This is a genomic window from Sphingopyxis sp. JAI128 (assembly GCF_014207235.1).
Classification (GTDB): domain Bacteria; phylum Pseudomonadota; class Alphaproteobacteria; order Sphingomonadales; family Sphingomonadaceae; genus Sphingopyxis.
In genome coordinates this window covers 1-113443 of the sequence record NZ_JACHDA010000004.1, presented here as the reverse complement: position 1 = coordinate 113443, position 113443 = coordinate 1, and the positions used below count along the sequence as shown (strand labels likewise).

General features: G+C 65.7%; 103 protein-coding genes (1 of these 103 cut by a window edge). 52 read left to right on the top strand and 51 right to left on the bottom strand.

The window, feature by feature from the left end:
* Together HDC35_RS11290 and HDC35_RS11285 are read right to left on the bottom strand one after the other, a co-directional pair.
* A protein-coding gene (locus HDC35_RS11290) for a pitrilysin family protein (RefSeq protein ID WP_184646769.1) crosses the window boundary here: on the bottom strand, positions 1–2730 show its 5' portion. Its footprint begins 150 nt before the window's first position; the window shows 2730 of its 2880 coding nt (coding positions 1–2730); it begins with the start codon at positions 2728–2730; its stop codon lies beyond the left edge, outside the window.
* A gap of 94 nt (positions 2731–2824) precedes the next feature.
* Positions 2825–4981, bottom strand: coding sequence for an acylase (locus tag HDC35_RS11285; RefSeq protein WP_184646767.1), 2157 nt, complete (start codon positions 4979–4981; stop codon positions 2825–2827).
* Between the two features lie 153 nt (positions 4982–5134).
* Between HDC35_RS11285 and HDC35_RS11280 the strand changes: the two genes are divergently transcribed.
* A complete protein-coding gene (locus tag HDC35_RS11280) occupies positions 5135–6703 on the top strand; it encodes a leucyl aminopeptidase (protein WP_260397683.1) in 1569 nt (522 codons plus the stop codon).
* Between the two features lie 164 nt (positions 6704–6867).
* A complete protein-coding gene (gene clpB / locus HDC35_RS11275) occupies positions 6868–9447 on the top strand; it encodes an ATP-dependent chaperone ClpB (RefSeq protein WP_184646763.1) in 2580 nt (859 codons plus the stop codon).
* A 21-nt stretch (positions 9448–9468) separates the two neighbouring features.
* Here the strand turns inward: clpB and HDC35_RS11270 are convergent, their stop codons facing one another.
* From HDC35_RS11270 to xseA, 5 genes are all read right to left on the bottom strand, one after another.
* Positions 9469–11472, bottom strand: a complete 2004-nt coding sequence (locus tag HDC35_RS11270; protein WP_184646761.1) for a tetratricopeptide repeat-containing sulfotransferase family protein — start codon at positions 11470–11472, stop codon at positions 9469–9471.
* Positions 11473–11598: 126 nt separating this feature from the next.
* Entirely contained in the window at positions 11599–14709 is a 3111-nt protein-coding gene (locus tag HDC35_RS11265; RefSeq protein WP_311770759.1) for a TonB-dependent receptor domain-containing protein, read from the bottom strand.
* Positions 14710–14971: 262 nt separating this feature from the next.
* Entirely contained in the window at positions 14972–15910 is a 939-nt protein-coding gene (locus HDC35_RS11260; protein WP_184646759.1) for a M23 family metallopeptidase, read from the bottom strand.
* A complete protein-coding gene (locus HDC35_RS11255) occupies positions 15907–16119 on the bottom strand; it encodes a DUF2093 domain-containing protein (RefSeq protein ID WP_184646757.1) in 213 nt (70 codons plus the stop codon). The genes HDC35_RS11260 and HDC35_RS11255 overlap by 4 nt, the downstream gene beginning before the upstream one ends.
* Before the next feature lie 76 nt (positions 16120–16195).
* The gene (xseA, locus tag HDC35_RS11250; protein ID WP_184646755.1) at positions 16196–17623 is read right to left on the bottom strand and encodes an exodeoxyribonuclease VII large subunit; all 1428 of its coding nucleotides are present in this window, start codon (positions 17621–17623) and stop codon (positions 16196–16198) included.
* Here xseA and purD point away from each other — a divergent pair.
* Together purD and HDC35_RS19655 are read left to right on the top strand one after the other, a co-directional pair.
* On the top strand, positions 17622–18899 hold the full coding sequence (purD, locus tag HDC35_RS11245) for a phosphoribosylamine--glycine ligase (protein WP_184646753.1): 1278 nt from the start codon (positions 17622–17624) through the stop codon (positions 18897–18899). The two genes, xseA and purD, sit on opposite strands and share 2 nt — an antisense overlap.
* Positions 18900–19026: 127 nt before the next feature.
* Positions 19027–19839 (top strand): hypothetical protein, encoded by an 813-nt coding sequence (locus HDC35_RS19655; protein WP_260397682.1) that lies wholly within the window; start codon positions 19027–19029, stop codon positions 19837–19839.
* Positions 19840–20200: 361 nt separating this feature from the next.
* Here HDC35_RS19655 and HDC35_RS11235 read toward each other — a convergent pair whose 3' ends face one another.
* The gene (locus HDC35_RS11235) at positions 20201–21523 is read right to left on the bottom strand and encodes a hemolysin family protein (RefSeq protein WP_184646751.1); all 1323 of its coding nucleotides are present in this window, start codon (positions 21521–21523) and stop codon (positions 20201–20203) included.
* Positions 21524–21744: 221 nt separating this feature from the next.
* Between HDC35_RS11235 and HDC35_RS11230 the strand changes: the two genes are divergently transcribed.
* On the top strand, positions 21745–22434 hold the full coding sequence (locus HDC35_RS11230; protein ID WP_184646749.1) for an OmpA family protein: 690 nt from the start codon (positions 21745–21747) through the stop codon (positions 22432–22434).
* Between the two features lie 132 nt (positions 22435–22566).
* Here HDC35_RS11230 and HDC35_RS11225 read toward each other — a convergent pair whose 3' ends face one another.
* From HDC35_RS11225 to HDC35_RS11200, 6 genes are read right to left on the bottom strand one after another with little or no spacing between them, the layout of a single operon-like run.
* Entirely contained in the window at positions 22567–23196 is a 630-nt protein-coding gene (locus HDC35_RS11225; protein WP_184646747.1) for a MarC family protein, read from the bottom strand.
* Positions 23193–23864, bottom strand: a complete 672-nt coding sequence (locus HDC35_RS11220) for a hypothetical protein (RefSeq protein ID WP_184646745.1) — start codon at positions 23862–23864, stop codon at positions 23193–23195. Before HDC35_RS11220 ends, HDC35_RS11225 begins: the two co-directional genes overlap by 4 nt.
* The gene (gene folD, locus HDC35_RS11215) at positions 23864–24763 is read right to left on the bottom strand and encodes a bifunctional methylenetetrahydrofolate dehydrogenase/methenyltetrahydrofolate cyclohydrolase FolD (protein ID WP_184646743.1); all 900 of its coding nucleotides are present in this window, start codon (positions 24761–24763) and stop codon (positions 23864–23866) included. Before folD ends, HDC35_RS11220 begins: the two co-directional genes overlap by 1 nt.
* A 1-nt stretch (position 24764) precedes the next feature.
* Positions 24765–25073, bottom strand: a complete 309-nt coding sequence (locus tag HDC35_RS11210) for a YggT family protein (protein ID WP_058803412.1) — start codon at positions 25071–25073, stop codon at positions 24765–24767.
* 35 nt (positions 25074–25108) lie between these two features.
* Positions 25109–26017, bottom strand: a complete 909-nt coding sequence (gene argB / locus HDC35_RS11205; RefSeq protein WP_184646741.1) for an acetylglutamate kinase — start codon at positions 26015–26017, stop codon at positions 25109–25111.
* Positions 26014–26691, bottom strand: coding sequence for a queuosine precursor transporter (locus tag HDC35_RS11200; RefSeq protein ID WP_184646739.1), 678 nt, complete (start codon positions 26689–26691; stop codon positions 26014–26016). Before HDC35_RS11200 ends, argB begins: the two co-directional genes overlap by 4 nt.
* A 125-nt stretch (positions 26692–26816) precedes the next feature.
* On the opposite strand from HDC35_RS11200, the gene HDC35_RS11195 reads away from it, so the two are divergent.
* The 3 genes from HDC35_RS11195 (at position 26817) to HDC35_RS11185 (ending at position 29203) form a co-directional block, all read left to right on the top strand.
* Positions 26817–28151, top strand: coding sequence for a NupC/NupG family nucleoside CNT transporter (locus HDC35_RS11195; protein WP_184646737.1), 1335 nt, complete (start codon positions 26817–26819; stop codon positions 28149–28151).
* A 114-nt stretch (positions 28152–28265) separates the two neighbouring features.
* On the top strand, positions 28266–28871 hold the full coding sequence (locus HDC35_RS11190) for a beta/gamma crystallin-related protein (RefSeq protein ID WP_184646735.1): 606 nt from the start codon (positions 28266–28268) through the stop codon (positions 28869–28871).
* Between the two features lie 14 nt (positions 28872–28885).
* Positions 28886–29203 carry an MliC family protein gene (locus tag HDC35_RS11185; protein WP_184646733.1) on the top strand — a complete coding sequence of 106 codons (318 nt, stop codon included), beginning with the start codon at positions 28886–28888 and terminating at the stop codon, positions 29201–29203.
* 9 nt (positions 29204–29212) lie between these two features.
* On the opposite strand, the gene HDC35_RS11180 is transcribed toward HDC35_RS11185, so the two are convergent.
* From HDC35_RS11180 to gluQRS, 8 genes are all read right to left on the bottom strand, one after another.
* Positions 29213–29701: a hypothetical protein gene (locus HDC35_RS11180; protein WP_260397681.1), complete on the bottom strand. Its 489-nt coding sequence runs from the start codon at positions 29699–29701 to the stop codon at positions 29213–29215.
* Between the two features lie 65 nt (positions 29702–29766).
* Positions 29767–30369, bottom strand: coding sequence for a bifunctional 2-polyprenyl-6-hydroxyphenol methylase/3-demethylubiquinol 3-O-methyltransferase UbiG (locus HDC35_RS11175; RefSeq protein WP_184646731.1), 603 nt, complete (start codon positions 30367–30369; stop codon positions 29767–29769).
* Positions 30366–31232: a 3-hydroxyacyl-CoA dehydrogenase NAD-binding domain-containing protein gene (locus HDC35_RS11170; protein ID WP_184646729.1), complete on the bottom strand. Its 867-nt coding sequence runs from the start codon at positions 31230–31232 to the stop codon at positions 30366–30368. Before HDC35_RS11170 ends, HDC35_RS11175 begins: the two co-directional genes overlap by 4 nt.
* A gap of 72 nt (positions 31233–31304) precedes the next feature.
* Positions 31305–32291: an L-histidine N(alpha)-methyltransferase gene (gene egtD, locus HDC35_RS11165; RefSeq protein ID WP_184646727.1), complete on the bottom strand. Its 987-nt coding sequence runs from the start codon at positions 32289–32291 to the stop codon at positions 31305–31307.
* A 2-nt stretch (positions 32292–32293) separates the two neighbouring features.
* Positions 32294–33559, bottom strand: coding sequence for an ergothioneine biosynthesis protein EgtB (gene egtB, locus HDC35_RS11160; protein WP_184646725.1), 1266 nt, complete (start codon positions 33557–33559; stop codon positions 32294–32296).
* A gap of 140 nt (positions 33560–33699) precedes the next feature.
* Complete coding sequence (locus HDC35_RS11155) at positions 33700–34281, bottom strand: cob(I)yrinic acid a,c-diamide adenosyltransferase (RefSeq protein ID WP_184646723.1); 582 nt, start codon at positions 34279–34281, stop codon at positions 33700–33702.
* Between the two features lie 105 nt (positions 34282–34386).
* Positions 34387–34611: an HIG1 domain-containing protein gene (locus tag HDC35_RS11150; protein WP_184646720.1), complete on the bottom strand. Its 225-nt coding sequence runs from the start codon at positions 34609–34611 to the stop codon at positions 34387–34389.
* Between the two features lie 9 nt (positions 34612–34620).
* Positions 34621–35472, bottom strand: coding sequence for a tRNA glutamyl-Q(34) synthetase GluQRS (gene gluQRS, locus HDC35_RS11145; RefSeq protein ID WP_184646718.1), 852 nt, complete (start codon positions 35470–35472; stop codon positions 34621–34623).
* Positions 35473–35641: 169 nt separating this feature from the next.
* On the opposite strand from gluQRS, the gene HDC35_RS11140 reads away from it, so the two are divergent.
* From HDC35_RS11140 to ppc, 3 genes are all read left to right on the top strand, one after another.
* Positions 35642–36208: an HNH endonuclease gene (locus HDC35_RS11140; RefSeq protein ID WP_037553138.1), complete on the top strand. Its 567-nt coding sequence runs from the start codon at positions 35642–35644 to the stop codon at positions 36206–36208.
* An 82-nt stretch (positions 36209–36290) separates the two neighbouring features.
* Positions 36291–36713, top strand: coding sequence for a YbaY family lipoprotein (locus HDC35_RS11135; RefSeq protein ID WP_184646716.1), 423 nt, complete (start codon positions 36291–36293; stop codon positions 36711–36713).
* 73 nt (positions 36714–36786) lie between these two features.
* Positions 36787–39465 (top strand): phosphoenolpyruvate carboxylase, encoded by a 2679-nt coding sequence (gene ppc, locus HDC35_RS11130; protein ID WP_184646714.1) that lies wholly within the window; start codon positions 36787–36789, stop codon positions 39463–39465.
* 46 nt (positions 39466–39511) lie between these two features.
* Here the strand turns inward: ppc and HDC35_RS11125 are convergent, their stop codons facing one another.
* The 4 genes from HDC35_RS11125 to HDC35_RS11110 form a co-directional block, all read right to left on the bottom strand.
* The gene (locus tag HDC35_RS11125) at positions 39512–40030 is read right to left on the bottom strand and encodes a hypothetical protein (protein WP_184646712.1); all 519 of its coding nucleotides are present in this window, start codon (positions 40028–40030) and stop codon (positions 39512–39514) included.
* A 104-nt stretch (positions 40031–40134) separates the two neighbouring features.
* A complete protein-coding gene (locus HDC35_RS11120) occupies positions 40135–40938 on the bottom strand; it encodes an SDR family oxidoreductase (RefSeq protein ID WP_184646710.1) in 804 nt (267 codons plus the stop codon).
* Positions 40939–41081: 143 nt separating this feature from the next.
* Positions 41082–42200, bottom strand: coding sequence for an acyl-CoA dehydrogenase family protein (locus HDC35_RS11115; RefSeq protein WP_184646708.1), 1119 nt, complete (start codon positions 42198–42200; stop codon positions 41082–41084).
* A 3-nt stretch (positions 42201–42203) separates the two neighbouring features.
* Positions 42204–43385 carry an acyl-CoA dehydrogenase family protein gene (locus tag HDC35_RS11110; protein WP_184646706.1) on the bottom strand — a complete coding sequence of 394 codons (1182 nt, stop codon included), beginning with the start codon at positions 43383–43385 and terminating at the stop codon, positions 42204–42206.
* 169 nt (positions 43386–43554) lie between these two features.
* Between HDC35_RS11110 and HDC35_RS11105 the strand changes: the two genes are divergently transcribed.
* The 10 genes from HDC35_RS11105 to HDC35_RS11060 all read left to right on the top strand — a co-directional run bounded on the left by HDC35_RS11105 (position 43555) and on the right by HDC35_RS11060 (position 54916).
* Positions 43555–44412, top strand: a complete 858-nt coding sequence (locus tag HDC35_RS11105; RefSeq protein ID WP_184646704.1) for an SDR family NAD(P)-dependent oxidoreductase — start codon at positions 43555–43557, stop codon at positions 44410–44412.
* Positions 44409–45869 (top strand): MFS transporter, encoded by a 1461-nt coding sequence (locus HDC35_RS11100; protein ID WP_184646702.1) that lies wholly within the window; start codon positions 44409–44411, stop codon positions 45867–45869. The genes HDC35_RS11105 and HDC35_RS11100 overlap by 4 nt, the downstream gene beginning before the upstream one ends.
* 110 nt (positions 45870–45979) lie before the next feature.
* Complete coding sequence (locus tag HDC35_RS11095; protein WP_184646700.1) at positions 45980–47269, top strand: acyl-CoA dehydrogenase family protein; 1290 nt, start codon at positions 45980–45982, stop codon at positions 47267–47269.
* Positions 47270–47381: 112 nt separating this feature from the next.
* Positions 47382–48473 (top strand): Zn-dependent alcohol dehydrogenase, encoded by a 1092-nt coding sequence (locus HDC35_RS11090; protein ID WP_184646697.1) that lies wholly within the window; start codon positions 47382–47384, stop codon positions 48471–48473.
* Between the two features lie 46 nt (positions 48474–48519).
* Positions 48520–49587, top strand: coding sequence for a phosphotransferase family protein (locus HDC35_RS11085; protein WP_184646695.1), 1068 nt, complete (start codon positions 48520–48522; stop codon positions 49585–49587).
* Positions 49584–50360, top strand: a complete 777-nt coding sequence (locus HDC35_RS11080; protein WP_184646693.1) for an SDR family NAD(P)-dependent oxidoreductase — start codon at positions 49584–49586, stop codon at positions 50358–50360. Before HDC35_RS11085 ends, HDC35_RS11080 begins: the two co-directional genes overlap by 4 nt.
* Positions 50360–51163 (top strand): SDR family NAD(P)-dependent oxidoreductase, encoded by an 804-nt coding sequence (locus HDC35_RS11075; protein ID WP_184647365.1) that lies wholly within the window; start codon positions 50360–50362, stop codon positions 51161–51163. Before HDC35_RS11080 ends, HDC35_RS11075 begins: the two co-directional genes overlap by 1 nt.
* 13 nt (positions 51164–51176) lie before the next feature.
* The gene (locus HDC35_RS11070; protein WP_184646691.1) at positions 51177–52379 is read left to right on the top strand and encodes a serine hydrolase; all 1203 of its coding nucleotides are present in this window, start codon (positions 51177–51179) and stop codon (positions 52377–52379) included.
* A 122-nt stretch (positions 52380–52501) separates the two neighbouring features.
* A complete protein-coding gene (locus HDC35_RS11065) occupies positions 52502–54535 on the top strand; it encodes a 3-hydroxyacyl-CoA dehydrogenase NAD-binding domain-containing protein (protein WP_184646689.1) in 2034 nt (677 codons plus the stop codon).
* 144 nt (positions 54536–54679) lie between these two features.
* Entirely contained in the window at positions 54680–54916 is a 237-nt protein-coding gene (locus tag HDC35_RS11060; protein ID WP_184646687.1) for a hypothetical protein, read from the top strand.
* A gap of 336 nt (positions 54917–55252) precedes the next feature.
* Here HDC35_RS11060 and mmsB read toward each other — a convergent pair whose 3' ends face one another.
* The 9 genes from mmsB to HDC35_RS11015 form a co-directional block, all read right to left on the bottom strand.
* The gene (mmsB, locus tag HDC35_RS11055; RefSeq protein WP_184646685.1) at positions 55253–56128 is read right to left on the bottom strand and encodes a 3-hydroxyisobutyrate dehydrogenase; all 876 of its coding nucleotides are present in this window, start codon (positions 56126–56128) and stop codon (positions 55253–55255) included.
* A gap of 11 nt (positions 56129–56139) precedes the next feature.
* The gene (locus HDC35_RS11050; protein WP_039577606.1) at positions 56140–56340 is read right to left on the bottom strand and encodes a hypothetical protein; all 201 of its coding nucleotides are present in this window, start codon (positions 56338–56340) and stop codon (positions 56140–56142) included.
* Positions 56341–56381: 41 nt separating this feature from the next.
* Positions 56382–57164 (bottom strand): enoyl-CoA hydratase-related protein, encoded by a 783-nt coding sequence (locus HDC35_RS11045; RefSeq protein ID WP_184646683.1) that lies wholly within the window; start codon positions 57162–57164, stop codon positions 56382–56384.
* A gap of 37 nt (positions 57165–57201) precedes the next feature.
* Positions 57202–58248: an enoyl-CoA hydratase/isomerase family protein gene (locus HDC35_RS11040; protein ID WP_184646681.1), complete on the bottom strand. Its 1047-nt coding sequence runs from the start codon at positions 58246–58248 to the stop codon at positions 57202–57204.
* Positions 58245–59390, bottom strand: a complete 1146-nt coding sequence (locus HDC35_RS11035) for an acyl-CoA dehydrogenase family protein (RefSeq protein ID WP_184646679.1) — start codon at positions 59388–59390, stop codon at positions 58245–58247. The genes HDC35_RS11040 and HDC35_RS11035 overlap by 4 nt, the downstream gene beginning before the upstream one ends.
* Complete coding sequence (locus tag HDC35_RS11030) at positions 59387–59788, bottom strand: RidA family protein (protein ID WP_184646677.1); 402 nt, start codon at positions 59786–59788, stop codon at positions 59387–59389. The genes HDC35_RS11035 and HDC35_RS11030 overlap by 4 nt, the downstream gene beginning before the upstream one ends.
* Positions 59781–60089, bottom strand: a complete 309-nt coding sequence (locus HDC35_RS11025; protein WP_184646675.1) for an I78 family peptidase inhibitor — start codon at positions 60087–60089, stop codon at positions 59781–59783. The genes HDC35_RS11030 and HDC35_RS11025 overlap by 8 nt, the downstream gene beginning before the upstream one ends.
* Positions 60090–60114: 25 nt before the next feature.
* Positions 60115–60624, bottom strand: coding sequence for a hypothetical protein (locus HDC35_RS11020; RefSeq protein ID WP_184646673.1), 510 nt, complete (start codon positions 60622–60624; stop codon positions 60115–60117).
* 65 nt (positions 60625–60689) lie between these two features.
* Positions 60690–62183 (bottom strand): CoA-acylating methylmalonate-semialdehyde dehydrogenase, encoded by a 1494-nt coding sequence (locus HDC35_RS11015; RefSeq protein WP_184646671.1) that lies wholly within the window; start codon positions 62181–62183, stop codon positions 60690–60692.
* A gap of 97 nt (positions 62184–62280) precedes the next feature.
* Here HDC35_RS11015 and HDC35_RS11010 point away from each other — a divergent pair, with 97 nt between their 5' ends.
* Entirely contained in the window at positions 62281–63168 is an 888-nt protein-coding gene (locus HDC35_RS11010; RefSeq protein ID WP_184647362.1) for a LysR family transcriptional regulator, read from the top strand.
* On the opposite strand, the gene HDC35_RS11005 is transcribed toward HDC35_RS11010, so the two are convergent.
* The 4 genes from HDC35_RS11005 to HDC35_RS10990 are packed head-to-tail and all read right to left on the bottom strand — an operon-like array spanning position 63165 to position 68007.
* On the bottom strand, positions 63165–64484 hold the full coding sequence (locus HDC35_RS11005) for a mannitol dehydrogenase family protein (RefSeq protein WP_311770757.1): 1320 nt from the start codon (positions 64482–64484) through the stop codon (positions 63165–63167). The two genes, HDC35_RS11010 and HDC35_RS11005, sit on opposite strands and share 4 nt — an antisense overlap.
* The gene (gene uxaC, locus HDC35_RS11000; protein ID WP_184646667.1) at positions 64481–65893 is read right to left on the bottom strand and encodes a glucuronate isomerase; all 1413 of its coding nucleotides are present in this window, start codon (positions 65891–65893) and stop codon (positions 64481–64483) included. Before uxaC ends, HDC35_RS11005 begins: the two co-directional genes overlap by 4 nt.
* A gap of 3 nt (positions 65894–65896) precedes the next feature.
* Positions 65897–67204, bottom strand: coding sequence for an MFS transporter (locus HDC35_RS10995; protein ID WP_184646665.1), 1308 nt, complete (start codon positions 67202–67204; stop codon positions 65897–65899).
* A 20-nt stretch (positions 67205–67224) separates the two neighbouring features.
* On the bottom strand, positions 67225–68007 hold the full coding sequence (locus HDC35_RS10990) for a 2-keto-4-pentenoate hydratase (RefSeq protein WP_184646663.1): 783 nt from the start codon (positions 68005–68007) through the stop codon (positions 67225–67227).
* A 109-nt stretch (positions 68008–68116) separates the two neighbouring features.
* On the opposite strand from HDC35_RS10990, the gene HDC35_RS10985 reads away from it, so the two are divergent.
* Positions 68117–69613, top strand: a complete 1497-nt coding sequence (locus HDC35_RS10985) for a UxaA family hydrolase (protein WP_184646661.1) — start codon at positions 68117–68119, stop codon at positions 69611–69613.
* Positions 69614–69886: 273 nt separating this feature from the next.
* Here the strand turns inward: HDC35_RS10985 and HDC35_RS10980 are convergent, their stop codons facing one another.
* From HDC35_RS10980 to kduI, 3 genes are all read right to left on the bottom strand, one after another.
* Positions 69887–70900 carry a sugar kinase gene (locus HDC35_RS10980; RefSeq protein ID WP_184646659.1) on the bottom strand — a complete coding sequence of 338 codons (1014 nt, stop codon included), beginning with the start codon at positions 70898–70900 and terminating at the stop codon, positions 69887–69889.
* Positions 70901–70944: 44 nt separating this feature from the next.
* Positions 70945–71697 (bottom strand): 2-dehydro-3-deoxy-D-gluconate 5-dehydrogenase KduD, encoded by a 753-nt coding sequence (gene kduD / locus HDC35_RS10975; RefSeq protein ID WP_184646657.1) that lies wholly within the window; start codon positions 71695–71697, stop codon positions 70945–70947.
* Between the two features lie 94 nt (positions 71698–71791).
* Positions 71792–72634 carry a 5-dehydro-4-deoxy-D-glucuronate isomerase gene (gene kduI / locus HDC35_RS10970; protein WP_184646655.1) on the bottom strand — a complete coding sequence of 281 codons (843 nt, stop codon included), beginning with the start codon at positions 72632–72634 and terminating at the stop codon, positions 71792–71794.
* Between the two features lie 167 nt (positions 72635–72801).
* Between kduI and HDC35_RS10965 the strand changes: the two genes are divergently transcribed.
* Positions 72802–73881, top strand: coding sequence for a LacI family DNA-binding transcriptional regulator (locus HDC35_RS10965; protein WP_184646653.1), 1080 nt, complete (start codon positions 72802–72804; stop codon positions 73879–73881).
* A 3-nt stretch (positions 73882–73884) separates the two neighbouring features.
* Here the strand turns inward: HDC35_RS10965 and HDC35_RS10960 are convergent, their stop codons facing one another.
* Both HDC35_RS10960 and HDC35_RS10955 read right to left on the bottom strand, forming a co-directional pair.
* Positions 73885–75567: a hypothetical protein gene (locus HDC35_RS10960; RefSeq protein ID WP_184646651.1), complete on the bottom strand. Its 1683-nt coding sequence runs from the start codon at positions 75565–75567 to the stop codon at positions 73885–73887.
* A 76-nt stretch (positions 75568–75643) separates the two neighbouring features.
* Positions 75644–78256: a TonB-dependent receptor gene (locus HDC35_RS10955; protein WP_184646649.1), complete on the bottom strand. Its 2613-nt coding sequence runs from the start codon at positions 78254–78256 to the stop codon at positions 75644–75646.
* Positions 78257–78615: 359 nt separating this feature from the next.
* Between HDC35_RS10955 and HDC35_RS10950 the strand changes: the two genes are divergently transcribed.
* The 6 genes from HDC35_RS10950 to HDC35_RS10925 all read left to right on the top strand — a co-directional run bounded on the left by HDC35_RS10950 (position 78616) and on the right by HDC35_RS10925 (position 90039).
* The gene (locus HDC35_RS10950) at positions 78616–79797 is read left to right on the top strand and encodes an efflux RND transporter periplasmic adaptor subunit (protein ID WP_184646647.1); all 1182 of its coding nucleotides are present in this window, start codon (positions 78616–78618) and stop codon (positions 79795–79797) included.
* A gap of 6 nt (positions 79798–79803) precedes the next feature.
* Positions 79804–83004, top strand: coding sequence for an efflux RND transporter permease subunit (locus HDC35_RS10945; RefSeq protein WP_184646645.1), 3201 nt, complete (start codon positions 79804–79806; stop codon positions 83002–83004).
* Positions 83001–84401, top strand: coding sequence for an efflux transporter outer membrane subunit (locus HDC35_RS10940; protein WP_184646643.1), 1401 nt, complete (start codon positions 83001–83003; stop codon positions 84399–84401). Before HDC35_RS10945 ends, HDC35_RS10940 begins: the two co-directional genes overlap by 4 nt.
* A gap of 139 nt (positions 84402–84540) precedes the next feature.
* Positions 84541–85329, top strand: a complete 789-nt coding sequence (locus HDC35_RS10935) for an ImuA family protein (protein ID WP_184646641.1) — start codon at positions 84541–84543, stop codon at positions 85327–85329.
* A complete protein-coding gene (locus tag HDC35_RS10930; RefSeq protein ID WP_184647360.1) occupies positions 85235–86770 on the top strand; it encodes a DNA polymerase Y family protein in 1536 nt (511 codons plus the stop codon). The genes HDC35_RS10935 and HDC35_RS10930 overlap by 95 nt, the downstream gene beginning before the upstream one ends.
* Positions 86767–90039, top strand: a complete 3273-nt coding sequence (locus HDC35_RS10925; protein ID WP_184646639.1) for an error-prone DNA polymerase — start codon at positions 86767–86769, stop codon at positions 90037–90039. Before HDC35_RS10930 ends, HDC35_RS10925 begins: the two co-directional genes overlap by 4 nt.
* A 148-nt stretch (positions 90040–90187) precedes the next feature.
* Here the strand turns inward: HDC35_RS10925 and HDC35_RS10920 are convergent, their stop codons facing one another.
* A complete protein-coding gene (locus HDC35_RS10920; protein ID WP_184646637.1) occupies positions 90188–91009 on the bottom strand; it encodes a flagellin in 822 nt (273 codons plus the stop codon).
* Positions 91010–91259: 250 nt separating this feature from the next.
* Here HDC35_RS10920 and fliE point away from each other — a divergent pair, with 250 nt between their 5' ends.
* The 18 genes from fliE to HDC35_RS10830 all read left to right on the top strand — a co-directional run bounded on the left by fliE (position 91260) and on the right by HDC35_RS10830 (position 105410).
* Positions 91260–91613, top strand: coding sequence for a flagellar hook-basal body complex protein FliE (gene fliE, locus HDC35_RS10915; RefSeq protein WP_184646635.1), 354 nt, complete (start codon positions 91260–91262; stop codon positions 91611–91613).
* Between the two features lie 3 nt (positions 91614–91616).
* Positions 91617–93284, top strand: coding sequence for a flagellar basal-body MS-ring/collar protein FliF (fliF, locus tag HDC35_RS10910; protein ID WP_184646633.1), 1668 nt, complete (start codon positions 91617–91619; stop codon positions 93282–93284).
* On the top strand, positions 93277–94308 hold the full coding sequence (gene fliG / locus HDC35_RS10905) for a flagellar motor switch protein FliG (RefSeq protein ID WP_184646631.1): 1032 nt from the start codon (positions 93277–93279) through the stop codon (positions 94306–94308). Before fliF ends, fliG begins: the two co-directional genes overlap by 8 nt.
* Positions 94301–94900 carry a FliH/SctL family protein gene (locus HDC35_RS10900; protein ID WP_184646629.1) on the top strand — a complete coding sequence of 200 codons (600 nt, stop codon included), beginning with the start codon at positions 94301–94303 and terminating at the stop codon, positions 94898–94900. The genes fliG and HDC35_RS10900 overlap by 8 nt, the downstream gene beginning before the upstream one ends.
* Positions 94897–96228: a FliI/YscN family ATPase gene (locus HDC35_RS10895; protein WP_184646626.1), complete on the top strand. Its 1332-nt coding sequence runs from the start codon at positions 94897–94899 to the stop codon at positions 96226–96228. Before HDC35_RS10900 ends, HDC35_RS10895 begins: the two co-directional genes overlap by 4 nt.
* The gene (locus HDC35_RS10890) at positions 96225–96671 is read left to right on the top strand and encodes a hypothetical protein (protein WP_184646625.1); all 447 of its coding nucleotides are present in this window, start codon (positions 96225–96227) and stop codon (positions 96669–96671) included. Before HDC35_RS10895 ends, HDC35_RS10890 begins: the two co-directional genes overlap by 4 nt.
* Entirely contained in the window at positions 96668–97831 is a 1164-nt protein-coding gene (locus HDC35_RS10885; protein WP_184646622.1) for a flagellar hook-length control protein FliK, read from the top strand. The genes HDC35_RS10890 and HDC35_RS10885 overlap by 4 nt, the downstream gene beginning before the upstream one ends.
* Before the next feature lie 17 nt (positions 97832–97848).
* A complete protein-coding gene (fliL, locus tag HDC35_RS10880; RefSeq protein ID WP_184646620.1) occupies positions 97849–98454 on the top strand; it encodes a flagellar basal body-associated protein FliL in 606 nt (201 codons plus the stop codon).
* 50 nt (positions 98455–98504) lie between these two features.
* Complete coding sequence (locus HDC35_RS10875) at positions 98505–99377, top strand: FliM/FliN family flagellar motor switch protein (RefSeq protein WP_311770756.1); 873 nt, start codon at positions 98505–98507, stop codon at positions 99375–99377.
* Positions 99370–99708, top strand: a complete 339-nt coding sequence (gene fliN, locus HDC35_RS10870) for a flagellar motor switch protein FliN (protein ID WP_184646617.1) — start codon at positions 99370–99372, stop codon at positions 99706–99708. The genes HDC35_RS10875 and fliN overlap by 8 nt, the downstream gene beginning before the upstream one ends.
* The gene (locus tag HDC35_RS10865; RefSeq protein WP_184646615.1) at positions 99708–99986 is read left to right on the top strand and encodes a flagellar biosynthetic protein FliO; all 279 of its coding nucleotides are present in this window, start codon (positions 99708–99710) and stop codon (positions 99984–99986) included. The genes fliN and HDC35_RS10865 overlap by 1 nt, the downstream gene beginning before the upstream one ends.
* Complete coding sequence (gene fliP / locus HDC35_RS10860; protein WP_260397680.1) at positions 99976–100746, top strand: flagellar type III secretion system pore protein FliP; 771 nt, start codon at positions 99976–99978, stop codon at positions 100744–100746. Before HDC35_RS10865 ends, fliP begins: the two co-directional genes overlap by 11 nt.
* Positions 100747–100750: 4 nt before the next feature.
* Positions 100751–101020, top strand: a complete 270-nt coding sequence (locus HDC35_RS10855; RefSeq protein ID WP_184646613.1) for a flagellar biosynthetic protein FliQ — start codon at positions 100751–100753, stop codon at positions 101018–101020.
* 7 nt (positions 101021–101027) lie between these two features.
* Positions 101028–101807, top strand: coding sequence for a flagellar biosynthetic protein FliR (gene fliR, locus HDC35_RS10850; RefSeq protein ID WP_184646611.1), 780 nt, complete (start codon positions 101028–101030; stop codon positions 101805–101807).
* Positions 101808–101810: 3 nt separating this feature from the next.
* Positions 101811–102950: a flagellar type III secretion system protein FlhB gene (gene flhB / locus HDC35_RS10845; protein ID WP_184646609.1), complete on the top strand. Its 1140-nt coding sequence runs from the start codon at positions 101811–101813 to the stop codon at positions 102948–102950.
* A gap of 44 nt (positions 102951–102994) precedes the next feature.
* On the top strand, positions 102995–104365 hold the full coding sequence (gene fliD, locus HDC35_RS10840; protein ID WP_184646608.1) for a flagellar filament capping protein FliD: 1371 nt from the start codon (positions 102995–102997) through the stop codon (positions 104363–104365).
* A 23-nt stretch (positions 104366–104388) separates the two neighbouring features.
* Positions 104389–104778 carry a flagellar export chaperone FliS gene (gene fliS, locus HDC35_RS10835; RefSeq protein WP_184646605.1) on the top strand — a complete coding sequence of 130 codons (390 nt, stop codon included), beginning with the start codon at positions 104389–104391 and terminating at the stop codon, positions 104776–104778.
* A 68-nt stretch (positions 104779–104846) separates the two neighbouring features.
* Positions 104847–105410 carry a septal ring lytic transglycosylase RlpA family protein gene (locus HDC35_RS10830; RefSeq protein WP_260397679.1) on the top strand — a complete coding sequence of 188 codons (564 nt, stop codon included), beginning with the start codon at positions 104847–104849 and terminating at the stop codon, positions 105408–105410.
* Between the two features lie 16 nt (positions 105411–105426).
* On the opposite strand, the gene HDC35_RS10825 is transcribed toward HDC35_RS10830, so the two are convergent.
* Positions 105427–105570 (bottom strand): hypothetical protein, encoded by a 144-nt coding sequence (locus HDC35_RS10825; RefSeq protein ID WP_184646601.1) that lies wholly within the window; start codon positions 105568–105570, stop codon positions 105427–105429.
* Between the two features lie 132 nt (positions 105571–105702).
* On the opposite strand from HDC35_RS10825, the gene HDC35_RS10820 reads away from it, so the two are divergent.
* A complete protein-coding gene (locus HDC35_RS10820; protein WP_260397678.1) occupies positions 105703–106176 on the top strand; it encodes an Lrp/AsnC family transcriptional regulator in 474 nt (157 codons plus the stop codon).
* A 119-nt stretch (positions 106177–106295) separates the two neighbouring features.
* On the opposite strand, the gene rpmG is transcribed toward HDC35_RS10820, so the two are convergent.
* The 5 genes from rpmG to HDC35_RS10795 form a co-directional block, all read right to left on the bottom strand.
* Positions 106296–106463: a 50S ribosomal protein L33 gene (gene rpmG, locus HDC35_RS10815; protein ID WP_003042331.1), complete on the bottom strand. Its 168-nt coding sequence runs from the start codon at positions 106461–106463 to the stop codon at positions 106296–106298.
* 216 nt (positions 106464–106679) lie between these two features.
* Entirely contained in the window at positions 106680–107417 is a 738-nt protein-coding gene (locus HDC35_RS10810) for an energy transducer TonB (RefSeq protein WP_184646599.1), read from the bottom strand.
* A 138-nt stretch (positions 107418–107555) separates the two neighbouring features.
* On the bottom strand, positions 107556–108866 hold the full coding sequence (gltX, locus tag HDC35_RS10805) for a glutamate--tRNA ligase (protein ID WP_184646597.1): 1311 nt from the start codon (positions 108864–108866) through the stop codon (positions 107556–107558).
* A gap of 9 nt (positions 108867–108875) precedes the next feature.
* Positions 108876–109322: a DoxX family protein gene (locus tag HDC35_RS10800; RefSeq protein ID WP_184646595.1), complete on the bottom strand. Its 447-nt coding sequence runs from the start codon at positions 109320–109322 to the stop codon at positions 108876–108878.
* A 14-nt stretch (positions 109323–109336) separates the two neighbouring features.
* Positions 109337–110995 (bottom strand): NAD+ synthase, encoded by a 1659-nt coding sequence (locus HDC35_RS10795; RefSeq protein WP_184646593.1) that lies wholly within the window; start codon positions 110993–110995, stop codon positions 109337–109339.
* A gap of 189 nt (positions 110996–111184) precedes the next feature.
* On the opposite strand from HDC35_RS10795, the gene HDC35_RS10790 reads away from it, so the two are divergent.
* From HDC35_RS10790 to HDC35_RS10780, 3 genes are all read left to right on the top strand, one after another.
* Positions 111185–112120, top strand: coding sequence for a ribose-phosphate pyrophosphokinase (locus HDC35_RS10790; RefSeq protein ID WP_184646591.1), 936 nt, complete (start codon positions 111185–111187; stop codon positions 112118–112120).
* A 144-nt stretch (positions 112121–112264) separates the two neighbouring features.
* On the top strand, positions 112265–113047 hold the full coding sequence (gene hisN, locus HDC35_RS10785; RefSeq protein WP_184646589.1) for a histidinol-phosphatase: 783 nt from the start codon (positions 112265–112267) through the stop codon (positions 113045–113047).
* A gap of 16 nt (positions 113048–113063) precedes the next feature.
* Positions 113064–113443 (top strand): DUF2809 domain-containing protein (locus tag HDC35_RS10780; protein ID WP_184646587.1); only part of this gene is annotated, 380 nt, incomplete at its 3' end.

The window sequence follows — 113443 nt, the reverse complement described above, 5'->3', positions numbered from 1 at the left end:
TTCGTAGGTCGCCGGCAGCGACTCATAATAATTGTCGGGCCGGCCGAATTTCACGATGTTCCGCACCCCGCTCAGGACGTCCCCCGACGTTTCGAAGCTGCCGGGCAATTCACGAATGCTGCCATTGGTGCTCCATTCGCGTTCCTGGGCGGTGACTCCCTTGGTGCCGAGAAAGGCCGTCAGTTCGCTCTGCAGTTCCTTGATCGAATCGCCGGTGCGATCGGCCTGGACCGGCGCGGCGGCGACCCATGCGATGCGGTCCTTGTCGCTCGAAATGCGCGTGCGCACGCCATAGGACCAGCCCTTGGTCTCGCGCAGGTTCATGTTGAAACGCGACAGGAAATTGCCACCGAAAATATCGTTGGCGGTGCGCAGCGCCTCGAGACTGTCGCCGCCCTTCGCGTCGAGGACGCGGCCGGCGAGGATCACCGACTGCGGCGATTTCGGCCGGTCGACGAGCAGGATGCGCGGGCTCGGCGCCGGGATCGCGATTTCGAAATGCTTGACCGGCTTCGCGGTGGCGGGCGCCTTCCACTGGCCGAGCGTGGCGTCGAGCTGCTTCTTCACTTCGGCCAGCGTGGTGTCGCCGACGACGAAGATCCGCGCATTGTCGGGGCGGATCCACGTCGCATGGAATGCCGCGAGATCGTCGCGCGTTGCCGCTTTCACCGCCGCTTCATTGCCAAGACCCGACGGCGGGATGCCATAGGGGTGCTCGGCGCCGTAGAGCACGGGCAACAGGACGCGCGATGCCAGCGCATTGGGATTGCTGCGTTCGGCTTTCAGCCGGTTGAGTTGCTGCGCGCGGACGCGCTCCAGTTCCTTGCCGTCGAAGGCGGGGTTGCGGATATAGTCGGCGAGCAGGCCGAGCGAAGCGCCAAGATTGGGCTTCAGCGCGAACAGGCTGAACACCGTTTCGTCGGCATTGGCGCTCGCGTCGATCTGCGCGCCGAGCCGCTCCTTCGCTTCGGCAAAGGCGATCGAATCGAGGCTTGTCGTCCCCTCGTCCATCAGGCTGAGCATCAGCGATTGCGTGCCCAAAGCGCTGTGCGGATCGGCGGCATAACCCGCATCGAAGCTGACCGCGACATTCACCGTGGGCACCGCCGAGCGGCGCGCGAAGACGACCTCGACACCATTCCTCAGCTTCGTTCGTTCGATCGCGGGGAAATCGAGCGCGGTGAGGTCGGCGACGGCCGGCAGCGTCGAGCGGTCGGCAAAGGAAGTCGCGCCGCTGATGGCCGGGCCGGTGTCGCCAAGGTCGGGATTCCAGTAACGATCGGGCTGGATCGCCGCGGCGACCTTGCCGTCCTTCACCGCGCCGCCGCGATTCTCGCCCCCCTCGGTGCGCTCGCCGGGCGTGTAGGTCAGCGAGAAAGCGGGACGCGACAGCCACTTCTGCGCGACCGCCTTCACCTGTTCGGGGGTGGCCTTTGCCATCCGGTCGAGCTCGACCTTGTAATAAGCGGGATCGTTCGAATAGAGCGCGCCCTCGGCCAGCGTCACCGCCTTGCCGCCGAACCCGCCGACCGATTCGAGCCCCGAAATCGTGCCGGCCAGATAGCTCGCGGCGGTCCGCTGCAATTCGTCGGCGGTCGGGCCGCTCGCGAGGAAGCTCGCGATTTCCTCATCGAGGCGCTTGCCGACATGCGCGGGGTCGACCCCGTCCTTGACGTCGGCCTGGACCAGCAGGATGCCCGCATCCTCGAACGGTTGGGCAAAGGCCGAAACGCTGACGGCGACCGGGTCGCGGCGAACCAGCGCATTGTCGAGGCGCGACGACGACAGACCGCCTAGCACGCCCATGGCCATCTGGAGCGGCACCGCCTCGGGATCGTTCAGCCCCGGGATCGCCCACATGCGATAGATGCGCGTCGTCGGAATCTGGTCCTTGACCTCTTTGGCCAGCGGCGCGGGCAGCGTCGGCACTGGCGTTGCGGGCATCGCGACCGCGGGGCCGCGGGGAATATCGCCGAACCATTCCTGCACCTTCGCCTTGGCCGTGGCGACATCGACGTCGCCAGCCAGCACGAGCACCGCATTGTTCGGGCCATAATTGTCGGTGAACCATTTCTTCACATCGTCGAGGCTCGCGGCGTCGAGGTCGGCCATCGATCCGATCGTGCTGTGGTGATAGGGATGGCCGGTCGGAAAGAGATTTTCGAAAATCTCGTACCGCAACAGGCCATAGGGGTTATTGTCGCCCTGCCGCTTCTCATTCTGGACGACGCCGCGCTGGTTATCGAGCTTTTCCTGCGTCACCGCCCCCAGCAAATGCCCCATGCGGTCGCTTTCGAGGAACAGCGCGCGGTCGAGCGCACCGGTCGGCACCGTTTCGAAATAGTTGGTGCGATCGACGTTGGTCGTCCCGTTGCTGTCGGTCGCGCCGACCTGCTGCAACGGCTCGAAGAAATCGCCCGGCGCGTTTTCGGACCCGTTGAACATCAGATGTTCGAACAGATGCGCAAAGCCCGTCTTGCCCTTGGGCTCATGCTTCGATCCGACGCGGTACCACACCGATACCGCGACGACCGGCGCCTTGCGGTCCTCGTGCACGATCACGCGCAAGCCATTGTCGAGCGTGAAGCTCTGATAGGGGATGTCGACCGCCTTCACGAGTTCGGAGATCGGCGCGGGGTCAGCGGCTTTCGCCTTGGCCAGCGCGGGGCCCGCGGCAACGAGCGAGGTGGTGACCGCGAGGGCCAGGGCGAAACGATGAAAACGGGGCATGAAAATCCTCTTTGCAGGAGCGCAAGACGGGCCTGCTGTCGGCCGGGTGCCGCACGGCACTGTATCAATTGTCTAGGACAGCAATTCGCGGCTTTCAAGGCCGATAGAATCGCGCGCCGCTCGCCTTCAGCGCCGCCGGGTCGAACAGCACGGGCTTCAGCTTGTGCGCCACGAACAGCGGCGCCTGATCGTTGTAATGCGGGCTGTCCGGGCGCGTCGTCGCGGCGCCGAACGGCTGGATCGATTCGGAACGCACGCGCCCCGCCCGGTCCCACGTCACGAACATGATGAAGCTGTCGCCGTGCCGGACCTTCAGCCGCCCATCGGGTTCCGCGTCCCACAAGGTCGATGCGCGCACGGTGTCGTTGCCGCCGTCGAGCGGCAGGTCGACGCGATTTGCACCCTCCCCGTGCCGCAACCGAAGCACGGTCCCGAGTTTGGGATCCAGCCCGCCGAAATAGTCTTGCAGATGCGCGACCGTTTCCTTCAGCACGACGCGCGGATCGGGCGCGGCGCGGCGCTGGTAATGACGGCCGTTCGCCGGGCGCAGCACCATCAGCGCCAGCGCGTCGCCCTTACCCCGGCCGTCGAGGTCCCAATCCCACTGGCGCAGCAACGCCTGCGCCCGCGCCAGCGCCGGATCGTCGCTGGTATCGAGCGCGAGCAGCCGGTCCATCCAATGCTTCGCATAGCCGGTCTTCGCATAGGCGGTGTCATATTTGATCGCCTTCAGCCGTGCCTCGTCGATCTGCCCCGACGCCTCGAACAAGGTGATCAGCCGCGTCGCGCGGTTGGTCATGTCGTCCTCGATCCCGAGCAGCGGCGAGAAGGCGGCGGCGTCGAGTTCGTCGCCCGGCCCCGCCGCGACCCACGGCGTGTTGTTCGCGTTCATGACATAGCCCGAGCGCGGGTTGACCAGCGCTGGCACGCGGTCGAACGGCAGCGTCTTTGTCCACAGGTCCGCCGACGTGTCGCCGGGTAGCACGCCGCGCCAATTATATCCCGCCGGCCGGTCGGGGAACATCGCATTGTAGAAGAGCCCGATATTGCCCTTGGCATCGGCATAGATGAAATTGGTCGCGGGCACGCCCTGCCCCGCCATCGCCGCGCGCCATTCGGCGAAATCCCTGGCCTTGTTGAGGCGGTAATATTGGGTGACCATGTTCGCCTGGTCGATCCCCGCGTAACGGATCGCGAAGGCGCCCTTGTCATTCTTCACCACCGGCCCGTGGACCGAGCGGTAAATGGTGCGCGGGATCGGCAGCACGAACGGGCCGACCCTGACCTTCAGCCAGATGCGCCTTTTCTCGAGCGGACGCCACGCGCCGTCGAAGCGGTAATTCTCGCCGCTGTCGTCGAGGGTCAACCGATAGACATCGATCAGGTCGGGCCGGTTCACCGTGTTGGTCCAGCCGAGATATTTATTATGGCCGAGGAAGGGATAGGGCGAGCCGGGGAAATTCGCGCCCGCGAAATCCCAGCCTTCCTCCGAATGGACGACGAGTTCGTACCAGGCGACGCCGCCGGTCCACGGCTGATGCGAATTGGAAACGAGCCGCGTCGCGCCGTCGGTCGATCGCGCCGGCGCGACCGCCATCGCATTGGAGCCATTGTCAGCCGGGTCGCGGCCGACCGGCGTCAACTCGCGCGGCACGAGCTTGCCTGTCGCGTCGAGCGCGGGACCGCCCTCGCGCCCGATCGGCTTGTCCTCGACCAGCGAGCCCAGAACCGAATCGAGCCCGAAGAAAAAGGGCGACCGCAATACGAAGCCCGCAACGACATCCTCGCCCGTGACGGGAAACAGCCCCGACAGCCGCACTTCGTCGGGATGCTTGTCGGCATAATGGTTGAGCCCCGCGGCATAGGCCGTGAACAGCTGCTTCACATCGTCGGGCAGCCGCGGCCAATCGCGCTTTGTCGTCGCCCGGGCATCGAGCAGCGCCGCGGCATAATCGATCTTCGCCCCGTCCTGTCCCAGCATGGCCCCCGCGCGCCCGCGCGTCATCGCCAGCACTTCCTGCAGCGTCGAAAAATCATCCTCGGCGTGGGCGTAGGCGACGCCATAAGCGACATCGGCGTCGGTCTTGCCAAAGATGTGCGGCACGCCGAACTTGTCGCGCGCGATACGAACATCCGCCGGCTTGAAATTCGGCGCGGCCGGCGCCTCGGCGGTCATCGGTTCCCAGAGTGCGAGCGAGGCTGCGGTCATGACCAGCAGCACCAGGAAACCCAGCAAAATCCGTCGCAGCATCTCTGGTCCTCTAATGCTCTTTCGCGCGACTTGTGACGGCCATGTCGTCCGATGGCAAGCGACTGTCGTTCGTCGAGCCGGATTTGCGGTCGGGATGGGCCCGGTTATGCAAGACGCAGGTTGTTGAACAACGGGGAAGATCGAACCATGCGCATGAAAAGCCTGCTCCTTTCCGCCTGCCTGTCGCTCGCGCTCGCCCCCGCGGCGATGGCGCAGGCGGTAACGGGATCGGGCGTCGTCCCGGCAAGCGCCGCAAACAGCGCCGAGCGGGCGATCGCTTTTGCCGCCAACGCCCCCGCCGGCGCGGCGCTGGTGATCGTCATGGCCGATGCGACGCTGCCCCCGCTCGACGGCGTCGCGCTGAGCGCCGCCGAACGTCAGGCGGTAACCGCGGCGATTGCGAGTGCGGACTTCGACGGCAAGACGGGGTCGACGCTGTCGCTGCGCGGTATCGGCGCGCATCCACGCATCCTGCTTGTCGGTGCGGGGCCGACGCCCTCGTCGCTCGCGCTGGCCGAAGCCGGCGGCAAGGCGGCGCAGGAACTCAAAAGCGAGCCGCAGCCGGTGACGATCGCGGGCGCCTTTGGCGACCGCGCGGCCGCCGACGTCGCTTATGGCTTCGCGCTCGGCCAATATCGCTTCGACCGCTACAAGACCGTCGACAAAAAGGCGCCGCCCACCGGCGCGGTGACGCTCGTCGGCGCCGATCCGTCGGTCGCCGAGGCCGCCTTCGCAAACCGCTGGAAACCGCTTGCCGACGGGGTGCGCCTGTCACGCGACCTCGCGAACGAACCCGCGAATGTCATCTATCCCGAAAGCTTCGTCGCGCGCGTCCGCGAAGCCTTTGCCGGCACGCCCGGGGTCAGCATCGAGGTTCTCGACGAAGCTGCGATGCGGAGGCTCGGCATGGGCACGCTCGTCGGGGTCGGACAGGGCAGCCCGCGCGGCTCACGCCTGCTCGCGGTGCGCTATCGCGGCGCGGGCGCGCCCGATGCGCCGGTCGCCTTCGTCGGCAAGGGCATCACCTTCGACTCGGGCGGCATCTCGCTGAAACCCGGCGCGGGCATGTGGGACATGAAGGGCGACATGTCGGGCGCAGCATCGGTCGTCGGCGCCGCGCTGTCGCTCGCCAGATCGCGCGCGCCCGTCCATGTCGTCGCGGTCGCGGCGCTCGCCGAGAATATGCCCGACGGCAATGCCCAGCGCCCCGGCGACATCACACGCACGATGTCGGGCAAGACGATCGAAATGCTCAATTCGGACGCCGAAGGCCGCCTCGTCCTCGCCGACGCGAATGAATATGTCGCACAGGCCTACAAGCCGCGCGCGATCGTCAACATCGCGACGCTCACCGGGTCGATCGTCGGGGCGCTCGACGATCAATATGCGGGCCTGTTTGCCCGCGACGAAAAGCTCGCCGGCGCGCTGCTCGTGGCGGGGACGGCCAGCGGCGAAGAATTGTGGCGCATGCCGCTCCACGAAAATTACGCCGCAAAGCTGAAATCGGACATCGCCGATATCCGCAACATCGCCCCCGGCCAGGGTCCGGGCGCCAGCCTGGGCGCGCATTTCATCGGCTTCTTCGTCGACGAGGCGACCCCCTGGGCGCATCTCGACATCGCGGGCGTCAACCAGGCCGACAAGGCAAGCCCGCTGGTACCGAAGGGAATGAGCGGCTTTGGCGTGCGGCTGCTCGACCAGTTCGCGCGGAGCGGGGACTAGGCACTGTACTCCCGCTCGTGTCGAGCGAAGTCGAGACCCCCCGAAGGCATGCACGGCCTATGGGCCATCTCGACTTCGCTCGATGCGAACGGGAATGGGAGGGAAACCCTTGTGTTGCACAATGGCAACACTATCTTGCCGGGTGAGAAAGGGGCTTATCCAGCATGAACCTCGAAAAATTTACCGACCGCGCCAAGGGCTTTTTGCAGGCGGCGCAGACGATCGCGATCCGCCTGAACCATCAGCGAATCGGTCCCGAGCATATCGCCAAGGCGTTGCTCGAAGATAATGAAGGCATGGCCGCCGGGCTGATCGCGAAGAGCGGCGGCGACGCAGCGCGCGCGGTGCAAGGCATCGACGCCCTGCTCGCCAAGGTTCCCGCCGTTTCGGGATCGGGCGCGCAGGCGACGCCGGGGCTCGACAATGATGCGGTGCGCCTGCTCGATCAGGCCGAACAGGTCGCGACCAAGGCGGGCGATGGCTATGTCACCGTCGAACGGCTGCTGCTCGCGATGGTGCTTTCGACCGGCACGCCCGTCGGCAAGGTCCTTGCCGATGCCGGCGTGAAGGCCGATGCGCTGAACGCCGCGATCAACGCGCTGCGCGGCGGCCGCACCGCCGACACCGCCTCGGCCGAGGATCGCTACGAAGCGCTCAAGAAATTCGCCCGCGACCTCACCGACGTCGCGCGCGAGGGCAAGCTCGACCCCGTGATCGGCCGCGACGAGGAAATCCGCCGCACCGTTCAGATCCTCGCGCGCCGGACCAAGAACAACCCGGTGCTGATCGGCGAGCCCGGCGTCGGCAAGACCGCGATCGCCGAGGGCCTGGCACTGCGCATCGTCAACGGCGATGTGCCCGACAGTTTGAAGGACCGCCGCCTGCTCGCGCTCGACATGGGCGCGCTGATCGCGGGGGCCAAATATCGCGGCGAGTTCGAGGAGCGGCTCAAGGGCGTGCTCGACGATGTGAAGGCCGCCGAAGGCGAAATCATCCTGTTCATCGACGAGATGCACACGCTGGTCGGCGCGGGCAAATCCGAAGGCGCGATGGACGCCTCGAACCTTCTCAAACCCGCATTGGCGCGCGGCGAACTCCATTGCATCGGCGCGACGACGCTCGACGAATATCGCAAGCATGTCGAAAAGGACCCCGCGCTCCAGCGGCGTTTCCAGCCCGTCTTCGTCGGCGAACCGACGGTCGAGGATTCGATCTCGATCCTGCGCGGCATCAAGGAGAAATATGAGCTGCACCATGGGGTGCGGATCACCGACGGCGCGATCGTCGCCGCGGCGACCCTGTCGAACCGTTATATCTCCGACCGTTTCCTGCCCGACAAGGCGATCGACCTGATGGACGAGGCGGCGAGCCGCATCCGCATGGAGGTCGAATCGAAGCCCGAGGAGATCGAGAGCCTCGACCGCCGCATCATCCAGATGAAGATCGAGGAATCGGCGCTCGGCAAGGAAAGCGACGCCGCGTCGAACGACCGGCTTCAGGCCTTGCAGGCCGAACTCGCAAATCTCGAGCAGCAATCGGCCGGCCTCACCCAGAAGTGGCAAGCCGAGAAGGACAAGATCCACGCCGAGGCAAAGATCAAGGAAGAACTCGACGCGGCGCGTTCGGCGCTCGACCAGGCGCAGCGCGCCGGCGATCTCGCGAAAGCGGGCGAACTATCCTACGGAACGATTCCCGGCCTCGAAAAGCAGCTCGCCGACGCCGAGGCCGCTGCGGGCAACGCGATGCTGCGCGAAGAAGTCACCGCCGACGACATCGCGGCGGTGGTGAGCAAATGGACCGGCATCCCTGTCGATCGCATGCTGGCGGGCGAGCGCGAAAAACTACTTTCGATGGAAAGCACGCTCGAAAAGCGCGTCATCGGGCAGGACGAAGCGGTCCGCGCCGTGTCGACCGCGGTGCGCCGCGCCCGCGCCGGGTTGCAGGACCCGAACCGGCCCTTGGGCTCGTTCCTCTTCCTCGGCCCCACGGGCGTCGGCAAGACCGAGCTCACCAAGGCGCTCGCCCGTTTCCTGTTCGACGACGACAATGCGATGGTGCGCATCGACATGTCCGAATTCATGGAAAAGCACAGCGTCGCGCGGCTCGTCGGCGCGCCTCCGGGCTATGTCGGTTATGAAGAGGGCGGCACGCTCACCGAAGCGGTGCGCCGACGGCCCTATCAGGTCGTGCTGTTCGACGAGGTCGAGAAAGCCCACGCCGACGTGTTCAACATCCTGCTCCAGGTGCTCGACGACGGGCGCCTGACCGACGGACAGGGTCGCACGGTCGATTTCACCAACACGCTGATCATCCTGACGTCGAACCTCGGTAGCCAGGCGATCGCCGCGCTGCCCGACGACGCGCCGGTCGAACAGGCCGAACCTGCGGTGATGGAAGTGGTGCGCGCGCATTTCCGGCCCGAGTTCCTGAACCGGCTCGACGAGATCGTGCTCTTCAACCGCCTTGCGCAGCAGCATATGGCCGGGATCGTGGACATCCAGGTCGCGCGCGTCCAGAAACTGCTCGCCGACCGCAAGGTGACGCTCGACCTGACCGACGCCGCGCGGGCGTGGCTCGGCCGCGTCGGTTACGATCCCGTCTATGGCGCCAGGCCGCTGAAGCGTGCGGTGCAGAAATATCTGCAGGACCCGCTCGCCGACCTGATCCTGAAAGGCGATGTGAGGGACGGATCGACGATCCGGGTCGACGAAGGCGACGGCGCGCTGAAACTTGTGCCAGTGTAACGTGCCCGGAACGCCAGGTTGCTAGAGCGAGTAGCCGAAATGCTCCACCCAAGGCGCCAGAGTCGGCAGGATCGGTTCCAATTTGTCTCGATAGTGCATCCAGCGTCCGCTAGCGCGCGTGTAAATGGGTTCGGCGACCTGCGAATAGCTGGCTGTCGTAATGAGACCCCGCGCCTTGGCCGTACGCTGGTGATCGAGAACCTTGGCATCCCAACCGAGTTCGAGAAAATCGAAAAGCGGACGGATCTCTTGCTCCACGTCCGCGATCAGCCGCTCATAGACGATGGTGTGGACCGGGACAGGAAAAAGCGCCTTCGAACGCTCCCAATGCTGAAACGTGAGATCATAATAGGCTGCGGCATCCTCTAGCCGCAGAAAATTTGCCATCGCCGAATTGAGGCGGAAGTTGCTCATAAAGCAACTCAGCAGCACGTCGCATGGATGGCGCAAGGCCAATATGAAACGCGCCTCGGGAAACAGACGCTTGATCAACGGGACTTTCTGCAGAAACAGCGGCGATTTATCGATCAGCAAAGGCGCTGTGCCCGGCCGTTCGCCTTCATCGACCGCGGCGAAATATTGCGCGCGCGCGCGCGCAATTCCATCCGCGTCCAAACGGGGCAGCGCAGAAATGCCGCCCAGTGCCCTGTCGATCACATTCAGATAAGGCTTTTCCTCCATCACCGTGGTGTCGGGATGCCCCATCAAGATCGTATCGAGCAGGGTGGTGCCCGATCGCGGAAATCCAACCAGAAATACCGGGTCCGGCCGGTCCGGTTCCAAGGTAACCGGCCGCCAGCCATCGATCCATTGCGGGACCAGCAATGCGACCTCCCGCGTCAATTCTTCGCGCGACTCCTCCGCCCTTGCAAGCGGATCGCGTGGATCCGCCTGATGCAGTCTGGCAGTGTCCTCGAACGCGCCGAAAGCCTCGTCAAAACGGCCAAGGCGGTCAAACAGGGTAGCGCGAATATGCGTCGTCCGTTCGGGTTCCATCGTTTCCGGGACGGCGGACAAACAATCGAGTGCTTCGGAAAAACGTCCAGCGCGCCGATGCTCGAGCGCCCGCATGAACGCAAGCGTCGCGGGCGACAGTCCATGCTTCTCGCCCCGCTCGATCAACGGCGCCAAATCGCCTTCGCGATTGCTATGCTCGAACTGGATGGCGAGACCCAGGTAAGCCTCGGACATTTGGGGGGCACTGTCGACCGCGTTCAAATAGGCACGCTCGGCATCGTCCATACGCATCGCCGCGCCATATTCGACCGCGAGCTTGAACTGCACCTCGGCGTTTCCGGGATCAAGCCGCGCCGCATCCTCCAGAAGCGATAGCGCTTCGCCATCGCGCCGACGGCGTTTGAGAATCCCATATAATTCGTAAAGCACACGCGCGTCGTCGGGAAAATCGCTCGCCGCCGTCCTGAGAATCCGTTCGGCCTCCTCGTCGCGTCCGCCCGCCGTCAATGCGGATGCCAGATTGATCCTGGCTGGAGGCGCCGTCGGGTCGAGCGCGACGGCCCGTTCCAGCGCGGCGATGCCGCCATCGACATCGCCTAGGAGCTGGCGGGCGTTGCCCAGATTGTTCCAGCTTTCAAAATCGTCGGGGAATTTTCCGATCACATAGTCATAGGCTTCGGCCGCCGCCTCAAACTGGCCCAACGTCTGCGCCAGATATCCGCGGTATCGAGCGACCCGCGCCGTGGAATCGGAAAAGGCACGCTCGCGCGTTGCAACCGCCAGGGCACCTTGCAGGTCGCCTGCCTCGATCTGGGTGGAAATCAGGTTGCACGCGATAATCAGGTCCTGCGGCCGCTCCTTATGTGCGACCAACAAATGACGCACAGCACCCGCAGGGTCGCCATTTCGTCCCAGAAGCATGCCGATGAATGCATTGAGCGCGACGGGATCGCCACCCTTCAGAAGCGCATCCGCAGCCAGCGCGCGCGCTGGTTCTGCCTGCCCCGATTGCAACATGACCATTGCTTGTCGGAGAGTGTCGGCGGTGAGGGAATCGAGCATCGGCATTCGAGACGTTCCAGAACAAGGCGCCCATGCCAGAGCACCGTCCTTCTGGTGCTAGCAGTGGTTGCTTAAAAAGAAAGGGCGGCGGGTCCGAAGAACCGCCGCCCCACTTAAACCATCAAGCCGCGCTTAGAATTCCAGCGTGGCGCCGGCATAGAAATAACGGCCCAGCGAATCCCAGGTCGCGGGATAGGTGTTGCCGTTACACGGACCGGTCGGGCAGAGGTTCGAGCCCGGACGCGAGCCGCTGCCCGAGGTGATCAGCGGCGGCTCCTTGTCGAAGATATTGTTGGCGCCCAGCCGGAAAATGAAGCTGTCACCGACATCGAACGTCGCGGCCAGATCGAAATAATTCTGTGCCTTGACGCGCAGGCCCGGTTCAAAATTGAAATCACCGGCAAGCGACGGATTGTCCGACAGCGTTTCCGCCTTCACCTTCCCGACCTGACGCCATTGCACCGACAGACCGATACCGCTGTTCGTTTTCAGCGTCGTACGCAGCTTGTGGCGCCATTTCGGCAACGGCGCGCCGCTTTGCGTCGTCCCGCCCGCGCTGCACGTCGGGCCATAGAGGCCTGCGCAGTCATAGGGTTCGGTCAGGCCATTATTGACCAGATATTTATCGAGATACGTGCCGATAAAGCTGAGCGACAAGGTGCCGAAGTCGCCAAGCTCATGCGAATAGGCGCTGTTGATCTCGATACCCTTGGTCCGCAGCGAACCGACATTGTTCGGCAGATCGACCACATAACCGCCCGGGGTCAACCAAAGCGAACCCGCTGCGTCGCGATTGACCAGGTCGCAGGAATCCGGCGTGAAGGTTGCCGTTGCGTTGGCAACGCAATCGGCCAGCGTCGAATCCTGTCCAAAGGCGCGAATGGCGTCGGCCACCTTGATGTCGAAATAGTCGACCGTCAGGTTAAAGCGCGGCAGGAAGCTGGGGCGCAATACGACACCCAGCGTCTTGGTCGTCGCGGTTTCGGGCTGCAGGTCCTGATTGCCGCCAATGAAACCGTTATACTGACCCGCCGGGTTTGCAGCCGTCCGCTGACCAACGACCAGGCCCTGCGCCAGACAACCATAATCGGTTGCCGTGATCGTGATGCCTGCGCACGGATCGCCCGACCCGTTCAGGGCCACGGTCGGCGTTGCAAACAGTTCCTGGATATTCGGTGCGCGGACCGCCCGGTTGTATGCACCGCGGAAACGAATATCGCTCACCGGAGCGAATTCGAGCGCCAGCTTGTAGGTATCGGTCTTGTAGGAGTTGCCCGAGCTCGTTTTGTACGACGAATGACGATATCCGCCGCTGAACGACAGATCGTCAATGAAGCTGTTCTGAACGATCGGGACACTGGCCTCGGCAAAGAAGTCATAGACCCGGAAATTGCCCGACAGCGGCAGCGTCGCGCCGCCCTGACCCGTCAAATCGCCGGTCTGGAACGCATTGTCGGTGAGCAGTTCGAGCGATTCACGGCGCCATTCGACGCCGACGTTGATCGCAATGCCGTCTTCCGCCCAGGGCGACTTGAACCCATATTCGCCCAATTGGCCGGTCAACGATGCCGAAGCGACCTGCTCAGACGTCTGACCCTTTTGGAAACCCGTGGCGCTCAAATAAGCCACGGCCTCGGGGCTGGCCCCGCCAAGCCCGGCGAAGACATTATAGGGAACACAGGTCGGATCCGAGCCGTCGAGGACGGAACGACAGACCGGCGCGCCGCCGTTGGGATCGGCCACGACGTCGAGCGCCCGGGTCAGGCGTGCCGCGGAAAACTCGTTCGAATAGACCTGGCTGTAATTGACGCGGCCATATTGATAATAGGCGTCATACGACCATACCGGGCTCAGATCGCCCTTGACGCCGAGAACACCGCGGAAGCTGGTGTGCTGCAGGTCCGAACGGCGCGATCCGCCTTCGGTATTGCGGCGCAGCAGCTGGAAATAGGCCTTGTTATAGGTGTTGCCCGTCGTCGGATCGACGAAATCGATCGGTGCAGCGCCCGGGTTCGGGTTATAGGGTGCGCCGCCGGCAAGCGGGAAGGTTCCCAAAAAGCCGTTGATCAGATTTTCCTGCGCAAAAATGATATCGCGCTGCGCATCCGAGATGAGCGGGTTGTCGCTGTTGATGGTCAGCGTGTTGCCGAAATTGCCCGACGGAGCGATCTGGGCGACCGTGCGGTCGTCCATGAACATGAACTCCATATAGGGTTTGATCGAGTCATTGATCTCGTAGTTCGCGAACAGGCCGGCGGTATAGCGTTCGTCGCTGCGCTGGAAATAGTTGGTCGGCGCAAAGTTGAACAGCGTGTTTCCGTTGCGGAAGCCACCATTGGGTTCAAACGTATAGAAGGTCGACGTGCCGTTTTCGAAAACGAGCACATTGCCTTCGGGCGACGTGGCCGAGCCACCGCACTGGTTCGCACCGGCACGCGTATTCTGCAGCGTACACGCGCTATAGTCGCGATTCGACTGAACGATCGGGTTCGCCTTGCGATAGCCGAAATAAACCATCGCATGACCGCGACCGTCGTCAAAGCCGCTGCCCATCATCACGGTGGCATCGACCGTGCCGCCATCGGCAACGCTGCCGCGCGGATAGCCATAACCGGCGCTTGTTGCAGCGCGCGCATCGAGCAGCGGCGGCATCAGCTTGTTGTTATTGTTGTGCTGGAAAAAGCTGTACTGGCCATCGACCCGAATGCCGGTGAATTCCGTATCAACGATAAAGTTGACCACGCCGGCCACAGCGTCGGCGCCATAGGTCGACGAGGCACCGCCCGTCAGCACATCGACGCGCTTCAGGATCGCCGAAGGAATGATGTTGATGTCAGCCGCCGAACCGCTGCTCGGCCCCGGATCGCCGGGAATCAGGCGCCGGCCGTTGACCAGGCTGAGCGTGCGTGCGGTTCCAAGGCCGCGAAGATCGACCGAGGCCGTGCCATCGGCGCCGTTCGACAGGGTCGATGCCTGGCTGGCAAAAACCGAAGGCAGCGAATTCAGCATATCCTCGATCTTGGTCGTACCTTGCAGCTTGATATCTTCGCCGCTGACAACAGTGACCGGGCTGACCGATTCCAGATTGGGCTGCGGGATGCGCGTACCGGTGACGACAATGGGAGCGTCGCCTTCCTCGGCCGCCGGCGCGTCCTGCGCGAAGGCAGGAGCCGAAACCAGGGCGACGCTCATGACGAGTGGCGCAACGCCGAGCTTCAGCTTGGAATGTTGAGTTTTCTTCACAGTGCAGTCCCTTGCTACTGATGGATGAACTACCCGGACCCCCGACGCGCGAAAAATGCGCGCGCAAATGCCCCGATAGCGTGCGGGATGGCTCTTCGTTCATCTGGAGTAAAGGAAATTCCCGCCGCTTTCCGTCGTTTCAAAAGTCATTGTGACGTATTTGCAACAAGTGCGGAACACGGCGAAACACAAGGGGCGGCAAGCACCGCCAGCGCGACATTTTGTTTCAACGGTTACGAATTCACGCGGAGATCCGTGAGCGTCAGCGGACCATCGGCCCCGCCAGTTTCGCGGGGTCGAGCCGCGCGCCCTGCCACTTCAAACCCCAGTGCAGATGCGGCCCGGTCGCGCGGCCTGTACGCCCGACGGTGCCCAATTGCTGCCCTCGGGCAACGCGGTCACCGACCTTCACGTCGAGCCGCTGGCAATGGAGGAACGCGCTCGACAGACCCATGCCATGATCGACGATCAACAGATTGCCTTCGAGCGTGAAAGGCGTACTCGCCGCCAGCGTCACCACGCCGTCGGCCGGCGCGACGAAGGGCGTGGCCGCGGGCACCGCGATGTCGGTGCCGCTGTGATAGCTGCCGGGCTTGCCCTGATAGACGCGCTGCGAGCCGAAAAAGCCCGACAACCGCCCCGCGACCGGCCAGCGAAACGCCTGCCGCCACCCGTCTGAGGCAACCGGCGTAGCTCGCGCCGCGGCGATCTGAGCAAGTTCGGCGGGGCGGCGGCGCTGGAATTCCGCGTCGCTCGACGCGCTGCCGCGATAGGGCGCGTCGATATGTTCGATCCGCCAGCGACCGGGCGCAACCGCGATCGTCCGGACGACCTCGCGCCCGTCAGCGAGCGTCGCGACGAGCCGCGCGGCAGCGGGCGCATCGCGGTCGAATGCAATCAGAAAGCCGCCATCGGCGGCGACCGGGATCGGCAAGCCATCGAGCGCCAGCGCGCGCGTGTCGCTCGGCACCTGCCCGACCACGACCGCGCCCTGTTCGGCGACTCCCGAAAGCGTGAAATCGGGGCGCAGCGGCGCGCGCGGCGGCATTGGCGCGGGCGCCGGGCCTTTCGCGGGGACAGGTTCGACCGACGGCCCCGGCGCGGGCGTCGCTCCGGTTCCTGCCGCCGGAACGCAACCGGCGGCGGCGATCAGCACCGCGAGCGCCGCTCCGTGCCGCGGCCAATCCTTCACAAAGCTCATGCCTGGCGCGCGGCGTCCAGCTCGGCCTTCACCGATATCTCGGCGGTTGCATAAGGCTCCTGCCGCGCGACCGACCAGTAACGCAGCTCGTCGAGCCCGATCGGCACGCCGCTCACCGCGCACAGAACATGGTCGCCGGGTGCAAGGACACGAAACCCGTTCGGCCCGTATTGCAGGCGGGCAAGGCGGTTGCGGCTGGCAATCAACATGATTTTCTGTCCATTCGGGGGTCCATCGTTCCGACGACTATAGCAGCATCCCGCCGCTCGGCCACCCCCGCCGGGTTCAGAAGAGCTCGCCCTGCCCCCGTCCGGGCGCTGCCGGCGGCACCTTGGGGGGTCGCCTGGACGTCGCGGGAGGCGGCGAACGCTCGCCGCTCACCACAACGGGCACCTCGCCATCGGCAAACTGCAATTGCAGATGCCCGGCGTCGCGCGCCGTCACGGCGGTCGTCACGATCGCGCCGCCGCCGTCGCGCACCATCGCATAGCCGCGCGACAGCAGCGCGCGCGGATCGAGCGAGGTCAGCAGCCGCCCCAGCCCCTCGAGTTGCGCCCGGTCGCGGTCCCAGCGCCGCGCGAGCAGCGCGGGCCGCAGCGCCGCGCCGCGCGTCGCAAGCCGCTCCGAAACGACCGTCAGCCGGTGGCGCTGGCTGCGGTCGAGCCGCTCGCCCGCATCGTCGAGCCGCTGGCGCTGCGGCGCGTAAAGCGCCTCGCGCTTCGGCAGGTGGCGCGCGAGCGCGGTCAGCCGCTCGCCCGCCAACGCCTGGTGCCGGTTCGCCGCACCGATGATCCGTCCGTTCCATGTCGCGAGCTGCGCATGCAATTCGGCGCGCACCGGCACCGCCATCTCCGCCGCGGCGGTCGGCGTCGGCGCGCGCACGTCGGCGGCATAGTCGGCGAGCGTCACGTCGGTCTCGTGCCCCACCGCGCTGATCGTCGGGATGCGGCAGTCGGCGATTGCGCGCACGACGACCTCTTCGTTGAACGCCCACAGATCCTCGATCGACCCGCCGCCGCGCGCGACGATGACGAGGTCGGGACGCGGAACCGGCCCGCCGGGCGCCAGCCCGTCGAACCCGCGGACCGCATTCGCGACCTGCGCTGCTGCGCCGTCGCCCTGCACCAGTACGGGCCAGACGATGACATGCGTCGGGCAGCGGTCGGCCAGCCGGTGGAGGATGTCGCGGATCACCGCGCCCGTCGGCGAGGTCACCACCCCGATCGTGCGCGGCAGATAGGGTAGCCGGTCGTACTTGCGTTCGCGGTCGAACAGCCCCTCGGCACCGAGCCGCGCCTTCAATTTTTCGAAGAGCAGCATCAGGGCGCCCTCGCCCGCGACCTCGAGCGTGTCGACGACGAGCTGATATTTGGAGCGCCCCGGATAGGTGGTGAGCCGCCCGCAAGCGATCACCTCGATCCCGTCCTCGGGCCGGAAGGCGAGGCGCGCTGCCTGCCCTTTCCACATCACCATGTCGATCAGCGCATTATCGTCCTTCAGCGCCGCATAGAAATGTCCCGACGCCGCGCGCTTCGCCCCCGACAGCTCGCCACGCACGCGCACGCGCGCGAAGCCGTCCTCGACCGTGCGCTTGATCGCCGCCGACAATTGGCTGACCGACAGCGCCGGGGCGTTGTCGCCGGGCGTCGCCTCGGCTAACAGCCGCGCTTCGGTGCCATCGTCGGACGCCGTATCGGGAAAAGGGACAGACATGAATATCCTGCTGGTCGGATCGGGAGGCCGCGAACATGCGCTCAGCTGGCAGTTGGCACAATCGCCAAGCTGCGCCAAGCTCTATGCCGCCCCGGGCAACCCGGGGATCGAACTCTACGCCGAATGCGTGCCGATTTCGGTCGACGACATCGACGGCCTGATCGCCTTCGTCAAGGCGCATGCGATCGACTTCGTCGTCGTCGGCCCCGAAGCCCCGCTCGTCGCGGGCCTCGCCGACCGCCTGCGCACGATCGGCGTTCCTGCCTTTGGCCCAAGCGCCGCCGCCGCGCGGCTCGAAGGCTCGAAGGGCTTTACCAAGGATCTCTGCGCGCGCGCGTCGATCCCGACCGCCGCCTATGTCCGCTGCACCGGCGCCGAGGAAGCGCGCACCGTGCTCGAAGGCTTTGCGATCCCCGTCGTGATCAAGGCCGACGGCCTCGCTGCGGGCAAGGGCGTGATCATTGCCGAGACGCGCGAGGATGCCGAAGCCGCGATCGACGACATGTTCGACGGCGCCTTCGGTAGCGCGGGCGCCGAAGTGGTCATCGAGGAATTTATGATCGGCGAGGAAGCGAGCTTCTTCGCGCTCTCCGACGGCAAGGACGTCATCGCCTTCGGCAGCGCGCAGGACCACAAGCGTGTCGGCGACGGCGATGTGGGCCCGAACACCGGCGGCATGGGCGCCTACAGCCCCGCGCCGGTGCTCACTGCCGAACTCGAAACCCAGGTGATGGACCGCATCATCCGCCCGACCGTGGCAACGCTCGCCGCCGAGGGCACGCCCTATGTCGGCGTGCTGTTCGCCGGGCTGATGCTCACCGCCGAAGGCCCGAAGCTGATCGAGTATAATTGCCGCTTCGGCGACCCCGAATGCCAGGTGCTGATGATGCGCTTCAAGGGCGATTTCGCCGCGCTGCTCCACGCCGCCGCTACCGGGACGCTCGCCACAGCCGAACCCCCGGCCTTTTCGCGCGACTATGCCCTCACCGTCGTGATGGCGGCGAACGGCTATCCGGGCACTCCCGAAAAGGGCGGCGCGATCCGCGGCATCGCCGATGCCGAAGCGGGCGGCGTGCGCGTTTTCCACGCCGGAACGGCGCGCGACGACCGCACCCTCGTCGCCGCCGGCGGCCGCGTGCTCAACGTCACCGCAACGGGGAAAAGCGTGACCGTAGCGAAGGCGCGCGCCTATACCGGGGTCGACAAGCTCGATTTCCCCAGCGGCTTCTGCCGCCGCGATATCGGCTGGCGCGAAGTCGCCCGCGAAGCGGAATAAACGCCGCTTCGCCCTCCGCCGTCGACCCTCGCAAAGCGGAAATGGCGACGAAAATCATGATGATCCGTTCGTGGGGCTGGACCCCGCCGGTGCGGCGGCATAGGCTGCTCCAAAATCAGGAGTGGAGATGAACATGGCCTGGCTTCAGGAAAATTACATCATCGCGGTCGTCGGCCTCGTCGTTGCGGTCGTTTTGCTCTGGTGGTTGTTCGGCCGGTCGAAACCCGAAGAGATTGCGCCGCCGACGGTCGAACCCGCCAAGCCTGCCAAGCCGCTCGCGCCGGCGAAGCCCGAAATCATCGCAGCCGAACCGGCGCGCTTCAAACCGCTCGAATCCAAGACGCCGCCGGCCGCACCTTCGACCGCTCCGCCGCCCGCGCCGGAACCGGCCTCCAAGGCACCGCCTCCGGCGCCGGAACCCGCCCCGATCGTCAATCCGGAGCCCGCCGCCAAAGCCCCGGCAACGGCACCGGAACCGATGGCGGAACCCAAGCCAGCCGCGAAGAAGCCCGCGGCCAAGGAACCGGCCCGGAAAGCCGCTGCCAAACCGGCGGCAAAGGCGGCAACCAAGGCCGCACCCAAAAAGGCCGCCGCGAAACCGAAGCCGGCTGAGACAGCCGCGATCCCCGAGGAGCCGACCGTCCCGCCGCCGCCTGCGGCAAAGCCTGCACCCGCCCCCGCGAAAACCGGCCCCGACAATCTGCAATTGCTCAAAGGCGTCGGCCCCAAGCTCGCGGGGCTGCTAAGCGGCCTCGGCGTCACCAGTTTCCGGCAGATCGCCGACTGGACCGACGCCGACATCGCCCGGATCGACCCTGAACTCGGCGCGTTCCAAGGCCGCATCGCGCGCGACAATATCGTCGATCAGGCGGGCTATCTCGCCCGCGGCGACAAGGCCGGCTTCGAAGCGAAATATGGCGCGCTCGGCGGCGAGCTTTGACGGCGGCTGACGGCCGATAGTTGCCATAAGATCCTCCCTGTGGCGCAGCCATGGGGAGGATATTCCACCCCTCGTCATCCCGGACTGGATCCGGGATCCATCGCGGCGTCGAAGTCGTGGACCCCGGATCAAGTCCGGGGTGACGAGGGAGGCTGACTGTGACGGCTAACCACCCCAAATCCGACGTCTGATAACGCTTTCCTACATTATCCGATCGTGCTTCAAGCTGGTCGATGGAACAGAACATCCCGCCTGCGCGCCGCCACGGTCCCATTCTTCCAGCCCCTCTCGCGCCGCTTAAAGCCTCAAAGGACACATTTTGAAGGCGTCCATGCGGGGCTTTTGTGGCTTTAAGCCCCGCCTATTCGTCCTCGCCATCCTTCGGCTTCGACAATTCGGTGACGAGCAGCTTGTCGATCTTGCGCCCGTCCATATCGACGATCTCGAAATGCCAGCCCCGGTCGGTGAATTTTTCCCCCTCGGTCGGCAGGTGCTTCAGGATCGCGAGGACATGGCCCGCGGCAGTCGCATAATCGCGGTCCTCGCCCAGTTCGATCCCCAGCCGCTCGGCCATCTGGTCGGCGGGCATCGATCCCGCGATGAGCAGGCTGCCGTCGTCGCGCTCGACGACGAAGGGCTCGCTGCCGATATCCTGGTCCGACGCGAATTCACCTGCGATCGCCGAAAGCAGGTCGGCGGGGGTCACCAGCCCGTCGAAATGGCCATATTCGTCGTGGACGAGCAGCATCGGCACTTCGGCGGCGCGCAACCCTTCGAGCGCGTCCATTGCGTCGATCTGGTCGTGGATGACCTTGGCCGGGCGCATCAATTGTTCCAGGTCGATCGCCTCGCCGCGGAACAATGCCGCCGCGATATCGCGCGCCTGCACCACACCGACGATAGCGTCGACCGAACCGCGCGCCACCGGCAGGCGGCTGTGCGGCGTTTCGACCAGCTTGTCGCGGACGGCGCGCGCGTCGAGCGAAACGTCGATCCAGTCGACGTCCTTGCGCGGCGTCATCACCTCGCGAACCGGACGGTCGGCAAGGCGCACAACGCCCGAAATAATCGCGCGTTCGCTTTCCTCGATCACGCCCGACTTCGACGCTTCGGCGACGATCAGGTGCAGTTCCTCGGCCGTCACCCGGTCTTCCGATTCGCGTTTGAGCCCGAGCAGGCGAAAGACGAGGCCCGAACTATTGTCGAGCAACCAGACGAGCGGCGCGGCAATGCGCGCCAGCCAGTACATCGGCACCGCCATGACGATCGCGATCCGTTCGGGCGAACGCAGCGCAAACTGCTTGGGCACCAGCTCGCCGGCGATCAGCGAAAAATAGGTGGTAAGCGCGATCACCGTGGCGAACCCCGCCGCCTCCGCCGTCTCCGCCTCGAGGCTGAGCCAGGCGGCCAGCCGGTCGGCGACGGGCTGGCCCAGGCTCGCACCCGAATAGGCGCCGGTCAGCACGCCGATCAGCGTGATGCCGACCTGCACCGTCGACAGGAAGCGGCCGGGGTCGGACGCCAGCTGCCGCGCGATCGTCGCTCCGCGGCTGCCGCGCTTTTCGGCCGCCTGCAACCGGGGGCCGCGCGCCGAAACGATCGCGAGTTCGGACATGGCGAAAACGCCATTGAAGAGGATGAGGATCAGGATGATCACAACATCCGACCAGGGAAAAGGGGTCATCGGGCGGTCGTACGGCGCGTCGGCGCCCGGCCCCTGTCAGCTTCGGTCATACTCTCCCTATAAGCTAAAGCCGCGGCATTGCACAATGGCGCACGGCTGAATGGGAGGCTCAGCGATCATTCAGCCGAATTCGGGAACCAGATCGCCGGCCATATGTTATCGGCACACAGGCGTGGGATGCCGCAAGCCAAAGGCATCCGCGCGATAAAGGGAGCGACATAATGAACAGCAGGACAATCAAGCTCACCATTTTGACCAGCATCGGCGCGATCGCGCTGACCGGCTGCGTCACCGACCCCGTGACCGGCGAACGGAAGATCTCGAAGGCCGCGATCGGCGGCGTCGGCGGCGCGCTCGGCGGCTATCTGCTCGGCGACCTGATCGGCGGCCGCAACAGCCGGACCGAAGAAATCGTCGGGGCAGGCATCGGCGCGGTCGCCGGTGCGGGCGTTGGTTACTATATGGACCAGCAGGAAAAGAAGCTGCGCGAACGCACCGCGGGCACCGGCATCGACGTTGAACGCCAGGGCGACCAGCTCGTGCTCAACATGCCCGGCGACGTAACCTTCGATCTCAACAGCGCGATGGTCAAATCGCAGTTCCGCAGCGCGCTCGACAATGTCGCCTCGACGCTCGCCGAATATCCCAGCACCTATATCGACGTGTATGGCCACACCGATTCGACCGGCAGCGACAGCTATAACCAAGGCCTGTCCGAACGCCGCGCCGCATCGGTCGCCGACTATCTCGCCGGCCGCGGCATCCAGCGCGCGCGCATGGCGACGCTCGGTTACGGCGAATCGCAGCTCAAATGCTCGCCCGAACGCAGCGAGGCCGATTATCAGTGCAACCGCCGCGTCGAAATCCGCATCGCGCCGGTCACGCAGGCCGACGTCAACGCGGCGCGCTAATATTTTTCCCGACTGACGTCGGGAAGGGGCACCGGCCCTCTCCCCCTCGCCGCCTCCCGATATCGTATCCTGTGGGAGGTTAGAAGGAGGAGAGGGCCGGTGCCGCCGCTTTCCGCAAAGCGGAAAGCATCGTTAGGCCAGACTCGGGAAGCTGGCTTTGAGCCCGTCGATGACGAACTGCGCCGCGAGCGCCGCGAGCAGCACGCCGAGCAGGCGGGTAATCACCGCCTCGCCCTTGTTGCCGATCAGCCGCATCAGCGGTCCGGCGGCGAGCAGCGCGGCGAGGGTGAGTAGTAGCACGAGCAGCAGCGCGCCAAAGATGATGAAGGCGCGCTCAAGGCCATTGTTCTGCGACACGAGCAGCATCACCGACGCGATCGACCCCGGCCCGGCGAGCATCGGCATCGCCATCGGGAACACCGACACATCTTCGATCTCGGGCGTTGCCATCACCTTTTCGGCGCGCTGCTCGCGCCGTTCGGTGCGCTTTTCGAACACCATGTCGATCGCGATGATGAACAGCATGATCCCGCCCGCGATGCGGAAACTGTCGAGATCGATGTGAAGGAAGCTCAAAAGCGCTTCGCCGAACATCGCGAAGAAAACGAGGATGAATCCCGCGATGATCGTCGCGCGGATCGCCATCGACCGGCGCTGCTGCGCGCTCGCGCCACCCGTCAGGCTGGCATAGATCGGCGCGCAACCCGGCGGGTCGATCACGACGAACAGCGTGACAAAGGCCGAGATGAAAAGGTCGATCATGACTGTTTGGGCGCCGCGACCTGGTCATCGACGACGGTCGCCATCGTCTTGCCGTCCCACAAACGGATGGTGATGCGGCGCGACTTGTCGGCGCGAACGGTCGAGGTCCAGCTCAGTGTCTGGTCCCCCGACAGGCCGACCGCCATATCCTCGCCCTCGCCGCCTGCCTCGATCGGCACCGCAGGCCGCGACCCGCAGGCCGCGAGCTTCGACGCGATAAAATCGGGCGCTTCGCGCGGCGTCGCCAACGCGTCGCCATGGTCGAGAGCCCAGCGGATCCGGCCTTTCTCGTCCCGGAGCCAAACCGTCGTGAAATAGCCGTGCGCCGGACCCTTTTGCCAGGCGCCCGTCGTAACGCCGGCATTGCCGTCGCAGCTGACATAGACGGCGTGCGGTTGCCACTTCACCGCCTCGGCCGGGTCCTTCTGCGATTTCAGCCAGCCTTCCGCCTTGACGCGCTCGGGCACGAACATGACGGCATCGGGATGCGCGGTTTCGCGGAACGCAGTCCACTGCCCCTTCTCTTGCGCGAGCCGGGCAAAGCCGATTTCGGCAGCCACGAAAGCGCTGGGGTTCGCGGCGAGCGGCCGATTGCGGAACTCGTCATGCGGTGCCGCACAGCCCGCAAGCATCGATGCAGCGACAAGGGCGACCGGCCAAACACGCATCAAAAACCCTCCGGATCGGCAAGCCCCGCGCGGCGATGCGCAGCGACGAGCGTGTTGCGCAGCAGGCAAGCGATGGTCATCGGGCCGACGCCGCCGGGCACCGGCGTGATCGCATCGGCAACCGCCGCTGCCTCGGCATAGTCGACGTCGCCGACCAGCCGGCCCTTCGTTTCGCCCTGCACGGCCGGAAGGCGATTGATGCCGACGTCGATCACGATCGCGCCAGGCTTGATCCAGTCGCCCTTGACCATCTCGGCGCGGCCGACCGCTGCCACGACGATGTCGGCGCGGCGGACGAGCGCCGGCAGATCCTTCGTCCGGCTGTGCGCCATCGTCACCGTGCAATTGGCGCCGAGCAGCAATTGGCCCATCGGCTTGCCGACGAGGATCGAGCGTCCGACGACAATCGCGTCCTTGCCCGACAGGTCGCCGAGCCGGTCCTGAAGCAGCAACAGGCAGCCATAGGGGGTGCAGGGCACCATGCCCGCTATACCGAGCGCAAGCCGCCCCGCGCTGACCGGGGTCAACCCGTCGACGTCCTTGTCGGGATCGATCACCGCCACTGCCGCCTGTTCGTCGAGATGGCCGGGCAGCGGCAGTTGCAGCAGGATGCCATCGACTGCCGCATCGGTATTGAGCTGCCGCAGCAAGGCTTCGACCTCGGCCTGCGTCGCGGTCGCGGGCAGACGATGTTCGAAACTCGCCATGCCGGCCGCGACGGTCGCCTTGCCCTTCGATCCGACATAGACCGCGCTCGCCGGATCGTTGCCGACCAGCACGACCGCAAGGCCGGGCGCGCGGCCCGTCGCCGCCTCGAATGCCGGAACCGCATCGGCGATCCGTGCGCGCAGGCCCGCCGCGAACGCCTTGCCGTCGATTATCCGCGCGCCTTCGGCCACGTCAGATCGCCCCGCTGTTCATGCCGAGTGTATAGAGATAGGAAATCACCGGCCCCTGCAGGATGATGATCAGGATCAACACCACCATCGGCGTCAGGTCGAGCCCCCCGAAATCGGGCATGATGCGGCGGAAGGGGCGGTAGAGCGGTTCGGTGATCCTTTCAAGTACCTGCCAGAGCTGGTTCACGAAGTCATTATGCGTGTTGATGACGTTGAATGCGATCAGCCACGACATTACGGCTTGCACGATGATGATCCACCACAGGATATTGAGCAAGATCGACAGGATTTGAAGAAACATCAGATACATTGGGGGCTCCGGCCAGAAGGTCGAGAAAAGCGCTTTTAACGGTGAATGAGCGTCCCCGCACCCCTTGCGGTGAAAATTTCCAGCAGCATCGCGTGCGGGATACGCCCGTCGAGGATGACCGCCGCCTCGACGCCCGCATCCACCGCGACCACGCAGGTTTCCACCTTGGGGATCATGCCGCCGGTAATCGTCTCGTCGGCCTTGAGCGCTTCGATCGCCGCGCGGTCGAGGTCGGTCAGCAGCGCGCCGGATTTGTCGAGTACGCCGGCGACATCGGTCAGCAGGAAAAAGCGTTTCGCGCCAAGCGCCCCCGCGATGGCGCCCGCCATCGTGTCGGCGTTGATATTATAGGTCGCGCCGTCGGCGCCGAGCGCGACGGGCGCCACGATCGGAATGAAATTGTCGTTCGTCAAATTGGTGAGGATCGTCGGATCGACCGCGACGGGTTCGCCGACAAAGCCAAGGTCGACATGGCGCTCGATCCCCGAATTGGGATCGGGTTCGCTGCGGCGGACCTTTTCCGCCAGGACAAGATTGGCATCCTTGCCCGAAATGCCAACAGCGCGGCCGCCGAGTCCCGCGATCCAGCTCACGATTTCCTTGTTGATCTTGCCCGCAAGGACCATTTCGGCGACTTCCGCGGTCGCGGCATCGGTGACGCGCAGCCCCCCGACGAAGGTCGATTCGATCCCGAGTTGTTTCAGCATCCGGCCGATCTGCGGTCCGCCGCCGTGCACCACGACAGGGTTGATGCCGACCGCCTTGAGCAGCACCACGTCCTCCGCAAAGTCGCGCTGCGCCTCGGGATCGCCCATTGCATGGCCGCCATATTTGATCACGAAGGTCTCGCCGGCATAGCGCTGCAGATAGGGCAGCGCCTCGACGAGCGTTTCAGCCTTGGCAAGAAGGTCGGGCATTTTCGATGGATCGGTCACAGGCATCATCCGGCAGTCTTCGCATCGAGGCTGCGCCCAAGCGCGACCAGCCCGGTGATGATGAAGGGAATGACCAGCACCGACAGCGCGACCTTCGCGAGCATCTGGCCTCCCATCAGATTGGCAATCGGAAACACGCCGAAAAAGGCGATCGTGACGAACAGCAACGTATCGACAATCTGGCTCAGCGCGCTGGCGATCGCACCGCGGATCGCCAGCCAGGTCGCCCCCGTGCCCGGGCCCTCGCGGCCCCGCAGCTTGGAGAAGATCGTGACGTTCAGGAATTGCGAGGTGCCATAGGCAACGATCCCCGCCGCCATCAGGCGCGGGCTTTGCCCCAGGATCATATCGAACGCCGCCAGTCGCTCGGGCTGCATTTCACCCGACGCCGGAAGCGCGAGGACCAGCGCGGTCAGCATGATCGACAACACCAACGGCACAAAACCCCACAGCACGAGCCGGTTCGCGACCGATTGCCCGTGGAGTTCGGACACCGCGCTCGATAGCGCGACGAGCATCAGGAAGGCAAAAATGCCGGCCTCGACGGCAAGCCAGCTACCCAGCGCGACCTGCTTGTTCCCGAGCACGCCGGCAAGCACGACCATGCCGCCGTAAACGATCGAGAAAAGGAAGAGCGAAGGTGAAAGCGTGCGCGGCAGCGCCGCCGAGGTCGGTTCGGTCATGCCGCCCGATAGTCGCTTTTGCCCGGACTGGAAAGTCGAGAAACAAGCGTCTGCCGGGCGGCTCTTGCCCCACCGCCAAAGCCCGCTAGACAGGCCTATTCACTTGCGGGGGACGCATCAGCATCATGGAACGCCTTATCGGTTTGGTCGGCATCATCGCATTGCTCGCGATTGCCGTGCTTTTTTCATCGAACCGGCGCTGGATTCGCCCGCGCATCGTCGTCCCCGCCTTCCTGCTTCAGGCCGGCTTTGCCATACTCGTCATCGGTACACCGTGGGGGCGCGCGGTGATCCAGACGATGTCGAACGGCGTGTCGAACCTCTTGAGCTATGCCGACGAAGGCACGCGTTTCCTGTTCGGAGACGTGCTGACTCAGGCGCCTTATGGCAAGGCGGTGTTCGCGATCGGCGCGCTGCCCGTCATCATCTTCTTCGCCTCACTCATCTCGGTGCTCTATTATCTTGGCATCATGCAGTTGATCATCAAATGGGTCGGCGGTGCAATCCAGAAAGTCACCGGCATCACCAAGGTCGAAAGCCTGGGGGCCGCAGCGAACATCTTTGTCGGCCAGTCCGAATCGCCGCTCGTCATCCGGCCCTATCTCGCGGGCCTCACGCCCTCGCAGCTGTTCACCGTCATGACGGTCGGCATGGCCGGCGTCGCGGGGACAATCCTCGGCGCTTATGCGGGGATGATCGGTCCGCACCTCCTGCCCTATCTGCTCGCCGCGAGCTTCATGTCGGCGCCCGGCGGCATTTTGATGGCAAAGATCATGATGCCCGACGATCCGAAGGATATCGGCATCGAGCCCGTCGTAATGCCCGAAGCTAGCCATGACGAAGAGAAGCCGGCGAACATCATCATGGCGGCGGCGCAGGGCGCGCAGACCGGCGTCAAACTCGCCGTGGCGGTTGGCGCGATGGTGATGGCCTTCGTCGCGCTCGTCGCGCTCGCCAACGGTATTCTTGCCGGCATCGGGGGCTGGTTCGGCTATGAAGCCCTGTCGTTTCAAGCGATTATCGGCGCGATCTTCCGCCCCGTCATGTGGCTGATGGGCGTGCCTTGGGAGGAGAGCGCCACCGTGGGCGGACTGTTCGGCAGCAAGGTCGTGCTCAACGAATTCGTAGCCTTCATCGATCTTGGCCGGGCGCAGGGCGGGATGTCGATGGCGGCGGTCGCGATTGCGACCTTTGCGCTCTGCGGCTTCGCGAATTTCAGCTCGATCGCGATCCAGATGGCCGTGACCGGCGGGCTTGCGCCAAACCAGCGTCCGATGATCGCCAAGCTCGGCCTCAAAGCGCTGCTCGCGGGCAGCCTGTCGAACCTGATGTCGGCGGCGCTTGCCGGACTGATGCTCGGCGTCGCGCCGCCGCTTGCCAAACCCGCACCCGCGGCTCCCGCCGTACCAGCCACCGCGCCGGACTTCGCGCCCGCGTTGCCATCCGAAACGGCGCCATGATGCACCGCCGCCCATCGCGCTGACGAAATTGGGAGAATTTGCAAGCCCTCTGCAAATGCCGTAAACTCGGAACATAAGAAATCCCGGGTCGCATCCGAAAAATGGGAGGCTGTGATGAAAACCTCTTATCCTTTGTCGATTCTGGCCGTGGTAGCGGCGTCGGTCGGAGCGGGATTCCTCTCCAGCTCATATGCCCAGTCGGTCGGGACCGAGCAGTACCGCCCATCCGAAGCCACCATCTACCGTGACGCAGGCTATCGCGGCCCCGCGGTTTTTATCAGCGAGGAGAAACCCAATCTCGGTCTCAGCTGGCCGGTCAATTCGATCCGCGTGCCCCACGGACACTGGGAATTGTGCGAAAAGACGCGCTATCGCGGCAGGTGTCGCACCGTCGAACGCGATACGCCGATGCTCAACAATGTCCTGCGCGGGGTGACCGTCCAGTCGATGCGGCCGACCGGCGGCGGTGCGAACCCGGGTCTGCCCGCCAACGATCAGGTTGCGCGCGGAAATTTTGCCGAATTCCACACCCAGCCGTCGGACCGCAATAATCGGGTGCTCGCCTGTCCCCGCGGGTCGGCAACCGCGAATTGCGCCGCGCAGACGGCCGACAACTGGTGCCGGTCGATTGGCTGGAACGGGTCGGCGCGCGAGCATATGGAGACGGTCAGCGGGCGGGTCTACCTCGCCGACGTGCTTTGCGTTCGCTCCGGCTATTGAGGGGGAGACCGAAAATGAAGACGATCACGGTTTATACGACGGCCATCACGCTTCTCGCTCTTACAGCCTGCTCGTCGATGCCGCGCAATACCGGCACCAGCTATGACTGCAATCGAGGTACGAAGCTGAAGGTCGATTATATTGGCAACGGGGCGATCGTGCGCGTCAACGGCAGGAACTCGATGGTCCTGAAGCAGACGCCATCGACGGGCGGCGCAGTCTATGAAAACAAGAAGGGCGCGCGGCTCCAGCGGAACGGCAACGAGGTGACGTGGAACACCGCGCTGCGCTCGGCGCCCGAAAGCTGCCGCACCGTCAACACGCCGCTCTGAAAGCCGGGATCAGGGCCGGGCGGGTGTCTTGCAGCCGCGCTCGAGCCCAACGCCTTTCAGGAAACCGCGACGCACGGTCCCCGCATAAACAGCGAGTGCGTAGCGTCGCCTTTCGGCGTTGGCGCCGGTCACCTCGCCGATCAAGCCTCGAAAGGGAATGATCGACCCCGCAACCGTCCCGGCGACGCGACCGGCGGTTTCCTCGCGCTTCTTCGCCCGGCTCTTATCGACCTGTTCGTTGACGTCAGCGCCCAGAACATCGTTCAGTTCGGCAACTTCGCGAATGATCGCAGCGCATTTGCCCATTCCGTGGAGCGAATAGGGATCCTCCTGGATCGCCAGCAGCTTAGGCGGGACTTCCTTGCCGTCGAAAGGCTCGGTCACCTCGTTGGCGGTGTCCTTGATCGTCGATTCTTCCGGTGCGCCCTGCTGGGCATTGGCGGAGGAGGTCCCGGCCAGCAAGATTGCCGCCAGAAAGAACAAGAACTTGTCACGCATGAGCATATCATCCCCTATAATCTCGCATATCCAACGCGCCCGATGCCTTTCGGCTCCCTTGGGAGCTATATCGGGCGGCGAGCGGTGATCTGAACCCACGGCCCCTGCACGCCGTCATAGCCGCCACCAAGGCTTTCGGTAAGTTCGAGGCCATCCCAGCGCGCAGCTTCACGATATACGGCCTCGAGTTCCCTGGAAGAAAAATAGTTGAAATAGCGCCCGAAACGGTCGCGCCCCTCGCATCCTCCGCCCTTGTAGCTCGCGAAGTGCAGTCCACCGGGCTTCAGCGCGCGATGGATGCGCGCGAGCACGCCCGGAAGATCGCAGCGCGGCACATGGAGCAGGCTGGCCGAGGCCCATATCGCGTCGTAGCGGTCGGCAGCGGAAAGCTCATCGAAGCGCATCACGCGGACCGGCCTTCCTAGCCGCGCCTCGGCCTGTGCCGCAATCTCGGCCGTGCCGTCGGTCGGCTCGACCGTGAAACCGCGCGCGATCATATGCGCGGCGTCACGCCCGCCGCCGCACCCGAGCTCGAGGACCGCGGCTCCTTGCGGCAATCGGTCGAGGAAGAAATCGAGGTGGCGCGAGGCACCCGATGGGCCCGACGCGGCATAAACCGGTGCCTCGGCCGCATAGAAGGCAAGGGTCGGGGCGTCGAAACCGCTCACCGCGTCGGCACGGGTGCCTCGCCCCTCCAGTCGTAGAAGCCGCGCCCGGCCTTTTTCCCGAGCCAGCCGGCATCGACATATTGGACCAGCAGAGGCGCGGGACGGAATTTCGGATCGCCGGTGCCGCTGTAGAGCACGCGGATGATTTCTAGGCAGGTGTCGAGGCCGATGAAGTCTGCGAGCGTGATCGGCCCCATCGGGTGATTGAGGCCAAGCCGGCAGCCAGTGTCGATATCCTGCATCGTCGCGACGCCTTCGCCGAGCGCGAATACTGCTTCGTTGATCAGCGGCATCAGCACGCGGTTGACGATGAAGCCCGGCGCGTCGTTCGCGTGGACGATTTCCTTGCCGAGCCCGCGGCCATAGGCCTCAACCTTCGCGAGGGTATCGTCGCTCGTCGCGAGACCGCGGATCAGCTCGATCAGTCCCATCACGGGCACCGGGTTGAAGAAATGAACGCCGATGAAGCGCGCCGGCTCGGGCGCGGCCTGCGCGAGGCGGGTGATCGGGATCGAACTGGTATTTGACGCGAGGATCGCGGTGGACGAGAGATGCTGGCCGACGCTGGCGAAAATCGTACGCTTGATGTCCTCACGCTCGGTCGCCGCCTCGATCACCAAGTCGGCGGGCGCGAAGGCGGCGTGGTCGGCGACGGGTGCAATGCGAGCGAGCAGCGCGTCGGCATCGGCCTGCGCCATCTTTTCTTTCGACACGAGCCGGCCGAGCGCCTTGGCGATGCCGGCCTTGCCCGCTTCGGCACGCGCGATGTCGATGTCGGACAGGAGGACGTCGTGACCAGCGCCCGCCGAAACCTGCGCGATCCCCGCGCCCATCTGTCCCGCCCCGATAACGCCGACGATCATGATATGCCCTTTCGCTTGAAGCCCTCTGTCCGTGCCCCTACGGCTTGCGGCCCTCGCGTCAAGGGCGGAGCTTCAGGGTGCCGAACGGAACTCGGTCGCCTTTGCCAGGATCAGCGCGAAACCGGGGTCGGCATCGTCCCACGTCGCGACGGGCGTCCAGCCGCTCGCGCGGAGGAGCAGGTTCGCGTCGCGCGGTCCATATTTATGGCTGTTTTCGCTGTGGATCGTCTCGCCTTTCGCCATATGATAGGCACGGCCATCGATCGTGAAGTCCATGTCGCATGCGGCGACGAGATGCATTTCGATTCGCGCATGGACATCGTCCCACACCGCGCGATGCGTGAAATTCTCGACCGGGATGTCGCCACCCAATTCCCGGTTGATCCTTTCGAGCAGGTTGAGGTTGAACGCTGCGGTCACTCCCGCCGGATCGTCATAAGCGAGTTCGAGGGTGCCGACATCCTTGATGCGATCGATGCCGATCAGCATCAGCGACCCGTCGCCGAGCGCGCTGCGCCAGTTGCGAAGCAGGTCGATCGCGGTTCGCGCCACCATGTTACCAATCGTCGAGCCGGGAAAAAAGCCCAGTTTGGGGATGGAGCAAATTTCGCGCGGCAGTTCGACGCGCTGCGTAAAATCCGCCTCCACCGGATAGATGGCGAGTCCTGGGAAACGCGCTGCAAGCGCCTCGGCGCTGTCGCGCAGGAAGTCGCCCGAAATATCGACCGGCACGTAGGCCGCGGGGTCGATCGCATCGAGGAGCAACGGTGTCTTGGCCGAGCTGCCCGAGCCGAGTTCGACGACCGCACGCGCCGGACCGATCGCCGCGGCAATGTCCGCGGCGTGGCGCATCAGAAGGTCGGTCTCGCTGCGCGTCGGATAATATTCGGGGAGCGCCGTAATGTCCTCGAACAGCGCCGACCCGATCGCGTCGTAGAACCAGCGCGCGGGGATCGCCTTTTGATCTTGCGACAGCCCGGCGTGGACGTCGGCGCGGAAGGCGATGTCGACACCGGCGTCGTCGGCCGAAACCTGGCGAAGGTTGCGCACAACACCCATGGTCAAAGATCTTTCGCTAGGCGCAGGCCAGTGAACTGCCAGCGCTGGTGGGGATAGAAGAAATTGCGGTATGACGCGCGCAAATGGCCGCGCGGCGTCGCGCAGCTGCCGCCCCGGAGTACGAACTGGCCGCTCATGAACTTGCCATTATATTCGCCGACCGCGCCCGGCGCGGTGCGGAAGCCGGGATAGGGACGATAGGCGCTGCCGGTCCATTCCCACACGCTGCCGAACATCTGTTGCAGATCGGTGTCGCCTCCCGCCGCGACAGGCTGGACGGCTCCGGCTGCGTCGAGCTGCTGGCCGCCATGCGGGTCGAAGGATGCCGCCGCGGCTTCCCACTCGAATTCGGTGGGCAGGCGCGCGCCGGCCCATGCCGCGAAGGCGTCGGCCTCGAAAAAGCTGATGTGCGTGACGGGCGCGCCGGGATCGATGTCCCGCCAGCCCGCAAGCGTGAAATATTGGTTGTCCCGCCAATAGGCAGGCGTCTCGATACCGTCGGCCTGCGCCCATGCCCAGCCGTCGCTGAGCCAGAGCGAAGGCGTGCGATAGCCGCCGTCGGCGATGAATTCGTGCCATTCGCCGTTGGTTACCGGACGGCTGGCGAGCGCGTGCGGCGCGAGCAGCGCTTCGTGGCGCGGTCCCTCGCAGTCGAAGGCGAAACCGTCGCCGCCGTCGCCGGTCGCGACAATCCCTTCAGCGCCCTTGACCCAGTTCATGGCGGAAAACTGCCGAACTTCACGCGCGATCGGCGCGTCCCACACCGCCGGGCCGAGCGGGTTTTGCGCAAAAAGATGTTTGATGTCGGTAAGCAGCAATTCCTGATGCTGCTGCTCGTGATGGATGCCGAGCTCGACGAGCGTGAGAGCCGCGGGAGACAGATCCTGCAAAGCGTCCCCCACAGCCGCATCGACATGCGCACGCCAGTCGCGGATTTCGTCCAGCGAAGGGCGCGTCAGCAGGCCGCGCTGCGGGCGCGCATGGCGCGGCCCCTCGGCCTCATAATAGCTGTTGAAGAGATAGGGGTAGCGCTCGTCGAAAAGACGATAGCCCGCGACATGGTCGCGCAGAATGAAGGTTTCGAAGAACCATGTCGTGTGCGCGAGGTGCCATTTGGCCGGAGAGGCGTCGGGCATCGATTGCGCGCTGGCATCGGCGTCGGACAGCGTCGCGACAAGATCGAGCGACAATCCCCGCGTCGCGACGAAGCGGCGGGTCAGCGCTTCGATCGGGTCGGTGCGAGCAGAAGCGTCAGTGCGGCTGGCCATGCTGAGACAATCCCCCGAGGTGCGATTCGGTTTCGCGGTTCACCCGATTATGGTTGCAGCATGGGGCAAAGTCTAGAACATTTAGGGAACAACGCTTTATCGCCGTCGCGAATTCGGATGCATGCGCGGGGCAACGAAGATTAACGCGTCGCGCCGGGTTTCCAGAGAATGTCACCGCCCGCCGCGGCGTTGAGGTGCCGCGTGAGCACGAAGAGATGGTCCGACAGGCGGTTGAGATAGCTGAGCGCGAGCGGGTTGAGCTTGCGCGTCGCCCCCGCCGCGACCGCGGCGCGTTCGGCGCGGCGCGTCACCGCGCGCGCGAGGTGAAGCCGTGCCGCGGCTTCAGTGCCGCCGGGGAGGACGAAGCTTTTGAGCGCGTCCAGCGCCGCGTTCATCGCGTCGATCTCGTCCTCCAGCCGCGCGATCTGGCTCGGTACGATGCGTAATGCCATTTCGTGCGGGCCGAAACCGAACTGGATGTCGGGCGGGGTCGCAAGGTCCGCGCCGAGATCGAACAGCTCGTTCTGGATGCGGGTGAGCATCGCGGCCTCGTCGCTCGCCGGATCGAGCGCGGCGGCGGCGATTCCGAGCACGCTGTTCGCTTCGTCGACGTCACCGATCGCCGCCATCAGCGCGTCGGACTTGGCGATGCGCGAGCCGTCGACAAGGCCGGTGGTGCCGTCGTCGCCGGTCCGCGTGTAGATCTTGTTGAGTTTGACCATGTTATCGGGGTTCCTGCGCCGGCCCGCTCCCCCACCCGGCCTCCCGAACCCGTGTACCCTGTAGGGAGCCGGATGGGGGAGCGGTTCGGCGCCGCATCGTCAGAATCATCCGCCCGCGGCGAGCAAGCCGATCAGCACGAGCAGAATGATGGTGATCGCCTGCCATTTGACGCGCGCCATCATCATCTTGTTCTGCATCACCTGATTTTCGTGCGCGGTGCCGTCGACCTGGGCCTTATGCCCTTGCGAGAAATAGAAGAGCCCCCGCGCGAGCGAGAAGAGGACGAAGCCGGCGGCGATCACGACGCCAAGGACGAGCAGGATTTCCATAGCCCCTATTTAGGGATTTTGCAGCGAATAGCCAGCGGGAAGCCGGTCGCCCGCCAGATCGGCGGCAAGCACGCGGCCATCGATGCCCGCTTCGCGCAGCGACTTCAGCGATGCCGCCGCATCGCGCTTGGCGAGCCTTTTGCCGTCCGCGCCGCAAACGAGCGCGTGATGGCGGTAGATCGGCGTCGGCAGCCGGAGCAGCGCCTGCAGCAGCCGGTGGACGTCGGTCGAGGCGATCAGGTCGGCGCCGCGAACGACGTGCGTTATCCCCATGGCTGCGTCGTCGAGCGTGCTTGCGAGGTGATAGGAGGCGGGCGCATCCTTGCGCGCGAGGACGATATCGCCGTGCGCGGCGGGGTCGGCGACGCGGTGCCCCTGACCTTGCTCTTCCCAGGCGAGATCGCCCGCCTCCGCCACCGCACGCGCCATATCGAGGCGCCAGCAATGGGGCTCCGCCGCCACGCGCCGGTCGCGTGTCGCCGCGGACAGGCCACGGCATGTGCCGGGATAGATCGCACCGGACGGACCGTGCGGCGCCGACAGGCTGGCGGCGATGTCGGCGCGGGTGCAGAAACAGGGGTAGACGAAACCGCGCGCGCGCAGATCGTCGAGCGCGGCGGCATAGCAGCCGAGCCGGTTGGACTGGCGCACCGGGGCGCCGTCCCAGTCGATCCCGAGCCAGGCGAGGTCGGCGAGCGAGCCCGCGACATAGTCCTCGCGCGAGCGGCTGCCGTCGATGTCGTCGATACGGAGACGGAAGTCGCCACCCGCGGCGCGCGCGGCGGCGTACGCGCACACCACGCTATAGGCATGGCCCAGGTGGAGCTCGCCGGTCGGGCTGGGGGCGAAACGCGTCAGCATGCGCCCGCAATGAATCCATATGCTGTGCCAAGTCAAAGCGAAACATTCCATATCTTGCGGACAGAAGCCCCTTGACGGCAGAATCTGATAGGGCATGTAATGACAGTGTCACGCGCGGGAGGCAGTGGCGCGCCATCCCGTGAAGCAATGGGGGCAGCGTTATCTAGCCATGTTCCATCCCGATCTTGCCCGGCATCCCGATAGCTGTCCGGCGCTCGTTCTCAACGCCGACTATACGCCGCTGAGCTATTATCCGCTGAGCCTCTGGCCCTGGCAAACCGCGGTGAAGGCGGTGTTCCTCGACCGGGTCACCATCGTCGAAAATTACGAACGCGAAATCCATTCGCCGACGCGGACGATGCCGATCCCGAGCGTCATCGCGCTCCGCCAATATGTGAAGCCGTCGGAGCATCCGGCGTTCACGCGCTTCAACCTGTTCCTGCGCGACCGTTTTGCATGCCAATATTGCGGGTCGGGCAAGGACCTGACCTTCGATCATGTCGTGCCGCGCCGGTTGGGCGGGCGCACGACGTGGGAAAATGTCGCGACCGCCTGCGCCCCGTGCAACCTGAAAAAAGGCGGGCGCACCCCGCAGCAGGCGCATATGCCGCTCTATCGCCAGCCGTGGCGTCCGACGAGCTGGCAGTTGCAGGACAATGGCCGGGCTTTCCCCCCGAATTACCTGCACACGAGCTGGATCGACTGGCTTTACTGGGATGTTGAACTCGAAGGCTGACGGAGGCACAACCGACGCGACAGCATGGGTTCACCTCGATGGCATTAGGCGCCTCGCCAACCATCGCAAACGGAGGAATATCATGGTTCGCATCACCCGCATCCTCGCCGCAAGTGCGATCGCCGCTCCGTTGCTCGCCGCCTGCGCGACCACGCCGGCCGAGCAGCCCGTATCGGTCACCGGCAGCATCACCTATCGCGAGCGCATCGCGTTGCCGCCGACGGCGCAGATCGAAATCACGCTTGCCGACGTCAGCCTGATGGATGCGCCGTCGAAAACGATCGCGCGTCAGTCGTTCACTGCCGACGGGCGGCAGGTGCCCTTTGCTTTCACAATGACGGTCGACCAACGCTCGCTCGACCCGCGCCACAGCTATGCGGTTTCGGCGCGGATCACCGATGCGACGGGCAGGCTGATGTTCATCACCGACTCGCGCAACTCTGTTGCGTTCGACGATCGGCGCACGATCGATATGGGCATGCTAACCCTCGTCAAGACGAACTGATATAACGCTGCTGGTTTGGCGCATAGCTATGCGCCGCTTGACCCTGCACCTTCGCAGGTGCAGCAAGCGGCGCATGGGCCCGCCTATCCAGATCTCGCAAAATCCCGACATCCGCTATTTGGGGCGGATCCTCGGCGACGTCATCCGCGCTTATGGCGGCGACAAATTGTTCCGCCAGACCGAATATATCCGCTCGTCGAGCGTCGATCGGCACCGCGGCATCGCGGGGGCCGAAGCGATCGACCCGGGGCTCGATGCGCTGAGCCTCGACGACACGATTTCCTTCGTGCGCGGCTTCATGCTCTTCTCGATGCTTGCCAACCTTGCCGAGGATCGGCAGGGCGTCGCGGCCGAACCCGAAGCGACGGTCGCGGCGGCGCTCGAAAAGCTGAAGGCCGACGGGATCGACGACGACGCGGTCGCGGCGCTGCTGGACGCATCGCTTGTTGCCCCCGTGCTGACCGCGCATCCGACCGAAGTGCGCCGCAAGTCGGTGCTCGACCACAAGAACCGCGTCGCCGAGCTGATGCGGATGCGCGATGCCGGGCTCGACGAGACGCCCGAGGGCGACGTGATCGAAGAAGCGATCCGGCGGCAGGTCGTTCTCCTGTGGCAGACGCGCCCGCTGCGCACGCAAAAACTGTTCGTCGCCGACGAGATCGACAATGCGCTCACCTATTTGCGCGACGTCTTTCTGCCCGTGGTCCCCAAGCTCTATGCGCGCTGGGAAAAGGAGCTGGGAACGCGCCCCGCGTCCTTCCTGCGCGTGGGCAGCTGGATCGGCGGCGACCGCGACGGAAACCCCTTCGTCACCGCCGAGACGCTGCGCATGGCGACAAGCCGCAACGCCGCCGCGGTGATTGGCCATTATATCGATCAGGTCCACGCGCTCGGCGCCGAACTGTCGGTGTCGTCGGCGCTCGCGCCGGTGACCGAGGCGGTCAAAGCGCTGGCCGAAGCGAGCGGCGACGGGGCGCCGAGCCGCAGCGACGAACCCTATCGCCGTGCGCTGTCGGGCATCTATGCGCGGCTGTCGGCCACTTATCTGGCGATCACCGGCAAGGCGCCGCCGCGCCCTGCCGCGCTGAAAGGTGAGGCCTATGCCACCCCCGCCGATTTCCGCCGCGACCTCGTCACCATCGCGAACGGCCTGTCGGCGAGCGGCAAAGGGCAGCTCGCAGGCATCGGCGCGCTCGGACGGCTGATCCGCGCGGTCGAGGTGTTCGGGTTCCATCTCGCGACGCTCGACATGCGGCAGAACAGCGCGGTGCACGAACGCGTGCTCGCCGAACTGCTCAAGGTCGCGGGCGTGTGCGACGATTATCTGGCGCTCGACGAAGCGGCGCGCGTCGCGCTGCTCACCGACGAACTCGCGAGCGACCGGCCGCTCGCCGCACCATGGCACGAATGGAGCGAAGAAACCGCGGGCGAGCTTGCCATCGTCCATGCCGCAGCCGACGTGCGCGCGCGGCTCGGCAAGGATGCGATCTGCCAGTGGATCATCAGCATGGCGCAGGACCTGTCCGACCTGCTCGAAGTGCATGTGCTCGCGCGCGAAGGCGGGCTGTGGCGCAGCGGCACCCACGCGGGCGCCAGCAATCTGATGGTCGTGCCCTTGTTCGAGACAATCGACGATTTGAGCCGCGCGCCCGATATCATGCGACGCTATTTCGCGATGCCCGAAATCGGCCCGCAGGTCGGCGTGCGTGGGCATCAGGAAGTGATGATCGGCTATTCCGATTCGAACAAGGACGGCGGCTATTTCACCTCGACCTGGGGGCTGCATCAGGCGTCGCAGGCGCTGACCCCCGTGTTCGACGAAGCCGACACCGCGATGCAATTGTTCCACGGTCGCGGCGGCGCGGTCGGGCGCGGCGGCGGCAGCGCCTTTGCCGCGATCCGCGCGCAGCCCGCGGGCACGGTGCAGGGCCGCATCCGCATCACCGAACAGGGCGAGGTGATCGCCGCCAAATATGGCACGATCGACAGCGCGGCGACCAATCTGGAAGCGATGGTGTCGGCGAGCCTGCTCGCGAGCCTCGAGCCCGAGAGCCTTGGCGGCGATGCGAGCGAGCGCTTCACGGCCGCGATGGACGCTTTGTCGGACACCGCCTTTGCCGCCTATCGCGACCTTGTATACGGCACGCCGGCGTTCAAGGATTTCTTCCGCGCGATGACGCCGATCGCCGAGATTGCGACGCTCAAGATCGGATCGCGCCCGTCGAGCCGCAAAAAGAGCACCGCGATCGAGCATCTGCGCGCGATCCCCTGGGTGTTCAGCTGGGCGCAGGCGCGCACGATGCTGCCCGGCTGGTACGGGACGGGCGAGGCTTTCGCGGGCTTCAGCGACAAGGCGCTGCTTGCCGACATGGCGCAAAGCTCGCCCTTTTTTGCCGCGCTGCTCGGCAATATGGAAATGGTGCTCGCCAAGTCCGACATGGGGATTGCGGCGCGCTATGCCGCGCTCGCGAGCGATGTCGACGGGCACGACGCGATCTTCGCGCGCATCCGCGACGGCTGGCACCGCGCACACGACGGGCTGCTCGAAATCACCGGGCAGACGCGATTACTCGAGAAGAATCCGGCGCTCGAGGCGTCGATCCGGCTACGACTGCCCTATATCGAGCCGCTCAACCTGCTGCAGATCGAACTGATGAAGCGCCACCGCGCGGGCGAGACCGATCCGCGCATCGCCGAGGGCATCCAGCTGACGATCAACGCGATCGCGACGGCGCTGAGGAATAGCGGGTAAGGCCTGACCCTACCCTTTCCCGCTTGTTTCGGTGTCGGTCTGACCGTCAGACCTTCGTGATCACCACTTCGCCCTTGGCGTTCGCGCCGTCGGGGGCGAAGTCGATGCGGAAATCGTCGCCGTCCTTGTCCTTGCCCGCGAGCGTGTCGCCGCTGCGCGTGACCGCGACGCCCTTCTTCGCAAATTCGCCCGCCATCCAGTCGGCGGCCTTGGCCGGCGCCGCGGGCGAGGTAAAGCCGAGCTTGACCGTCGCCTTGTCGGCGCCATCCTTGTCGGTCGCGTCGACGTCGACGCTGGTGACCTTGCTGCCCGGATAGAGCTTGACCCCGTCGATATCGAAATCGCTTTCGATATCGAGATCGACGAAGTCGGGGACGTCGATGTCGATCCCACCGCCTTCGCCGCCGATCTTGATCTTGCCGCCGTCCTTGCCCGCCTTGATCTGGACGCCGCCATGCTCGCCGCCAGCGTCGATCGACACTTCGGTGGCCCCCTCCGCCTTCTTCTCTTCCGACCCGCAGGCGGCGAGGAGCATCAGCGGGGGAATCAGGAAGGCGGAACGCATGGTCAATCTCCTTGGTGCATTATCTATGTAATACACCTTGGGGATTGCCGAGTCAATCGTGGACCCCGATCAAGTCCGGGGCGACGAGGAAGAAAAGAGTGGCGTCAGGCGTCGATGCTCGTCTTCAGGTCGCCATGCACCAAGCCGCCATCGACGGTGATGGTATCGCCGACGACATAGTCGCCCGCCTTCGACGCGAGGAAGATCGCAGTACCCGCCATATCCTCGGGCACGCCGATCCGCTTGACCGGGATGCTCTTCGCCACCGCGTCGCCATGGTCGCGCGCGGCCTTGTTCATGTCCGACTGGAAGGCGCCCGGCGCGATCGCGGTGACGAGGATGTGGTCGGTGACGAGCCGCGCCGCCATACGCTTGGTGAGGTAGAGGATCGCCGCCTTCGAGGCGTGGTAGCTGTAGGTTTCCCACGGGTTGAGGCGCATGCCGTCGATCGAGCCGATGTTGATCACCTTCGCCGGGCGGTCGTGCGTGCCGCCCGCTTTCAGCAGTCCGTGGAGCGCCTGCGTCAGGAAGAAGGGCGATTTGACGTTGATGTCCATCACCTTGTCCCAGCCGGCCTCGGGGAAACCTTCGAAGGGTTCGCCCCACGCCGCGCCGGCGTTGTTGACGAGGATGTCGAGGCGCTCTTCGCGCGCTTCCAGTTCTTTCGCGAGCGCGCGGCAGCCCTCAACGGTCGCGAGATCGACGGGAAGCCCGACGACCTTGCCGGGGTAGCGCGTCTCGAAATCGGCGACGGCTTCCTCGATCTGCGCGGTCTTGCGCGCCGAGATATAAACGCGCGCGGCGCCCGCGGCGAGATAGCCCTCGACGATCATCTTGCCGATGCCGCGCGACCCGCCGGTGACGAGCGCGATGCGGCCGTCGAGGCCGAACATGTCATTGAGGTTCATTGTCGTTCTCCGATATTCCCCTCCCGCTTGCGGGAGGGGTTAAGGTGGGCCAGCGACGGTGCGGTTGCCCACCCCGCTGCGAGTAGCGAGCAAGCTCGCAACTCTCGCTGCCCCTCCCGCAAGCGGGAGGGGATAGGTTCGACTCAATAGCCGTTCATGCGCGCGACCTGGTCGATGTGATAATGGACATCGCCCATATACTCCGCCAGCGCGCGGTCGCGTTTCATGTAGAGGCCGATGTCATATTCGTCGGTCATGCCGATGCCGCCGTGCATCTGCACGCCCTCGCGGACGGCCAAGTTAGCCGCGCGCCCTGCCTTGGCCTTGGCGACCGATACCATCAGCTTCGCGCCTTCATTGCCCTCGTCGAGCAACTGCTGTGCCTTCATCACCGTTGCGCGCGCGACTTCCATTTCGCCATAGAGATGCGCGGCACGGTGCTGGAGGCCCTGGAACTCGCCGATCAGCTTTCCGAACTGCTTGCGCTCCTTGAGGTAATTGACGGTCATGTCCATCGCGCCCTGCCCGACGCCGACCATTTCGGCGGCGGCGCCGGTACGGGTGGCGGCGAGCAGGGCGTCGAGAATCTCGCTACCCGCATCGACCTCGCCGATCACCGCGTCGGCATCGACCTCGACGCCGTCGAGCGTGACATGGCTCGCGAGGCTCGAGTCGACGAGGCGGCGCGGGTCGGCGGTGACGCCTTTCGCATCCTTCGGCACCGCGAACAGGGTGATGCCGCCGTCGGTCTTTGCCGCGACGATGCTCATGTCGGCGACATGGCCGTGGAGGACGAAGCTTTTCTTGCCGTCGAGACGGAAGCCGTTGCCCGCGCGCGTCGCGGTGGTCGCGATGCGGTCGGGGCGGTGCTTCGCGCTCTCGTCGATCGCGAGCGCGACGATTGCCTCGCCCGAAGCGATCGCGGGGAGCCAGCGGCCCGCCTGCGTGCCGCCCGCCTTGGCGAGCGCAGCGACCGCGCCGACGCTGGTCGCGAGGAAGGGCGACGGGGTCAGGTTGCGGCCGATTTCCTCGAGCACGATGCCCGCCTCCATATGCCCCATGCCAAGCCCGCCATGCGCCTCGGGAACGAGCATGCCGGGCAGGCCCATTTCGGTGAACTGCGCCCACAGGTCGCGCGAGAAGCCGGTTGCGTCGGCAGAGTCGCGCAATTTGCGCAGGTGCGACACCGGCGCCTGTTCGGCGACGAAGGGCGCGACGCTGTCCTTGAGCATCGCCTGGTCGTCATTGTGATACAAGGGCATGGGTCAGGCTCCGGGCAGGTCGAGGATACGCTTGGCGATGACGTTGAGCATGACTTCGCTCGTCCCGCCCTCGATCGAATTGGCCTTGGTGCGCAACCAGCTGCGCGCGCGGGCGCCGCCCTTGCTTTCTTCGCTGTCCCATTCGAGCGCGTCGCTGCCGCCCCCTGCCATGACGAGCTCGTGCCGCCGCTTGTTGAGTTCGGTGCCGACATATTTCATCATGTTCGACGACGCGGGATGGGCGCGACCGGTTTTCCACATGTCCATGAAGCGTTCGCCCATAGCCCTGTAGGCAAAGACGTCGGTATCGAACGCTGCCATTTCGGCGCGCAGGATCGGGTCGTCGAGCTCGCCCGCGGCATTTTTGCCGAACGCCTTGGCAAACGCGCCGCCGATGCTGACCATGTCGCCGCCAGCGCCGCCGCCCGAGATCATCTCGCGTTCGTGGCCGAGAAGATATTTGGCGACGTCCCAGCCGCGGTTGATTTCTCCAATGAACTGCGACTTCGGCACCTCGACATCGTCGAAGAAGGTTTCGCAGAAGGGCGAATTTCCGCTGATCAGCAGGATCGGCTTGGTCGTGACGCCCTTGCTCTCCATGTCGAAGAGCATGAAGGTGATGCCCTGATATTTGTTCGTTTTGTCGGTGCGGACGAGGCAGAAGATCCAGTCGGCCTTGTCGGCGTAGCTGGTCCAGATCTTCGACCCGTTGACCACCCAATGATCGCCCTTGTCCTCGCCGAAGGTCTGCAGACTGACGAGGTCGCTGCCCGAACCGGGTTCCGAATAGCCCTGGCACCAGCGGATTTCGCCGCGCGCGATCGGGTTCAGATAATGGACCTTCTGCTCCTCGGTGCCGAATTTGAGCAGCGCGGGCCCAAGCATCCAGATGCCGAAGCTGTCGAGCGGCGAGCGCGCCTTGATGCGCTTCATTTCCTGCTTGAGGATCTTGGTCTGTTCGGGGGTGAGCCCGGCGCCGCCATAAGGCCTGGGCCAGTCGGGGACGGTATAGCCCTTGGCAACACAGGCATCGAGCCATGCCTTTTGGGCCGCATTCTTGAATTTGAATTTCCGCCCGCCCCAGCAGACATCATCCTCGTCGCGCACGGGCTCGCGCATTTCGGGGGGACAATTGGTTTCCAGCCATTCGCGCACCTCGGTGCGGAAAGCGTCCAGATCGCTCATCTTCAGGCTCCTCTTCTCTGCCCGAATCTACGTCCGCTTCGCCACTTTACGCAAGCGTCAACTTAGCGCGCCGGACCGACGCTACGGCGCCGTAACGGAAGGTCGAGGGCCGTTGACGGGGGCCGCTTCGCGCCTAAGCTAAGTGGCAAAAGAAAACGGGAGCAGAGATATGCGATTCGCAGGCAAGGTCGCCGTCGTCACCGGCGCGGCATCGGGTATCGGCAAAGCCACGGTGCTGAAACTGGCGAGCGAAGGCGCGCATGTCTTTGCCGCCGACATCGACGAGGCGGGCGGGAAAGCGCTCGCCGAACAATCGAACGGCAAGATCGATTTCGTGCGCTGCGACGTCACCGTGCCCGCCGATATCGAAGCGCTGATGAATGCCGCTGCGGCGAAAGCGAGCGGGATCGACATCGTGTTCAACAATGCCGCCGCGGGCGGCGACCGCGCGCCGATCGACGAGATCAGTCCCGAAGGCTGGGACCGCACGATGGACCTCGTCCTCAAATCGGTCGCGATGGGCATCCGCTACGCCGCGCCGCATATGAAGGGCCGCAAAGGCGCGAGCATCGTCAACACCGCGAGCGTCGCCGCGCTCGGTGCCGGCTATTCGCCGATCGCCTATGCCGTCGCCAAGGCGGGCGTGCTGCACCTGAGCAAGGTCGCCGCCACCGATCTGGCGCAATATGGCATCCGCGTGAACGCGATCTGCCCCGGCTTCATCAACACCAATATCTTCACCGCCTCGCTCGAGGTGCCCGGCGAACTCAAGGCGCAGGCGAATGACGTGATTGCGCAGATGAGCGCGAATGCGCAGCCCGTCGCGCGCGGCGGCCAGCCCGAGGATATCGCGAACGCGGTCGCGTACCTGGCGAGCGAAGAAAGCTCCTTCATGACGGGCACGCACCTGCTCGTCGACGGCGGGCTGACGATCGGCCAGCGCCACGCGTGGGACAAGGAAACGCCGGGCATGTTCGACGCGCTGCTCGCAATGGAGGAAGCGGCGAAAGCCGGGGCCGCCGCGTGAGCGCGGCGAGCGTTGCGGCGCCCAAAGCCGAACGCCTGCCGGTCTGGCTGAAGGTCACCCACGGGCTTGGCAGCATCGCCTATGGCGTCAAGGATAACGGCTTTTCGACCTTCCTGCTGCTCTTCTACAACCAGGTGGTCGGGCTCGACGCGGGTATCGTCGGGACCGCGATCATGGTCGCGCTGATCGCCGACGCGTTCGTCGATCCGGTGATCGGCGAACTCACCGACCGCACCCGCAGCCGCTGGGGCCGCCGCCTGCCCTGGCTTTACGGCGCGCCGATCCCGCTCGCGATCGCGTGGATGCTGCTGTGGAGCCCGCCCGAGATGAGCGACGCGATGACCGTCGCCTGGCTGATCGGTTTCGCGATCATCGTGCGTTCGCTCGTGTCGATGTGCGAAGTGCCCTCGGTCGCGATCGTCCCCGAACTCACCGCCGATTATGACGAGCGCACGATCGTCATGCGCTATCGCTACCTGTTCGGATGGGGCGGCGGCCTGCTCATCCTGCTGCTCGCCTATGGCGCCTTTTTCGGCGGGCCGAAGGGGCTCGTCGATCCCGACGGCTATTTCCCCTATGCGCTGGCCGGCGCGTTGATGATGGCGGGCGCGGTGATGATTTCGGCGGCCGGCCAGCATAGCCGGATCGCGGTGTCGAATCTTGCCGACGTCAAGCCGGTGACGACGCTGCGGCAGGTGCTGCGCGACATGGGCGATACGCTGTCGAACCGGGCCTTTCTGTGGCTGACCTTTGCCGCGCTGTTCGGTTTCATCAACCAGGGCATCACCTTCTCGATGACCAATTATCTGCTCGGTTTCTTCTGGCAGCTGAACCAGGGCGAGATGATCGCCTATGTCTTCCTGCTGTTCGGGACGATGATCGCGGCCTTCCTGCTCGTCGCGCCGATCTCGGCCTGGCTCGGCAAGCGCGACGGGGCGATCCTCGCGGGTGCGATCGCGCTGCTGGTCAATTGCGGCATGTATTTCGCATGGATCCAGGGCGTTTTTCCCGGCCTGCCGGGGAAACCGAGCGCGACGGCGATGTTCGCGCTGGTCTTTGTCGCCAACACATTTTCGATCATCCTGATGATCCTGTCCTCGTCGATGATGGCCGATGTCGTCGAAGCGTCGCAGGGCGAGACCGGGCGGCGGTCGGAAGGGCTGTTCTTCGCGGGCTATTTCTTCATGCAAAAATGCGCGACGGGGATCGGCATCTTCTTCGCGGGGCAGATCCTGTCCTTTGCCGCCTTCCCCGCGAACGCCAAGCCGGGCGAGGTCGGGGGCACGGTGCTGGGCGACCTTGCGCTCGGCTATGCGCTCGCGGTGCTGGTGATCGGCACGCTGGGGCTGATCGTGATGCGCAAATTTCCGATCTCGCGCGCCGACCATGAGGCGCGGCTGGCGCTGCTCGACGATGCGGCGCGCGGCGAACCCGATGCCACCGGCGCGCATCCATAAGCGAAAACTGCGCGCGATGACCAAATGAGGTAATTTTAGGACCGCAGGACTTGGCAAGGCCGGCGAATCGGTCCAAAGGTTTACGTGAACGTAAAGGGAAGGATGCGGAGATGGATTTCGATCTCACCGACCGGCAGGTCTATTGGCGCGACCGGGTGCGCGACTTCATCGAGCGCAAGGTGCGCCCCGCGGTCCCGACCTATAACGAGCAGGACAAGGCGGGCGACCGCTGGAAGGTCATCCAGATCGTCGAGGACCTGAAGGCCGAGGCCAGGGAAGCCGGCATCTGGAACCTGTTCATGCCGCCGCGCAGCGCGGCGCACCACCATGTCGACGAGACGTTCGAGTTCGAGGGTCCCGGCCTCACCAACCTCGAATATGCGCTCTGTGCCGAGGAAATGGGCCGCGTCGGTTTCGCGAGCGAAGTGTTCAACTGTTCGGCGCCCGACACCGGCAATATGGAGGTGTTCCACCGGTACGGCACGCGCGCGCAGAAGGACAAATATCTCGGCCGGCTGATGAACGGCGAGATCCGGTCGGCCTTCCTGATGACCGAACCGCGCGTCGCCTCGTCCGACGCGACGAACATCGAGACGCGGATCGAGCGCGACGGCGACGACTATGTCATCAACGGCCGCAAATGGTGGTCGTCGGGCGCGGGCGATCCGCGCTGCGAGGTCGCGATCGTGATGGGCAAGACCGACTTTGCCGCGAAGCGCCACGCGCAGCAGTCGATGGTGCTGATGCCGCTGAACGCCCCCGGCGTGAACATCCTGCGCCACCTGCCCGTCTTCGGTTATGACGATGCGCCGCACGGCCATATGGAAATCGAGCTGAAGGACGTGCGCGTCAACGCCGAGGAGGCGATGCTGCTCGGCGAGGGGCGCGGGTTCGAGATCGCGCAGGGGCGGCTCGGGCCGGGGCGTATCCATCATTGCATGCGCACGATCGGCGTCGCCGAGGAAGCGATCGCCAAGATGGCGAGGCGCCTGCAGTCGCGCGTCGCGTTCGGCAAGAAGGTCGCCGAATACAGCATCTGGGAGCACCGGCTGGCGCGCGCGCGCATCGATATCGAGATGACGCGGCTGCTGTGCCTGAAGGCCGCCGACATGATGGACAAGGTCGGGAACAAGACCGCCGCGGCCGAGATCGCGATGATCAAGGTGCAAGCGCCGAACATGGCGCTCAAGATCATCGACGATGCGATCCAGGCGCATGGCGGCGCCGGCGTCAGCGAGGATTTCGGGCTCGCCAAGGCCTATGCCCACCAGCGCACCTTGCGCCTGGCCGACGGTCCCGACGAGGTTCACGAACGCGCGATCGCGCGGATCGAATTCGCCAAGCATAGCGAAGCGAGCGAGCCCGGCTTTTCGTCGGGCGATATCGGGGTATCACGCTAGCCCCCTCTCCCGCCTGCGGGAGGGGCCGGGGGAGGGCCTGTTCCGCGTCATATTCGACATGCCCTCCCCTAGCCCCTCCCGTCAGCGGGAGAGGGACCGAACGGAGATTTGAATGACCAAAGCCGCGATCCTGATCGAACCGGGCAAGCCCTTGTCCGTCGAGGATGTCGTTGTTGCCGACTGCGGCCCGCACGAGGTGCGCATCCGCACCGCCGCGTGCGGGCTCTGCCATTCGGACCTGCATTTCATCGACGGCGCCTATCCGCACCCCCTCCCCGCCATCCCCGGCCATGAGGCGGCGGGGATCGTCGAGGCGGTCGGCAGCGAAGTGCGGACGGTGAAGGTCGGCGACGCGGTCGTCACCTGCCTCAGCGCCTTCTGCGGCCACTGCGAATATTGCGTCACCGGGCGCATGTCTTTGTGCATGGGCGGCGACACACGGCGTCCGGCGGGATCGGCGCCGCGCATCACGCGCCCCGACGGGTCGCCGGTCAACCAGATGCTCAACCTGTCGGCCTTTTCGGAAGTCATGCTGGTCCACGAACATGCGTGCGTCGCGATCGATCCCGACATGCCGCTCGACCGCGCCGCGGTGATCGGCTGCGCGGTGACGACGGGCGCGGGGACGATCTTCAACGCGTGCAAGGTGACGCCGGGCGAGACCGTCGCGGTCGTCGGCTGCGGCGGCGTCGGGCTCGCGACGATCAACGCCGCGAAGATCGCGGGCGCGGGGCGCATCATCGCCGCCGACCCGGTTCCCGAGAAACGCGAACTCGCAAAGAAGCTGGGCGCGACCGATGTGGTCGATGCGTTGTCGGACGATGCGGCGAAACAGATTCTCGAAATCAGCAAGGGCGGCGTCGACCATGCGATCGAAGCGGTCGGGCGCCCGGCCTCGGCCAGCCTCGCGGTCGCGTCGCTGCGCCGCGGCGGCACCGCGACGATCCTCGGCATGATGCCGCTGGCCGAAAAGGTCGGCCTGTCGGCGATGGACCTGCTTTCGGGAAAGAAATTGCAGGGCGCGATCATGGGCGGCAACCGCTTCCCGGTGGATATCCCGCGGCTCGTCGATTTCTACCTGCGCGGGTTGCTCGACCTCGACAGTATCGTCGCCGAGACGATTCCGCTCGCCAAGGTCAACGAGGGGTTCGACAAGATGAGGAAAGGCGACGCCGCACGGTCGGTGATCGTATTCGACCAGTGAGCGCGCACGTCCCCCAGTCCTCCCCGTCGAAGATGGGGAGGAGCATATGACCCTGGACGCGCAAAAGGCCTTTAGCGGCACCGTCGCGCCCGAAGGCGCCGACGTGCTCGACGAGGCGAAGCTGACCGCGTGGATGGAAGCGAATGTCGAGGGCTTCGAAGGGCCGCTGACCCAAGGCAAGTTCGCCGGCGGCCAGTCGAACCCGACGTACAAGATTTCGGCGCCGTCGGGCAATTATGTGCTGCGCCGCAAACCGTTCGGCCCGCTGCTTCCCTCGGCGCATGCGGTCGACCGCGAATATAAGGTGCAGGCGGGCTTGCATAAAATGGGTTTCCCCGTCGCGCGCCAATATGGGCTGTGCACCGATGATACGGTGGTCGGCAGCTGGTTTTATGTGATGGGGATGGTCGACGGCCACACGATCTGGGACGGCGCGATGCCGGGATCGACGCCAGAGAACCGCCGCGCGACCTATGAGGCGATGATCGATACGCTCGCCGCGCTGCACAGCGTCGATATCGAGGCGGCGGGGCTCGGCGACTTCGGCAAGCCCGGCAATTATTTCGGCCGCCAGGTCGATCGCTGGACCAAGCAGTACCGCCTGTCCGAAACCGAGACGATGGACGAGATGGAGCAGCTGATCGCGTGGCTGCCCGCGACCTTGCCCGAACAGACGCGCACCAGCGTTGTCCACGGCGATTACCGCATCGACAATATGATCTTTGCGAAGGACCGGCCGGAGGTGCTCGCGGTACTCGACTGGGAACTGTCGACCTTGGGCGATCCGCTCGCCGATTTCACCTATGTCGCAATGGCGTGGGTGACCGAAAATGGCGGGCGTTCGGGGGTCGAGGATCTCGATCGCAAGGCGCTGGGGATTCCCGAACTGGGCGAGATGGTCGAGCGCTATTGCCAAGCCACCGGCCGCGACGGCGTGCCCGACATGAACTGGTATTTCGCGTACAACTTCTTCCGCCTCGCGGGGATCATCCAGGGCATCAAGAAGCGCGTGATCGAGGGCACCGCCTCGTCGCAGCATGCGAAGGACATGTCCGAACGCGTCCGCCCGCTCGCCGAAAAGGCGTGGGACTTCGCCCGAAAGGCCGGCGCATGAGCCTGTTCGACATGACCGGGCAGGTCGCGCTGATCACCGGATCGTCGCGCGGCATCGGCAAGGCGACGGCGGAGGCGATGGCCGAGCAGGGCGCGAAAGTCGTGATTTCGAGCCGCAAGCAGGATGCGTGCGACGCGACTGCGGCGGAGATCAACGCACGCTTTGGCGACGGCACCGCGATTTCGGTTGTCGCCAATATCTCGTCGAAGGACGACCTCCAGAACCTCGTCAACGCGACGCGCGCGGCGTTCGGGAAGATCACCGCGCTCGTCTGCAACGCGGCGTCGAATCCCTATTATGGCCCCGGCCTTGGCATTACCGATGATCAGTTTCGCAAGATCATGGACAATAATATCCTGTCGAACCACTGGCTGATCACCATGGTCGCGCCCGAAATGCTCGAACGCGGCGAGGGGTCGATCACGATCATCAGCTCGATCGGCGGGCTGAAAGGATCGCCGATCATCGGCGCCTACGGCATTTCCAAAGCCGCCGACATGCAGGTCGCGCGCAATTTCTCGGTCGAGTTCGGGCCGCGCGGGGTGCGCGTCAATTGCATCGCGCCGGGGCTGGTGCGCACCGATATGGCGCGCGCCTTGTGGGAAAATCCGGAAAACCTCAAACGATCGACCGCCGCCTCGACCCTGAAGCGGATCGGCGAGCCGCACGAGATCGCGGGCGCCGCGGTCTTCCTCGCCAGCAAGGCGGGGGCATTCACCACCGGCCAGACCATCGTGTGCGATGGCGGAGCCACGATTTCGGGAGGCGCATGATGGGCGCGTTGGACGGCAAGGTTGCGATCATCACGGGTGCCGGTTCGGGTATCGGGCGTGCGAGCGCGCTGCGCTTCGCCGCCGAGGGCGCGAAACTCGTCATCGGCGACAAGAGCGCGGCGGTACATGAAACCGCGCAAATGGTGAAGGATGCGGGCGGCGAGGCCGTCGCGCTCGAAATCGACGCGGGCGTCGAAGCCGATGTTGCGTCGTTGGTCGCGGCCGCGAAGGACAGCTATGGCGCGCTCGACGTCGCCTTCGCCAACGCCGGGATCATCGGTGACATGGGCGGCATCTTCGATTTCGATCCCGATGCGTGGGCCGAGACGCTGCGCGTCAATTTGATCGGCCCCGCGCTGATGGTGAAACACGCCGGCAAGGCGATGGTCGACCAAGGCCGCGGCGGCGCGATCGTACTGACCGCGAGCGTCGCGGGGATCAATTCGGGTGCGGGCCCGGGCGCCTATTCGGCGTCGAAAGCGGGGGTGATCAACCTCGCCAAGGTCGCGGCGCAGCAGCTGTCGACGAGCGGCGTGCGCGTCAATGCCGTCTGTCCCGGCCTGACCGAAACCGGGATGACCAAGCCGACCTTCGATTATGCAAAGGCCAAGGAGGTCACGCACAAGCTCGGCCAGCTCAACCCGCTGCGCCGCGCCGCGCAGCCCGAGGAGCTCGCCAATGTCGCGCTGTTCCTTGCCAGCGACCAGGCGAGCTATGTCAACGGGCAGGCGATCGCGGTCGACGGCGGCCTCACCAGCTCGCACCCGGTCACGCGCCAGTTGCTCGGCCAGACCTCGCACTGATAGGCAGCGCTGCATGACCCACGGATTCGACACGACGCGGCTGGGCCGCATCCCCGCCTTTCTCGGGGCAAAATATATCGACACCGGCCGCCTGCCACATGCGGCAACGCTCGTATCGCGGCGCGGCGAGATCGCGCATCGCTCGTGCATCGGCGACGGACGGCCGGGCGAAGCGCTGAAAGACGATGCGATCTTCCGCATCGCGAGCATGACCAAGCCGATCACCAGCATCGCCTTCATGATGCTGGTCGAAGAAGGCAAGGTCGCGCTGTCCGATCCGCTGGTTAAATTCTGCCCCGAGTTCAGCGATACCGGCGTCTTCGTCGCGGGCGGCGGCAATGTGCCCTTCCTGACGCGCCCGCCGGTGCAGCCGATCCGTATGGTCGATTTGCTGCGCCATACGTCGGGGCTGACCTATGGCTTCCAGGAGCGCACCCCGGTCGATGCCGCGTACCGCAAGGCGCGGATCGACGATTTCGACGCCGATTATACGATGGACAGCTTTATCGCCGACCTCGCGAAAATTCCGCTGCAATTCGACCCCGGCGCGCACTGGAATTATTCGATGGCGACCGACGTGCTCGGCGCGGTGATCGAGCGGATCGAAGGCAAGCCCTTCGGGCAAGTGTTGCAGGAGCGCATCTTCGGCCCGCTCGGCATGGTCGATACCGGGTTCAAAGTGCCCGCCGACCAGCAGCATAGATTGGCCGACGCCTATGCCTTTCACCCCAAGGACAGGATGCAGGGCTTCGACGGCGGCGCGCGCAGCCGCTGGGCGAAGGACCGCAGTTTCCATTCGGGGGGCGGCGGGCTCGCATCGACGCTGGACGACTATCACCGTTTCTGCCTGATGCTGCTTGGCGGCGGCAAATTGGGCGATGTGCGGATCGTCAGCCGCAAGACGCTCGACCTGATGACGTCGAACCACCTCGTCGGCGGCGGCGATTTGACCGAGCACAGCGTCGGCATTTTCAGCGAGGACGAGAATGCCGGGGTCGGCTTCGGGCTCGGCTTCGCGGTGACGCTCGATCCGGCGCGCGCGGGCATTCCGGGCTCGGCGGGCGATTTTTACTGGGGCGGCATGTTTTCGACCGGCTTTTTCGTCGATCCGGTCGAGGAGATCTGCATGGTCTTCATGACGCAGCTGATGCCCTCTTCCACTTATCCCGTGCGGCGCGAGGTCAAGACGCTTGTCCACGCGGCGCTCGACGATTGAAATGCAACGCCCACGCCCGGTTCGTGCCGGGCGAAATCGAGACACCCATCGAACGGGCGCCTAGCCCGAGGGGCATCCCGACTTCGCCCGATGCGAGCGGGCCTATTTGAAGGAGTTCTCCCATGTCCGAAGATACCCCCGTTTCCGTCACGATGGAAAAGGACGGCGAAGTCGCCGTCATCATCGTCAACAACCCGCCCGTGAACGCGCTGAGCTGGCACGTCCGGCAGGGGCTGGAAGATCATTTCACCGCCGCCCTCGCCGACGACGGTGTCAAGGCAATCGTGCTGCGCTGCGCCGGCGCGACCTTCATCGCAGGCGCCGACATCAGCGAATTCGGCAAGCCGCCGCGCGGCCCCGATTTCAACGCGGTGCTCAACAGCATCGAAGCGGCGTCGAAGCCCGTCGTCGCGGCGATCCACGGCACGGCGCTCGGCGGCGGTCTCGAAACCGCGCTTGTGTGCCATTACCGCGTTGCGGTTCCCTCGGCGAAGCTGGGCGTGCCCGAAGTGAAGCTCGGCCTGCTGCCCGGCGCGGGCGGGACGCAGCGGCTGCCGCGCGTCGTCGGCGTCGAAGCCGCGGCGACGATGACCTCGACCGGCGATCCCGTTCCGGCGCCCAAGGCGAAGGAGATGGGGCTGGTCGATGAGCTCGCGGGTGAGGACAGCCTGGCCGCCGACGCCATCGCCTTTGCGCGCGCCAGGATCGCCGACGGCCCGCGCCCGACGCGCGAACGTGCGGTGTTCGGCGACGTCGCGGTGATCGAAGAGCTCAAGGCGAAAAATGCCAAGCGCTGGCGCGGGTTCGAGGCACCCTATGCCAACCTCGCCTGCGTCGAGGCGGCAACGCGCCTGCCCTTCGACGAAGGCCTCGCCTTTGAGCGCGAGCAGTTCATGAAGCTGATGTTCGGCAGCCAGTCGGCGGCGCAGCGCCACATCTTTTTCGCCGAGCGCCAGGCGGCGAAGATCGACGGCCTGCCCAAGGACACGCAGCTGCGCGATATCAAGAAGGTCGGGATCATCGGCGCCGGCACGATGGGCGGCGGGATCATGATGAATTTCCTGCAAAAAGGCATCCCCTGCACGATCGTCGAGATGCAGCAGGACGCGCTCGACCGAGGTCTGGGCGTCGTGCGCAAGAATTACGACGCTTCGGCCGCCAAGGGCCGCTTCAAGCCCGAACAGGTCGATCAAATGATGGACCTTGTCACCCCGTCGCTCAGCCTCGACGACCTCGCCGACTGCGACCTGATCATCGAGGCGGTCTACGAAAATATGGACGTCAAGAAGGACATTTTCGGCAAGCTCGACAAGATTGCGAAGCCCGGCGCGATCCTCGCGTCGAACACCAGCTACCTCGACATCGACGAGATCGCGACCGCAACGAGCCGCCCCGGCGACGTGCTGGGCATGCACTTCTTCTCTCCCGCCAACGTCATGAAGCTGCTGGAGGTCGTGCGCGGTGAAAAAACCGCGCCCGACGCGCTCGCCACTGCCATGGCTACGGGCAAGAAGATCGGCAAGGTCGCGGTCGTCGCGGGCGTGTGCGACGGCTTCATCGGCAACCGGATGCTCAAACCGCGCCAGATGGAGGCAATGAAGCTGCTGCTCGAAGGCGCGACCCCGGCGCAGGTCGACAAGGTGCATGTCGAATTCGGCATGCCGATGGGGCCGTTCCAGATGAGCGATTTGGCCGGTGTCGACATCGGCTGGCACCGCGACCCGAACCGCATCGAAAGCATCCGCGATGCGCTCGCCGCCGAAGGCCGCTGGGGGCAGAAGAAGCAGGCGGGCTTTTACGACTATGACGAAAAGCGCACGCCGAGCGAAAGCCCGCGCGTCGCCGAGATCATCGAGGAGTTCCGCCAAAAGGCGGGGGTCGAGAAGCGCGAGATCACCGACCAGGAGATCATCGAGCGCACGCTTTACCCGATGGTCAACGAGGGCGCGCTGATCCTGTCCGAAGGCAAGGCGCAGCGCGCGAGCGATATCGATGTGGTGTGGATCTATGGCTATGGCTGGCCGGTCTATCGTGGCGGCCCGATGTTCTGGGCAGGGCTGGAAGGCACCGACAAGATCGTCGCGGCGCTCGAGAAACATGGATTCGAGATCGCGCCGCTGCTCAAGGAAAAGGCGGAGGCGAAATCGGGCTTCTGAGCCCTTCGCCGCTTACAAAGATCAGGCCGTCTGTCCCGCCGTGGGGCAGGCGGCCTTTCGTTTGACCATAGGACGTCACAGATACGACCGAAAACTTGCGATTCAGGGTTAAAGCGCTGGCAAGACCTGCCGTTAGGGCAGAGCATGAACGCCATGTCCGCCCTCGCCGTCCTGTTGCTCGCCGGCAGCGCGCCGGTCACCACCCCCGTGGCGCCGCCGCAAGTGACCGCGATCGGGGTAGCACGCGCGCGGATCCTGGCGCCGGCCGAGGTGCGGCGGGTGGAGGGCCGGATCGAAGTCAGGACCGGCGATCGCAAGGCGCCCACGCAAGTGCATCGCACCGAGCGCAAGAACGGCGGCGAAACGGCGGATTTTTACTGAGGCGGCAGGCGCCCGGGTGACGACGGCTGACCGATTGCGGTCCTTCATCCTCCCTGTGGCGAAGCCATGGGGGGGTGGCAGCCCACAGGGCTGACGGAGGGGCTGATGGCGCGACGTCGCAGCCCCTCCACCACCGCCTGCGGCGGCGGTCCCCCTCCCCATCGCTGCGCGACAGGGAGGATTTGAGGTCGCCGACGCGTAATCGCGATCCTTTATTTCATCGTCACCCCGGACTTGATCCGGGATCCATCGCGGCGTCGACGTCATGGACCCCGGATCAAGTCCGGGGTGACGAAGCAAATGAGCAACGTCCGCTAATCACCCCTTGGCTGACAATCAGCCCTGCAACGTCCTGATGATCGCCGAAAAGTCGTGGCCGCCCCTATCGGCTTCGACAAAGGCTTCGTAGAGCTCGCGCGCCTTCGTTCCCATCGGAACATCGGCGTCGACGCTCGCCGCCGCTTCCATCGCGAGGCGCAGGTCCTTGAGCATCAGCGCGGCGGCGAAACCGCCCTTGTAATCATTGTCGGCGGGGGTCGTCGGCCCGACGCCGGGAAGCGGGGCGTAGCTGGTCAGAGACCAGCATTGCCCCGACGATACGCTGGCGATGTCGAAGAATGTCTGCGGATCGAGCCCGAGCTTCTGCGCGAGCGCGAGCGTCTCGCACGTCGCGACCATCGAGGCGCCGAGCAGCATGTTGTTGCAGATTTTCGCCGCCTGCCCCGCGCCCGCGTCGCCGGCGTGGATCACCGCCTTGCCCATTTTCGCAAGGATCGGTTCGGCGCGCGCGAAGCCCTCTTCGGTGCCGCCGACCATGAAGGTCAGCGTCCCGGCATTGGCGGCGGCGATGCCGCCCGACACGGGCGCGTCGACCGCGACGAACCCCCTGGCGGTCGCGGCTTCGATGTTCGAGCGCGCGGTCGCGACGTCGATCGTCGAGCAATCGAGGAGCAAGGTGCCCGGCGCGGCGTGGGGGACGACATCGCTTTCATAGACGCTCGCGACATGCTTGCCCGCGGGGAGCATGGTGACGACGGCTTCGGCGCCGGTCACCGCTTCAGCCGCCGACGCAGCGCGCGAACAACCGGCTTCGGCGGCACGCGCGAGCGCTTCCTCGCTGAGGTCGAAGGCGCGGACTTCATGGCCTGCTTTCGCGAGGTTGGCGGCCATGCCGCCGCCCATATTGCCGAGCCCGATAAAGGCGATTTTCATGTTCACTCCAATCAGACGAATAAGATCACAAGACCAAGAAAGATCATGACAGGTCCGAATATCAGCATCAGGACCGGTTGTGCGTAGGCCATGCCACGATCCCAGCGGTTGCGCGGCAGTGGATCGGCGTCGCCCAGCTTCAGAATCGCTGCTTCGACAATGTTTATGCGTTCTTCCCGGCGATGCTTCCAACCGGAAATGCCGAGCCACATGAATAGCAGCCCGACGAATAGCAACCCAACGCCTTTGAGGATTATCGCCCCTTCCACACGCCCTCGCGCTTCTCGATGAAGGCGGCCATGCCTTCGGCCTTGTCCTCGGTCGCGGCGAGGATCTGGAACAGGCGGCGTTCGTAGATCAGCCCCTGGTCGAGCGTCGTCTCATACGCGGCGTTGACCATATCCTTGTTCACCATCGCGGCCATCGGCGGCATCGCTGCGATCACCGTCGCGGTCTTCACCGCTTCGTCGACCAGATTTTCATGTTGGACGACGCGCGCGACGAGTCCCGAACGCTCGGCCTCTTCGGCGTCCATCATCCGGCCGGTGAGGCACATTTCCATCGCCTTCGCCTTGCCGATCGCGCGCGTCAGCCGCTGCGACCCGCCCATGCCCGGCGCGACGCCGAGCTTGATTTCGGGCTGGCCGAATTTCGCCTTCTCCGACGCGATGATGAAGTCGGCCATCATCGCGAGCTCGCAGCCGCCGCCGAGGGCGAAACCGTTCACCGCGGCGATCCACGGCTTACGCACCTTCTTCACGAAATCGCTCGTCCATTTCGAGAAGAAGTCTTCGAGGTAGAAATCGGCGGCGGGCTTGTCGGCCATTTCCTTGATGTCGGCGCCCGCGGCGAAGGCCTTGTCGCCCGATCCGGTGAGGACGGCGCAGCGTTGGGCGGGGTCGGCCTCGAACGCCGCGAAGGCCGCGATCAGATCGTCGAGAACGCCCGAGTTCAGCGCGTTCAATGCCTGCGGGCGGTTCAAGGTGACAAGCGTGACGGCGCCGCGCTGTTCGACGAGGAGGGTTTCGTAGGTCATTCGTTATCTCCGGATTTTCGTCATGCCGGTGACGAGGTCATGGTAGCGGCGTCCACTTCTCCCCATCGGGCAGCGGCGCGAAGATCGCGTCGATCCAGTCGTCGGTGACGGCTTCGGGGGTCGGCGGATCCCATTTCGGGCTGTTGTCCTTGTCGACGATCAGCGCACGGACGCCCTCGACAAAGTCGTGCATCGCGACGACGCGGCTGCCGATCGCATATTCCTGCGCCATCTGGCTCGCGAAATCGTGCATCTCGCCGCCTTCCTTCAATTGGCGGAGCGCGACCTTGCACGTCTGGGGCGACTTGCCGCGGAGGACGCCACGTTCCTTTTCGGCCCATTCGCCGCCGTCGGCTTCGAGCGCGGCGAGGATATCCTCATAGCTGTCGCTCGCGAACAGGCGGTTGATCCGCTCGAGATGCTGCGTGATCGCCGCGGGCGGCGCGGTGACCGACAACTCGCCCAAAATGCCGCCAATGCGGGCAGGGTCGACCGCGATGCGCGCCTTGGCCTCGGCGAGCTTTTCGGACGGCAGATAGTGGGTCGCGAGGCCGAGCGCCAAACACTCCGCCCCGTCGAGCCGCGCGCCGGTGAGTGCGAGATAGACGCCGACGCGCCCTTCGAGCCGCGGCAGATACCAGCCGCCGCCGACGTCGGGAAACAGGCCGATCCCCGTTTCGGGCATGGCAAAGCGCGTATGCTCGGTCGCGACGCGATATTTCGCCGGCTGCGAAATCCCGACCCCGCCGCCCATGGTGATGCCGTCCATGAAGGCGACGACGGGCTTCGGATAGGTGAAGAGCAGATGGTTGAGGCGATATTCGGTGTGGAAGAAAGCGCGCGCTTCCGTGCCGTCCTTCGCGCCGCTTTCCGCGAGCATGCGGATATCGCCGCCGGCGCAGAAGCCGCGGCCCTCGCTATGGTCGATGATCACCGCCTCGACGGCATCGTCATCGCGCCATTTGAGCAGCGCGTCGATCATCGCCCGGCACATCGGCAGGTTGAGCGCGTGGATCGCCTTGGGGCGATGGAGCGAAATGCGCCCGACGCGGCCGTCGGCCGAAATCAATACATCTTCGGTCATTGGCGCAGCAGGTCCCTTCCGACGATCATCCGCATCACCTGATTGGTGCCCTCGAGAATCGAATGGACGCGCAGGTCGCGCCAGAAACGCTCGATCGGATAGTCGCGCAGATAGCCATAGCCCCCGAACAGCTGGAGCGCGTCGTTGACGATCTTGCTGCCATTGTCGGTCGCGAGCCGCTTCGCCATCGCCGAGAAGCGTGACTTGTCGGGAGCGTTCGCGGTGACCTTCGCCGCCGCCATATAGAGCAAAGCGCGCGCGGCCTCGAGGTCGGTCGCCATGTCGGCGAGCATGAACTGGGTGTTCTGGAAATCGGCGACCGGCTGCCCGAACTGCTGGCGGTCCTTCACATAGGCGATCGCCTCGTCGAGGCAGCGCTGCGCGCCGCCCAGCGAGCAAGCGCCGATGTTCAAACGCCCGCCATCGAGCCCCGCCATCGCGAAGCGGAAGCCGTCGCCCTCGGCGCCGACGAGATTTTCCGCGGGCACGCGGCAATCCTCGAAAATCACCTGCGCGGTGGGGGAAGCGTTCCAGCCGAGCTTCTTTTCGGGCGCGCCGAAGCTGAGCCCCGGCGTATCCTTTTCGACGACGAGGCAGCTGATCCCCTTTGACTTTTCCTCGCCGGTGCGGACCATGCAGACATAGATGTCGTTGACGCCGGCGCCCGAGATGAACTGCTTGGTGCCGTTCAGGACATAATGGTCGCCATCCTTTTTCGCGGTCGTCTTGAGCGCGGCGGCATCCGACCCCGAACCGGGCTCGGTCAGGCAATAGCTCGCGATCTTCTCCATGCCGACCAGCGCCGGCAGGAACCGTTCCTTGATCGCCGCACCGCCGAAGCGGTCGATCATCCACGTCGCCATATTGTGGATCGAGACATAGGCGCTGGTCGCGGGGCAGCCATAGGCCATCGCCTCCATGATCAGCGCCGCCTCGAGCCGGCCGAGCCCGATTCCGCCCGATTCCTCGGCGACGTAAATCGCCCCGAAGCCGAGCTCGCCCGCGGCCTTCCACACGTCGACCGGGTAATGGCTCTGCTCGTCCCATTCGGCAGCATGGGGCGTGATCCGGTCGGCGGTGAATTTGCGCGCCATGTCCTGAATGGCGAGCTGGTCGTCGGTAAGCTGGAACTGGTCGGTCATGTCTCGGTCTCTAAAATGGCTTCGGCTTCGATTTCGACTTTCCATTCGGGCCGGATCAGCGCGGGGATGACGAGCATCGTTGCGGCCGGGCGGACCTCGCCGAACATCGCGCCGTGCGCGCGCCCGACGAGGTCGGCGTCGGCAGGATCGGTGATATACATGCGCGTGCGCACGACATCGGCCGGCGATCCGCCGAGCGCTTCGAGCGCTTCGCCGATGATCGCGAGGCAGCGCGCCGCCTGGACGCCGGCATCGCCGGCAGTCGAACTGCCGTCGGGTTCGATCGGCGCGCAGCCCGCGACGTCGATACGGTTCCCCACCCGGACCGCGCGGCTGTAGCCGTAGACGGGTTCGAATGGGGATGCCGAAGAATGGTTGCGGCGTGAGACGTCAGCCACAGCTGACCTGCGTGATCTTGTAGGCGTCGTCGTACATCACGTTCACGCGGTCGGCGCGATAGTCCATCGTCATCGCCGAACGCGGCGGACCCCAGCGCAGCGTGCGGGCACCGGCCGCTTTCAGGATCGCGCCGCCTAGGTCGGGGGTCGCGGTCTGGCCGACGTAGCTTTGCACCGCATCGGCCTTGCACGTCATTTCGGCTTCGGTGGGCGGGGTCGGGGTCGATTCGGGGGGAGCTTCGCTGCTCATGCAGGCGGCGAGCGGCAGGACGGCGGCGATAGCAAACAGGCGAATATCCATAGCAGGTCTCCCTTTCATAAAGCCGTCATCCGGCACAGCGCGTATAGCGTATCGCACCCGCCGCGGCACCCTCGCCCATATCGCGGCGCACGAGCGTCTTGCCGCCGTCGGCGAGATCGAGCCGCATCCGGCGGTCCCACTCCTCGCCCTCGCCGCTGAACCGGAAATCGGCGACGATATGGCGCGCTTGGCTTTCGCCTACGCGCTTCAGCTCACCGTGCGATTCATGAAAGCGCAGGTCGGCCGCCTCGACCGTCAGGACGGTGAGATCGGTTCCCGGACGCTTCGAGCAATCGGCCGGATCGAGCGCCCAGCGACCGCGGATCGCCGCGGGGATGGTTTTTTCGTCGACATCGGCGTCGGCCCCCGTCGGCGCCGGGGCTTCGTCGGTCGCGGGCGCGTCGGCGGGCGCGGGGCGCGCGGCCTGTTGCGGCGTGCCGATGGTCGAGCTGGCCTCGGGGCCCGATTCGTCATCCTGCCCCCCGCTGCACGCGGCGAGCGTCAACAGGGCGGCCGGCACCGTCCATCGCATCATCGTCTTTCTCCTTCGCGAGGAGAAATGTTCGACGCGGCGCATGGGTTTCATCGGCCGCTTGCCCATCAGCCCATCGTCGGGATGACGAAGGCGTTGCCGCCGTCCAGCGAGCCGTCGGGCCAGCGCGCGGTGACGGTCTTGACCTTCGTCCAGAATTTCACGCCTTCCATGCCATGCTGGTTCGTATCGCCGAACGCCGACCGCTTCCAGCCGCCGAATGTGTGATAAGCGACCGGGACCGGGATCGGCACGTTGATGCCGACCATGCCGACATTGACGCGCGCGGCAAATTCGCGCGCGGCGTGGCCGTTGCGCGTGAAGATCGCGACGCCGTTGCCGTACTGATGCTTCGAGGGCAGTTCGAGCGCGGTTTCGAAATCGGGCGCGCGGACGATCTGGAGCACGGGGCCGAAGATTTCCTCCTTGTAGCTTTCCATGTCGGGGGTGACATGATCGAACAGGGTCGGGCCGACGAAAAAGCCCTTTTCATGCCCCTGCAGCGTGAAGCCGCGGCCGTCGACCACCAGCTCGGCACCTTCTTCCGCACATTTCCGGATCCAGCCTTCGACCTTGTCCTTGTGCGCCTGCGTCACCACCGGGCCGTAATGCGCCTCGGCATCGGTCGACACGCCGACGCGCAGCGCCTCGATCGCGGGGACGAGTTTTTCGCGCAGGCGGTTCGCGGTGTCCTCGCCAACGGGGACGACGACGGGCAGCGCCATACAGCGTTCGCCCGCCGAACCGAATGCCGCGCCGGTCAGATCATTAACGACCTGGTCAAGATCGGCGTCGGGCATGACGATGCCGTGGTTCTTTGCGCCGCCCATCGCCTGCACGCGCTTGCCGTTCGCGACGCCGCGGTTGTAGACATAATGCGCGATGTCCGACGAACCGACGAAGCTGACCGCGCCGATATCGGGATGGTCGAGGATCGCGTCGACCATTTCCTTGTCGCCAAGGACGGTCTGGAAAATCCCCTCGGGCATTCCCGCTTCGAGGAACAGTTCCGACAGCCGCACGGGGACCGAGGGGTCGCGTTCGCTGGGTTTGAGGATGAAGGCGTTGCCGACGGCGGTCGCGACGCCGCCCATCCACAGCGGGATCATCGCGGGGAAGTTGAACGGGGTGATGCCGGCGCCGATGCCGACCGGCTGGCGCATCGAATAGACGTCGATGCCAGGGCCGGCGCCCTGCGTATATTCGCCCTTCAGCACATGCGGGATGCCGCAGCAGAATTCGATGACTTCGAGGCCGCGCTGGATGTCGCCCTTCGAGTCGGCGATCACCTTGCCATGTTCGGACGAGAGCATTTCGGCGAGCTGGTTCATATTGGCTTCGACGAGCCGCTTGAATTCGAACATCACGCGCGCGCGGCGCTGTGGATTGGTCGCGGCCCAGGCGGGCTGCGCGGCCTTGGCGGCGGCGACGGCGCGATCGAGGACGGCGCGGTCCCCGAGCGCAACCTGCGCCTGCACGCCGCCGTTGTTCGGATCGAAAATGTCGCTCTTGCGACCGCTGCCGCCGGCACCGCCGACGATGTGGTGGTCGATCTGTCGCATATCCGAGTCTCCCATAAGATGTTGCCGCTGCCACAGCCGAGTTGCGGGGCGATTGCAAGGGATAGACTTGCAGACCTATACTGCATATTTGCAGTATATGGATTGGGACAAGCTGCAATATTTCCTGTTCGTCGCGCGCCACGGCACGCTCGCGCGCGCCGGCGCGGCGCTGCATGTCGACGCCACGACGGTGAGCCGTCGGATCAGCGCACTCGAATCCGCGCTCCAGCAGACCTTGTTCGAACGCGCACCGACGGGTTTCGTTCTGACCGCGGCGGGCCGGGCGCTCGTTCCGCACGCCGAAGCGATGGCGGCGGCGGCGGCGCGCATCCATACGGCGTCCGAAGGCGGGTCCGCGCTGTCCGGCCAGCTCCGCGTCAGCGTGTCCGAAGGCTTCGGCAACAGTTTTATCGCGCCGCGGCTCGGCAAGTTCGTCGCGGCGCACCCCGAACTCGAGATCGATCTTGTCGCCTCGTCGGGGTTCCTCAATCCTTCACGGCGCGAGGCCGACATGGCGGTGCTGCTCGCGCGGCCGCGCAAGGGTCCGCTGATCACGCGCAAGCTGTCCGACTATAGCCTTGGCCTCTATGCCCCCGCCGACCGGTCCGACTGGCAGCATGCGGTCGCCGCCGCACCGCTGTCGCGCGCGGGCATCCCGGTGATCGGCTATATGCCCGACATCCTCTATGCCCCCGAACTCGATTATCTGGGCGAGATCGAACCCGGCCTCCGCGCCAACGTCCGCTCGTCCTCGATCCTCGCGCAGCGGCGGATGATCGCGGGGGGCGCGGGGGTCGGCGTGCTCCCCTGCTTCCTCGCGAGCGGCGATCCGGGGCTGGTCCGCGTACGGCCCGACCAGATCATCGCGCGCGCTTTCTGGCTCGCGCTCCACCGCGACGTCGCACCGCAACCGCGCATCCGGGCGTTTATCGAATGGCTGGACGGCGAGGTAAGGGAGAGCCGGGGATTGCTGGTGCCGGCCTAGGCCGGACGCCACGCCGAGGCGACCAGCCCGCCGTCGCCGAAAATCCGCTCGATCGCGTAAGGGCCTGCTGCTGCGGCCCGCAGCTTGTCGGCGAGCGGATCGTCGACCGGCTGGTCGCTCCGCAGGAAGGCGATCCATGCCGCGATCGCGGCTTCGATCGACGGACAATGTTGTCCGCGTTCCTGATGCCAGGCCAATGTTTCGAGCCAGCGCTGCGGGATTTTCTGACTGCCGTCCATCGCGATCTGGATCAGCCGGTGATGGAGCGCGGGGTTGGCGAAGCGGTCGAGCAGCGCATCGGCATAGGCCGACAGATCCTGCCCCGGCGCGGCGTCGATCGTCGGCGCGGCTTCAGCGCGCATCAGCCGTTCGATGACCGGACGGATAGCGGGATCGGCGATCGCCTGATGAACATAGTCGTGCCCCTTTCCAAGACCGATATAGGCAAGCGCCGAATGCGCCCCGTTGAGCATGCGCAGCTTTGCGGTTTCATAGGGGGCGACGTCGGCAACAAGTTCGGCGCCGACCTTTTCCCAGCGCGGGCGCGGCCCGGCGAAATCATTCTCGATCACCCATTGGCTGAACGCTTCGGTGACCACCGCGCCGTCGTCGCGCGCGCCGAGCGCCGTCTCGACCGCCGCCCGGTCGGTCTCGGTCGTGGCCGGGACGATGCGGTCGATCATCGTCGCGGGGCAGCGGCATTCGCTGTCGAACCAGGGGGCGAGGTCGGGATATTCGGCGGCAAGATATTGGCGCATCAGCGCCTTCAGCGCTGCACCATTGCCCGCGAGATTGTCGCAGCTGAGCAAGGTCAGCCCCGGCAAGCCCGCCGCCTTGCGCGCAGCCAGTCCCGCGCCGACGAAACGGTACAGGCTCGACGCGCCCTTCGCCGCGCCAAGGTCGAGCGCGCCGTCCGGACCGCGCAAATAGCCTTTCTCGGTCACCGTGAAGCCGACGATATGCGTCGTCGGCGCGGCGATGGCGTCGATGACCGCCTGGGGGTGGTCGGCCGCGACGAGCACCCGCTGTACTGCACCGACCAGACGCAACCCGGCCCCGCCCGCGCTGCGCGTGCTTACCGAGTACAACCCGTCCTGCGGGTTCAGCTGCGCGGCGACATCGCCCGAGCGCAGCGACACGCCGACGATGCCCCAGTCCCGGTCGCCCGCGCTCATCGCGTCGTCGGTGTAGACCGCCTGATGCGCGCGATGAAAGGCGCCGATGCCGATATGGACGATGCCCGCCGCTTGCGCGGCGCGGTCGTATCCCGGAGTCGGCACCGATGGCGGGATTGGCGTTTCGCTTGCAAGCCTCACAGCTTGTAGGCCGCTTTCGCGAGATGATAGCTGAGGTCGGTCGCCAGATCGGCGGCCTCCCATTCCTCCATCCGGTGCTCGGCGACCAACTGCGCGAGAAAACCGCAGTCGATACGGCGCGCGACGTCGTGGCGTGCGGGGATCGAGAGGAAGGCGCGGGTGTCGTCGTTGAAGCCGACTGTGTTGTAGAAGCCCGCGGTCTCGGTGACCTGGCTGCGAAACCGCCGCATCCCCTCGGGGCTGTCGTGGAACCACCAGGCGGGGCCGAGCTTCAATGCCGGATAATGGCCCGCAAGCGGCGCGAGTTCGCGCGCATAGCTCGTCTCGTCCAATGTAAAGAGAATGATCGTCAGCCCCGCCGCGTTACCATATTTGCCGAGGAGCGGGCGCAGCGCGTGGACATAGTCGGTCGCCGTCGGGATATCGGCGCCCTTGTCGCGGCCATAACGATCGAACAGCCAGGGGTTGTGATTGCGGAACGCGCCGGGATGGATCTGCATCACCAGCCCATCGTCGAGGCTCATTCCTGCCATCACGGTCAGCATATGCGCGCGGAACAGCTCGGCGTCGGCGGCGCTGACATCGGCGCCCGTAACCCGGCCGAACAACGCGTCGGCCTCGGCGTCCGACAGGTCGGCGGTCGCCGCGCTCGGGTGGCCGTGGTCGGTCGAGGTCGCGCCCATTTCCGCGAAGAAGGCCCGGCGATTGCGATGCGCGGCAAGGTAGCCGGCGTAGCCGAACGCATCCTCGCCCGACAGTTCGGAGAAACGCCGCAGATTGTCGCGAAACCCTTCGAACTCGGGATCGACGACCGGGTCGGGGCGGTAGGCGGTGACGACGCGTCCGTCCCATTCGCCGCTTTCGTTCGCCGCGCGGATCGCGGCATGATGGCCGAGCGTGTCGAGCGGGCTTTCGGTCGTCGCGATCACCTCGATCCCGAAACGGTCGAACAGCGCGCGCGGGCGGAAGGCATCGGTCGCGAGCGCCTCGGTAATGCGGTCGTAATAGAGGTCCGAGGTCTCGGCCGAGAATTGCACGTCGAAGCCGAACGCCTCGGCGAACACCCAGTCCATCCACATGCGCGACGGGGTGCCGCGGAAGAGATGGTAATTTTCCGCAAAGATCCGCCAGCTTTCGCGCGGGTCGGCGTCGCGGTTCCGAATACCCAGCGCGTCGAGCTCGATCCCCTGCGAATAGAGCATCCGGAACACATAATGGTCGGGATGCAGCAACAGCTCCGCCGCATTGCCGAAGGGCGCATTGCCCGCGAACCACGCCGGATCGGTATGCCCGTGCGGGCTGACGATCGGCAGATCCGCCACCTCGCTGTAAAGCCGGCGCGCAATGTCGCGCTGCACCGGATCGGACGGAAAGAGGCGGTCGGGGGAGAGATGCAACGGACGCGGCATAGGCTATTTCGGGCTTTCAACGGTGACCGGCGCGAGACGCGGGCTGAGGATGTGAACCGCCAGCACGGCGAGGAAATAGACGGTCGTGCAGGCGGCGAAGATGAGCGTGTAATTTCCGCCCGTCGCGTCGAGCACGAGGCCCGTCGATTTTGCCATGATCATGCCGCCGACGCCGCCCATGAAGCCGCCGAGCCCAATCACCGAGCCGACCGCGCGTTTGGGGAACATGTCGGGCGGGATCGACAGGATCGTCGACGAGAAGGCCTGATGTCCCGCCAGCGCGATGCCGATCAGCACGACCGCAAGCCACATATTCGCAAGACCGGTGACGAACAGCAGCGGCAGCACGCACAGGCCCGAACCGATCATCGTGACCTTGCGCGCGAAATTGACGCTGTGCCCCGACTGGATCAGCTTCGACGACACCCAGCCGCCGAGGATGCTGCCGGCGTCGGAGAGCAAGTACATGATGATCATCGGCAGCAGCACGATCTTGAGGTCGACGTCATAGGTCGAGGCGAAATATTTGGGTAGCCAGAAGAGCATCAGGAACCACACCGGGTCGGTCAGGAATTTGGCCACCGCAAAGGCCCATGCCTCGCGCCTGGTGACGATCTCGCCCCAGCCGATGCGCTCGATCTGTTCGGGCGGATCATGCTCGATCCATGCCAGTTCGGCGTCGCTGACCTTTCCGCTTTCGCGGGGGTTGCTGTACAGCCAGAGCCAGAGGAGCAGGAGCAGGACGCCGAAGGCGCCGGTGTAGATGAACGTTTCGCGCCAGTCGAAGCCGAGCACGCGCATGCACAGCGCAACCGTCGGCGCCGTCAGGATGACGCCGATCGTCGTCGCGCTGTTGACCCAGCCGATCGCGTAGGAGCGTTCCTTTTGCGGGAACCATTCGCTCGACGCACGGACGACCGAAGGGAAATGCCCCGCCTCGCCGACGCCGAGGATGACGCGCGCGAGCATGAAGGAGATGACCGACGAGGCGAAACCATGCGCGACATGGCCGATCGTCCAGATGGCGATGGCAATTCCGTAGCCGATCTTGGGACCGAAGCGGTCGATCAGCCAACCCATGAGCAAAAAGCCCAGCGCATAGGCGAACTGGAAGGCGGTGACGATGTTGCCATAGTCGTTCTCGGTCCATTTGAGCTCGTCGCCGAGCGTCGGCGCGAGCAGCCCGAGCATGGTGCGGTCGATATAATTGATCGTCGTCGCCGCGAACAGCACCGCAACGATCAGCCAGCGATAGCGACCCGCTCTGGGCACCGGCGGTGCCGCCCCTCCGCCCGCGAATGCCTGTGCCATAATCCTCTCCCGTATTTGCTTTAGTAGCTTTTGATCGAGCAGCCGACGCGGATTTTTCCGTCGAACAACGCCTCGGCCCGCTGGCCGGGCCCGATTTCGTGAATGCCGGTGATCGCGCCCGCCGACACCCAGGTGCCCGGCGGGATGGCGATATCGCGCGCGCGCAATATGCCGATCAGGAAGAGCGCCGATCCGAAGGGGCCGTCGAGCATGGCCTCCATCGTCGCCGCGCCGACGGTTTCGCCGTCGATCGCCATCTCGACCGGCATATGGATCAGGTCGGCGCGCTGCCAGCCGGGAATCGGCGGGCCGAGGACGAGCCCCTTGTTATTGCCATAATCCGAGGCGGTGACTGCGGGGCCGTGGCGGTTGATTCCGGGAAAGGGCGAACTTGCGATCTCGATGCCCGTGCGGACGTCGGCGATGCACGCGCGCACATTGTCGATGTCGTAATCGCGCGTGCCGACCTCGCCGAAGCAGAGCAGCACCTCGGCCTCGGCCGCGGCAAAGCCGTCGGCATAGACCGGCATCACCGGCTGCGCCGCGCCATTGACGATTTCGTCGGCGAAAATCGGGCCGGTCAGGCGATTGCCGCCATAAATATCGACGAGGTCGGGAGCGATTCGCCCGACTTTCCATCCGCCGATGCGGCGGCCGTCATAGGCGATCGCCTTGTCCTGGATCGCATAGGCCTCTGCCATCGTCTGCGGCATCGCGCCGGGATAGGCGGTAAGCGGTGTCTTTGTCGCACGCGCGTCGATCAATGCGCGCGCCACATATTCCTGATCGCTTGTCGCCAACATCTTTTCTTGTTTCCCTCTTCCCCGACAGCGTGTAAGAGACACCGGTGTCAAAGGCAAGCGAATATCAGATCCGCGACCATCTCCGCCCATTCTCGCAGGATGAAAGGCCATGACCGGCGATCGCGGCGGCGATGCGATCCGCATCCACCAGGCCGACAATGTCGCAACCGCGGTTGTCGATATCGCGGCGGGCGATACGCCGTTCGCCCGTTCCGGCGTTCGTGCCGCTACGGCGCTGGGGCGCGGCCACAAGATCGCGCTCGCGCCGATCGCGCGCGGCGCGGCGGTGGTCAAATATGGCTTCCCGATCGGCGTCGCGACTGCCGACATCGCGCCCGGCGACCATGTTCACAGCCATAATCTCGCGACCGCGCTCACCGGTGGCGGCGATTATCGCTACGCGCCGGCCGATTGCGACGCCGGGCCGGAGGCACACCCCGCGAGAGGCTTTCGCGGATATGTCCGCGCCGACGGCCGCGTCGGGACGCGCAACGAGATCTGGATCCTGCCGACCGTCGGCTGCGTCGGCAATCTCGCCGCGCGTGTCGCGCGGATCGCGGGCGAGCGTCACAAGGGACGCGTCGATGGCGTCCACGCCTTCAAGCACCCGTTCGGTTGCTCGCAGCTTGGCGACGACCTTGACCATACACGCGCGCTGCTCGCGGCGCTCGCGCAGCATCCCAATGCCGGCGGCATTCTGATCGTCGGGCTGGGGTGTGAAAGCAACCAGCTCGGCGCGCTGCTCGAACTGATCCCCGCCGAACGCCGCGCATCTGTCCGTACCCTGTCGGCGCAGGCGGTCGAGGATGACGAGGCCGCCTGCCTTGCGCTGGTCGACGAGCTGATCGCGGGCTGTGCCGACGCGCCGCGCCGCGACGTGCCGCTGTCGAAGCTCGTCCTCGGCGTGAAGTGCGGGGGGTCGGACGGCCTCTCGGGGCTGACCGCCAACCCGCTGGTCGGGCGCATGGCCGATGCCGTCGCGGCGGCGGGCGGCAAGGTGGTGCTAACCGAAATCCCCGAAATTTTCGGCGCCGAACAATTGTTGATGGATCGCGCCGTGTCGCGCGCCGTGTTCGACGATACCGTCGCGCTGGTTCGCGATTTCAAACAATATTTCATCCGTCACGGCGAGCCGGTGAGCGAGAATCCGTCGCCGGGGAATATCGCGGGCGGGATCACGACGCTCGAGGAAAAATCGCTCGGCGCGGTGCAAAAGGGCGGAAAGGTGCCGCTCGTCGATGTCCGGCGCTACGGCGGTGAAGCCACGCTGCCGGGCCTGACCTTGCTGGAGGCGCCCGGCAACGATGCCGTCTCCTCGACCGCGCTGGCCGCGGCAGGCGCGACGATCATCCTGTTCACCACCGGCCGCGGCACGCCGCTGGGCTTTCCGGCGCCGACGCTGAAAATTGCGTCGAACAGTGCGCTGGCGGAGCGCAAGACAGGATGGATCGATTTCGATGCCGGGGCGGTTCTCGACGCGGGATTCGACAGCGCGGCGGACGCGCTGCTCGACCTGATCGCCGCCACCGCCTCGGGCGCACCGACGAAGGCCGAGGCCAATGAGGAACGCGATATCGCGATCTGGAAATCGGGCGTGACGCTCTAGGCTCGGGACGGCCGAGCGCCTTAGGCGGATCACCGACAGGCTCGCGGGGCGCCGATGGCTCGAGGCCATCGTCCGGCGGGCGCACGCGGTCTCCGCCGTCCGCGTGGCCGGGGCCGATATGGGTCGGCAGCTCCAGATCGACGGGATCGCTCCATCGCCCCTCGATCCCGTCGGTCCAGATCGCCCGGGCGCGTTCAGCCGGCGGTGGACCGTGACGACAGCGCCGCGCGCCGACGCCGCCGCGCGTGCGGCCGCAAGGTCCCCCGCGCCAGCCTATCGCCGGACATCGAGCCCCCCGCGATGCAAGGCATCGATATCGGCCTGCCCGAAACGGCTCGCATCGCCCGGGAGCGAATGTTTGAGACAGGTCAGTGCCAGGCCCGTTTCGGCCATCGCCCTGGCGTCGCCGCCCGCGAGATGCGCGTGGAGCACCCCGGCGGCAAAGGCATCGCCCGCGCCGATCCGGTCGACGATGCCGGTGACGTCGATCTCGGCAGTCTGGTGGCAGGTATCGCGAAGGTCGACGCGCGCCGCGATGCGGTGATGATCGGCGGTGACGGTGTGCCGCGCGGTCGAGGCGATGAGCCGGAGGCCCGGGAAAGCGGCGAAACCCGCCTCGGCTGCCTCGCGCCGCCGGTCTTCGCCGTCGCCGCTGAACGCTTTCCCCAACACCAGCGACAGGTCGCGGTGGTTGCCGAACAGGATATCGGCACTGCCGATCAAGTCCGCCAGGACCGCGCGCGGGTCGCTGTCCCACGCGTCCCACAGCATCGCGCGATAATTGCCGTCGAAGCTGACCGGCACCCCGAGCCGCTTCGCCGCGCGCGCTGCGGCAAGCGCCGCTTCGGCCGAACGCGGACCGAGCGCGGGCGTAATGCCGGAGAGGTGCAGCAGGCCGGCGCCCGCGAGCAGCCGGGCGAAATCATAATCCTGCGGGCCCGTCGCCGCGAAGCTCGACCCCGCCCGGTCATAGACGATCTCCGACGCGCGAAGCCCGGAACCAACACTGAGGAAATAGAGGCCCATACGCCCGGGTCCGCGCGCCACCGCCGCGCAGTCGACTCCCGCCCCGCGCACCGCCGCCACCGCCCCGCGGCCCAGCGCATTGTCCGGAACGCAGCCGATCATCGCGCAATCATGGCCCAGATGCGCGAGTCCGATCGCGACATTTGCCTCGGCACCGCCGACGTGGAGCGACAGCGCCGGCGACTGCATCAGCAGCTCGTTGTCCGGCGCGGTCAGGCGGATCAGCAGTTCGCCGAAAAAGACAAGGCGGCCTTCGGTCATCTCACTCTCTGCTCACCCTCTGTCGCGCAGGGCGATCCGTTATGTCACCGCGCCAGCCAGCCGCCGTCGACGGCAAGGATATGGCCCTGCACATAGTCCGACGCCGATGAAGCGAGGAAGACCGCGGCGCCGCCGATATCGGCCGGATCGCCCCAACGGCCCGCCGGGATGCGCTCCATGATCTGGCGGTTGCGCGTCTCGTCCGATTGCAGCGCGGCGGTGTTGTTTGTCGCGATATAACCGGGCGCGATCGCATTGACCTGCACGCCCTTCGCCGCCCATTCGTTCGCGAGCAGCTTGGTGAGCCCGCCGACCCCCGATTTCGACGCCGTATAGCTCGGCACGCGAATACCGCCCTGAAAGGTCAGCATCGAGGCGATGTTGATGATCTTGCCCGACCCGCGCGCGATCATGTGACGCCCCACGCTCTGGCAGAGGAAGAAGAGCGTCTTCAAATTGGTGTCCATCACCGCGTCCCAATCTTCCTCGGTGAAGTCGACCGCATCGGCGCGGCGGATGATGCCGGCATTGTTGACGAGGATGTCGATGCGGCCGAACTCGGCGAGCACCGCATCGACGAGCGGCTGCACCGCGCCGACGCCCGACAGGTCGGCGGCGAAATTTTCGGCGCGCCGTCCGAGCCCGCGGACCCTGCCGACGGTCTCGTCGGCTGCCGAGCGGCCCGCCGCGGCGACATCGGCCCCCGCTTCGGCGAGCGCGACCGCGATCCCCTGTCCGATGCCGGTGTTGGCGCCGGTGACCAGCGCGACTTTTCCTGTGAGATCGAACATCGTCATCCTCTTACCCTTCGCCCTGCCGGATTTGATCCGGCCTCCCATTTCCGCCATGTCGTCTGGACCCCGGATCAAGTCCGGGGTGACGATAAGTGGATTACGACAGCTGGCAGATGTCGAGGACGTTCATGTCGGTATAATCCTGATTTTCGCCCGCCATAGCCCAGATGAAGGCATAGGATTTGGTGCCCGCGCCCATGTGGATCGACCAGGGCGGGCTGATCACCGCTTCCTCATTCTGCATGACGATATGGCGCGTCGCTTCGCCTTCGCCCATGAAATGCATGACGCGGTCGGTGTCGATATTGTCGAGCTCGAAATAGAAATAAATCTCGCTGCGGCGTTCGTGGATGTGCGGGGGCATGGTGTTCCACACGCTGCCTTCCTTGAGCACGGTGAGCCCCATGACGAGCTGCGCGCTGTCGCACACGCCCGGGATGACGAGCTGGTAGATCGTGCGTTCGTTCGATTCGGCGAGGCTGCCGCGGTCGAGCGCATTCGCATCGGCGATGCCGAGCTTGCGCGTCGCGAACGCCTTGTGCGCCGGGCACGACGCCAGATAATAGCGCGCCCCCTCGCCCGCGAACTCGACGTCCTTCGCGCCCATCGTCACATAGAGGCAGTCCTTGTTCCCGAGCGTGAAGCGCTCGCCGTCGACGGTCACGGTGCCTTCGATGCCCGAGACGTTGACGATCGCCAGTTCGCGGCGTTCGAGGAAAGGGTGTCCCGCGGCCGACGGCGGCTCGGCCTGCACCGGCAGCTTGACCGGCGCGTTGCCGACGGCGACGCCGCCGATCACGAACCGGTCGGCGTGCGTGTAGTTGAGGACGCACTCGCCGGTACGGAACAGGTTCTGGATCAGGTAGCGATCGCGCAGTTCGGCGTTCGATACATCGTCCATCATCGCGGGATGGGTGGCGTAATAGGTCTTGGAAAACATAGGGCATCCTCGCTCGATATTTCTGGCTTGCTGCCCTGCTAGATTTGCTGGTAACCGGTGTCAAGAGATGTTGGCACCCCCGTCGGGCAGTTGATTTTAACCGATCGAGCGCCCATCAGCATGGAAAGCGCAAGCCCGGCCGAGGGCTTGCAGGGGAAAGACGGAATATGGCGGCACAGGACAAGGGGCCGAGTAGGGGGCCGGGCAGGGGGCCAGGGGGCAAGCAGCCGACGATCAACGACGTGGCGGCGCTGGCGGGAGTTTCGAAAAAGACCGTCAGCCGGGTCATCAACCGGTCCGAATTTCTGACCGAGAAAACGCGCGCGACGGTCGAAAAGGCAATCGAACAGCTTGGCTTCGTCCCCAATCCGCAGGCGCGCGCGCTCGCCTTTCGCCGCAACTTCCTGATCGCGCTGCTGCACGACAACCCCAACGCGCAGACGGTGCTCAACTTCCAGCGCGGCGTGCTCGACGCGATCAAGGACAGCGACCTCGCGCTGCTCGTTCGCCCGGTCGATCGCGGGTCGGACAAGCTGCTCGACGATGTCCGCACCTTCCTCGAAAAACAGCGCCCGATCGGCGCGATGCTGTTGCCGCCGCTTTCGGAGAATGACGATCTCGCCGCGCTCTGCGAGGATCTTGGCGTGCGCTATGTCCGCATCGGCTCCGCGCGGATGGACGATGCGAAACATTGCATCTCGTCGAACGACCGCGAGGTGGTCGCCGAAGCGGTGCGCGGGCTCGTCGCGCTGGGCCACCGCCGCATCGGCTTCGTGCGCGGTCCCGCCGGCTTCCGCTCGGCAGCCGAACGCGAGGAGGGATTCCGCGCAGCGCTCGCCGAGGCCGGGCTCGACCTTCCCGCCGAATTTTTCGCGCGGGGCAATTATCGCTACACCGCCGGGATCGAGGCGGGCGAAGCGCTGCTTTCGCTGTCCACGCCGCCGACCGCCGTCTTCTGCTCGAACGACGAGATGGCGGCGGGGGTGATGAGCGTCGCGCATGGCAAGGGCATCAAGGTGCCCGGCGAACTGTCGATCATCGGTTTCGACGACAGCCCGACCGCGACGCATATCTGGCCCGCGCTCAGCACGGTGCGCTGGCCGATTCGCGAGATGGCCATCCGCGCCGCACAGATGCTGGTCCCCGATTTTCTGGATCCCGGCGCCAAGGCGGCGGGCGACGAAAGCAATGTCCTCGCCTCGACCTTCGTCGCGCGCCAGTCGGTCGCGCCGCCGCCCGGACGCTAAGCCTCAGCGCCGCCGGCGGGCGAGTTGATAGTCGTAAAGCGAGGGCACCGCGGCGACCGCCTGCCCCGTCCACTCGATATAGGGCGCGGGATCGTAGCTGACCGTGATCTTGCGGTTCGCGTGCAGCCCGACGATCCGCTCGCCAGGGCCCTCGAGCCCGCTGGTGATCGCGACCGTCGCATCGGCGGGCACGCTCGCCGGCATCACGAGCTTCGCGTTCCACAGCATATTGTAGAGCCCGTGCCCGGGTTTCCAGTAAGGCGCGCCGCCGCCGACCCACAGCTGGTAATGCCAGCCGTCCTTGCCCCGCCTGGGGTCGATATGCATCTCGATCTGATCGAACAGATTCTGGTGGTTCGACCCGCTGTGCTGGTCGATGATCGCGTCCTTGTCGACGACCGCACGCAGGAACACCGATCGCGTCGAGCGCGTGTTGATGCTGACCGGATGGACGACGGGATTTTCGACCTTCAGATCCTTGACCAGCACATTGTGGACCGCGCCGACATGCACCGAATAATGCGCGCGGCGGTCGCCCGTCGTCCTGATGCCGGCGATCGTCAGGCTGGCCGCATTGTCGGTCAATATGCCGCTGTCCGCCCGGTCGATCGTCAGATCCCGGATCCAGCCGTCGAACACGCCGGTCATGTAGATGCCGTTGTAACCCTGTTCGAGGTGATGGCCGAACGCCGGCGCCTCGGGGAATTGCAGCCGCAGCTTCTGGATCCCGACATTCGTCAGATGCCGCCAGTCGGCGACCACCGCGGGCTGGTCGGCGCGGACGTCGTGGAGCAGGGGATCGCCGAGCGTCACCGTCTTGCCCCGGATCGCCACGACGCGCGTTGCCTGCGCGACCACCGGCCGGTCCGGGAAGGTCCAGTGGTGCGATCCGATCGGCAGGTCGGTGTCGCCATAGAGCGACTTCAATATCTGGCTGTTCGGTCCGTCGACCGAAAACCACTGAAGCTGCACGACCTCGCCGACCTTGAGCTTCGCCGCATCGTCGACCGTCAACGTCCGGCCGAACTGCCGGCCCGAGACACCGGCCGCGAGCACCGGGTCGCGGACATCCTTCGCCCCGTCATACGAGACCGGGCGGCTGCCCTCGGGCGCGACATAGATCATCCCGCCCGCCCAGGTATATTCGGTGAAAAGATAGTCGATATTATGCTCGGGCTCGATCTGCTGCTTCTTTTCGCGCACGAGATAGTCGCGCAGCTCGTCATAATCGTGGCTCTTGTCGACGAGCTTCAGCGGGCGCGGAAACCAGAGCTCGCTGCCGCCCGGCCCGTCGCCCGCGCCGTCGAGAATGATGTCGCTGCGCGTGATGCGCAGCACCTCGGTGATCTGCGTACGTCCCTTCGGAAAACGCAGCGTCACCTTGCCCTTCACCGCGTTGGCGGCGGCAAGCGCGCGGAGCACCGCTTTGCTATCGTCGAGCCCGTCGTCGGGGATCGCGCCATGGTCGGTGACCTCGATCACCGTGCCCGCATCGGCGGGAAGCGGTGCAAGGCCGAAGCCATAGCCCGCATAACTGAAATCGGGCAGCGGGTTCGCCGCCGCCGTCGCCGGGTCCGACAGAATTTTGGGCAATTTGGCCGGCTGCGCCTGAACCGGCAAAATCAGCGCCGCGCCCAGCGCCAGAACCGAAACGAGGCGCGCGCGCCGATCAACCGAAACCTTCACCCGTCATACTCCCTGCGCCCGGTGGCATGGCGGCGCGACCAGCAAAAGGCCGTGCGCCACCATGCCGGGGACCTTTTTAGAACTTCGCGCGCACCCCGACCGAGAAACGCCGCTCGGACAAGGCATAGCTGTTGAGCGCGGTCGTGTTGAAATTGCTGTATTCGCTCGTCGCCGATTTCCTGGGCAGCAGATTCTGCGCCTGCAGCGACAGCGCGATATTCTTCGTGATGTCGAGCCCGACCTGCGCGTCGAGCTGCGAACGCGCGCCGATGAAGCTCGGGCGTCCCTGCGAAAATTCGAACACCGCCTCGTCGCGATAATTATAGGCAATGCGCGCGGAAAAGGGACCTTTTTCATAGAGGCCGACGAGGTTGTAGCTGTTCTTCGACACCGCGACGAGCGGGAAGCCGGCATTATCCTCGGCATCCGAATAGGTGTAGTTGGCGATCACGCCGAAACCGTCGAGCGGCGAAGGCAGGAAGTCCATGAACTGCTGGATGCCGATCTCGAACCCCTTGATCTTCGCGCTCGCCAGATTTTCGGGACGCGAGAAAGTGAGCTCGCGCCCCTGCGGGTCGAGCGTCGTGTCGGTTCCGCTGGTCACGAAGCTCGCGATGAAATTCTTGACGTCCTTGTAGAAGACGGCGCCCGAGATCAGCGAGCTTTTCCCCATATAATATTCGAAGCTGATATCGGCCTGTGTCGCGATCGGCGGTTCGAGATTCACATTGCCGCCGGTGACCGACAAATTGGTCGCGTTGAAAAAGGTCGATGGCGCCAGATCGGCGATCGACGCGCGCTGCATCGTCTGCGACCCCGACACGCGGATCAGGAAATCGTCGGTGACGTTGAAGGCGATGTTCGCGCTTGGCAGCACATTGGTATAGCGGTTCTTGTCGTTGCGCAGCGTGCTGACCGCACCGACATTGACATAGGAGTCGACGGACAGGCGGGTCGATGCGATGCGCACGCCGGCGTTCGCCTTGTAAGGAATTCCGGCGATCTCGCCCTCGCCCGACACCATCAGATAGCCCGCGAGCGTCTTTTCGCTGAAATCATAGTCGCGTTGAAGATTGGGCAGCAGCGTCGAGCGCCCGTCGGGATCGGGGTTGGGCTCGGCCGCCTGCGCGCGCGTGAAGACATAGTCGAAGGTCGGCGCGGTGCTCAAAAAGCTGCGCGGGAAAGTGCCGGGAAGGTCCGAGAGGAATTCGCCCGCATCGACCAGCTTCAGATAGGGTTCGATTTCCTCGCGGGTCGGGGTGACCTGACTGCGGAAGGCGTTCGAACGCGCGTGGAGATCGGTATAGCGCACACCCGCGGCGATCGTGACACCGGCGCCGGTTTCGTAGCTGACGTCGAGCTTGCCCGTCCATTCTTCGAGCAGGCCGAGCAAGCGGTTGCTGCGCACGCCGTTGTTCGCGGGATTATAGGACGCGTAATCGGTCGGGTCGAACGTGCCGCCGAGCGTCAGCGACGGGATCGTCTGGTCGCGAAAGTCGAACGCGCCGGGCACCGCCGCGGTGCCTTGCAGCGTGAGGATCTGGATCGTCTGGTCGATCGTGCCCTTGCTGTAATAGCCGTCGGCCTCGACCGTCAGCCCGTCGCTCTCATATCTGCCGTTGAGGCCATAGAGATAGCTTTCGGTCGGCTCGTTGCGGATCTGCCCCGCGGTGGTGACGGTGCCGTTCGCATTGCCCGCAACGACCATGCCATCGTCGACCACGGCATTGCCGACCGGATTTGCGCCGGTGGGCAGGCGGAAAGCAAAGAAATCCTGGCGGCGGCCCGTCTTGAGCTTTGAATAGAGCGCGTCGGCCGTGAGCGTGAACTCGGGCGTCACCTCGAACTGGATTGCGCCGTTGAGCCCGAGACGCGAGCGGTCGACCGTGAACTGTTCATATTGGAGCAGCACCGGCGTCTGCTGGACCGTCGTGGTCCCCCCGGCCGTGTAGTTGCGGTCGAGGAAGTTGTTGCGTTCGAACGCCTGCGTCGTCGATGTGCGCTTCTGATATTCGCCCGCCAGCATGACGCCGATGCGGCCGTCGGCGAACTTGGTCGTCGCAAAGCCGGTGATCGCGGGCTCGAACTTCTCCGAATTTTCCGAATAGACGCCCTGCGCGCGCACGGAGATCGTCGGCTCCTTGAACGAGAGCGGCTTCGGCGTGACGAGGTTGACCGTGCCGCCGAGCCCGCCTTCGGCCTGGCTCGCGAGCGGCGACTTGCGCACTTCGAGGCGCCCGAACAGGCTCGACGGCACCGAGTCGAGCCCCGACGAGCGGCCGAGCTGGTCGTTCTCGGGCGGCGACAGGCGCGCCGACCAGCCGAGAAGCGTGCGGCCGTCGACCTCGACGCGCACCTGCTGAAGCCCGCGCACCGATACCGACTGGCCTTCGCCGAACACGCGCGTGATCTGGACGCCGGTGACGCGCTGCAGCGCCTCGGCGACATTGGCGTCGGGCAACTTGCCGACATCCTCGGCAGTGATGACGTCGAGCACCTGGTCGGCCTCGCGCTTGATATCTGCCGCCTGTTCGAGCGAAGCGCGAATGCCGGTGACGATGATCGCATCCTCTTCGGCCGGTACCGCGCTGTCCTGCGCACAGGCGGGCGCCACCGCCAACGCCACGAGCGAGGCTCCGCCCGCCAACTTTGCCAAAGAGCGGACCGCCCACGCCATCTGAATAGCCATTTTCATCCTCCCACCCGGCGCCGGATTTCCCGCCCGCCACGATTTCCCACGGAGATGCGTCCGATGACAGGCCGGTACGGCCCGGTTGATCGCGCATCCCATTTTCTGTTTCGTTGTCCGGCACTGGTAACCGGTGTCAAGAATGATGCGGGAACTACCGATCCAATGTCAAGCAATAATTGTATGACAACTGTCGATTGGTATGACGGCTTGCACCTGGCGGTCGCCTTCCTGCGCCTTTCCGAAAAAAGTGTCGCAATTTGTCTCAACGCATCCATTGGGCTTGCCAGCGCGGGAGCAATGGGTTGAATAGGCACAAATCCTCACTTCCGTTGCGACCCGAAACGAGATTGACCCCTATGCTGGACAAGAGGCCGCTGCTCCGCGCGGGAGCCCTGTGCGCCATCGCCCTGTCGCTAGCGGCGTGCTCGGCCCAAGAAGAAAAGAACGGACGCGGCGCGCCCGAGGTCGGCTTTGTGATCGTCAAGGTCGAGCCGGCACCGCTGACCACGTCGCTCGGCGGCCGCACCGTCGCTTTCGAAACCAGCGAAGTCCGTCCGCAGGTGAACGGCCTGGTCCGCCGTCGCCTGTTCACCGAAGGCGGTTTCGTCCGCGCCGGCCAGCCGCTCTATCAGATCGACCCTAGCCTGTACCGAGCCGCGGTCGATCAGGCGGCCGCCAACCTCGCCAGCGCCCGCGCCAGCGCCCAGGCGGCCGACGAACGCGCCCGCCGCCTCGAACCGCTCGCCAAGATGCAGGCGGTCGCCGAGCAGGATTATACCGACGCGCTGGCGCAGGCGCGCATGGCGCGCGCCGCGGTGGCGCAGAATGGCGCAGCGCTCGAAACCGCACGCATCAATTTGCGCTTTGCGACGATCACGGCGCCGATCAGCGGCCGTATCGGGCGCTCGCTGGTGACGCCGGGCGGGCTGGTCACCGCGAGCCAGACGACGCCGCTCGCGGTGATCCAGCAAACCGATCCGATGTATGTCGACATGCAGCAGTCGAGCGCCGAACTCACCACGCTGCGGCAGGCGATCGAAAGCGGCGGGGTCGCGCCGGGCAGCGCGTCGGTGCGCCTGCGCCTCGAAGACGGCAGCGCCTATGGTTTCGCCGGAACGGTCCAGTTTTCGGACGTCACGGTAAATGAAGCGACCGGCACGGTGACGCTGCGCGCGCGCTTTCCCAATCCCAAGGGCGTGTTGCTGCCCGGCATGTTCGTGACCGCCACGTTCGACCAGGCGGTTAATCCGTCGGCGATTCTGCTGCCGCAGGCGGCGGTGCAGCGCGATTTCGACGGTTCGGCCTTCGTCTATCTCGTCGGCAAGGATGACAAGGCGGTGCGGCGCAAGATCGTCGCCGACCGCACTTCGGGCGCGAACTGGGTCGTCACCGACGGGCTGAAACCCGGCGAGCGGGTGATCACCCAGGGAATCGGAAACCTGCGGCAGGGTGCGACGATCCGGCCCGTCCCCGCGAGCAGCGCGCAGCGGGTAGGCGTGCGCGCCAAGGGCGGCGGCGCCGAAACGAAGGGCCAATAGCGCCCGATGTCACGCCTTTTCATCAACCGGCCGATCTTTGCGTGGGTGCTGGCGATCATCGTCATGCTCGGCGGCGCGGGCGCGCTCTTTTCGCTGCCGATCGAGCAATATCCCGACATCGCGCCGGCGCAGGTCAATATCCGTGCGAGCTATCCCGGCGCGTCGGCCGAAACGATCGAGAACAGCGTCACGCAGGTGCTCGAGCAGCAGCTGACGGGGATCGACGGCCTCCTTTATTTCAGTTCGCAATCGAGTTCGCGCGGGCAGGCGAACATCACCGCAATCTTTGAAAAGGGCACCGATCCCGACATCGCGCAGGTACAGGTACAGAACAAGATCCAGTCGGCGATCTCGCGCCTGCCGCAACAGGTGCAGCAACAGGGCGTGCGCGTCACCAAGTCGAACTCGGACACGCTGCTGCTCGTCGGCGTCTACGACACCACCGACACCCGGTCCTTCCCCGACGTCGCCGATTTCCTGTCGTCGAACATCCAGGACCCGCTGTCGCGCGTCGATGGCGTCGGCGAGGTCAATGTGTTCGGATCGCCGCACGCGATGCGCATCTGGCTCGACCCGCGGCGTCTTACCGCAGTGTCGCTGATGCCCGGCGATGTGATCGCGGCGATCAGCGCACAGAATAGCGAGGTCGCGGCGGGCGACGTCGGCGGCCTGCCGGCGCCCGAAGGCCAGATGCTCAATGCGACGGTGACCGCCCAGTCGCGCATGCAGACGGTCGAAGAGTTCGAGAATATCGTCCTCAAGACGCTGCCCGACGGATCGACGGTGCGCATCAAGGATGTCGCGCGGGTGGAGATCGGCGCCGAAAATTACAGCGCGATCGTCCGTATCAACGGGCATCCGGGCGCCGGCATGTCGATCTCGCTGTCGCCGGGATCGGACGCGCTCGAAACCGCCGACCGGGTCAAGGCGCGGATGGAGGAACTTGCCGCCAATTTCCCGGATGGCCTGACCTACAGCTATGCCAACGACTCCACGGCCTTCATCAAGCTGTCGGTCAGCGAGGTGCAGAAATCGCTGTTCGAGGCGATCCTGCTCGTCATCCTCGTGATGTTCGTCTTCCTGCAAAGCTGGCGCGCGGTGCTGATCCCCGCGATCGCGGTGCCTGTCGTGCTGCTCGGCACCTTCGGCATCTTCTACATGGCGGGATTCAGCATCAACACGCTGACGCTGTTCGGGCTGACGCTCGCGATCGGGCTGCTCGTCGACGATGCGATCGTCGTGGTCGAGAATGTCGAGCGATTGATGGAGGAAAATCCCGGCATGTCGGCGCGCGAGGCGACGATCCGGTCGATGCAGGAATTGCAGGTCGCGCTGATCGCGATCGCGCTCGTGCTGTCGGCGGTGTTCCTGCCGATGGCCTTTTTCGGCGGATCGACCGGCGTCATCTATCGTCAATTCTCGGTCACCATCATTTCGGCGATGATGCTGTCGGTGCTCGTCGCGCTGATCCTGAGCCCCGCGCTGACGTCGACCCTGCTCAAGCCGAAGAGCCACGCCGAGGGGGCAGCGGGCGGCGGGCGCTTTCCGCGCGTCCGCGCCTTCCTCGAACGCGCGAAAAACGGCTTCAACACGCGCTTCGACCATTCGGTCTCCCGCTATGTCGGCAGCGTGACCAAGGTCGTCGACCGCAAATGGCTCTTCCTCGGCCTTTATCTGCTGCTGCTCGCCGCGCTCGTGTTCCTGTTCCTGCGCCTGCCGGGCGGTTTCCTGCCCAACGAGGATCAGGGGCGCGTCGCAGTCCAGTTCCGCCTGCCCGCCGGCGCGACGCAGGCGCGCACGCTCGAGGTGCGCGACGAGATCGAAAAATATCTGCTGACGCAGGAGAAAGCGAACATCCAGACGCTGTTCCTGATCGCGGGCGGCGGCGGCGGCGCGGCGGCGGGACAGAATACCGGCCAGGGCTATGTGAACCTCACCCATTGGGATGACCGGCCGGGCAGGGAAAATACCGCCGATGCGATTGTCGATCGGGCGCGCAAGGCACTGAGCGGTCTGCGCGACGCGCAGATTTTTGCGCTCGTCCCGGGCGCGGTGCGCGGCCTCGGCGATTCGTCGGGCTTCACGATGCAGCTTCAGAACCGCAGCGGAATGAACCGCGCCGAATTCGCCAAGGCGCGCGACCGCCTGCTCGCGATGGCGAACGACAATCCGAAGCTGACGTCGGTGCGCCTGTCCGACCTGCCCGATGTCGCGACGCTGAAGATCGACGTCGATACGCAGCGGCTGACGGCCTATGGCATCGACAATGCCGACGTGAATTCGACGCTCGCGACCGCGTGGGGCGGTCGATATGTCAACGACTTCATCGACAAGGGGCGCGTCAAGCGCGTCTATGTGCAGGGCGATGCCCCCTATCGCTCCAAACCCGAAGATCTCGGGCAATGGTTCGTCCGTTCGGCCGATGGCGAAATGTCGCCTTTCTCGGCCTTTGCGCGGACCGGCTGGTCGACGACGCCGAGCAGCAGTTCGCGCTTTCAGGGCGTGCCCGCCTTCGAAATCTCCGGCCAGCCCGCAGCGGGCACCAGCTCGGGCGAGGCGATGGACGAGATGGAGCGCATGGCAAGCGAAATCCCCGGAACCAGCGTCGCCTGGTCGGGCTCTTCCTATCAGGAGCGCCTCTCGTCGGGGCAGGCGCCCCTGCTCTACGGCCTGTCGCTGCTCGTCATCTTCCTCTGCCTGGCCGCACTCTATGAAAGCTGGTCGATCCCGCTCGCGGTGCTGTGCGTCATTCCGCTGGGGTTGATCGGCGCGGTGTTCGCGGTGAATCTGCGCGGGCTCGAAAACGACGTTTATCTCCAGATCGGCCTGCTCACGACAATGGGGCTCGCCGCTAAAAATGCGATCCTGATGATCGAATTCGCCGAACAGGAAGAGAAAAAGGGCAAGCGCGTGATCGAGGCAGCAGTCGACGCGGCGCGGATCCGCCTGCGGCCGATCCTGATGACGAGCTTTGCCTTCATTTTCGGGGTTCTGCCGCTGGCGATCGCGACCGGCGCGGGCGCGAACAGCCGCGTCGCGATCGGCACGTCGGTGATCGGCGGTATGCTCACCGCCGCCTTCCTCGCGATCTTCTTCATCCCGCTCTTCTTTGTCCTCGTCCGCCGCGGCGTGCGCGACGGCCTCGCCGCAATGCGCGCGCGCTTCGGCAAGAAGAAGGACGATGGCGCCGCCGAGGTGCCGGCATGACCCGCATTCGCACGCTTCTCCTCGCCGGCGCGTTCGCGCTCGGCGGCTGCTCGCTCGCGCCAAAGACGGAGCTGCCGGCGCCGCCAGTGCCGCAAAGCTGGCCCGTCGGCGACGCTTATCTGCTCCAGAACGAGGCGGCGCTGCCGATCCTCTCCTATAAGAGCGTTTTCACCGACCCACGGCTTCAGGCGCTGACCGAACAGGCGCTTGCCAACAATCGCGACCTGCGCACCGCCTATGCCAATGTCGCCGCGGCGCGCGCGCAGGTGCGCGTCACGCGATCGGGGCAATTTCCCGAAATCGGCGTGACGGCGGGCGCGGGCTATTCGGACGGTAGCGGCGATGGAAATGGCAGCGGCGATTTCTCGCTGCGTGGCGGTGTCACCGCCTTCGAACTCGATTTGTTCAGCCGCCTCGCCAATGCGACCGAGGCCGACCGCAACCGCGCGCTCGCGACCGAGGCGGCGACGCGCACCGTGCGCGTCGCGCTGATCGCCAGCCTCGCCGACGCCTGGGCGAGCTATGGCGCAGACCGCGACCTGCTCAAGATCGCCGAGGATACCGCCGCCAACGCGCGCGAAAGCGTGCGGCTGACCAAAGCGCGGCTCGACGGCGGCGTCGCGCCGCGCACCGACCTGCGCCAGGCCGAGCAGATCCTCGCGACCGCCGAGGATGCGATCGCGCAGCAGCAGACCGCGCTCGCGCAGGACGAAAATCTCATCCGCCTGCTCGTCGGCGCCGAGGTCGACCGCGCGCTGCTGCCGGCGAGTCTTGCCGAGGTCACGCCGGCGATCGTCGCGCTGCCCGCCGGGGTGAACTCCGAAATATTGCTGCGCCGTCCCGACGTGATCGAGGCCGAATATGCCCTGCGCGCCGCCAACGCCGATATCGGCGTCGCGCGCGCGGCGCTTTTTCCGTCGATCTCGCTCACCGGCTTGCTCGGTTTCGCGAGCGATGCGCTCTCCAGCCTGTTCGATCGCGGGTCGTTCAACTGGTCGGCGGGCGGCGACGCGACGGCGACGATCTTCGACGCCGGCGGGCGCCGCGCCGGGGTTGCGATCAGCGAAGCGCAGCGCGATGCCGCGCTCGCGGGCTATGAAGGCGCGATCCAGACGGCGTTTCGCGAGGTAGCCGACGCGCTCGCGGTGCAAGGCACAATCTCCGAACGCGTACGCGCCGCAGCGGCGAATAGCGACGCCGCCGCCGACACCGCGACGCTCGCCGACGCGCGCTACAGGGGCGGCGTCGACAGCTTCCTGTCGAGCCTCGATGCCCAGCGCAGCCTCTATGCGGCGCGGCGGAGCGAGATCGGCACGCAGTTGCTGCTCGTCAGCACGCGAATCGCCTTGTTCCGCGCCTTGGGCGGCGACAGCAGCGCGGGAACGGCAGCGCCCTAACCTTCTGGACCGGAGTCGGCATCCATTGCGACGTCGGCAGAATGGACCCGGATCAAGTCCGGGGACGATAGGGCTGTGGCGGACTCTCCTTGACAATCGCCCGCACTCGCGCGCTAATAGAACATATCAGGAACAAAATATGCGCGAGTCGTCTCACCCTCTCGCCGGGCTGCGCCAACGCATCGCCCGGATCGCCGCCAGCGACGGCGTGGAAAGCCACCGGGCCGAAGGCTGGCTGGCGAGCGGGCACGCGCGCTTCGACGACGCGCTCCATGGTGGACTCGCGATCGGGCGCATCCATGAATTTTTTGCCGCCGACGCGCTCGATGCAACGAGCGCCGCCGCCTTCGCCGCGCTGGTCGCGCTGCGCGCCCCGGGCAAGGCGCCGCTGATCTGGCTGCGGACCACCGACGCGAACAAGCGCAGCGGCCGCATCTATGCCCCCGGCATCGCCGAACTTGGCGGCGACCCCGACCGGCTGCTGCTCGTCGAAACCGCCGATCCCAAAATGCTGCTCGCCTGCGCGAACGACGCGATCCGCTGCGCCGGGTCGGCGGCGGTGATCGTCGAAAGCTGGGGCAAATTCCCCTTGCTCGATCTGACCGCCGGGCGCCGGCTCGCGCTTGGCGCACGCGATGCGGGCACGACCTTGCTGATGCTCCGCCTGAATGCCGTGCCGACGCCGAGCGTCGCCGAAACGCGCTGGAGCGTCGCCGCCGGGCCCTCGCACGCGCTCGCGGCCGATGCCCCCGGCGCCCCCGCCTTCGACCTCGAACTGCTGCGCTGGCGCGGCGGCCCCGCGGGGACGCGCTGGCGACTGGACTGGAACCATGATGAACAATCTTTCCGGGAAACGGCGCTATCTGGCGCTCTTCTTCCCCTTCCTGCCCGCCGAGCGATGGCTTCGCACGGCGCCGCGGCGGCCTGACGCTCCGCTTGTCTTCGCCGAGAAGCGACGCGGCGCGATGCGGCTCGCGAGCGTCGACGCGGCGGCGCTCGCGGTCGGGCTGCGGCCCGGCATGCCGCTCGCCGACGCGCGCGCGCAGCTCGGCGAGCTTATGATCGTGCCGCACGATCCGGTACTCGATCAGGACTGGCTCGACCGGCTCGCACAGGGTTGCGCGCGCTATACGCCGCTCGTCGCACTCGACGCACCCGACGGACTGATCCTCGACATCGCGGGGGCCGCGCATCTGCTGGGCGGCGAGGCGGGCGTGGTCGCCGATATCGAAGGACGCTTTGCAAGGCTCGGCATGACGCTGCGCCACGCGCTCGGCCCGACCGCCGACGCCGCGCGCGCGCTCGCGCGCTATCAGGCGCGTCCCGCCCCCGACGAGACCAGCGCGATCCGCCGTCTGCCCGTCGCCGCGCTCGAACTCGAAGCCGAGGAGACGACTGCGCTCGTCCGCGCAGGGTTGAAGACGATCGGCGACCTTGCGGGCCGGCCGATGGCGAACCTCGCCGCGCGCTTCGGCGCCGACGCCGCGATGGCGCTGCGGCGGATAATGGGCGACGCGCCGAGCCCGCTCGACCCGCGTGTGCCGCCGCCGCCGGTGGTCGCCGAACGCCGCTTTGCCGAACCGCTCGGCAGCACCGCGCACGCCGCCAAAATCCTTGCCGAACTCGTTGGCGAAGCGATCGGGGATCTCGCCGAACGCGGCAAGGGCGGGCGCTCTTTCCGCGCGACCTTCTTTCGCAGCGACGGCCTCGCGCGGGACATCGCGATCGAGACCGGCCATCCGACGCGCGACGCCGGCCTTGTCATGCGCCTGTTCGCCGAGCGCCTGGACGGCCTCGCCGACCCGCTTGATCCCGGTTTCGGCTTCGACATGATCCGTCTCGCGGTGCCGCGGATCGAGACGCTCGGCGCGAGTCAACTGGGACTCGAGGGCGGCGCGGTGAAGGAGGCCGCGATCGACGAGCTCGCCGACCGGCTTGCGACGCGGCTTGGGCGCGGGCGGGTACGACGGCTGCGCCCCGCCGACACGCATATTCCCGAGCAGGCGCAGCTCGAACTCCCCGCGATCGACGCACCCGCACCGCTGCCCTGGCAGGCGCCCGAACCCGGCGAGCCGCCGACGCGCCCCTTTCATCTTTTCGACCCGCCGCAGCCGATCGAGGTGATCGCCGAGGTGCCCGACGGCCCCCCGCACCGGTTCCGCTGGCGCCGGCAGGCGCATGCGGTGCGCCGCTACGAAGGTCCCGAGCGCATCGCCGCCGAATGGTGGCGGCGGCGCGACAATGGCGGACTGACGCGCGACTATTACCGCGTCGAGGATGCGCAGGGCCGCCGCTTCTGGCTCTTTCGCCACGGCCTCTACGACGAAAAGCCCGACCCACGCTGGTATATCCATGGGGTCTTCGCATGAGCGGCACCGGCGCCGATCCGGGCTTCGCCGAACTGGTCGCCGCAACCAACTACAGCTTCCTGCGCGGCGCCTCGCACCCCGCCGAAATGGTAGCCGAGGCAATCGCGCTCGGCATGACAGGCATCGGCATTGCGGACCGGAACAGCGTCGCGGGGGTGGTGCGGGCGTGGGCTTTTCTGAAAGATTTGCAGGTCAAGAGACCCGAGATGGTGGAGGGCTTTCGGCTGGTGGTCGGCGCCCGGCTCGTCTTCGCCGACGGCACCCCCGATATCGTCGCCTACCCCGTCGATCGCCAAGGCTGGGGACGACTGACGCGTCTTCTGTCGACCGGAAACCTGCGCGCGCAAAAGGGCGACTGCATTCTCCATCTCGAAGACCTGCTCGATCATTGCGACGATCTCCTCCTCATCGCGATGGCAGGCGACGAGGAATTGCTCCGCACCCTCAAAAGCAAGCGACCGAAATCGCTCTGGTTGGCCGCCATGATGCCGCAATCGGGCGCCGACGCGCGCCGGCTGGCCGAACTCCAGCGCGTGTCGGCAGCAACCGGCGTTCCGCTGCTCGCGACCAACGACGCTCTCTATGCAACCAAGAGACAACGCCCGCTTCACGATATCATCACCTGCATCCGCGAGGGTATGACGGTCGCGAAGGCCGGCAAGCTGCTTCGGGCCAATGGCGAGCGTTATCTGAAAGCGCCCGCCGAGATGAAACGGCTGTTCGACGGCTATCCTAAGGCGATTGAAGCAAGTGCAAAGCTGCTCGCGCGTATCAGCTTTCGCCTCGAAGACCTGCAATATGAATATCCGCACGAGCCGCTCCCGCCGGGATGGAAGCCCTTTCCCTATCTGCACCATTTGGTGAAAACCGCCGCCGAGGAGCGCTATAAAACGCCGCTGCCGGCGAAAGTCCGGAAGCTGCTCGCCGACGAGCTGCGGCTGATCAAGAAGCGGCGCTACGTCTATTATTTCCTGACCGTCTACGATCTCGTCCGCTACGCCCGGTCACAGCAGCCGCCGATCCTGTGCCAGGGCCGCGGATCGGCCGCCAATTCGATCGTCTGCTTCCTGCTCGGCGTGACCTCGGTCGACCCGATGCAACACGATCTGCTCTTCTCGCGTTTCGTGTCGGCCGAACGTGACGAGCCCCCCGACATAGACGTCGACTTCGAACACGAACGACGCGAGGAGGTCATCCAATATATCTATGAACGCTATACGCGTGATCGCGCCGCGATCGCCGCGACCGTCATCCATTACCGCCCGCGCAGCACGATCCGCGAAGTCGGCAAGGCGCTCGGTCTCAGCGAAGATGTAACCGCCCGGCTCGCCGATACGAGTTGGGGTAGCTGGGGCGACGATGTTCCGGTCGAGCGGCTCGTCGAAGCCGGGCTCAATCCGCATAATGGCGAGATCGAACGGCTGCACCGTTTCGTCGGCGAATTGCTGAAGGCGCCGCGTCATTTGTCGCAGCACGTCGGCGGCTTCATCTTGACCGAAGGACGGCTCGACGAACTCGTCCCGATTCACAACGCCGCGATGGAGGACCGGACTTTCATCGAATGGGACAAGGACGACATCGACGCGCTGGGACTGATGAAGGTCGACGTGCTCGCGCTCGGCATGCTGACCTGCATTCGCAAATGCTTCGACCTGATGCGCGAGCATGGTCTTGGCGACCATACGTTGGAAGTCGACATCGATTGTGACGATGCGGAAGTATACGGCATGCTGCAGAAGGGCGACAGCATCGGCGTTTTTCAGGTCGAAAGCCGCGCGCAGATCAACATGTTGCCGCGCCTCAAGCCGAAGATCTTCTACGATCTGGTGGTACAAGTGGCGATCGTTCGCCCCGGCCCGATCGAGGGCGACATGGTCCACCCCTATCTACGCCGCCGCAACGGCGAGGAGCCGGTGGAATTTCCCGAACCCGCCGCCCCGCATCCGCCCGACGAACTGCACGATGTTCTAGGCAAAACCTATGGCGTCCCCCTGTTTCAGGAACAGGCGATGAAACTCGCCATCGTTGCCGCTGAATTTACCCCCGACGAAGCCAATGGCCTGCGCCGTGCGATGGCGACCTTTCGCAATGTCGGAACGATCGAGAATTTCCGCGAGAAGATGGTCGGCGGGATGGTCCGGCGTGGCTACAGCCAAGATTTCGCCGAGCGCTGCTTCAAGCAGATCGAGGGCTTCGGAAGCTATGGCTTTCCCGAAAGCCATGCCCAGTCCTTCGCGCGGCTGGTCTATGTATCCTCGTGGATCAAACATTATCATCCCGCCGTCTTCGCATGCGGCATCCTCAATTCGCAGCCGATGGGTTTCTACGCCCCCGCGCAGCTGGTGCGCGATGCGCAGGAGCATGGGGTCGAGGTGCGCGCGGTCGATGTAAATGCAAGCCATTGGGATAACAGCCTCGAACGAGGCGAGGACGGCAGCCTCGCGCTCCGGATCGGATTCCGGCAGGTCGACGGGTTTCGCGAGGAATGGGCGAAGCAGATCGGCGAGGCGCGGAGCGCCGCCCCCTTCGCCTCGGTCGAGGAACTCGCGCGCCGCGCCAACCTGCCGTCGCGCGCGCTGCGCCTGCTCGCCGATGCCGATGCGTGCCGGTCGATGGGGCTCGACCGGCGGCCCGCGCTGTGGGATGCGCGGCGGGTGCGGCAAGGCGTGCTGCCGTTGTTCGGCGCAGCCGAAACCGACGAACTCGGTGCCGAGGAGGACGCGCAATTGCCGCTGACGCCGATGGTCGAGCATGTGCTCACCGATTACCAGACGACGCGGCTGTCGCTGAAGGGCCATCCAATGGCCTTCCTGCGCCGCGATTTCGAGCGCGAAGGGGTGCTGAGCACGGCGGGGGTCGCCGCCGCGAAAAACGGATCGATCGTCCGCACCGCCGGCGTCGTGCTGATCCGTCAGCGACCGGGCAAGGGCAATGCGATCTTCATCACGCTCGAGGACGAGAGCGGGATCGTCAACATCCTGCTGTGGGCACGCCATTTCGAACGCCAGCGCCGCGCGGTGATGGCATCGCGGCTGATGCTCGCCGAGGGCGAAGTGCAGCGGAGCAAGGAAGGCGTCATCCACCTGATGGCGACACGGATCGTCGACCGGACGGCGATGCTCGATACGCTGGGCAGCGACCGGCGTTTCGATCCCGAGGTCTGCCGCGCCGACGAGGTAAAGCATCCGCAGCGGCCGCGCGGCCATGCAGCGCAGCACGGTCATCCGCGCAACGTCCGCATTCTGCCCAAGTCGCGCGATTTTCATTAGTTGCGGCCGACCGTCGTCGACAACGGGACCAGCCCGGTTCGGCCATGCCGAACAGACAAAAGATGATGCCCCGGCTGTGGGGGCCGGGGCATCTGATCAGGCTATCTAAGGGACCAACCGAATATAGCCTGAAATATGTTCGCGAAACTTAGCCGCGGAGCAGGTTCATCACGCCCTGCGAGCTCTGGTTCGCCTGCGCGAGCATCGCGGTCGATGCCTGCGCCAGGATACCGGCGGCTGCGAGGTTCGTCGATTCCACCGAGAAATCGGCGTCTTCGATGCGCGACTTCGCTTCGTCCAGATTGGTGACACGCGACGTCAAATTATCGACAGCCGAGGACAGGCGGTTCTGCTGCGCACCAAGGTTGGCGCGTTCTTCGGCGACGATGGTGATCGCATCGTCGATCGTTGCGAGGGCTCCCGTGGCGCCCGCGGCGGTCGCGACCGAAAGACCGGCGACGCCGAGGCCCGCAGCCGACAGGCTGGCGACGGTGATGTTCACCACTTCGGTATCGTTGATGCCGGTCTGGATGTCGAAACCGGTGGCGACGCTGCCGTCGATCAGCTGGTTGCCGTTGAAGGTCGTCTGCGTCGTGATGTCGCCGATCTGCGAAATCAGCGCGCCGACTTCTTCCTGCACCAGCGCGCGGTCGTCGTCGCTCAGCGTGCCGTTCGCGGCCTGCATCGCGAGTTCGCGCATCCGGATCAGGATGTCCGAGATGCTGCCCGCAGCGCTATCGGCGGTCTGGGCGAGCGAAATGCCGTCGTTGGCGTTGCGGATCGCCTGGGTGAAACCGCGCGATGCAGCTTCCATGCGGGTCGCGACGGCCAGGCCGGCGGCATCGTCCTTCGCAGCGTTGATGCGCTTGCCGCTCGACAGGCGTTCCATCGCCTGCGACTGCATTTGGCTGGCGACACGCGAATTGTTCTGGGCGCGAAGCGCGCTCACATTGGTGTTGATGACAGTCATCTTTGTTCCTTTCCGGCCTCGATGGCCATTCCCGTGATGTGAGGGCTCGAGGAGCGGTCACGGAAAGCAGTAACGGCGAGCAGCAACGGCGCTTAAGCCCGCCCCGTCAAAAAAATGCCGGAAGCGGTCCGACAGCCCTATAAAATCAGTTTAAATATATGAAAATGAACGAATAATTTTTTTGGCACGAGCTTTGCATTCTTCTTTGTGCGTGCGGCAGGCCGCCGCGCAACAGGACGGATGAGAAGCAATGAGCACGATTGACCCGAGCCGGCTGCTGCAGATGCGCAGCTCGATCCTCAATCAGAATCAGGCCTTGCAGCGCGCCGCGGGCCGCGGCGGGATCGGCGCGGCCGAAGGCGGCGTCGAGGGAATGGGGGGCGCGCCCGATTTCGGCGCCGCGATCAACAATGCCCTGCAACAGGTCAACGCCCAGCAGTCGAAAGCGAGCCAGATCAGCGAAGCCTATGAACGCGGCGACACCCACGACATCGTCAGCGTGATGATCGAGCGGCAGAAAGCCTCGCTGGGTTTCGAAACCACGCTGCAAGTCCGCAACAAGCTGCTGTCCGCATATCGCGACATCATGAACATGCCGGTGTAATCCATGGCCGAAGCACAAATCCTGACCCCCGTCCCCAATTCTCTGGATAACGGTTCCGCGAACCGCCTTCCCGCCCCCCTCCTCGACGGTCGCTTCGCACCCGTGAGCCAGTTTATCCGCCAGCCTGCGGTGCAGCGCGCATTGCCGGCGATCGCGATGACCTCGGCGATCGGCATCGCCGCGCTTGCCTGGTTCACGATGCAGGCGGCCCCGCAGGCCCAGCTGTTCGCCGGGCTCGACGACGCCGACAAGGCGGCGGTTGCCGAGGCGCTGCAGTCGCAGGGCATCGCGCACAGCATCGACTCCTCGACCGGCGCTCTGACCGTCGACGCCGACAAATTGCACCAAGCGCGCATCGCGCTCGCCGGGCAGGGACTGCCCAAGGCAGCGCCGAGCGGCGACAGCCTGATCGCGTCGCTGCCCATGGGATCGAGCCGCGCGATCGAGGGCGAAGCGCTGCGTTCGGCGCGCGAGGCCGACCTGTCGCGCACGATCGAGACGATCGATGCGGTCCGGAGCGCGCGCGTCCATGTCGCGGCGGCCGAACCCAGCCTGTTCGTCCGCGAAGACAAGCCCGCCACCGCTTCGGTGATGCTGACCCTCCAGAACGGCCGCTCACTGTCCGACGGACAGGTGCAGGCGATCCGTTTCCTCGTCGCCTCGTCGATCCCCGGCATGAATGCCGATCAGGTGTCGGTGATCGACCAGCGCGGCGCGCTGCTGTCCGACACCGCAAGCGGCAGCGACATGAAGGCCTTCCAGCTGCAATTGCAGGTCGAGGACCGGTTCCGCCGCGCGCTCGACACCTTGCTCGGCCCGATGCTCGGTGCCGGCAATTATACGGTCGAGGTCCATGCCGACGTCGATATGTCGGAAAGCCAGGCGACGCGCGAAAGCTTCCCCGAAAATGATCGCGCGCTGACCAGCGAACAGATCACCCGTTCGACCAGCGGCACGAGCGCTCCCGCCGTCGGCATCCCTGGCGCGCTGTCGAACCAGCCGCCGCAGGCGACGACGGTCACCGCCGAAGGGCCGCAGCCGGCGGCGCCCGGCGCGGCCCCGGCGCCGGGGGTCGAGAGCAACGAAAATGCCGCGCGCGCTTACGAGGTCGGCCGCGAGATTTCGGTAACGCATTCGCCGCAGGGCAAGCTGCGCCGTGTCTCGGTCGCGGTCGCGCTCAACCAGGGCAAGAAGGCGCTGACGCAGGCCGACCTGACCAAGATCGACAATCTGGTGAAGGGCGCGATCGGTTACGACGCGACCCGCGGCGACCTCGTCGCGATCAACCAGCGCCCCTTTGCGCCGGTCGAGGACATCGCTCCCGCCTTTTACGACCAGGGCTGGTTCCTGCCGCTCGTCAAGCAGGTCGGCGCGATCCTCGCCGCGCTGCTTGCCTTCCTCTTCATCGGCCGCCCGATGATCCGCGCCGCGAAAGAACGTGCCGCGAAGCGCGCCGAACAAAATCAGGAGCTCGAAGCATCGCTGCTCGCCGCGACCGACCGCCCGGCGCTCGGCAATGGTCAAGGCAGCCGCGAAATCACGCTGGAAATGATCGAACAGGCGCCGAGCTATGAAGCGCGCGCCAATCTGGTTCGCGCCTTCGTCCGCCAGGATTCGGCGCGCGCCGCGCTCGTCGTCCGCCACCTGATGCAGGAGGGCGCCCGTGCCTGACGTCGCCGAACTCGACAATGCACCCGCGACGCCGACGATCGACGGATCCGCTGCTGCCGCCATCCTGCTGATGCTGCTCGACGAAAGCGAGGCCGCCACGATCCTGAAACAGCTGGCGCCGGAAGAGGTCCGCCAGCTGGCGAAGGCGATGTTCGATACCGCCAATGCCAGCGAACAGCAGATCGGGCAGGCGCTCGACCGTTTCGTGACGCGCAGCCGCGACGTCAGCGCGCTCGCGATCGGCGCCGACACACGCATCCGGACCGTGATGACCGAAGCCGTCGGCAACGTCCGCGCCGACAATATCCTGGCGGCCGTCGCCCCGCAGCGGAGCGCCGCGTCGCTCGAAATCCTGCGCTGGATGGACGTCGACGCGATCAGCGGCCTGCTCGCCAGCGAGCATCCGCAGGTCGGCGCGCTGATCCTCTCGGTGCTCGTTCCCGACATCGCCGCCCGCGCGATCGAGACGCTCGACGAAGTGCTCCAGGCCGATCTGGTGCTCCGCGCGGCGATGCTCACCTCGGTCCCCGCCGCGGCGATCGAGGACCTCGAATCGGTGCTCGCGAGTGCCAATGTCGACGGCCAGCGCGTCGCCAAGCAGGCGATCGGCGGACCGAGCGACGTCGCCAAGATCATGAAGAAGATGCCGAAGCAGCTTTCCGAACGCACGATCCGCGCGCTCAAGAAGCATGACCGCATCCTCGCCCAGACGATCGAGGAAGAGATGTTCATCTTCGAAAATCTGCGCGACCTCGACAAGAAGAGCCTCGGCAGCGTGCTGCGTTCGGTCGACGCGGCGCAGCTCGCGATCGCGCTGAAGGGCACCGACGAGGATATGGTCGATCTGTGCCTCGCGACCATGTCGAAGCGCGCATCGGAAACGATCCGCGACGAAATGGCCGAAATGACGATGGTCAAGCGCGCCGACGTCGACGAAGCGCAAAAGGGCATCATGCTGATCGTCCGCCAGATGGCCGCGGCCGGCGAAATCATGATCGCCGGGGGCGGCGACGATTATGTCTGACCGTAGCGCCGAAACCGGCTTCACCCCCGTCTCGCTCGGCGAGGCGATGGCGCGCAATAGCGGCTTCCGCCCGCTCTCCTTTGCGCCCTCGCGCTTTGCCGACCAGACCGAGCTGGAAAGCGCGGTCGAGGTCGACGTCGACGATCCCTTTGCGCGCGGCCTTGCCGAAGGCCAGCGTATCGCCGAAGCCGCGTTCGTCGCCGAACGCCACCAGCTGCTGGCGCTGCTCGCCGGCGCCGAAGCGCTGCAGGACGAGCCGAGCGAGGAGCTGGCACAGTTGATCGCCGAAACCGTCGAACGGCTGGTCCGCCAGATCGTCGCCACCGCCCCGATCGATGCCGATTGGCTCCGGGCGCAGGCCGAAACCGCCGCCGCGATGGTCGCCGACGCCGACAAGGCGCGCACCTTGTGGGTCCACCCCGACGATGCGGCCCTGCTCGCCGACGGCCCGCTGACGCTGTCCATCGAAAGCGACCCGGCGATGCTGCGCGGGACCATCCGCCTCGAAACGTCGACCGGCTGGATCGAACATGGTCGCGCCGTCTATCTCGACGAACTGCGGTCGGCGCTCGGCACGGGAGAGGCCGCATGACGCGCCGGCTCGCCCTGTCCGCACAGCAGCTTCTCGAGGGCATCGAGCTGACGAACGCCAGTCCGCGCCGGATCGGCACGCTCGTCGCGCACGAAGGCATCATGCTCGAGGTGTCGGGATTCCCTCAACCACTCGGCAGCAATGTGCGAATCAAGTCGGCCGACAACGACTATGTCTATGGCGAAGTGGTCGGTTTTCGCGGCCACCGCAGCCTCGTCCTGCCATTCGACACCAACAAGCCGCTGGTCACCGGCGCACCCGTCGAACCGCATGGCGCGAGCTCGATGGTCCCCGTCGGCAAGACGCTGCTCGGCCGCATCATGGACGCGCAGGGCAATCCGCTCGACGGCCGTCCGGCGATCAAGTCGCAGTTCCAGTGGCCGCTGGCCGGCCGCAAGGTCAATCCGCTGCGCCGCGGCCGCGTGACCAAGCCGCTCAACATGGGCGTTCGCGCGATCAACGGCCTGCTCACCGTCGGCGAAGGCCAGCGCGTCGCGATCATCGCAGGGTCGGGCGTCGGCAAGTCGGTGCTGATGGGCCAGATGATCGCGGGCACCGAATGCGACGTGATCGTCGTCGGGCTGATCGGCGAACGCAGCCGCGAGGTCAGCGACTTCGTCGAAACCAAGCTGCCCCCCGAAGTCCGCAAGAAATCGGTCGTCGTCGCGGTCCCCGCCGATCACCCGCCCTTGCTCCGCCTGCGCGCCGCAATGCGCGCGACCGCGATCGCCGAAGCCTTCCGCGCCGAAGGCAAGAAGGTGCTGCTGCTGATCGACAGCCTGACCCGCGTCGCGCATGCGCAGCGCGAGATCGGGCTGACCCTCGGCGAGCCGCCGACGATGAAGGGCTATCCGCCGTCGGTCTTCGCGCTCATTCCCTCGCTCTGCGAACGCGCCGGTATCGACCGCGAAACCGGCGGCTCGATCACCGCGCTCTACACCGTCCTCGCCGATGGCGGCGACATCGACGACCCGGTCGTCGATAGCGCCCGCGCGATCGTCGACGGCCATATCATCCTGTCGCGCCAGCTTGCCGAACAGGGCGTGTATCCCGCGATCGACGTCGCGCGTTCGCTGTCGCGCACGATGGCCGATTCGGTCGATCCCGACCATGCCGCCGCCGCAACGCGCTTTCGCCAGCTGTGGTCCGCCTATGAAGAGAATCGCGATCTGATGCTGATGGGCGCCTATGTCGCCGGCAACGATCCGGTGCTCGACGAAGCGATCGCCCGCCACGCCGACCAGCTCGCCTTCGTGACCCAGCCTGCCAAGGCGCGGGTCGATTTCGACATTTCCCGCCAGACCCTGATTGAAGGATATTCCGCATGACCGCCCGTACCGCACGCCGCAAACGTATCATCCGCGTGCGCACCGTCGAACATCAGATGGCCGAGGCCAATCTGGCGCGCGCCACCGGCGAACTGGCGAACCTCGTCGAGCTGGCGCGGCGGCTCGAAACGCTGCGCGTCGATCTGGCGGTGGCCAAGGGCGCCGTCGCTGGCGGCGCGCTCAACACGATCGGCGAGCTCGCGATGCGGCTCGACATGGCGAAGGAAAATCTGACCGCCCCGCTGGCAGGCGCGAGCGCGCGCCGCGACCATATGGGTGCGCTCGCGCAAAGCGCGATGGCCAAGGAAGAATCGGCGGTGCGGCTGTACGAGCGCAGCCGCAAATCGGCCGAAGTTGAACTGGAACGCCGCAGCGACGCCAACCGTCCGCACCGCGCGCGCGCGGGCATGTCGCTCCGCCTGATCGAAGGGGGCGCGGCATGATGAGCGCATCGTCCCCTCCCACTGCGCAGCCGACGATGCCGGCGGGCTTCTCCGCTTTCCTCACCAATATCGGGCAAATTTCCGAGAGCGGCATCGATGGCGGTTTCGATCGGCTTCTCGCGGCCGCACCGGCCCAGGCTGCCGCGATGCCGGTTACCCAGGCCCCCGAACCGCAGGCCGTCGTACCGCCCGCCGAAGGCCTGCCCGTCGAAACCGATACCGCCGCCAAGGTTCCGGCCGTCAAAGCCGACCCTGCCAAAACCGACGCAACGGCGCAGGCTGAAAACCTGTTGATCGCGTTGAACGGCGGCGCGCAGGGCGCGACGCCAGCGCCCGCAAAAACGGCCGCGAGCGCCGCCGAAACAGAAGCGCCGTCGAACCCCGAGGCGACCGATGGCGCGGAGCCCCCCCCCGGCAACGCAGCGAACTGGGCCGCGATCGTGGCCGCGATCGTCCCTGCGAACATCAAGGCCGCAACGCCGGTCGATGCGCGCGCAAAGCCGGCCGATGGCCGCGGAAATGTGGCCGATGTCCCGCAGGAATCGCTGCTCGCCGCCACACCGCGCGGCGCCGTATCGACGCTACCGCTGGCAGCGACGGCGATGACGACGACCGGAGCCCCCGCCGCCACGCCCGCCGACGCGGCGCCCTCGATGACGATCCTCTTTGCACAGCCGGCGACACAGCACGCGGCACCCGTGGCCGAGGTCAGCGCGCCGACGCAAATCGCCGAACGCGTACTCGACATGGACAGCGACGGCGCGTGGATCGACCAGTTGGCGCGCGACATCGCCGCGACCAGATCGGATAGCGGCGACATCAGCTTTCGCCTGATGCCACGCCACCTCGGCCGCCTCGACGTTGCCATGCAAATGGGCGACGACGGCGTTGCCCTGAAGATGGATACGCAGCATGAAGCGACCGCAACGATCGTGAACGCGGCGCAGGGCCGCCTCGTCGAAGAACTCCGCCAGCAGGGCGTCCGCGTCGCCGGCGCCGAAGTCACCTGCACGCCGGGCGAAACCGGCCGCCAGTCGCAGAATCAGGGCCAGGGCCGGACCGCCGCGCCAGATGCCGCCCACCTCATCGAAACCGCCACCGAACGCGCCGAGCCGCGCGACGAAGGCCGCGCCGCCGAACGCCGCGGCCGCTTTGCCTGATCAGAAAGGGTCCCATCATGGCCAAGGACAATGTCGAAGACGCACCCAAGAAAAAGGGCAAGTTCAAGAAGCTGCTGCTGATCGGCGTCGCGGCGGTCGCGCTGATCGGTGCGGGCGCGGGCGCCGGCATCTATTTCGGCGCGCTGTCGGCGCATGAGGCGAAGCCCGAGGATAAATATCCGAAGCTCGTCCTGCGCAGCGAGGACGGCGCCGAACCCGCCGCCGAAGGCGAGGACAAGGAAGCACCGCCAAAGATCGGCACCGTGTCGGTCCCCAACGACCGGTTCAAGGTCGACCCGCGCAAGTATGAGATTACCTATTATCCGATCACCGACAGTTTCACGACCAACCTTGCCGACGGGTCGGGCTTCCTGCAGGTGGGTATCAGCCTTTCGACCTTCTATGACGGCAAGGTTATCAATAATATCAAACGGCAGGCCGTGCCCATTCGCTCGGTCGTCCTTATGGTGCTTGCCGAACAGGATCCGGCGTTGCTCTCCACATCCCAGGGGAAACAGCGGCTTCAACGTCAGTTGACCGCCGCGATCAACGATGTGCTGCGCGACAAGGAAGGTTTCGGGGGTATCGACAATGTCTATTTTACGAGCCTGGTGATTCAGTGACCGCCAGTGCCAAATCCGTCAAAGCCGTAAAGGCTCCGGCCACTCCAAAGGTGGATACGAAAGCGTCGCTACTGCTGCGCAAGGCCGAAGGCAGCTACGCCTTCCCCGTGCTCGACAGCGTCGCCAATCAGTTCGGGCGCAGCCTGCGCGACCTCTTGCGCGCGCTTGGCGCGCCCGCCATCCAGGTTGAGCGCGCGAACGCCGAACAGATGAGCTTTGCTGAATGGAGCGCCGCAGCTGCCCCCGCCATCTTCTGGCGCTACCACGCACCGCCGCTGAAAGGTCCCGTTCTGATCGCCGCGGCCCGGTCGCTCATCCTTCAACTTGTCGACATTTTCTATGGCGGCAAGGGACAACCTGCCGTCGAACGCGAAGATCTGACCGACGCCGAAGAGCGTTTCGCAGCGCGTCTCGGCCGCGACATGGGGTTGCAACTCGCGACCGCATGGCGCGACAAGCTGGCGGTCGATCCCGAACTCGATTGCGTGACGACCGACCCCGCGAAGCTCGCGGCGGTCCGCGCCGACGACGAGATGTTCGTTCAGCATTTCACCCTGCGCGGCGCACCCTTCGAAGGTCGCACGATCGCCTGCGCCTATCCGCTTGCCGCACTCCGCGCGATCGCCGGGACCGATATCCTCGATACGCAGGCCGCGAACGACGCCGACCCGCTGTGGTCGAACGCGCTCAACAAGGCGCTGCGCGGCGTCCGGCTGCCCGTCCGTTCGGTCCTCGCGCGCCCCGAAATCAGCCTCGTCAAGCTGCTCGCGCTGGAAGTCGGCGACATCATACCGCTGGCGATGCCGCGCCATGTGCCCGTCACCGTCGCGGGCCGCAGCTTCGCGGTCGGCAGCATCGGCGAAGCCAATGGCAACGCCGCGATCATGATAGACCATATCGAAAAAGGACCGAACCATGACTGAACTCAGCGACGCCCCCGCGGCGCCCCGTGCCGACCGCCGCGACAACAAGACGATCGCCGCGGCCCCCAATTTCGACCTGCTTGCCGGCGTCTCGCTGCGCGTATCGGTCGAGGTCGGTTCGACCTCGATGACGCTCGCCGAACTGCTCGCGCTCGGCGAAGGCAGCGTGATCGAACTCGATCGCGCCGCGACCGACTTGCTCGACATCTATGCCAACGGCACGCTGATCGCCAAGGGCGAGATCGTCAGCGTCGATGGCCGCTATGGCATCCAGGTCGCCGAAATCGTCGCGCCGGCGCGCGGCCTCGAAGGTTTCGAGCGGAGGGCCTGATGTTCGAATATATCCTGCGCCTGCTCATCCTGTTGCCGATCATCGGCGGCATGGCGTGGGGCAGCCTGTGGCTGTGGAAGCGCGTCCAGATGGGGGTTCCGCTTGTCGGCGGCGGCGCCCGGACGCGTGCCGTCGAAATGGTCGACGTTCTGCCGCTCGGTCCGGGATCGAAGCTTGCGGTGGTTGAATTTGCCGGGCAGCGCATCCTCGTTGCGGTGTCGCGGAATGGCATCACGCGCCTCGCCGACGACAGCCAGGGAGATTTCCATGCGGATTGATCGCCGCGTCTGGCTGCGCGCCGCCGCGCTGGCGGGCGGCGCCGCGCTGCTTTGCGCCGCGCCCGCCGCTTATGCGCAGGCCGCCGACGGCCTGAATCGCGCGGTGAGCGAAATCGGCGGCGACGGCCGGCCGCTGAGCCTGTCGCTCCAGATCCTCGTCCTGATGAGCCTCTTGACGGTGCTGCCGTCGTTGCTGCTGATGATGACCAGCTTCACGCGGATCATCATCGTGCTGTCGATCCTGCGCCATGCGCTCGGGCTCCAGCAGACGCCGCCGAACCAGGTGCTTGTGGGTCTCAGCCTCTTCCTTTCGTTGTTCGTGATGCAGCCGGTGATCAGCGAAGTGAACCGCGTCGCGATCGAACCTTATGGGCAGGAACAGATCGATATCGGCGAAGCGGTATCGCGTTCGGGCGACGCGCTGCACGGCTTCATGATGAAGCAGACGCGCAAGACCGACCTGATGATGTTCGCCAAGATCGCGAAAGCGCCGACCTACGCGAGCCCGAAGGACGTGCCCTTCTCGATCCTGCTCCCCGCCTTCGTCACCAGCGAACTCAAGACCGCCTTCCAGATCGGCTTTCTCATCTTTCTGCCCTTCCTCGTCATCGACCTGATCGTTGCGTCGGCGCTGATGTCGCTGGGTATGATGATGCTGTCGCCGACGATCATATCGATGCCCTTCAAGCTGCTCCTTTTCGTCCTCGTCGACGGCTGGGCGCTGACGATGGGGTCGCTCGCATCCTCCTTCGTGAGTTAGCGCGATGGAAGCCGATTATTTCATCGGGGTCGCGCAGCAATCGCTATGGATTCTCGCGCTCGCCTCGGCACCGCTGTTGCTGCCGGTGCTCGTCATCGGGGTGCTGCTCGGCATGGTCCAGGCGGCGACGTCGATCAACGAACAGACGCTGACCTTTGTCCCCAAGCTGATCGTCGCCGCGGTCTGCCTTGCAATCTTCGGGGGCAGCATCCTTGTCTTGCTCACCGATTTCACCCGCGAAATCTTCGCGCAGATCCCGGCGCTCGTCCGATAGGACGCCGATGAATCCCGCCGACATCCCGAATATCGAGGCGATGCTCCAGCTATGGATGCTGGGTATGATACGCCCCGGTGCCGCGTTCATCGCCGCGCCGGTGTTCGGCGCATCGAACGTTCCGGTTCAGCTGCGGCTGGTGATCGCCCTCGCGGTCGGAGTGCCCGCGGTGGCGGCGTCGGGCATGACGCTGCCGGCGGAAGGCATCGTGTCGATCCCTGGTTTCTTCTTCATCGTCGGCGAGGTGGTGATCGGGCTCGCGATCGGCTTCGTGCTCCAGATGGGGCTCGCCGCCGCGCTGCTCGCAGGCGAAGTGATCAGCAATGCGATGGGCCTCGGCTTCGCCTCGATGGTCGATCCGCTGAGCGGCGCGTCGAGTTCGGCGATCGGCCAGTTCCTGTCGATGATGGCGACCGCGCTGTTCCTTGCCGCCGATGGCCATCTCGTGCTGATCGACATCATCGTGGGCAGCTATGACGCGCTGCCGCCCGGCAATGCCTTTCCGTCGTGGGATGCGATCGGCGGCCTCATCCGTTTCGGCAGCCTGATGTTCGCCGCGGGCCTCACCATCGCGATGCCGGTCGGATTCGTCCTGATCCTCGTCCAGATCATCATGGGCGTGATCGGCCGCTCGGCCCCCGCGCTCAACCTGTTCGCCGTCGGCATTCCCGCGACCTTGCTCGCTGGCATCGTGCTGCTCGGCATCGCGACTCCCGCGATGGCAGAGGCGATCGCGCGCATCCTGTCCGACTCGCTTGACGCCGCGCGCATGATGGCCGGTATTTGAACCGTGGCCGAAGGCAGCGACAAGGATCAGAAAAGCGAACAGCCGACGGCGAAAAAGCTGTCGGATTCGGCGCGCGAGGGCGATGTGCTGATGTCGCGCGAGCTGGCGACCGCGCTGATGATGCTCGCGGCTGCCGGCTGGATGATCGCCGCGGGCGGCTGGTTCGTCCAGTCGGCGAGCGACCTTGTCCGCCGCGGGCTGACGCTGACCGCCGCCGACGTCGCCGATTTTGCGCCCGGCGAAGCGCTGATGCGCAACGGCGTCGAAATCCTGCTGCCGCTCGCCAGCCTGTTCGCGCTCGCGCTGGGCGCGGCCATCGCCGGTCCCGCGATGCTCGGATCCTTTGGGTGGCGCGGCAAGGCGCTGCATTTCAAGGGCAACCGGCTGAACCCGATGAGCGGGCTCAAGCGGATGTTCGGCGTGCAGGGCGCGACCGAACTCGGCAAGGCGCTGGCCAAAGTGTTGCTGCTCGGGACCATCGGTTACTGGCTGGTGGGACGCAGCCTGCCCGCGATCATGGGCATGGCGTCGACCGACCTGACGGCGGCGGTCGGGCTTGCCGGAAAATCGATCGGCCACGCGATGCTGGTGCTCGCCGGCGGGCTGGTCGTCATCGCGCTGATCGACGTGCCGGTGCAATGGTTCCAGCGCAACAAGCGGCTGATGATGAGCAAGCAGGAAATCAAGGACGAGATGCGCCAGTCCGATGGCGCCCCCGAACTCAAGCAGGCGCAGCGGCAGCGCGCGCACGAGATTTTGAGCGGATCGGCGCGCAAGGCGGTATCCGAGGCAACCGTCGTCCTGACCAACCCGACGCATTTTTCGGTGGCGCTTCGCTATCGTCCCGGGACCGACGCGGCGCCGGTCGTCGTGGCGCGCGGGCGCGGCGATGTCGCGCTGTCGATCCGCGAGCTCGCTCGCACCGCCGCCGTCCCGATCCTCGAATATCCTCAGCTGACCCGCGCCATCTATTTCACCGCGCGTGCCGGGCGGGTCATTCCCGAAGAATTGTTCGTCGCGGTCGCCACGGTGCTCGCCTTCGTCTTCCAGCTGGAACGCGCGGCAGCGGAAGGAATCGTCCAACCGGCGGTCGATGTGCCGCCATCGCATCATTTCGATCCCGAGGGCCGCCGGCAGGCTTAAGATCGTCCGCAGGCCGCCGTTAAGGAGGTCGAAGGATATTTTACATGGTCAGTTCAATCGCCAACAGCCTCGGCTTTGGGTCGGGCATCGACATCAAACAGCTGGTCACCGACCTGTCGAACGCGTCGCGAGATCCCAAGATCGCGCGCATGGTCGAACTGACCCAGGCGAACCAGACCCGAATCAGCGCACTGTCGCAGGCGCGCGCCGACCTCGACGGATTCGCCGATTCGCTGGGCCAGATGGTCGCGGACGGGACGCTGCGCAGCACGCCGACGGTGTCCGACGAAAGCGTGCTCGGCGCCACCAGCCGCGCCGGCATGTCCGCCGACAGCTTCGCCGCAACCATCGTCGTGAACCAGCTCGCGCGCGCGCAGACCAATTATTCGGGCATCGTCGCCAGCCGCGCCGACGCAATCGGCACCGGTACGATGACGCTGACTGTCGGCGGCGTTGCCAAGACGATCACCATCGACGCAACCAACAACAGCCTCGACGGTCTTGCCGCAGCGATCAACGGCAGCGGGGCAGGCGTCACCGCGTCGATCATCGCCGACGAGGGCGGCCATCGCATCATCCTCAAAGGGCCGCCCGGCGAGGTCGGCGCCTTCACCTTGACCGCCGACGCCGGCGCCGATCCCGGCCTGTCCGCCTTTGCGACGTCGGGCGGGATGACCGAGGGACAAAGCGCCGCCAACGCGCAATTCACGATCGACGGCGTTGCGTTCAGCCGCGCCAGCAACATCGTCGACGACGTTATTCCGGGCATGTCGCTCACGCTGAAAAAGGCGGCGCCGGGCCAGCCCGTCGATATCGGCGCGAGCCGCCCGCTCGACATGATCAAGCAGACCGTCGGCGATTTCGTGGCGGTCTATAATCAGCTCAAGAAGAGACTTGTGGCAGCGTCGAGCCTGTCGGGCCCGACCACCGGGCTGCGCGAACTCGAACGCGAACTCGGCGGCCTCATCCACAAGGTGATCTCGAGCCACGGCAGCATCAACCAGCTGTCCGACATCGGGATTTCGACGACGAAGGACGGGCTGCTGACGGTGGACAATGCCAAACTCGACAAGGCGCTAGAAACCGACGCCGGCGCGGTCGAGGCGCTGTTCAACCCGCGCCGCGATGCCACCCATACCGAACAGAGCGACCCCGGAATCGCCTTCGCGCTCGACGCGATTCGCGACAAGGCGATCGGGATCAACGGCGCCATCGATCGCGTGTCGAAATCGCTCGACGCCAAGAAGGAAAGCCTCAGCGACCAGCTCGAAAAGATCGAGGAGCGCGAGGACGCCTACAAAGCCCGCCTCGAGAAGCAATATGGCAAGCTCGAAGCGCGGCTCGCCGCGTTCAAGGCGACGCAGACCTATCTCGAACAACAGATCAAGCTCTGGTCGAACCAGGGTAATGATTAAGGCAAAGCTTGGGGACCGACGCCGTGACCGCCACCGCATCGACTGTCCGGGCAACCGGACTCTATCGCCGCTTGCAGCATGAAAGCCGCGCCGCCGCCGCCGACCCGGTCGAGCTGGTGACAATGCTGTATGACGAGCTGGAAACCGCCATCGGCGTACTTGCAGCCATGATCCGGCAGGGACAACGCATTTCGGCGACCGAGCCGGCGCACCGCGCCCGGGCGATCCTGATCGGCCTCGATGCGGGGCTCGACCGCGACAAGGGCGGCGACGTCGCGACGGCGCTGTCGCGGGTGTATCGCAGCATGCGCCGCAAGCTCGACGATGCGGTCGCAGCGAACAGCGCCGAGGGGCTGGCCGAACTTCTCGAAGGGGTGCTGACCATCAGCGGTGCGTGGCGCCAGCTGCGCTGATTGCGCCGGCCGCGGGTCTTTATCCCGGCACCGTCCCGTTCTAGGGTCGCGGAATGACAGGAAAATCCATGATCCGTTCCGGATGCGCCGGCGCGATGATGATGCTGCTCGCCGCCTGCGCGGGGGGCAATTTCCGGCCGGTGAGCGACACACCGGTACGGATCGGTCCGGCCTATTCGATTCGCGGTACGACCTATGTACCCGCTGCCGCGCCGACATATGACGCCGTGGGATACGCCAGCTGGTATGGAAGCGAATCGGGGAACCGCACCGCCAATGGCGAAGCGTTTCGTTCGGGCTGGATCACGGCCGCGCACACCACGCTGCCGCTGCCGACCTATGTCGAGGTGACGGCGCTCGACACCGGCCGGCGGATCATCGTTCGTGTCAACGACCGCGGGCCATTTGCGAAAGGACGGCTCATCGACCTTTCGCGCGGCGCGGCCGAAGAGCTTGGCATCAAGGCGCAGGGGCATGCGCCGGTACGCGTGCGCCGCGTGGAGCCGTCGGAAAAGGACCGCGAACGGCTTCGCAAGGGCAAGCCTGCGCGCGGTCTGGACCCCGTGCCCGCGCGCGAATTGCAACGCCTGCGCGCGCGGCTCGAAACCCGCGCGCTCCAGGGTCAGGATTAATCGATCGCGGTCCCGGTTACGCAGGCCTGTGTCTCGCGGCGGCGATGTCCCGATTGCGCCACGGCGCGGCATAGTGGATCGCGACCGCCGTCGCCGACACGTCGACCACTGCAGTCCACCAGCGACCGAAACCAAGTGCTTTCCTGTTCTGGAACATCATTCACCTCGCGATACCGGCGCCAATAGGAAATGGCCCGCACCCGCTTTTCTATGGCGGGACGCATGGCGATAGGCGCCAAAATTGGCCGTGAATGCGGCGAATTTTTGCGTTATGGACCGGATGATGCGAAAAATGATCACCCTCGACGAATTCGACCGGCGGTTGCTGGCGCTGGTCCGGCAGGACAATCTCCTGCCCGCGCGCGTCCTCGCCGAAAGAGTCGGCCTGTCGCTATCGGCGGTGCTGCGGCGCCTGCGCCGACTGCGCGAGGAAAAGATCATCGTCGCCGACATCGCAATCGTCGATCCCGCGCTGACCGGATCGGCGCTGACGATGCATGTACTCGTCCAGATGCAACAGGCCGGACCGCAGACGATGGACGCCTTCGCGCGGCAGATCGCGCGGCACGCCGAAATAACGGGCGTGTGGGAGGTGACGGGCGACGACGACTTCCTGCTGAAGGTCCAGGTCGGTTCGATGGAGGAATATGACGCCTTCACCCGCCGCGCGCTGGGCGAGGACAAGGGCGTTCATTCCTTCACGACGATGATCACGATCCGCAACATCATCGAGAATGATATCGCGCGGCGACCGCTTCGCGACTGACGCCGGCGACGGACACGAAAAAGGGCGGCACAATGGCCGCCCCTCCTGGATCGCCCTGACCGCGCTTCGCGGGGATGGCGCATCGCCTTCCGTTCAGCCTTGCCGAACGGGTCGATACGTCACTTGATCTTGGCTTCCTTGAACTCGACATGCTTGCGCGCACGCGGATCATATTTGCGCACCGACATTTTCTCGGTCATCGTGCGCGGGTTCTTTTTCGTGACATAGAAGAAGCCCGTGTCGGCGGTGCTCACCAGCTTGATCTTGACAGTCGTCGGCTTGGCCATGGCCCTGTTCCTCGAAATAACTGCACATCCGCCGGCGGTCCGACCGATGCCGCGGGACTAGGGGCCCCGACGTTGGTGTGAAAAAACATAGAGGGCCGCGCGCATGGCGCCGCCCCCGATATCCGGGCGCCTTTGGCGGGATTCGGCTTTTCTGTCAAGCGAAAGGAGCGGGCGGGCGGCGTAAAACCGCCCGCCGCAGCCGGTCCCGATCGCGGATCAGCCGTTGCGGATCTGGAAATGGACCGTCATCACCTTCCAGCTTTCTTCGGCCACGCCGCCACGCGTCGCCGGCTTGAAACGCCATTTGGCGAGCGCCCGCCGCCGGGTTTCCTCGAAAAAGCCGGGGCTGTCGGCGCTGATCAGTTCAACCGCCTTGACGCGCCCGTCGGTGCCGATCAGCACCCGTACCTTGGCGCTTCCCTCGATCTCGCGCCGCTGCTCGCTCGCCGGATAGTCGGGCTGGAAAGCGCCGGCGAAGCGCGAATCGAGCTGCGCGAGCACGAGTTTTGGTTTGGCCGGCGCGACGGGCGGATCGATCGGAACCGACGGCGCATCGCCGGTGCCCGCGGATGGCGCAACGGGCGGCAGCGGCGGCGCCTCGGGCGGATTCTGCGCTATCGGGGGAAGCGGGTTCGGGGGTGCCGTGAAGCGGGTCTGCTGCGGCGGGGCCTGGGGTTTCGGATCGGGCTTCTGCTCGGGCGGTTTCGGCTTGGGCAGCGTGATCGACGTCCATGGCGGCGTCGACGTCGCGGGTTCGTCGACAATGATCATCGGCGACAGCGCCACCGCGGCGACGAGCGCCGCCGGCAGGCCGATCGCGAACAGCGCGGCTACCGGATGATGACGATTGTCGCTGCCGTAGGTTGTGCGCGGCACCGCGCCAGAGGCACCCGCGGGCCTCGTCGTCGCCTTGGGCGTGGCGACGATCGCGGAAATCAGGGGTATCAGGGTCATGGCATCTCTCCTTGCCTTTCGACCCGGCTTCGCGGCGTTCCGGCCGTCCTATCGGACCGGGTCGGAACAGAGTGATATTATAACATCACTTAATTTGTCAAGCGAATCACTCGGCAAGCTATCGCTTGGCCAAGAAGATCAGGTGGCCGAAAACCGCGCGACCGCCTCGTCCTTGGCGATCAGCGGAAGCAATTCGGCCATGTCGGGGCCATGGTCGCGTCCCGTCAGCGCGCGGCGCAGCGGCAGGAACAGCGCGCGGCCTTTTGCCCCCGTCGCCTCTTTCACCGCGCCGGTCAGCGCGTGCCACGGGTCGTTGGTCCAGGCGATATCCGGCGCCGCGGCGGCGGCGGCGTCCAGAACCGCCCGGTCGGACCCGTCGACCGGCGGCGGGTCGAAGGGACCGTCGAACACCGGCACCCATTCGGCGGCTTCGGCCACTGTCATCAGATTGGGGCGAATCGCGTTCCAGCGCGCTTCGGTGATCGCGGCGGGGAGCCGATCGGCCACAGCCTTATGGCCGGTATGATGCAGGATTTTCTGATTGAGCAGCGCCAGTTCGGCCTCGTCGAAGCGCGCGGGCGCGCGGCCGAAGCGCGCGAAGTCGATGCTCTCGATCAGCGGCGCCGGGGTCGTCACCGGCTCGACCGGGTCGCTGGTGCCGAGCCGCGCGAGCAGCGCGACGAGCGCGACCGGCTCGATCCCCCCATCGCGCAGGCTCGCCATGCCGAGCGAGCCGAGCCGCTTCGACAATTTGCCCTCGGTGCCGACGAGCAGCGCTTCGTGCGCGAACGCGGGCGGCTTCGCCCCCAGCGCTTCGAACATCTGGATCTGCGCCGCGGTGTTCGACACATGATCCTCGCCGCGCACGACATGCGTGATGCCCATCGCGATATCGTCGATCACGCTCGGCAGCAGGTAGAGCCAGCTACCGTCTGCGCGGCGAACGACGGGATCGGACATCGTCTTGGGCTCGAAATGCTGGGGGCCACGGACCATGTCGGTCCATTCGATCGACGCGTCATGGTCGAGCTTGAAACGCCAGTGCGGCGCGACGCCTTCGGGCGCCCGCGCGCCCTCGGGCTTGCGCTCGTAAACCGGCGGCAATCCGCGCGAAAGCAGTATCTTGCGGCGAATGTCCAGCTCTTCGGGCGTCTCGTAACAGGCATAGACGCGCCCCGCCGCCTTCAGCTTGTCGAATTCGGCCTCATAGAGCGCGAAGCGCGCCGACTGGCGCTCCTCGCCGTCGACATCGAGCCCGAGCCACGCAAGGTCGGCGCGGATGCCCCCGACATATTCCTCTTTCGACCGTTCGAGGTCGGTGTCGTCGATCCGCAGCAGGAAGCGCCCGCCATGCTTGCGCGCCCATAGCCAGTTGTGGAGCGCGGTGCGGACGTTGCCGACGTGGAGGCTGCCGGTCGGCGAAGGGGCGAAGCGGGTGATGACGGTCATGAGCGGCGCCTATAGCCGCATTCGGCCGCGAGGCGATAGCGATGCGCTGCGCCGCGCGGGCCAATATGCCCAGGCGATGCCGAGCAGCGCGACGATCAGGATGACGCTATATTCCATCCCGTTGCGCCCGCCGCCGACGACGAACCAGCCCGCAGGCAGGTGGACGAGGATCATGCCGAGCGTCAGGATTGCGACATGGCCAAGCGAGACAAGGCTCGTCCAGCGGCGCGCGAGCATCAGCGCGGGACCGACCAGCTCGTACAGCGTCACCGCCATCGCCCAGCCATAGCCGAAGGGGAAGCCGAGGCTGTCGAGCCAGGTGCCGAAAGGCGCGACGAGCCCCGCCGACAGGCGATAGACGCCGTGGATCAGGATCAGGATCGCGACCGTCACGCGCAAGATTTCGAGCACCTGCTCCGCCCGCTCGGGCGGCGCCTTCGATCCCAGCCATCCCATGCCGTTCTCCCCCTCTATCCGGTTCTGAACCCGTGTGTGATCGGATAGCGCCGGTCGCGCCCGAAATTGCGCGTCGACAGCTTCACCCCCGGCGGCGCCTGCCGACGCTTATACTCGGCGAGCATCAGCAGCCGCTCGATCCGCACCACCGAGTCGCGATCGAAGCCATAGCGCGCGACGACATCGTCGACGCTCGCTTCCTCCTCGACGAGCATATGGAGCATGCGGTCGAGATCGGCATAGGGCGGCAGGCTGTCTTCGTCCTTCTGGTCGGGGCGCAGCTCGGCGCTCGGCGGCTTGGTGACGATCGTATCGGGCATCACCGGCGCAACCCGGTTGCGCGACAGGCGCGGCACATTTTCGTTGCGCCACTTCGCCAGCGCAAAGACCGTCATTTTGTACGCGTCCTTCAGCGGATTATAGCCGCCCGCCATATCGCCATAGATCGTCGCATAGCCTACGCTCATCTCGCTCTTGTTGCCCGTCGTCAGCAGCATCGGCCCGAATTTGTTGCTGAGCGCCATCAGCGTCACGCCGCGGATGCGCGACTGGACATTTTCCTCGGTGATATCGACTTGCCTGTCGGCGAAGCTCCCGCTGAGCATCTGGTCGAACGCTTCGATCGCGGGAGCGATCGGGATCGTATCGAGCCGGCACCCGATCATCTCCGCACAGCCCGCGGCGTCGTCGAGGCTCGATTGGCTGGTGAAGCGGCTCGGGAGCATTACGCACCACACTTTGTCGGGGCCGAGCGCATCGGCGGCGATCGCGGCGCAGATCGCCGAATCGATCCCGCCCGACAGCCCGAGCACGACGCCGGGAAAGCGGTTGCGTTCGACATAATCGCGCAAGCTCAGGATCATCGCGCTGTAAATGTCGGCGGGATGCGCCTCCCAGTCGGCGATCGCGCCGGCTTCACAAGCCCATCCTTGCGCGCTCTTCGTCCACCGCGTGACGCGCTCCTCGGCCTCCCAGTCGGTCAGCCGGTGCGCGGTCGATCCATCGCCGTTCAGCACGAAGGAGCAGCCGTCGAACACCAGCTCGTCCTGCCCGCCGATGCGGTTGAGGAAGATCAGCGGCAGCCCGGTCTCGGCGACGCGGCTCGCGAAGACCTGCGTCAAGCGCCGCTCGTCCTTGTCGATCTCATAGGGGCTGCCGTTGACCGAAATCAGCAGCTCGGCGCCCTGCGCCGCGAGATGCTGGCACACCGCCGGCAGCCAGCCATCCTCGCAGATCGGCAGACCGAGTTTCATCCCGCGCCATTCGACGATATCGGGGAGCGGGCCGGGTGCAAAGATCCGCTTCTCGTCGAATGTACCGTAATTGGGGAGTTCATGCTTGCGCCGCGTCGCGATGATTTCGCCGCCGTCGAGCAGCGCGACGATATTGTAGAGATCGGCGCCGTCCCGCTCGACCGACCCCACGAGCATCGCCGGGCCGCCGTCGGCGGTTTCCGCGGCGAGTTCGGTAAGCAGTTTCGCCGCTCGCTCCGCCAGCGCGGGCTTCAGCACCAGATCCTCGGGCGGATAGCCGATCAGCTGGAATTCGGGATAGAGGATCAGATCGGCCCCCGGGTGCCGCGCGCGCACCGCACGCATCGCGTCGGCATTGGCGGCGAGGTCGCCGACCGCCTGGGTCATTTGCGACAAGACGATGGTGAGTTGCTGCGTCATGCCTGCGGTTTAGGCGCAAGCCGGGCGATTTCAACCCGCCAGCTCGCCCGCCGCACAAGCCGTCTCGTCCTTCCCGCGAAAGCTCGGGGCGATCATCAACCCGCCGCCGCCTTTAACCCCTTCCCCTCTCCGCCTGCGATGGCTAAGGGGGCGCGCAATCCCACCCCGCGCGAAAGGGCCTTGCACGCCATGAAACTCATCTCCGGCAACAGCAACCTGCCGCTGGCCCGTGCGATCGCCGATTATCTCGAACTGCCGCTGACCGACACGAGCGTGCGCCGCTTCGCCGACGAAGAGGTCTTCGTGGAAATTCACGAAAATGTCCGCGGCCAGGACGTGTTCGTCGTCCAGCCGACGAATTTCCCCGCGAACGACAATCTGATGGAATTGCTCATCATCAACGACGCGCTGCGCCGCGCTTCTGCGAAGCGCATCACTGCGGTCGTTCCCTATTTCGGTTACGCCCGGCAGGACCGGAAGCCCGGCCCGCGCACGCCGATCTCGGCGAAGCTCGTCGCCAACCTGATCACCACCTCGGGCGCCGACCGCGTCCTCGCGATCGACCTTCACGCCGGGCAGATCCAGGGCTTTTTCGACATCCCGACCGACAATCTCTATGCCGCGCCGGTGATGAGCGCCGACATCCAGGCGCGCTTCGGCGACAAGAATCTGATGGTCGTCTCTCCCGACGTCGGCGGCGTCGTCCGCGCCCGCGCGCTCGCGAAGCGCCTCGACAACGCCCCACTGGCCATCGTCGACAAGCGCCGCGAGCGCGCCGGCGAATCGGAAGTGATGAACATCATCGGCGATGTCGCCGGCCGCTTTTGCATCCTGATCGACGATATCGTCGATTCGGCGGGCACGCTCTGCAACGCCGCCGCGGCGCTGAAGGCGGCGGGCGCGGAGGGCGTCGTCGCTTATTGCACCCACGGCGTGCTTTCGGGCGGCGCGGTCGCGCGCGTGGACGCGAGCGAGCTTACGGAACTCGTCATCACCGATTCGATCATGCCGACCGACGCAGTGAACGACAGCAACAAGGTGCGTACGCTCACCGTGGCGCCGCTGCTCGGCGAAGCGATCAAGCGCATCGCCGACGAAACGAGCGTCTCGTCGCTCTTTGACTGAACGGCGGATCATCGCGCAAACAAAAAACGGTGTTCCCCCGCGAAGACGGGGACTCATCTTCGGTCGTTTCCATCTTGCACTTATGGAAGATGGGTTCCCGCCTTCGCGGGAACACGCAACTTTTATTGGTATAGGCTTCCCAGCATGACCCTCGCATCCGACATCGCCCTCGCGCATCGCCTCGCCGATGCGGCGGGCGCGGCCATTCGCCCGCTGTTCCGCGCAGCCTTCAGCCATGAGGCCAAGGCCGACGCCTCGCCAGTAACCGAAGCCGACCGTGCTGCCGAGGCGGCGATGCGCCGCCTGCTCGATGCCGAGGCGCCGCGCGACGGGATCATCGGCGAGGAATATGGGGCCGAACGCAGCGAAGCCTCGCGTCAATGGGTGCTCGACCCGATCGATGGCACCGTCAGCTTCATGGCGGGGCGTCCCATCTTCGGCACGCTAATCGCGCTGCTCCAGGACGGATGGCCGCTTATCGGCATCGTCGACCAGCCGATTGCCGGCGAGCGCTGGGTCGGCGCGACAGGCCAGCCGACCTTGTTCAACGGCAAGCCCGCGTCGACGCGGGCGTGCCGCAACCTCTCCGACGCCGTGCTCGCGACGACCGGGCCGCAATATTTCAGCGACCATGACGGCGAGCATTTCATGGCACTCGCGGCGAAGACGTCGCACAAGCGGATGGTCTTCGGCGGCGACTGCTACAATTATGGCCTGCTCGCGAGCGGCCATATCGATCTGGTCGTCGAGGCAGGGCTGAAGCTCCACGATTTCGCCGCGCTCGTTCCCGTGGTCGAGGGCGCGGGCGGAACGATGTGCGACTGGAAAGGCGACCCCCTCAACGCCGACAGTTCGGGGCACGTCATCGCGCTCGGCGATCCGGCGCGGCTCGAAGATGTGATCGAAGGGCTCGCTTGCCACCACTGACGGGAGGGGAGCGGCGATGCCTGCGCTGACCTGGCGGCCCCGCTATGCGCTGGCCGCCCTCCTCCTCTTCCTGATCGAGGTCGCGATAGCGCTGTGGGTTCGCGACCGTTTCGTCCGGCCGTATCTTGGCGACGTGCTCGCGGTGATTCTGGTATATCTCGCGCTCCGCGCGGTGACGACCTCGCGCGTGGCGCCGGCCGCCCTCGCCGCTTTTTTCGTCGGATTGCTCGTCGAGATCGGGCAGGTTGTGGATTTGCTCGCGCTTCTCGGTCTCGCCGACCAGGGCATCTTGCGTGTGGTACTAGGCCGTGTTGACAAAAGGGATTCCCAAAGCGGGCTGCGTCTGATTCAAGACTGCTTTTTGAGGAGCAGTCATGGGTCGCGGGGATTTGTCGG

What these genes read in the sequence shown, in the direction of transcription:
- HDC35_RS11285 (WP_184646767.1), bottom strand. Translation starts at nt 4,981, where the DNA reads ATGCTGCGACGGATTTTGCTGGGTTTCCTGGTGCTGCTGGTCATGACC.
- HDC35_RS11280 (WP_260397683.1), top strand. Translation starts at nt 5,135, where the DNA reads ATGAAAAGCCTGCTCCTTTCCGCCTGCCTGTCGCTCGCGCTCGCCCCC.
- clpB (WP_184646763.1), top strand. Translation starts at nt 6,868, where the DNA reads ATGAACCTCGAAAAATTTACCGACCGCGCCAAGGGCTTTTTGCAGGCG.
- HDC35_RS11270 (WP_184646761.1), bottom strand. Translation starts at nt 11,472, where the DNA reads ATGCCGATGCTCGATTCCCTCACCGCCGACACTCTCCGACAAGCAATG.
- HDC35_RS11260 (WP_184646759.1), bottom strand. Translation starts at nt 15,910, where the DNA reads ATGAGCTTTGTGAAGGATTGGCCGCGGCACGGAGCGGCGCTCGCGGTG.
- HDC35_RS11255 (WP_184646757.1), bottom strand. Translation starts at nt 16,119, where the DNA reads ATGTTGATTGCCAGCCGCAACCGCCTTGCCCGCCTGCAATACGGGCCG.
- purD (WP_184646753.1), top strand. Translation starts at nt 17,622, where the DNA reads ATGAATATCCTGCTGGTCGGATCGGGAGGCCGCGAACATGCGCTCAGC.
- xseA (WP_184646755.1), bottom strand. Translation starts at nt 17,623, where the DNA reads ATGTCTGTCCCTTTTCCCGATACGGCGTCCGACGATGGCACCGAAGCG.
- HDC35_RS19655 (WP_260397682.1), top strand. Translation starts at nt 19,027, where the DNA reads ATGAACATGGCCTGGCTTCAGGAAAATTACATCATCGCGGTCGTCGGC.
- HDC35_RS11235 (WP_184646751.1), bottom strand. Translation starts at nt 21,523, where the DNA reads ATGACCCCTTTTCCCTGGTCGGATGTTGTGATCATCCTGATCCTCATC.
- HDC35_RS11230 (WP_184646749.1), top strand. Translation starts at nt 21,745, where the DNA reads ATGAACAGCAGGACAATCAAGCTCACCATTTTGACCAGCATCGGCGCG.
- HDC35_RS11225 (WP_184646747.1), bottom strand. Translation starts at nt 23,196, where the DNA reads ATGATCGACCTTTTCATCTCGGCCTTTGTCACGCTGTTCGTCGTGATC.
- HDC35_RS11220 (WP_184646745.1), bottom strand. Translation starts at nt 23,864, where the DNA reads ATGCGTGTTTGGCCGGTCGCCCTTGTCGCTGCATCGATGCTTGCGGGC.
- HDC35_RS11210 (WP_058803412.1), bottom strand. Translation starts at nt 25,073, where the DNA reads ATGTATCTGATGTTTCTTCAAATCCTGTCGATCTTGCTCAATATCCTG.
- argB (WP_184646741.1), bottom strand. Translation starts at nt 26,017, where the DNA reads ATGATGCCTGTGACCGATCCATCGAAAATGCCCGACCTTCTTGCCAAG.
- HDC35_RS11200 (WP_184646739.1), bottom strand. Translation starts at nt 26,691, where the DNA reads ATGACCGAACCGACCTCGGCGGCGCTGCCGCGCACGCTTTCACCTTCG.
- HDC35_RS11195 (WP_184646737.1), top strand. Translation starts at nt 26,817, where the DNA reads ATGGAACGCCTTATCGGTTTGGTCGGCATCATCGCATTGCTCGCGATT.
- HDC35_RS11190 (WP_184646735.1), top strand. Translation starts at nt 28,266, where the DNA reads ATGAAAACCTCTTATCCTTTGTCGATTCTGGCCGTGGTAGCGGCGTCG.
- HDC35_RS11185 (WP_184646733.1), top strand. Translation starts at nt 28,886, where the DNA reads ATGAAGACGATCACGGTTTATACGACGGCCATCACGCTTCTCGCTCTT.
- HDC35_RS11180 (WP_260397681.1), bottom strand. Translation starts at nt 29,701, where the DNA reads ATGCGTGACAAGTTCTTGTTCTTTCTGGCGGCAATCTTGCTGGCCGGG.
- HDC35_RS11170 (WP_184646729.1), bottom strand. Translation starts at nt 31,232, where the DNA reads ATGATCGTCGGCGTTATCGGGGCGGGACAGATGGGCGCGGGGATCGCG.
- egtD (WP_184646727.1), bottom strand. Translation starts at nt 32,291, where the DNA reads ATGGGTGTTGTGCGCAACCTTCGCCAGGTTTCGGCCGACGACGCCGGT.
- egtB (WP_184646725.1), bottom strand. Translation starts at nt 33,559, where the DNA reads ATGGCCAGCCGCACTGACGCTTCTGCTCGCACCGACCCGATCGAAGCG.
- HDC35_RS11155 (WP_184646723.1), bottom strand. Translation starts at nt 34,281, where the DNA reads ATGGTCAAACTCAACAAGATCTACACGCGGACCGGCGACGACGGCACC.
- HDC35_RS11150 (WP_184646720.1), bottom strand. Translation starts at nt 34,611, where the DNA reads ATGGAAATCCTGCTCGTCCTTGGCGTCGTGATCGCCGCCGGCTTCGTC.
- gluQRS (WP_184646718.1), bottom strand. Translation starts at nt 35,472, where the DNA reads ATGCTGACGCGTTTCGCCCCCAGCCCGACCGGCGAGCTCCACCTGGGC.
- HDC35_RS11140 (WP_037553138.1), top strand. Translation starts at nt 35,642, where the DNA reads ATGTTCCATCCCGATCTTGCCCGGCATCCCGATAGCTGTCCGGCGCTC.
- HDC35_RS11135 (WP_184646716.1), top strand. Translation starts at nt 36,291, where the DNA reads ATGGTTCGCATCACCCGCATCCTCGCCGCAAGTGCGATCGCCGCTCCG.
- ppc (WP_184646714.1), top strand. Translation starts at nt 36,787, where the DNA reads ATGGGCCCGCCTATCCAGATCTCGCAAAATCCCGACATCCGCTATTTG.
- HDC35_RS11125 (WP_184646712.1), bottom strand. Translation starts at nt 40,030, where the DNA reads ATGCGTTCCGCCTTCCTGATTCCCCCGCTGATGCTCCTCGCCGCCTGC.
- HDC35_RS11120 (WP_184646710.1), bottom strand. Translation starts at nt 40,938, where the DNA reads ATGAACCTCAATGACATGTTCGGCCTCGACGGCCGCATCGCGCTCGTC.
- HDC35_RS11115 (WP_184646708.1), bottom strand. Translation starts at nt 42,200, where the DNA reads ATGCCCTTGTATCACAATGACGACCAGGCGATGCTCAAGGACAGCGTC.
- HDC35_RS11110 (WP_184646706.1), bottom strand. Translation starts at nt 43,385, where the DNA reads ATGAGCGATCTGGACGCTTTCCGCACCGAGGTGCGCGAATGGCTGGAA.
- HDC35_RS11105 (WP_184646704.1), top strand. Translation starts at nt 43,555, where the DNA reads ATGCGATTCGCAGGCAAGGTCGCCGTCGTCACCGGCGCGGCATCGGGT.
- HDC35_RS11095 (WP_184646700.1), top strand. Translation starts at nt 45,980, where the DNA reads ATGGATTTCGATCTCACCGACCGGCAGGTCTATTGGCGCGACCGGGTG.
- HDC35_RS11090 (WP_184646697.1), top strand. Translation starts at nt 47,382, where the DNA reads ATGACCAAAGCCGCGATCCTGATCGAACCGGGCAAGCCCTTGTCCGTC.
- HDC35_RS11085 (WP_184646695.1), top strand. Translation starts at nt 48,520, where the DNA reads ATGACCCTGGACGCGCAAAAGGCCTTTAGCGGCACCGTCGCGCCCGAA.
- HDC35_RS11080 (WP_184646693.1), top strand. Translation starts at nt 49,584, where the DNA reads ATGAGCCTGTTCGACATGACCGGGCAGGTCGCGCTGATCACCGGATCG.
- HDC35_RS11075 (WP_184647365.1), top strand. Translation starts at nt 50,360, where the DNA reads ATGGGCGCGTTGGACGGCAAGGTTGCGATCATCACGGGTGCCGGTTCG.
- HDC35_RS11070 (WP_184646691.1), top strand. Translation starts at nt 51,177, where the DNA reads ATGACCCACGGATTCGACACGACGCGGCTGGGCCGCATCCCCGCCTTT.
- HDC35_RS11065 (WP_184646689.1), top strand. Translation starts at nt 52,502, where the DNA reads ATGTCCGAAGATACCCCCGTTTCCGTCACGATGGAAAAGGACGGCGAA.
- HDC35_RS11060 (WP_184646687.1), top strand. Translation starts at nt 54,680, where the DNA reads ATGAACGCCATGTCCGCCCTCGCCGTCCTGTTGCTCGCCGGCAGCGCG.
- mmsB (WP_184646685.1), bottom strand. Translation starts at nt 56,128, where the DNA reads ATGAAAATCGCCTTTATCGGGCTCGGCAATATGGGCGGCGGCATGGCC.
- HDC35_RS11050 (WP_039577606.1), bottom strand. Translation starts at nt 56,340, where the DNA reads ATGTGGCTCGGCATTTCCGGTTGGAAGCATCGCCGGGAAGAACGCATA.
- HDC35_RS11045 (WP_184646683.1), bottom strand. Translation starts at nt 57,164, where the DNA reads ATGACCTACGAAACCCTCCTCGTCGAACAGCGCGGCGCCGTCACGCTT.
- HDC35_RS11040 (WP_184646681.1), bottom strand. Translation starts at nt 58,248, where the DNA reads ATGACCGAAGATGTATTGATTTCGGCCGACGGCCGCGTCGGGCGCATT.
- HDC35_RS11035 (WP_184646679.1), bottom strand. Translation starts at nt 59,390, where the DNA reads ATGACCGACCAGTTCCAGCTTACCGACGACCAGCTCGCCATTCAGGAC.
- HDC35_RS11025 (WP_184646675.1), bottom strand. Translation starts at nt 60,089, where the DNA reads ATGGATATTCGCCTGTTTGCTATCGCCGCCGTCCTGCCGCTCGCCGCC.
- HDC35_RS11020 (WP_184646673.1), bottom strand. Translation starts at nt 60,624, where the DNA reads ATGATGCGATGGACGGTGCCGGCCGCCCTGTTGACGCTCGCCGCGTGC.
- HDC35_RS11015 (WP_184646671.1), bottom strand. Translation starts at nt 62,183, where the DNA reads ATGCGACAGATCGACCACCACATCGTCGGCGGTGCCGGCGGCAGCGGT.
- HDC35_RS11010 (WP_184647362.1), top strand. Translation starts at nt 62,281, where the DNA reads ATGGATTGGGACAAGCTGCAATATTTCCTGTTCGTCGCGCGCCACGGC.
- uxaC (WP_184646667.1), bottom strand. Translation starts at nt 65,893, where the DNA reads ATGCCGCGTCCGTTGCATCTCTCCCCCGACCGCCTCTTTCCGTCCGAT.
- HDC35_RS10995 (WP_184646665.1), bottom strand. Translation starts at nt 67,204, where the DNA reads ATGGCACAGGCATTCGCGGGCGGAGGGGCGGCACCGCCGGTGCCCAGA.
- HDC35_RS10990 (WP_184646663.1), bottom strand. Translation starts at nt 68,007, where the DNA reads ATGTTGGCGACAAGCGATCAGGAATATGTGGCGCGCGCATTGATCGAC.
- HDC35_RS10985 (WP_184646661.1), top strand. Translation starts at nt 68,117, where the DNA reads ATGACCGGCGATCGCGGCGGCGATGCGATCCGCATCCACCAGGCCGAC.
- HDC35_RS10980 (WP_184646659.1), bottom strand. Translation starts at nt 70,900, where the DNA reads ATGACCGAAGGCCGCCTTGTCTTTTTCGGCGAACTGCTGATCCGCCTG.
- kduD (WP_184646657.1), bottom strand. Translation starts at nt 71,697, where the DNA reads ATGACGATGTTCGATCTCACAGGAAAAGTCGCGCTGGTCACCGGCGCC.
- kduI (WP_184646655.1), bottom strand. Translation starts at nt 72,634, where the DNA reads ATGTTTTCCAAGACCTATTACGCCACCCATCCCGCGATGATGGACGAT.
- HDC35_RS10965 (WP_184646653.1), top strand. Translation starts at nt 72,802, where the DNA reads ATGGCGGCACAGGACAAGGGGCCGAGTAGGGGGCCGGGCAGGGGGCCA.
- HDC35_RS10955 (WP_184646649.1), bottom strand. Translation starts at nt 78,256, where the DNA reads ATGGCTATTCAGATGGCGTGGGCGGTCCGCTCTTTGGCAAAGTTGGCG.
- HDC35_RS10950 (WP_184646647.1), top strand. Translation starts at nt 78,616, where the DNA reads ATGCTGGACAAGAGGCCGCTGCTCCGCGCGGGAGCCCTGTGCGCCATC.
- HDC35_RS10945 (WP_184646645.1), top strand. Translation starts at nt 79,804, where the DNA reads ATGTCACGCCTTTTCATCAACCGGCCGATCTTTGCGTGGGTGCTGGCG.
- HDC35_RS10940 (WP_184646643.1), top strand. Translation starts at nt 83,001, where the DNA reads ATGACCCGCATTCGCACGCTTCTCCTCGCCGGCGCGTTCGCGCTCGGC.
- HDC35_RS10935 (WP_184646641.1), top strand. Translation starts at nt 84,541, where the DNA reads ATGCGCGAGTCGTCTCACCCTCTCGCCGGGCTGCGCCAACGCATCGCC.
- HDC35_RS10930 (WP_184647360.1), top strand. Translation starts at nt 85,235, where the DNA reads ATGAACAATCTTTCCGGGAAACGGCGCTATCTGGCGCTCTTCTTCCCC.
- HDC35_RS10925 (WP_184646639.1), top strand. Translation starts at nt 86,767, where the DNA reads ATGAGCGGCACCGGCGCCGATCCGGGCTTCGCCGAACTGGTCGCCGCA.
- HDC35_RS10920 (WP_184646637.1), bottom strand. Translation starts at nt 91,009, where the DNA reads ATGACTGTCATCAACACCAATGTGAGCGCGCTTCGCGCCCAGAACAAT.
- fliE (WP_184646635.1), top strand. Translation starts at nt 91,260, where the DNA reads ATGAGCACGATTGACCCGAGCCGGCTGCTGCAGATGCGCAGCTCGATC.
- fliF (WP_184646633.1), top strand. Translation starts at nt 91,617, where the DNA reads ATGGCCGAAGCACAAATCCTGACCCCCGTCCCCAATTCTCTGGATAAC.
- HDC35_RS10900 (WP_184646629.1), top strand. Translation starts at nt 94,301, where the DNA reads ATGTCTGACCGTAGCGCCGAAACCGGCTTCACCCCCGTCTCGCTCGGC.
- HDC35_RS10895 (WP_184646626.1), top strand. Translation starts at nt 94,897, where the DNA reads ATGACGCGCCGGCTCGCCCTGTCCGCACAGCAGCTTCTCGAGGGCATC.
- HDC35_RS10890 (WP_184646625.1), top strand. Translation starts at nt 96,225, where the DNA reads ATGACCGCCCGTACCGCACGCCGCAAACGTATCATCCGCGTGCGCACC.
- HDC35_RS10885 (WP_184646622.1), top strand. Translation starts at nt 96,668, where the DNA reads ATGATGAGCGCATCGTCCCCTCCCACTGCGCAGCCGACGATGCCGGCG.
- fliL (WP_184646620.1), top strand. Translation starts at nt 97,849, where the DNA reads ATGGCCAAGGACAATGTCGAAGACGCACCCAAGAAAAAGGGCAAGTTC.
- fliN (WP_184646617.1), top strand. Translation starts at nt 99,370, where the DNA reads ATGACTGAACTCAGCGACGCCCCCGCGGCGCCCCGTGCCGACCGCCGC.
- HDC35_RS10865 (WP_184646615.1), top strand. Translation starts at nt 99,708, where the DNA reads ATGTTCGAATATATCCTGCGCCTGCTCATCCTGTTGCCGATCATCGGC.
- fliP (WP_260397680.1), top strand. Translation starts at nt 99,976, where the DNA reads ATGCGGATTGATCGCCGCGTCTGGCTGCGCGCCGCCGCGCTGGCGGGC.
- HDC35_RS10855 (WP_184646613.1), top strand. Translation starts at nt 100,751, where the DNA reads ATGGAAGCCGATTATTTCATCGGGGTCGCGCAGCAATCGCTATGGATT.
- fliR (WP_184646611.1), top strand. Translation starts at nt 101,028, where the DNA reads ATGAATCCCGCCGACATCCCGAATATCGAGGCGATGCTCCAGCTATGG.
- fliD (WP_184646608.1), top strand. Translation starts at nt 102,995, where the DNA reads ATGGTCAGTTCAATCGCCAACAGCCTCGGCTTTGGGTCGGGCATCGAC.
- HDC35_RS10830 (WP_260397679.1), top strand. Translation starts at nt 104,847, where the DNA reads ATGATCCGTTCCGGATGCGCCGGCGCGATGATGATGCTGCTCGCCGCC.
- HDC35_RS10825 (WP_184646601.1), bottom strand. Translation starts at nt 105,570, where the DNA reads ATGATGTTCCAGAACAGGAAAGCACTTGGTTTCGGTCGCTGGTGGACT.
- HDC35_RS10820 (WP_260397678.1), top strand. Translation starts at nt 105,703, where the DNA reads ATGATCACCCTCGACGAATTCGACCGGCGGTTGCTGGCGCTGGTCCGG.
- rpmG (WP_003042331.1), bottom strand. Translation starts at nt 106,463, where the DNA reads ATGGCCAAGCCGACGACTGTCAAGATCAAGCTGGTGAGCACCGCCGAC.
- HDC35_RS10810 (WP_184646599.1), bottom strand. Translation starts at nt 107,417, where the DNA reads ATGACCCTGATACCCCTGATTTCCGCGATCGTCGCCACGCCCAAGGCG.
- gltX (WP_184646597.1), bottom strand. Translation starts at nt 108,866, where the DNA reads ATGACCGTCATCACCCGCTTCGCCCCTTCGCCGACCGGCAGCCTCCAC.
- HDC35_RS10800 (WP_184646595.1), bottom strand. Translation starts at nt 109,322, where the DNA reads ATGGGATGGCTGGGATCGAAGGCGCCGCCCGAGCGGGCGGAGCAGGTG.
- HDC35_RS10795 (WP_184646593.1), bottom strand. Translation starts at nt 110,995, where the DNA reads ATGACGCAGCAACTCACCATCGTCTTGTCGCAAATGACCCAGGCGGTC.
- HDC35_RS10790 (WP_184646591.1), top strand. Translation starts at nt 111,185, where the DNA reads ATGAAACTCATCTCCGGCAACAGCAACCTGCCGCTGGCCCGTGCGATC.
- hisN (WP_184646589.1), top strand. Translation starts at nt 112,265, where the DNA reads ATGACCCTCGCATCCGACATCGCCCTCGCGCATCGCCTCGCCGATGCG.